This is a genomic window from Siculibacillus lacustris (genome assembly GCF_004328075.1).
Lineage (GTDB): Bacteria > Pseudomonadota > Alphaproteobacteria > Rhizobiales > Ancalomicrobiaceae > Siculibacillus > Siculibacillus lacustris.
In genome coordinates this window covers 1-113805 of the sequence record NZ_SJFN01000019.1, presented here as the reverse complement: position 1 = coordinate 113805, position 113805 = coordinate 1, and the positions used below count along the sequence as shown (strand labels likewise).

The 113805-nt window shown below is 68.8% G+C and carries 81 protein-coding genes and 2 pseudogenes; 49 read left to right on the top strand and 34 right to left on the bottom strand.

What is annotated here, in order from left to right:
- Positions 1-973 (top strand): annotated as a pseudogene (locus EYW49_RS13750) (hypothetical protein); the annotation flags it as partial.
- Positions 974-998: 25 nt separating this feature from the next.
- Complete coding sequence (locus EYW49_RS13745) at positions 999-2048, top strand: glycosyltransferase (protein WP_131310158.1); 1050 nt, start codon at positions 999-1001, stop codon at positions 2046-2048.
- Between the two features lie 13 nt (positions 2049-2061).
- Here EYW49_RS13745 and EYW49_RS13740 read toward each other — a convergent pair whose 3' ends face one another.
- Positions 2062-3531 carry an aldehyde dehydrogenase family protein gene (locus tag EYW49_RS13740; protein ID WP_131310157.1) on the bottom strand — a complete coding sequence of 490 codons (1470 nt, stop codon included), beginning with the start codon at positions 3529-3531 and terminating at the stop codon, positions 2062-2064.
- Between the two features lie 342 nt (positions 3532-3873).
- Between EYW49_RS13740 and EYW49_RS13735 the strand changes: the two genes are divergently transcribed.
- Positions 3874-4215: a nuclear transport factor 2 family protein gene (locus EYW49_RS13735; RefSeq protein WP_206365469.1), complete on the top strand. Its 342-nt coding sequence runs from the start codon at positions 3874-3876 to the stop codon at positions 4213-4215.
- Positions 4216-4283: 68 nt separating this feature from the next.
- On the opposite strand, the gene EYW49_RS13730 is transcribed toward EYW49_RS13735, so the two are convergent.
- The 9 genes from EYW49_RS13730 to EYW49_RS13690 form a co-directional block, all read right to left on the bottom strand.
- Positions 4284-5528 carry a M20 family metallo-hydrolase gene (locus tag EYW49_RS13730; RefSeq protein ID WP_131310156.1) on the bottom strand — a complete coding sequence of 415 codons (1245 nt, stop codon included), beginning with the start codon at positions 5526-5528 and terminating at the stop codon, positions 4284-4286.
- 64 nt (positions 5529-5592) lie between these two features.
- Complete coding sequence (gene hydA, locus EYW49_RS13725; protein ID WP_131310155.1) at positions 5593-7047, bottom strand: dihydropyrimidinase; 1455 nt, start codon at positions 7045-7047, stop codon at positions 5593-5595.
- 371 nt (positions 7048-7418) lie between these two features.
- Positions 7419-8414 carry an ABC transporter substrate-binding protein gene (locus tag EYW49_RS13720; protein ID WP_131310154.1) on the bottom strand — a complete coding sequence of 332 codons (996 nt, stop codon included), beginning with the start codon at positions 8412-8414 and terminating at the stop codon, positions 7419-7421.
- 34 nt (positions 8415-8448) lie between these two features.
- The gene (locus tag EYW49_RS13715) at positions 8449-9618 is read right to left on the bottom strand and encodes an ABC transporter permease (protein ID WP_165498252.1); all 1170 of its coding nucleotides are present in this window, start codon (positions 9616-9618) and stop codon (positions 8449-8451) included.
- A complete protein-coding gene (locus tag EYW49_RS13710; RefSeq protein ID WP_131310153.1) occupies positions 9615-10532 on the bottom strand; it encodes an ABC transporter permease in 918 nt (305 codons plus the stop codon). The genes EYW49_RS13715 and EYW49_RS13710 overlap by 4 nt, the downstream gene beginning before the upstream one ends.
- Positions 10522-11367, bottom strand: coding sequence for an ABC transporter ATP-binding protein (locus tag EYW49_RS13705; RefSeq protein WP_131310152.1), 846 nt, complete (start codon positions 11365-11367; stop codon positions 10522-10524). Before EYW49_RS13705 ends, EYW49_RS13710 begins: the two co-directional genes overlap by 11 nt.
- 414 nt (positions 11368-11781) lie before the next feature.
- Positions 11782-12249 (bottom strand): hypothetical protein, encoded by a 468-nt coding sequence (locus EYW49_RS13700; protein WP_131310151.1) that lies wholly within the window; start codon positions 12247-12249, stop codon positions 11782-11784.
- Between the two features lie 296 nt (positions 12250-12545).
- Entirely contained in the window at positions 12546-13250 is a 705-nt protein-coding gene (locus tag EYW49_RS13695) for an alpha/beta hydrolase (protein WP_131310150.1), read from the bottom strand.
- A 372-nt stretch (positions 13251-13622) separates the two neighbouring features.
- Complete coding sequence (locus EYW49_RS13690; protein ID WP_131310149.1) at positions 13623-15119, bottom strand: CoA-acylating methylmalonate-semialdehyde dehydrogenase; 1497 nt, start codon at positions 15117-15119, stop codon at positions 13623-13625.
- A 449-nt stretch (positions 15120-15568) separates the two neighbouring features.
- Here EYW49_RS13690 and EYW49_RS13685 point away from each other — a divergent pair, with 449 nt between their 5' ends.
- Together EYW49_RS13685 and preA are read left to right on the top strand one after the other, a co-directional pair.
- Positions 15569-16912 carry an NAD(P)-dependent oxidoreductase gene (locus EYW49_RS13685; protein ID WP_131310148.1) on the top strand — a complete coding sequence of 448 codons (1344 nt, stop codon included), beginning with the start codon at positions 15569-15571 and terminating at the stop codon, positions 16910-16912.
- 10 nt (positions 16913-16922) lie between these two features.
- Positions 16923-18260 (top strand): NAD-dependent dihydropyrimidine dehydrogenase subunit PreA, encoded by a 1338-nt coding sequence (preA, locus tag EYW49_RS13680; RefSeq protein WP_131310147.1) that lies wholly within the window; start codon positions 16923-16925, stop codon positions 18258-18260.
- Positions 18261-18803: 543 nt separating this feature from the next.
- Here the strand turns inward: preA and EYW49_RS13675 are convergent.
- The 6 genes and pseudogenes from EYW49_RS13675 to EYW49_RS13650 all read right to left on the bottom strand — a co-directional run bounded on the left by EYW49_RS13675 (position 18804) and on the right by EYW49_RS13650 (position 29436).
- Positions 18804-19541 (bottom strand): aspartate/glutamate racemase family protein, encoded by a 738-nt coding sequence (locus EYW49_RS13675; protein WP_131310146.1) that lies wholly within the window; start codon positions 19539-19541, stop codon positions 18804-18806.
- A gap of 8 nt (positions 19542-19549) precedes the next feature.
- The gene (locus EYW49_RS13670) at positions 19550-20452 is read right to left on the bottom strand and encodes an ABC transporter permease (RefSeq protein ID WP_131310145.1); all 903 of its coding nucleotides are present in this window, start codon (positions 20450-20452) and stop codon (positions 19550-19552) included.
- Position 20453: 1 nt separating this feature from the next.
- Positions 20454-21225, bottom strand: a pseudogene (locus EYW49_RS13665) (ABC transporter permease).
- Positions 21226-21977: 752 nt separating this feature from the next.
- Positions 21978-23270, bottom strand: coding sequence for an ABC transporter substrate-binding protein (locus tag EYW49_RS13660; RefSeq protein ID WP_131310144.1), 1293 nt, complete (start codon positions 23268-23270; stop codon positions 21978-21980).
- 55 nt (positions 23271-23325) lie between these two features.
- Positions 23326-24303: an ABC transporter ATP-binding protein gene (locus EYW49_RS13655; protein WP_131310143.1), complete on the bottom strand. Its 978-nt coding sequence runs from the start codon at positions 24301-24303 to the stop codon at positions 23326-23328.
- 468 nt (positions 24304-24771) lie between these two features.
- On the bottom strand, positions 24772-29436 hold the full coding sequence (locus tag EYW49_RS13650; protein WP_131310142.1) for a 2-oxoacid:acceptor oxidoreductase family protein: 4665 nt from the start codon (positions 29434-29436) through the stop codon (positions 24772-24774).
- Between the two features lie 668 nt (positions 29437-30104).
- Here EYW49_RS13650 and EYW49_RS13645 point away from each other — a divergent pair.
- Both EYW49_RS13645 and hypB read left to right on the top strand, forming a co-directional pair.
- Positions 30105-30767, top strand: coding sequence for a Crp/Fnr family transcriptional regulator (locus EYW49_RS13645; protein WP_165498251.1), 663 nt, complete (start codon positions 30105-30107; stop codon positions 30765-30767).
- Between the two features lie 46 nt (positions 30768-30813).
- A complete protein-coding gene (gene hypB / locus EYW49_RS13640) occupies positions 30814-31572 on the top strand; it encodes a hydrogenase nickel incorporation protein HypB (RefSeq protein ID WP_131310140.1) in 759 nt (252 codons plus the stop codon).
- 11 nt (positions 31573-31583) lie between these two features.
- Here hypB and hypA read toward each other — a convergent pair whose 3' ends face one another.
- A complete protein-coding gene (gene hypA / locus EYW49_RS13635) occupies positions 31584-31961 on the bottom strand; it encodes a hydrogenase maturation nickel metallochaperone HypA (protein WP_131310139.1) in 378 nt (125 codons plus the stop codon).
- A gap of 289 nt (positions 31962-32250) precedes the next feature.
- Between hypA and EYW49_RS13630 the strand changes: the two genes are divergently transcribed.
- The 8 genes from EYW49_RS13630 to EYW49_RS13595 all read left to right on the top strand — a co-directional run bounded on the left by EYW49_RS13630 (position 32251) and on the right by EYW49_RS13595 (position 40839).
- Complete coding sequence (locus tag EYW49_RS13630; protein WP_131310138.1) at positions 32251-36045, top strand: proton-conducting transporter transmembrane domain-containing protein; 3795 nt, start codon at positions 32251-32253, stop codon at positions 36043-36045.
- 16 nt (positions 36046-36061) lie between these two features.
- A complete protein-coding gene (locus tag EYW49_RS13625) occupies positions 36062-37021 on the top strand; it encodes a respiratory chain complex I subunit 1 family protein (RefSeq protein ID WP_131310137.1) in 960 nt (319 codons plus the stop codon).
- 10 nt (positions 37022-37031) lie between these two features.
- Complete coding sequence (locus EYW49_RS13620; RefSeq protein ID WP_131310136.1) at positions 37032-37469, top strand: NADH-quinone oxidoreductase subunit B family protein; 438 nt, start codon at positions 37032-37034, stop codon at positions 37467-37469.
- Positions 37470-37482: 13 nt separating this feature from the next.
- The gene (locus tag EYW49_RS13615) at positions 37483-37986 is read left to right on the top strand and encodes a 4Fe-4S binding protein (protein ID WP_131310135.1); all 504 of its coding nucleotides are present in this window, start codon (positions 37483-37485) and stop codon (positions 37984-37986) included.
- Entirely contained in the window at positions 37983-38594 is a 612-nt protein-coding gene (locus EYW49_RS13610; RefSeq protein WP_131310134.1) for an NADH-quinone oxidoreductase subunit C, read from the top strand. The genes EYW49_RS13615 and EYW49_RS13610 overlap by 4 nt, the downstream gene beginning before the upstream one ends.
- Positions 38591-39700 (top strand): hydrogenase large subunit, encoded by a 1110-nt coding sequence (locus tag EYW49_RS13605; RefSeq protein ID WP_131310133.1) that lies wholly within the window; start codon positions 38591-38593, stop codon positions 39698-39700. Before EYW49_RS13610 ends, EYW49_RS13605 begins: the two co-directional genes overlap by 4 nt.
- 67 nt (positions 39701-39767) lie before the next feature.
- On the top strand, positions 39768-39965 hold the full coding sequence (locus tag EYW49_RS13600) for a 4Fe-4S binding protein (RefSeq protein ID WP_131310132.1): 198 nt from the start codon (positions 39768-39770) through the stop codon (positions 39963-39965).
- A 259-nt stretch (positions 39966-40224) separates the two neighbouring features.
- Positions 40225-40839 (top strand): histidine phosphatase family protein, encoded by a 615-nt coding sequence (locus EYW49_RS13595; RefSeq protein WP_165498250.1) that lies wholly within the window; start codon positions 40225-40227, stop codon positions 40837-40839.
- On the opposite strand, the gene EYW49_RS13590 is transcribed toward EYW49_RS13595, so the two are convergent.
- The gene (locus tag EYW49_RS13590) at positions 40825-41811 is read right to left on the bottom strand and encodes an NAD(P)H-binding protein (RefSeq protein WP_131310130.1); all 987 of its coding nucleotides are present in this window, start codon (positions 41809-41811) and stop codon (positions 40825-40827) included. The two genes, EYW49_RS13595 and EYW49_RS13590, sit on opposite strands and share 15 nt — an antisense overlap.
- A 128-nt stretch (positions 41812-41939) precedes the next feature.
- Here EYW49_RS13590 and EYW49_RS13585 point away from each other — a divergent pair, with 128 nt between their 5' ends.
- The gene (locus tag EYW49_RS13585; protein ID WP_131310129.1) at positions 41940-42833 is read left to right on the top strand and encodes a LysR family transcriptional regulator; all 894 of its coding nucleotides are present in this window, start codon (positions 41940-41942) and stop codon (positions 42831-42833) included.
- A gap of 267 nt (positions 42834-43100) precedes the next feature.
- Here EYW49_RS13585 and EYW49_RS13580 read toward each other — a convergent pair whose 3' ends face one another.
- From EYW49_RS13580 to EYW49_RS13550, 7 genes are all read right to left on the bottom strand, one after another.
- Positions 43101-44570, bottom strand: a complete 1470-nt coding sequence (locus EYW49_RS13580) for a mannitol dehydrogenase family protein (protein ID WP_131310128.1) — start codon at positions 44568-44570, stop codon at positions 43101-43103.
- Positions 44571-44802: 232 nt separating this feature from the next.
- Positions 44803-45807, bottom strand: coding sequence for an ABC transporter ATP-binding protein (locus EYW49_RS13575; protein ID WP_131310127.1), 1005 nt, complete (start codon positions 45805-45807; stop codon positions 44803-44805).
- A 14-nt stretch (positions 45808-45821) separates the two neighbouring features.
- Positions 45822-46652: a carbohydrate ABC transporter permease gene (locus EYW49_RS13570; protein WP_131310126.1), complete on the bottom strand. Its 831-nt coding sequence runs from the start codon at positions 46650-46652 to the stop codon at positions 45822-45824.
- Between the two features lie 2 nt (positions 46653-46654).
- The gene (locus EYW49_RS13565; protein WP_131310125.1) at positions 46655-47527 is read right to left on the bottom strand and encodes a carbohydrate ABC transporter permease; all 873 of its coding nucleotides are present in this window, start codon (positions 47525-47527) and stop codon (positions 46655-46657) included.
- A gap of 206 nt (positions 47528-47733) precedes the next feature.
- Positions 47734-49047 carry an ABC transporter substrate-binding protein gene (locus EYW49_RS13560; protein ID WP_228259605.1) on the bottom strand — a complete coding sequence of 438 codons (1314 nt, stop codon included), beginning with the start codon at positions 49045-49047 and terminating at the stop codon, positions 47734-47736.
- A gap of 390 nt (positions 49048-49437) precedes the next feature.
- A complete protein-coding gene (locus tag EYW49_RS13555) occupies positions 49438-50394 on the bottom strand; it encodes a sugar-binding transcriptional regulator (protein ID WP_131310123.1) in 957 nt (318 codons plus the stop codon).
- A 12-nt stretch (positions 50395-50406) separates the two neighbouring features.
- Positions 50407-51042 (bottom strand): HAD-IA family hydrolase, encoded by a 636-nt coding sequence (locus tag EYW49_RS13550; RefSeq protein ID WP_265937399.1) that lies wholly within the window; start codon positions 51040-51042, stop codon positions 50407-50409.
- Between the two features lie 258 nt (positions 51043-51300).
- Here EYW49_RS13550 and EYW49_RS13545 point away from each other — a divergent pair, with 258 nt between their 5' ends.
- On the top strand, positions 51301-52335 hold the full coding sequence (locus tag EYW49_RS13545; RefSeq protein ID WP_131310121.1) for an adenosine deaminase: 1035 nt from the start codon (positions 51301-51303) through the stop codon (positions 52333-52335).
- A 25-nt stretch (positions 52336-52360) separates the two neighbouring features.
- On the opposite strand, the gene EYW49_RS13540 is transcribed toward EYW49_RS13545, so the two are convergent.
- The gene (locus EYW49_RS13540; protein ID WP_131310120.1) at positions 52361-53074 is read right to left on the bottom strand and encodes a FadR/GntR family transcriptional regulator; all 714 of its coding nucleotides are present in this window, start codon (positions 53072-53074) and stop codon (positions 52361-52363) included.
- A 253-nt stretch (positions 53075-53327) separates the two neighbouring features.
- On the opposite strand from EYW49_RS13540, the gene EYW49_RS13535 reads away from it, so the two are divergent.
- The 3 genes from EYW49_RS13535 to EYW49_RS13525 are packed head-to-tail and all read left to right on the top strand — an operon-like array spanning position 53328 to position 56066.
- The gene (locus EYW49_RS13535) at positions 53328-54242 is read left to right on the top strand and encodes a sugar kinase (protein ID WP_131310119.1); all 915 of its coding nucleotides are present in this window, start codon (positions 53328-53330) and stop codon (positions 54240-54242) included.
- A gap of 42 nt (positions 54243-54284) precedes the next feature.
- A complete protein-coding gene (locus tag EYW49_RS13530) occupies positions 54285-54956 on the top strand; it encodes a bifunctional 4-hydroxy-2-oxoglutarate aldolase/2-dehydro-3-deoxy-phosphogluconate aldolase (protein WP_131310118.1) in 672 nt (223 codons plus the stop codon).
- Between the two features lie 3 nt (positions 54957-54959).
- The gene (locus EYW49_RS13525) at positions 54960-56066 is read left to right on the top strand and encodes a sugar kinase (protein ID WP_131310117.1); all 1107 of its coding nucleotides are present in this window, start codon (positions 54960-54962) and stop codon (positions 56064-56066) included.
- Positions 56067-56148: 82 nt separating this feature from the next.
- On the opposite strand, the gene EYW49_RS13520 is transcribed toward EYW49_RS13525, so the two are convergent.
- Positions 56149-57015: a GNAT family N-acetyltransferase gene (locus EYW49_RS13520; RefSeq protein WP_131310116.1), complete on the bottom strand. Its 867-nt coding sequence runs from the start codon at positions 57013-57015 to the stop codon at positions 56149-56151.
- Between the two features lie 107 nt (positions 57016-57122).
- Entirely contained in the window at positions 57123-57794 is a 672-nt protein-coding gene (locus EYW49_RS13515; RefSeq protein WP_228259604.1) for a TetR/AcrR family transcriptional regulator, read from the bottom strand.
- Positions 57795-58477: 683 nt separating this feature from the next.
- On the opposite strand from EYW49_RS13515, the gene EYW49_RS13510 reads away from it, so the two are divergent.
- From EYW49_RS13510 to EYW49_RS13390, 25 genes are all read left to right on the top strand, one after another.
- A complete protein-coding gene (locus EYW49_RS13510; protein WP_165498249.1) occupies positions 58478-59653 on the top strand; it encodes an HlyD family secretion protein in 1176 nt (391 codons plus the stop codon).
- Positions 59654-59670: 17 nt separating this feature from the next.
- Positions 59671-61245: a DHA2 family efflux MFS transporter permease subunit gene (locus tag EYW49_RS13505; RefSeq protein ID WP_228259603.1), complete on the top strand. Its 1575-nt coding sequence runs from the start codon at positions 59671-59673 to the stop codon at positions 61243-61245.
- Between the two features lie 221 nt (positions 61246-61466).
- Positions 61467-62834, top strand: a complete 1368-nt coding sequence (locus tag EYW49_RS13500) for a type VI secretion system protein TssA (RefSeq protein ID WP_165498248.1) — start codon at positions 61467-61469, stop codon at positions 62832-62834.
- Between the two features lie 167 nt (positions 62835-63001).
- On the top strand, positions 63002-63541 hold the full coding sequence (tssB, locus tag EYW49_RS13495; protein ID WP_131310113.1) for a type VI secretion system contractile sheath small subunit: 540 nt from the start codon (positions 63002-63004) through the stop codon (positions 63539-63541).
- Positions 63538-65031, top strand: coding sequence for a type VI secretion system contractile sheath large subunit (gene tssC, locus EYW49_RS13490; protein ID WP_131310112.1), 1494 nt, complete (start codon positions 63538-63540; stop codon positions 65029-65031). Before tssB ends, tssC begins: the two co-directional genes overlap by 4 nt.
- A 143-nt stretch (positions 65032-65174) precedes the next feature.
- Positions 65175-65663, top strand: a complete 489-nt coding sequence (locus tag EYW49_RS13485) for an Hcp family type VI secretion system effector (protein WP_131310111.1) — start codon at positions 65175-65177, stop codon at positions 65661-65663.
- A 540-nt stretch (positions 65664-66203) separates the two neighbouring features.
- A complete protein-coding gene (gene tssE, locus EYW49_RS13480; protein ID WP_228259602.1) occupies positions 66204-66749 on the top strand; it encodes a type VI secretion system baseplate subunit TssE in 546 nt (181 codons plus the stop codon).
- Between the two features lie 7 nt (positions 66750-66756).
- Positions 66757-68724: a type VI secretion system baseplate subunit TssF gene (gene tssF / locus EYW49_RS13475; protein ID WP_131310110.1), complete on the top strand. Its 1968-nt coding sequence runs from the start codon at positions 66757-66759 to the stop codon at positions 68722-68724.
- The gene (tssG, locus tag EYW49_RS13470; protein ID WP_131310109.1) at positions 68721-69734 is read left to right on the top strand and encodes a type VI secretion system baseplate subunit TssG; all 1014 of its coding nucleotides are present in this window, start codon (positions 68721-68723) and stop codon (positions 69732-69734) included. The genes tssF and tssG overlap by 4 nt, the downstream gene beginning before the upstream one ends.
- A gap of 43 nt (positions 69735-69777) precedes the next feature.
- A complete protein-coding gene (gene tssH / locus EYW49_RS13465) occupies positions 69778-72414 on the top strand; it encodes a type VI secretion system ATPase TssH (RefSeq protein WP_131310108.1) in 2637 nt (878 codons plus the stop codon).
- A 93-nt stretch (positions 72415-72507) separates the two neighbouring features.
- Positions 72508-73074: a C40 family peptidase gene (locus tag EYW49_RS13460; protein WP_131310107.1), complete on the top strand. Its 567-nt coding sequence runs from the start codon at positions 72508-72510 to the stop codon at positions 73072-73074.
- A gap of 81 nt (positions 73075-73155) precedes the next feature.
- Positions 73156-74595, top strand: coding sequence for a tetratricopeptide repeat protein (locus EYW49_RS13455; protein ID WP_131310106.1), 1440 nt, complete (start codon positions 73156-73158; stop codon positions 74593-74595).
- Positions 74596-74747: 152 nt separating this feature from the next.
- Positions 74748-75746: a DUF4424 family protein gene (locus tag EYW49_RS13450; RefSeq protein WP_165498247.1), complete on the top strand. Its 999-nt coding sequence runs from the start codon at positions 74748-74750 to the stop codon at positions 75744-75746.
- Positions 75747-75764: 18 nt separating this feature from the next.
- Positions 75765-77459 carry a hypothetical protein gene (locus EYW49_RS13445; protein WP_131310104.1) on the top strand — a complete coding sequence of 565 codons (1695 nt, stop codon included), beginning with the start codon at positions 75765-75767 and terminating at the stop codon, positions 77457-77459.
- A gap of 153 nt (positions 77460-77612) precedes the next feature.
- On the top strand, positions 77613-79058 hold the full coding sequence (tagH, locus tag EYW49_RS13440) for a type VI secretion system-associated FHA domain protein TagH (RefSeq protein ID WP_165498246.1): 1446 nt from the start codon (positions 77613-77615) through the stop codon (positions 79056-79058).
- Between the two features lie 73 nt (positions 79059-79131).
- The gene (tssK, locus tag EYW49_RS13435; RefSeq protein WP_131310102.1) at positions 79132-80466 is read left to right on the top strand and encodes a type VI secretion system baseplate subunit TssK; all 1335 of its coding nucleotides are present in this window, start codon (positions 79132-79134) and stop codon (positions 80464-80466) included.
- Positions 80466-81908, top strand: coding sequence for a type IVB secretion system protein IcmH/DotU (gene icmH / locus EYW49_RS13430; RefSeq protein WP_131310101.1), 1443 nt, complete (start codon positions 80466-80468; stop codon positions 81906-81908). Before tssK ends, icmH begins: the two co-directional genes overlap by 1 nt.
- A gap of 98 nt (positions 81909-82006) precedes the next feature.
- A complete protein-coding gene (tssM, locus tag EYW49_RS13425; RefSeq protein ID WP_131310100.1) occupies positions 82007-85585 on the top strand; it encodes a type VI secretion system membrane subunit TssM in 3579 nt (1192 codons plus the stop codon).
- 6 nt (positions 85586-85591) lie between these two features.
- Positions 85592-86278, top strand: coding sequence for a type VI secretion system-associated protein TagF (gene tagF / locus EYW49_RS13420; protein ID WP_131310099.1), 687 nt, complete (start codon positions 85592-85594; stop codon positions 86276-86278).
- A 219-nt stretch (positions 86279-86497) separates the two neighbouring features.
- Positions 86498-87286 carry a PP2C family protein-serine/threonine phosphatase gene (locus EYW49_RS13415; protein ID WP_131310098.1) on the top strand — a complete coding sequence of 263 codons (789 nt, stop codon included), beginning with the start codon at positions 86498-86500 and terminating at the stop codon, positions 87284-87286.
- Positions 87283-89586, top strand: a complete 2304-nt coding sequence (locus tag EYW49_RS23260) for a serine/threonine-protein kinase (RefSeq protein WP_206365467.1) — start codon at positions 87283-87285, stop codon at positions 89584-89586. Before EYW49_RS13415 ends, EYW49_RS23260 begins: the two co-directional genes overlap by 4 nt.
- 53 nt (positions 89587-89639) lie before the next feature.
- Positions 89640-89972, top strand: coding sequence for a hypothetical protein (locus EYW49_RS13405; RefSeq protein WP_131310097.1), 333 nt, complete (start codon positions 89640-89642; stop codon positions 89970-89972).
- 285 nt (positions 89973-90257) lie between these two features.
- Positions 90258-91070, top strand: a complete 813-nt coding sequence (locus tag EYW49_RS13400; protein WP_131310096.1) for a hypothetical protein — start codon at positions 90258-90260, stop codon at positions 91068-91070.
- Positions 91071-91086: 16 nt separating this feature from the next.
- The gene (locus EYW49_RS13395; RefSeq protein ID WP_131310095.1) at positions 91087-93642 is read left to right on the top strand and encodes a trypsin-like serine protease; all 2556 of its coding nucleotides are present in this window, start codon (positions 91087-91089) and stop codon (positions 93640-93642) included.
- A gap of 138 nt (positions 93643-93780) precedes the next feature.
- Complete coding sequence (locus EYW49_RS13390; RefSeq protein WP_131310094.1) at positions 93781-96669, top strand: caspase family protein; 2889 nt, start codon at positions 93781-93783, stop codon at positions 96667-96669.
- Between the two features lie 596 nt (positions 96670-97265).
- Here EYW49_RS13390 and EYW49_RS13385 read toward each other — a convergent pair.
- The 3 genes from EYW49_RS13385 to EYW49_RS13375 all read right to left on the bottom strand — a co-directional run bounded on the left by EYW49_RS13385 (position 97266) and on the right by EYW49_RS13375 (position 104941).
- Positions 97266-97535, bottom strand: a complete 270-nt coding sequence (locus EYW49_RS13385) for a hypothetical protein (protein WP_131310093.1) — start codon at positions 97533-97535, stop codon at positions 97266-97268.
- A gap of 235 nt (positions 97536-97770) precedes the next feature.
- Positions 97771-98337: an invasion associated locus B family protein gene (locus EYW49_RS13380; RefSeq protein ID WP_131310092.1), complete on the bottom strand. Its 567-nt coding sequence runs from the start codon at positions 98335-98337 to the stop codon at positions 97771-97773.
- A gap of 160 nt (positions 98338-98497) precedes the next feature.
- Complete coding sequence (locus tag EYW49_RS13375; RefSeq protein WP_165498245.1) at positions 98498-104941, bottom strand: hypothetical protein; 6444 nt, start codon at positions 104939-104941, stop codon at positions 98498-98500.
- 670 nt (positions 104942-105611) lie between these two features.
- Here EYW49_RS13375 and EYW49_RS13370 point away from each other — a divergent pair.
- The 3 genes from EYW49_RS13370 (at position 105612) to EYW49_RS13360 (ending at position 110031) form a co-directional block, all read left to right on the top strand.
- Entirely contained in the window at positions 105612-107141 is a 1530-nt protein-coding gene (locus tag EYW49_RS13370; protein ID WP_131310090.1) for a class I SAM-dependent methyltransferase, read from the top strand.
- Between the two features lie 313 nt (positions 107142-107454).
- Positions 107455-109383: a type VI secretion system Vgr family protein gene (locus EYW49_RS13365; RefSeq protein WP_131310089.1), complete on the top strand. Its 1929-nt coding sequence runs from the start codon at positions 107455-107457 to the stop codon at positions 109381-109383.
- Between the two features lie 48 nt (positions 109384-109431).
- Positions 109432-110031, top strand: a complete 600-nt coding sequence (locus EYW49_RS13360; RefSeq protein WP_131310088.1) for a DUF6931 family protein — start codon at positions 109432-109434, stop codon at positions 110029-110031.
- A gap of 12 nt (positions 110032-110043) precedes the next feature.
- Here EYW49_RS13360 and EYW49_RS13355 read toward each other — a convergent pair whose 3' ends face one another.
- On the bottom strand, positions 110044-111396 hold the full coding sequence (locus tag EYW49_RS13355; RefSeq protein WP_131310087.1) for an ATP-binding protein: 1353 nt from the start codon (positions 111394-111396) through the stop codon (positions 110044-110046).
- Complete coding sequence (locus EYW49_RS13350) at positions 111393-112112, bottom strand: response regulator (RefSeq protein WP_131310086.1); 720 nt, start codon at positions 112110-112112, stop codon at positions 111393-111395. The genes EYW49_RS13355 and EYW49_RS13350 overlap by 4 nt, the downstream gene beginning before the upstream one ends.
- 187 nt (positions 112113-112299) lie before the next feature.
- Here EYW49_RS13350 and EYW49_RS13345 point away from each other — a divergent pair, with 187 nt between their 5' ends.
- Positions 112300-112863: a hypothetical protein gene (locus tag EYW49_RS13345; RefSeq protein WP_131310085.1), complete on the top strand. Its 564-nt coding sequence runs from the start codon at positions 112300-112302 to the stop codon at positions 112861-112863.
- A 120-nt stretch (positions 112864-112983) separates the two neighbouring features.
- On the opposite strand, the gene EYW49_RS13340 is transcribed toward EYW49_RS13345, so the two are convergent.
- Positions 112984-113805: acetyl-CoA C-acyltransferase (locus EYW49_RS13340; protein ID WP_131310084.1), on the bottom strand; the 822-nt coding region annotated here is incomplete at its 5' end.

Sequence of the window (113805 nt, the reverse complement as noted above, 5' to 3'; positions counted from 1 at the left end):
CGCTGCCGCCGAAGCGGTGGCGCCGGCTCCCGTCCCCGCGGCCGCCCCGTCGGGAATCGCCGCGATCGAGTCGCCGCCCGGTTCCCCGCCCTCGGCACCCTCCGCAGCCGAGCCGCCCCGCCCCGCCATCGCCGCCGCGCCGCGCGCCCCGGTGGACCGGGCTGCCGCGGCCGCCGTCGCCTCCGTCCCGCGGCTCCGCCGGCCGATCCCGCGCCGCCGTGATGCGCCGCCGCAGCGGGTCGATCTGGTGTTGCTGCCCGAACGCCTCGCCCGTCTCGGCCGCTCGTCGGGACCCGGCACCGGCGCCGACGCCGCCCTGGTCGAGACCGCCGACGGCGCCGCCGATCCGGCCGGCCTCGCCATCCTGCAGCGCCTCGACGCGGCGCTGGGCGGCGCCGAAGGGCCGGCCGCGCGCCTCCTCTATGCCGACACCGTACCGACCGCGGTCGCCGCCGCTCTGGTCTTCGGCCTCGCCCGCGCCGTCGCCGAGGCCGGTCGCCGGGTCGTGCTGTTCGATCTCGCCGAGGACGCCGGCCCGCTCGCCGCCGCCTTCGATCGCGCCCCGCGCCTCGCCGCGCCGCACCCCCTGCGCGAACTCGCCGACTTCGACGTCCACGCCGAAGCCCACGGCGTGGTGTTGGTGCGGCCGACCGCGGCGGCGCTCGACCGGCCGCTCGGCCACCTCGCCGCAGCGGTCGCTTCGGCGATCGACATCGCCCTGGTCGATCACGACCTCGCCCTGGTCCATGTCGGCACCGCGCCGGCCGCCGCGCTGCTGTTCGACGTCGCCGAAGCGGTCGACCGGGTGGTCCTGATCGCCGAAGCCGGCGATCTCACAGGTACTCGTCTCGCCGGCGAGATCGAAGTGATGAGCGGCCTCCTGCCGCAGTTCGACCGCATCCTGGCGCTGGCCCTGTCGGGGTCGGAACCGGCCGCCCCGCGGGGCGACCGCCGCCGCATCCGCCGCTCGTGAGCGCCCGCCGAGGAGGTCCCCCCGCATGATCCTGGTCGACCAGACCCATCTCGGACGCACCATGACCGGCCTCGAGCGGATCACCCTCGAGCTCTTCAGCGCCGAGGCTCTGTCGCCCCTGAAGGTCCGGCCGATCACCGCCAGCGGCACCCTCGACCTGATCCTCACCCAGCAGATCGGCATTCCCCTGCGTCTGGCGACCTCGCCGGGTGCGATCCTGCTCGCTTCGGGCTTCCCGCCGTCGATCCCCGCCTCGTGGTTCGGCCGCCGGGTGGTGCCCTACGTCCACGACTGTTTCCTGCTGACCCGCCCCCAGGACCTCAACCGCCGCGCCGCGCTCTACATGGTGCCGGCCTTCCGCCGGGCGGTGACCACGCTGCCGTGGTTCCTGGTCAATTCGCAGACTACCGCCGGCGAGTTGCGCGCCTTCGCCCGCCCCGATGCCGAGATCACCCTCTACCGCCCGACCGTGCGCGACGTCTTCGCGATCGGCGCCGAGGCCTCGGCCCGCGCCGCCACCCAGCGCAAGGTCGAGCGCGGCGGCAAACTCGATCTGATCGCGCTGGGCACCGTCGAACCGCGCAAGAACCTCGCTGCCGCCGCCGACATCGTCGGGGTGCTGCGCGACGCCTACGGCTGGGATGCCCGGCTGCACGTGGTCGGCCGCTTCGGCTGGGGCGGCGAGGCCGATCGCCTGCGCGAACGCCCGGGCGTCGTGCTGCACGGCTACCAGGAGGCCGAAGCGGTCCGCGCCCTGCTGGCGAGTGCGCACGTCTTCCTGTCGACCTCCCACGACGAAGGCCTCGGATTGCCGCTGCTCGAGGCGCAATACGCCGGCCTGCCGATCGTCGCGCCGGACAAGCCGGTGTTCCGCGAGGTCCTCGCCGGCTCCGGCCGTTTCGTCGACGCCCATGATCCCGGCGCCGCCGCCGGCCTGATCACCCAGCTGGTGTCGCGCCCCGACGCCTTCGTCTCGGCCGCCGCCGACGCCATGGGCAACATCGCCCGCTGGAACCGCGCCGCCGAAGGCGATCACGCCGCCCTGATCGAGCGCCTCGCGCCCTGGTCGGAGTGAAGCCGGCCGGCGGTCACAGATACCAGGGCTGACGCCGGCCGCCGACGAAGCGGGTGGTCTGCTTGACTTCGAGGAAGGCGTCGAGACCCCAGCGGCCGAGCTCGCGGCCGATGCCGGATTGCTTCATGCCGCCCCACGGCGCCTCGAGGAAGGCCGGCTGCGAACAGTCGACCCACACGATCCCGGCCCTGAGGCGTGCGGCGACCCGGTCGCCGCGCTCGCGGTCGGCCGACATCACCGCCGCGCCGAGCCCGTAGCGGCTGTCGTTGGCGATGCCGATCGCCTCTTCTTCGCTGTCGAAGGGCCGCACACACACCACCGGCCCGAAGATCTCCTCGCGCCACGCGTCGGCATCGAGCGGCACGTCGGTGAGGATCGTCGGTTCCAGGAACCAGCCGACGTCGCGCCCCGCCGGGCGTCCACCGCCGCCGGCGATGCGGCCGCCGTCGGCGACCGCCCGGGCGATCGCCGCGCGGACCTTGTCGTATTGCGCCCGCGACACCAGCGGCCCGAGCTTGACCCCCGGCTCCAGCCCCGGTCCGATCGGGATCGTCGCCGCCACCTCGACGAGGCGGGCGAGCAGGCGGTCGTAGAGCGGCCGCTCGACCAGCACCCGCGAGGTCGCGGCGCAGACCTGACCCTGATTCCAGAAGATGCCGATCATCACCCAGTCGACCGCGGTCTCGAGATCGGCATCGGCGAAGATCAGGAACGGCGACTTGCCGCCGAGCTCCAGCGTCACCGTCTTGATGCTGCGCGCCGCCGCGGTCATCACCCGCGCGCCGGTCGCCACCGACCCGGTGAAGGCCAGCTTGTCGACATCCGGGTGGTCGGCGAGCGGCGCCCCGACCTCGGGCCCGAACCCGGTCAGAACGTTGAAGACGCCCGCCGGCACGCCCGCCGTATCGACGATCGCCGCCAGTTCCAGGGCGGTCAGCGGCGTCAGCTCCGAAGGTTTGAGGATCAGCGTGCAACCGGCGGCGAGCGCCGGCGCGACCTTCCAGCAGGCCATCGGCAGCGGGAAGTTCCACGGCACGATCGCCCCGACCACGCCGATCGGCTCGCGCGTCACCGTGCAGGTGAAGCGCGGATCGGCGAGCGGCACGATCTCCCGCGCCCCGTCGAGGGCCTCGGCATGGGTGGCGTAGAGATCGAAACAGCCGGCCGCGTCGTCGATGTCGAGCCGCGCCTCGGCGAGCGGCTTGCCGACGTCGAGGACCTCGAGGCGGGCGAGCTCTTCCGATCGCGCCCGGATGCCGGCGGCGATCGCCCTGAGCATCACCGCCCGTTCGGCGCCGGTGGTCTGCCGCCACGGGCCCTGGTCGAAGGCCCGGCGGGCGGCGGCGACCGCCCGATCGACGTCGACCGACGAGGCGGCCGGGGCGTGGTGGATCACCGCTTCGGTCGCCGGATCGATCACCTCGAACGTCCCGCCGAGCGCCGGCGCCACGAAGGCACCGTCGATGTAGAGCCGATCGCGCATGGCAGTCTCCCGTCGGTCGGTCGCGGTTGGTGGTCGCCCCAGTCTAGAGCATGTGGCGGGCGGCGCGAACCCGCCCGCGCGAATTCGCGGTCCGACCGATCCCGGCGGACCCGGCGCGGGGTGCCATGGGCCGCGCACCCGTGCCAACATGGGGCCCAGATCGGGCGGCTCCGGCCGCCCCTCCGCGTGAACCGGATCCGAGGACGAGCGATGAACGAGACGTCAGCCCCCACACCCCCGACCGCCGCGCCCCCGCCGGCGCCGATCGTCACCGGCCGCGGGCCGGCGGACGAGGACGCGGGCGCGCTGGTCGAACGCATCCGCACCGTCATCCTGCAGGCGATGGCCGGCGACGCGGCGGCGGTCGCCGCGCATTTCGCCCCCGACGCCGAACTGGTGTTCGTCGGCCGGCGGTTGGCCGCGGCTTCCGAGATCGGCGCCTTCAACGCCACTCGCTACCGCTGGGTGAAGAAGGCGATCGACCAGTGGGACGTCGCCTTCGGGGACGATCGCACGGTGGTCACCAGCGTCGGCACGCTCTACGGCGAATGGCTCGACGGCACGCCCTTCGAAGGCAATCGCTACATCGACCGCTTCGTGCTGATCGGCGACAAGATCACCCGCATGGACGTGTGGAACGACAGCGCCGAACGCCTGCTGACCCGCGTCGCCGCAGACCGCTGACCGCAAAACGCCGCCGCCCGGATCGCGGACGACCCGGGCGGCAGGGCAGGGGAGGCGCGAGCGAGTGATCAGGCGCCGAGCGAGGCGTCGAACTCCAGCACCGCGTCGAGCAGCACCTGGGCGCCGGCGGCGCATTCGGCTTGGCTGGTCGATTCGGCCTCGTTGTGGCTGAGGCCGCCGGCGCAGGGCACGAAGATCATCGTGGTCGGCGTGACGCGGGCGAGATAGACCGCGTCGTGGCCGGCGCCCGAGACCATCCGGCGCTTGGAATAGCCGTTCTTGTCGGTGGCATGGTCGACGCAGTCGATCAGATGCGGCGCGAATTTCACCGCCGGCGAATTCCAGATCATCTTCTCTTCCCAGTCGAGCTTCAGCGGCGGCAGGATCTCGGCCAGCGCCGCGCGATAGTCGGCCTCCATCGCCTCGAGCACACTCTCTTCCGGATGGCGGAAGTCGACGGTGAAGAACACTTCGCCGGGCACGACGTTGCGCGAGTTCGGCTTGACCTCGACCAGACCGACGGTGCCGACCGCATCCGGCCCGTGCGCGAGCGCGATTCCATCGATCGCCTCGATCATCCGCGCAGTGCCGACCAGGGCGTTCTTCCTGAGCCGCATCGGCGTCGCGCCGGTGTGGGCGTCCTGACCGGTCACCGTGACCTCGTACCAACGCATGCCCTGCACGCCGGTCAGCACGCCGATGGTCAGCCCCTCGTCCTCGAGGATCGGGCCCTGTTCGATGTGCAGTTCGAAATAGGCGCTGAGCGGATGATCGCCGGCGATCTGTTCGCCGCGATAGCCGATCCGCTCGAGCTCGGCGCCGAAGGTGAGCCCGGCCCGGTCGACCCGCTCGTCGGCATAGGCGCGGGTGAACACCCCGGCGAACACGCCGGAGGCCAGCATCGCCGGGGCGAAGCGCGAGCCCTCCTCGTTGGTCCAACTGACCACTTCGATCGGCGCATTGGTCTCGTAGCCCGAGGCGTGGAGCGTCTTCAGCGCCTCGAGCGCGCCGAGCACCCCGAGGATGCCGTCGAACTTGCCGCCGGTCGGCTGGGTGTCGAGATGCGAGCCCAGCGCGATCGGCGGCAGGGCCGGGTTCTTGCCCGGACGGCGGGCGAACAGATTGCCGACCTCGTCGACGGTGACGGTGCAGCCCAACGCCTGCGTCTCGGCGACGAACCAGTCGCGGACCTGCTTGTCCTCGTCGGTCAGGGTCAGCCGGCGCACGCCGCCCTTGGCCGTCCCGCCGAACTTGGCGGTGGACATCAGCATGTCCCACAGCCGCTCGGAATCGATCTTCAGATTGGGAATCATCGCGCAGTCACTCCATCCGGCAGCTCGCGGCGACGCATCACCGCTCACCACCGATCGCGGGAACTCAGGGGGTCACTTCGATGCGGCCGACCGGGCGCGGCCGGCTCGCTTCCTTCCAGGTGATCGAGGCGACGTGGGCGGCCGGGAAGGGATCGCGCGGCACATAGGTGCCGTCGCCCGGCTCCAGCCGGATCTCCTTGTCCTTCCAGGCGATGCGCCCGCGTGACACCGTGACCACCGGCAGGCCGGTGACGGCGATCCCCTCGAAGACGTTGTAGTCGATCGCCGAGAACTGCTTGGCCGCGGTGATGGTCTTGGTCGCCTCCGGATCCCAGACGATCAGATCGGCGTCCGAGCCGACCGCGACGCGGCCCTTCTTCGGATACATGTTGAGAATGCGGGCGATGTTGGCCGAGGTCACCGCCACGAACTCCTCCTTGGTCAGCCGCCCGGTGGCGACGCCGTGGGTCCACAGCACCGGCAGGCGATCCTCGAGGCCGGCGGTGCCGTTGGGGATCTTGCGGAAGTCGCCGAGCCCCATCCGCTTCTGCTGGGTGGTGAAGGAACAGTGGTCGGTCGCCACCACCTGCAGGGTGCCGTTGGCCAGCCCCGCCCACAGCGCATCCTGATGCTTCTTGTCGCGGAACGGCGGCGACATCACCCGGCGCGCCGCATGATCCCAGTCGGTCGAGCGATATTCGCTCTCGTCGAGCACCAGATACTGGACCAGCGGTTCGCCGTAGACCCGCTTGCCCGCGGCGCGTGCCCGGGCGATCGCCTCGAGCGACTGCGTGCAGGAGGTATGGACGACGTAGAGCGGCACGCCGATCATGTCGGCGATGACGATGGCGCGGTTGGTCGCCTCGCCCTCGACTTCCGGCGGCCGCGAATAGGGATGGCCCTCGGGGCCGGTGTAGCCGCGCTCGAAATAGAGCTTCTGCAACTGCCACACCAGATCGCCGTTCTCGGCATGGACCATCGGCAGCGCGCCGAGCCCGGCGCAGCGCGAGAAGGCCTGGAACAGCTCGTCGTCGTTGACCATCAACGAGCCCTTGTAGGCCATGAAGTGCTTGTAGCTGTTGATGCCGTAGGTCTTGACGCAGGTCTCCATCTCGTCGTGGACCTGTTTGTCCCACCAGGTGATGGCCATGTGCAGACCGTAGTCCGACAGCGCCTTCTCGCCCTTGTGGCGCCATTCCTGGTAGGCCGCGAGCAGCGACTGACCGGGTGCCGGCAGGCAGAAGTCGACCACCATGGTGGTGCCGCCGGACAGCGCCGCGCGGGTGCCGGTCTCGAAGTCGTCGGCCGACGAGGTGCCCATGAACGGCATGTCGAGATGGGTGTGCGGATCGATGCCGCCGGGCATGACGTAACAGCCGCCGGCGTCGATCACCTCGGTACCGGCCGGCACGGTCAGTCCGGTGCCGATGGCGACGATGGTCTCGCCGTCGACGAGCACGTCGGCGCGGACCGAATGATCGGCATTCACCACGGTTCCACCACGGATGAGGATCGGCATTGGGCTCTCCTGAACGGCCTGGGCGAGGATGGATCGAACCGCCCGGCGGGGCGGGGCAGGGCATTCGCATAGGGACCGACCCGACCCTCCGATGTCGTCCCCGGCCGGAGCCGGCGCAAGCCGGCGGAGGGGAAGGGGATCCGGGGGCAGGTGGGTAGGCTCTCGGCGTTTCCCGAGCGGCCTCTGGTCCCCTTCCCTCGCCCTTCGGGCTCGCCGGGGACGACGGCAGGGGCAGGATCCGACCGATCGGGACGATGGGGGTTGCGACGAAATCCAATTGCGATCGCCCGGCGGGGCGGGGGGCCGACGCCGGAGCCTCCGGCGTCGGCAGATCGGGGTCGGCGCCTGCGATCAGGCGCCGGCGGCGGGCCTCACTTCAGGCCGGCGGCGTCGGTGACCGCATGGGTCCAGGCGCCCTTGGGCTCCTTGGTGATGACCGGCGCTTCGCCACCGGCGGAGAGCAGCGTCTTCACCGTCAGATCGTAGTCGGCGACGACCAGCGCGCCGGTCGAACCTTCGGTCAGCTTGTTGATCTCGCCGACCATGCGGATCTGATGCTTCTCGGTCTGGGCGCCGGTCGCGTCGTTGTCGAGGACGATCTTGGCGGCGGCCTCGGGGTTGGCCCGCGCCCAGTCCCAGCCCTTCATCGACGCCTTGACGAACTTCGCCGCCTTCTCGACGAACTTCGGATCGGCGAGCTTGGCTTCGGTGGTGTAGAGCCCGTCTTCCAGCGTCGCCACGCCCTGATCGGCATATTTGAAGGTGACGAGATCGGCGGCCTTGATGCCGGCGTCGATCACCTGCCAATATTCGTTGTAGGTCATGGTCGAGATGCAGGCGGCCTGCTTCTGGATCAGCGGGTCGACGTTGAAGCCCTGCTTGATCACCTTGACGCCGTGTTCCGAACCGTCGGTCTTGAGGCCGAGCTTGGCCATCCAGGCCATGAACGGATACTCGTTGCCGTAGAACCACACGCCCAGCGTCTTGCCCATCAGGTCGGCCGGCTTGGTGATGCCGGTCTCCTTGCGGCAGGTCAGCATCATGCCCGAGCGCTTGAACGGCTGGGCGATGTTGACCAGCGGCACGCCCTTCTCGCGCGCCGCCAGCGCCGCCGGCATCCATTCGATGATCACGTCGGCGCCGCCGCCGGCGATGATCTGCGGCGGGGCGATGTCCGGTCCGCCCGGCTTGATCGTCACGTCGAGGCCGGCTTCCTTGTAGAAGCCCTTGTCCTTGGCGACGTAGTAGCCGGCGAACTGGCCCTGGGTCACCCACTTCAGCTGCAGCGTCAGTTTGTCTTCGGCCGAGGCCGAGGTGGCACCCAGTCCGACCGCCAGGGCGGCGACGGCGAGAAACGTCCGAGTCATTCGACAGTCTCCTCTCGAGTCATGCGGCCGGGCGTCACCGTCCCCGGTTCGACGGATGCCAGAAGGTCACGCGGCGTTCGATCGACGCCAGGACCGAATAGAGGGTCGAGCCGGTGATCGCCGCCATGGCGATCTCCGCCCACACCATGTCGAGGCCCATGCGGCCGACCTCGGTGGAGATGCGGAAGCCCATGCCGACGATCGGCGTGCCGAAGAACTCGGCGACCAGGGCGCCGATCAGCGCGAAGGTCGAGTTGAGCTTCAAGGCCGCGAAGATGTGCGGCCCGGCGGCCGGCAGCCGCAGTTTGACCAGCGTCTGACCCCACGAGGCGCCGTAGGAATGCATCAGGTCGCGCTCCAGCCGCCCGGCAGCGGCGAGCCCGGCGACGGTGTTGACCAGCGCCGGGAAGAAGGTCATCAGCACCACCACCGCTGCCTTCGACTGCCAGTCGAAGCCGAACCACATCACCATGATCGGCGCGATGCCGACCAGCGGCAGGGCCGAGACGAAGTCGCCGAGCGGGATCAGGCCGCGCCCCAGGAACGGCACCCGATCGGCCAAGAGCGCCACCAGGATGCCGGCCGCCGAGCCGATCGCCCAACCGGGGATCGCCGCCCGCACCACCGTCTGGAAGAAGTCGGCGCCGAGGATCGGCAGCGAGGTCGCAAAGCGCACGGCGATCTGCGACGGCGGCGGCAACAGCACCGCCGGCACCCCGAATCCGACGGTGATCACCTCCCAGAACAGGAACAGGAAGGCGCCGAAGACGATCGGCACCGCCGCGTCGGCGAGGCGGGCGAGCGCCGGCGACGTCGGCCGCCACACCGTCAGCCGCTCGATCAGCGCCCACGAGCCGAGCCACAGGGCGATCAGGGTGATCACGAAACCGACCCCGACCTCGCCCGCCACCGACGGCGCGTGCGCGGCGATCAGCAGCGCCACCGCTGTCGCCGCCGTCACCAACGTCGCCACCGCCACCGCGAAGCCGTCGACGAGCCGCGGCAGGACGCCGGCGCCGAGGACCACGGCGATCGCCAGCAGCAGGGCCGGCAGCGGCAGAGCGCTCCAGGTAACCTTCGGGGTCAGCGGCGCGAGACCGCCGAGCAAGGTCAGCGCGCCGGTGGCGATCGCCGCCAGCCGCGTCGTCGACATCGGCGTGACCGGCGCGTCGTCGCGGTCGGGGGGCAGCGCGGTGTCGCTCATCGGCGCGTCCCCATCTGCCTGAGCACGAAACCCTCGAGCGCCCCGACCAGACCGACCATGGTCGCGGCGAGCGCCGCTGCGGCGAACAGTGCCGCCCAGATCTGGATGGTCTGGCCGTAGTAGGAGCCGGCGAGCAACCGCGCCCCGAGCCCGGCCTGGGCCCCGGTCGGCAGTTCGCCGACGATCGCCCCGACGAGGCTCGCGGCGATCGCCACCTTGAGCGAGGTGAACAGGAACGGCACCGAGGCCGGCACCCGGAGCTTCCAGAAGGTCGCCGAGGGGCTGGCGTCATAGGTGCGCATCAGGTCGACGTGCAGCCGGTCGGGCGAGGTCAGGCCCTTGACCATGCCGGCGGTGACCGGGAAGAAGCACAGATAGGCCGAGATGATCGCCTTGGGCACCAGGCCGGTGACCCCGATCGCCCCGAGCACCACGATGATGATCGGCGCCACGGCGAGGATCGGGATGGTCTGCGACGAGACGATCCAGAACATCAGGCTCTTCTCGAGGCTGCGCACATGGACGATCGCCACCGCCAGCAGGAGCCCGAGCAGGGCACCGAAGGCGAAGCCGGTCAGCGTCGACGACAGCGTCACCCAGGCGTGCTGGACCAGACTGCGCTTCGAGGTCACGGGCGTGTCGAGCACCGTCTTCTTCAGTTCGATCAGGATCTGATGCGGCGCCGGCAGGAGCGGCCGCTCGAGAGCCAGCGTCGCGTCGACCAGCTCGGCGGTCGAGAGCGGCGTCTCGCTCTGCACCAGCGGTGCGTTGAGCCACACCGCCGCCGCGTACCACACCACCATCAAGACCGCGACGATCGTCACCACCGGTCCGGTCGTGCCGGCGAAGGCCCGGGCGAGGAGCCCGGGGCCGCGCGGCCGGGAGGCAGGGGCAATCGCCGCGTCAATCGTCATAGGAATGCCCCGCGCGCAGCCCTTCGCGGACGCGATGGGCGATGGCCAGGAACTGCGCCGTCTCGCGGATCTCCAGCGTGCGGTCGGCCGGCAGGTCGCAGTCGATGACGTCGATGATCCGCCCGGGCCGCGGGCTCATCACCACGATCTTGGTCGACAGGAACACCGCTTCCGGAATCGAATGGGTGACGAACACCACCGTCTTGGCGGTCTCGGCCCACAGCTTCAGGAGCTGTTCGTTGAGCTTGTCGCGGACGATCTCGTCGAGCGCCCCGAACGGCTCGTCCATCAGCAGGAGCTTGGGATCGAACGACAGGGCGCGGGCGATCGACGCACGCTGTTGCATGCCGCCGGACAACTGCCACGGAAATTTCTTCTCGAAGCCGGCGAGATTGACCAGATCGAGGTTGCGGCGGGCGTGCTCGAGCCGGCTCGCCTTGTCCATCCCGAAGATCTCGAGCGGCAGCGTCACGTTGGCCAGCACGTTGCGCCACGGCAAGAGCGCCGGCGCCTGGAACACATAGCCGTAGAGCCGCTGGGTGCGGGCTTCCGCCGGGGCCACGCCGTCGACGGTGATCGAGCCGCCGGTCGCCCGTTCGAGATCGGCGATGACCCGCAGCAGCGTGGTCTTGCCGCAGCCCGACGGGCCGATGAACGACACGAACTCGCCTTCGCGCACCGTCAGATCGACGTCGGACAGCGCATGGACGACGCCGTCGGCGGTGTCGAAGGTCAGCGACAGGGCCCGCGCGTCGATCACCACGCGACCCGGCGCCGGCCCGCCCGCAGCGGCTCCGGTCCCGATCGTCGGGTCTCGCAGGGGACTCGCGTCCATTCCGGTGCCTCCCGTTCCCGCGGGCTCTGGTCCCGTCTCTGAACGCGTCGATTTGATCAAACGGACAAATTTTGAGCAAGAGCAAAGATTGAGGATTTGTTGTGCAATGCGTGGGTGGTTTTTTCGCAGCTGCCGCATCGCCGGCAAATCATATCGATTGAAGCGCCGGCGCGGCAAGATCCGTTCACGCCGACCCCGACCAAGGCCGTAGATCGGCGGGGCTCCGGCGCCGGCGCGCGAGGCCGACTCGGACAGTTCTGCGATGGAAAAGGGGCGCCTTCACCGGCCGACGGAACCGAGGCCGGCGATCGTCGCGGATCGCTCGGTCTCGGCCGCTACGACGCTCACGCGGTCACGCGCCGACGGCGCCGGACGGCTGCGCCGGGTGCGGCATGACGGCGCGGGGCCGCTCGGTCAACGGACCACGGCGTGGTCGTAGATCCGCTTCACCTCGTGTTCGAGACCCTTCTTGATCGCGAACTGCACCACGATCTGGCTGGTCAGGCGCCCCGCCAGCGCGCCGGTCAGGGTGCTCACCGAATTGCTGAAATAGACCGCGTAGGCGGCGTCCTTGACCAATCCCACCGCGAAATCGAGGAACAGGTCGGCGGCCATGGTGACGATCCGCGTGTCGCGGGTGGCGATGTCGGTCTGGTAGCGCGCCGCCATCGCCACTTCGACCACCGCCGCGCCGTTCAGGCTGACCGGCGAAATGTGGCCGGCGATCCATTCCGACCAGTCGACGGTGCCGCTCTTGTCGGCATCGAGATCGGCATAGAAGGCGACGATCACCGCCGCCGTGTCGTCGAGGAAACCGACCGCGCCGATCGGCTTGCGCGCCGCACCGCCGCGCACCAGGACCCAGTCGATACGATCTGCCATGTCGAGTCCTCCCGCTTCAGGGTCCAGATCTCCGACGGATCGGCGAAGTGGATCGCCGGACTCGGTGGTCCGGTGGCGTCGAGTTTCGACGCTTTCGCGGGCGGGAGCTTGGCGAAGAGTTGACATTCGACCGGGGAACGCGAGGGAAGGCCGTGTCACGCTGACGCAGGAGCAGTCATCGCGACGGCGGTGCCGTCGCAGGACCATCGCAGGTGGCGGGGTGACGTTTCACGAGGGTTTCGTCGCGGTCGCAGGTCTTCGGCGAGCGCCGGCCCACGGCCGCGTCCGGCCGCGCCTCACTTCGCCGCGAAGCCCGCGACCGCCGCCACCACCTCGCCGTCGAGCCCGGCGAAACCGTGGTGGGCGCGCACTTGGCAGGCGTCGCCGTCGTCGCTGCCGCCGTCGAGCCAGGTGACCCGCGCCCGCCCCGCCGCCCAGGCGAGGAACGGCGCGACGCCCTCGGGCGAGGTCTTGCGGCAGCCGTCGTGGCGGTGGTGGACGATCAGCGTCGGCGGCAGCGTGGCCGGCGAGCCGAGGATACGCATCGCATTGTCGCCGTCGCCCGAGGCGTCCGACAGGAAGCCGGAGGTCAGCACCAACCGCGCCGGACGCGCCCCGGCGGCGATGCCGCGCGCCGCCCGCTGGGTGCCGCGGCTGGTCGCCACCACCGTCACCTTGCCGAAGCGGCTCATCGCCGCCACCGCGGCGCCGACGTCGACGTCGCCCTCGGGTACCAGGACCGCGAAGCCGCGCGCCGCATAGGCCTCGCGGGTCCGGACCAGCTGGTTGCCGCCGCGCGCGATGCTGCCGTCGGCGCCGACCCCGAGCTGCCCGTCGCCGCCGGTCATCAGCACGAGCGCGGCCTTCGGATGCGGCGGCACCAGCAGCGCGGCGCCGACCCCGCCGACCGTGGTACCCGAGACGGCGACCCCGGCGGCCGGGGCGGGCGTGGCGAGGAGCGGAAGGAGAAGGAGGGCGAAGCAGACGGCGGCGCGACGCATCGGCGGAACTCCCGAATCACGGGGCCCGCGCGATCGGGCCCGATCGCCGCAGCCTGCCCGATTCGGGGTGCCGCGGCGAGACCGGAGGCCGGTGCGGTGCTGTCGGCATCCCAGTCGATACGAGTTCCGCAACGTAAATAAGTATGAAAGCCAGCGTAAAATCACAGTCTGACAAGGAAACGATTGAAAATCATGCGCCGAACTGCGAGAAGAGATTCGCGGTTAACCGAATCTTCACGAGTTTGGCGCAGCATCGTCTGGTGATCCGCTGTACGTTTCCTCCCAAGACTGAGGCCGCTGCCCTCCCGGACAGCGGCCCTTTTTTTGGTCTCCGAAGGGCGGGAGCGGCGCCGGGATCGCCGGCGCGGGCCCTCACTTCAGGCTGGGGAAGTTGAACTCGGCGCCCGAGCGAATGCCGGTCGGCCAGCGCGCGGTGATGGTCTTCAGGCGGGTGTAGAAGCGCACGCCCTCCGGTCCATAGATCGAGTGATCGCCGAACAGCGAGCGCTTCCAGCCTCCGAACGAGTGGAACGCCACCGGCACCGGCAGCGGCACGTTGATCCCGACCATGCCGATCTCGATGCGGTCGGCGAAGGCCCGCGCCGCGTCGCCGTCGCGGGTGAAGATCGCCGTGCCGTTGCCGAACTCGTGGTCGTTGATCAGGCCGATCGCCTCGTCGTAGCTATTGGCGCGCACCACCGACAGCACCGGCCCGAAGATCTCTTCTCGGTAGATCGACATGTTCGGGGTCACCCGGTCGAACAGCGTGCCGCCGACGAAATAGCCGTTCTCGTAACCCTGCAGGGTCAATCCGCGACCGTCGACCACCAGTTCGGCGCCTTCCTCGACGCCCCGGTCGATGTAACCGAGCACCTTCTCCTGATGCATCTTGGTCACCACCGGGCCCATCTCGGCGGCCGGATCGCCGGCCGGACCGACCTTGAGCGCGCGCACCCGCGGCGCCAGCGCCTCGATCAGCCGGTCGGCGGTGGTCTCGCCGATCGGCACCGCCACCGAGATCGCCATGCAGCGCTCGCCGGCCGAGCCATAGGCCGCGCCCATCAGCGCGTCGACCGCCTTGTCCATGTCGGCGTCGGGCATGATCACCGCGTGGTTCTTGGCGCCACCCAGCGCCTGGACGCGCTTGCCCTTGGCGGTGCCGCGCGCATAGACGTATTCGGCGATCGGGGTCGAGCCGACGAAGCTCACCGCCTTGATCTTGGGGTGATCGAGGATGGCGTCGACCGCCTCCTTGTCGCCGTGCACCACGTTGAGCACGCCGTCCGGGAAGCCCGCCTGACGGAACAATTCCCAGATCAGCATCACCGCCGACGGGTCGCGCTCCGACGGCTTCAGCACGAAGCAGTTGCCGGCGGCGATCGCCACCGGGTACATCCACAGCGGCACCATCGCCGGGAAGTTGAACGGGGTGATGCCGGCGACCACCCCGAGCGGTTGGCGATGGGACCAGGAATCGACGTCCGGGCCGACGTTGCGCGAGAACTCGCCCTTCAGGAGCTGCGGCATGCCGCAGGCGAAGTCGACCACCTCGATGCCGCGGGCGACTTCGCCGAGCGCATCCGCATGGGTCTTGCCGTGCTCGGCCGAGATCGCCGCGGCGATCGCGTCGACGTTGGCGTCGAGCAGCCGCTTGAACTCGAACATCGGCCGCACCCGCTTCAAGACCGGCGTGCGCCCCCATTCCTCGGCCGCGGCTGCGGCATTCTCGATCACCGCGGCGACTTCTGCGGCGGTCGACAGCGGCAGAATGCCGGTCTGGGTTCCGGTCGCCGGATCGAACACCGCGGCGACGCGGCTCGAGGAAGAGGCGACCAGCTTGCCGCCGACGGCGTTCGAGATGCGGTTCATCGAGTGTCTCCTGGGGTGATCCGGGCCGGGCTCGGACGGGTTCGGCCACGGGCAACGTCACTGTCCCGAGACCGCCGCCATCCGGCCGAAGCTCCGTGATGATCGGAAAACTGAACGTTAGGGGGCCTCCGCCCGCCCGGCAATCCCGGGCCGGCGTTCAGCCCGTTCCGAATGTCGAACGGATGAACAGGGATGTCCGCCGCGTCGCCGCGGCTCCCTCGGGCCGCCCGCCGATCGCCGCCGGCGACGATTGCCCCGCGGCCGCGGCGCGGTCGTGGCGGCTACCGCAGCGCAAAAATCTGCCATGCCCATTTTCCGGGCGCGACGACGATTGACAGAAAATCTGAAATTTGATCGGATGGTCAAAATCGCCCGGTGCGGTCCCTCGAGGGAGCGTGGAACCGGCCCGGGGCGAGGAACATCGGATCTTCGAGCGAGGAGGGAAGACGATGGTCGCCACCCCCGACATCAGCGCCGGACGCCTGCCGAAGGACGTCCTGGACGGCCGTTTCACCGACATCAAGCCGCATCTCGACCTGCACGAGGCCCGCATCGCCGCCGATCGCTGCCTGTTCTGCTGGGACGCGCCCTGCGTCAAGGCATGCCCGACCACCATCGACGTGCCGCTGTTCATCCGCCAGATCGCCACCGACAATCGGCTCGGTGCGGCCCGCACCATCCTGTCGTCGAACATCCTCGGCGGCACCTGCGCCCGCGTCTGTCCGACCGAGACGCTGTGCGAGGAGGCTTGTGTACGCAATGCCTCCGAGGCGCGCCCGGTCGAGATCGGCCGCCTCCAGCGCTTCGCGACCGAAGCCGTGGTCGAGGTCGGCCGCCAGATCTTCACCCGTGCGCCGGCGACCGGCCGCCACGTCGCGGTGGTCGGCGCCGGTCCGGCCGGGCTCAGTGCCGCCCATGAGCTCGCCCGCCGCGGCCACGACGTCACCATCTTCGAAGCCGCGGCGAAGCCCGGCGGCCTCTCCGAATACGGCCTCGCCGCTTACAAGGAGACCGACGACTTCGCCCGCACCGAGGTCGACTGGATCCTCGGCATCGGCGGCATCACCATCCAATACGGCGTGCGGATCGGCGTCGATCTCGCCTTCGCCGATCTCGGCCACCGCTATGACGCGATCTTCCTCGGCGTGGGGCTCGGCGACACCAACGGCCTCGGGCTCGGCGACGACCTCGCCGGCGTCGAGGATGCGGTCGCCTGGATCGCCGCCCTGCGTCAGGCCGAAGATCTGTCGGAGGTGCCGGTCGGCCGCCGGGTGGTGGTGATCGGCGGCGGCATGACCGCCATCGATGCCGCGAGCCAGGCCAAGCGCCTCGGCGCCGAAGAGGTGACCATCGCCTATCGCCGCGGCCTCGCCGAGATGGGCGCCAGCGACCACGAGAAGGACATCGCCCGCACCGACGGCGTCTCGATCCGCACCAACCTCAAGCCCACCCGCCTGATCGGCGAGGACGGCCGGGTGGTGGCGATCGAGCTCGAGCGCACCATCGTCGAATCCGGCCGCGTCGTCGGTACCGGCGAGACGATCACGCTGCCTTGCGATCAGGTGTTCCGGGCGATCGGCCAGACGCTGCGCAGCGGCGATCTCGGGGAAGGCCTCGCGCTCGCCGGCGGCCGCATCGTCGTCGACGCCGAGGGCCGCACCTCGCTGCCGCGGGTCTGGGCCGGCGGCGACTGCACCGGGTCGGGCGAAGACCTGACCGTCGAAGCCGTCGCGGCGGGCAAGACCGCCGCTCTGTCGATCGATCGCGCGCTCGCCGCCGCCGTTGCCGCCTGAGGAGGGACCCATGGCCGATCTGAGTGTCGATTTCGTGGGCATCAAGGCGCCCAACCCGTTCTGGCTGGCCTCCGCGCCGCCGACCGACAAGAAGATCAACGTCGAGCGCGCCTATCGCGCCGGCTGGGGCGGCGTCGTCTGGAAGACGCTGGGCGAGGCCGGCGCCCCGGTGGTCAACGTCTCGGGCCCCCGCTACGGCGTGCTGCTCGGCCCCGATCGCCGCATCATCGGGCTCAACAACATCGAATTGATCACCGATCGCCCGCTGGAGATCAATCTGCAGGAGATCAAGGAGGTCAAGCGCGCCTGGCGCGACCGCGCCCTGGTCGTCTCGCTGATGGTGCCGTGCGAGGAAGAGGCCTGGAAGTCGATCCTCAAACAGGTCGAGGACACCGAAGCCGACGGCGTCGAGCTGAATTTCGGCTGTCCCCACGGCATGTCCGAGCGCGGCATGGGCGCCGCCGTCGGTCAGGTGCCGGAATATGTCGAGATGGTCACCCGCTGGTGCAAACAGCATTCGCGCATGCCGGTGATCGTCAAGCTGACCCCCAACATCTCCGACATCCGCAAGCCGGCCGAGGCCGCCAAGCGCGGCGGCGCCGACGCCGTGTCGCTGATCAACACCATCAATTCGGTGATCGGCGTCGATCTCGACAGCATGATCGCGGTGCCAAACACCGACGGCTTCGCCACCCACGGCGGCTATTGCGGCCCCGCGGTCAAGCCGATCGCCCTGTCGATGGTCAGCGAGATCGCCCGCGCCGCCGAGACCCGCGGCTTGCCGATCTCCGGCATCGGCGGCATCGAGACCTGGAAGGACGCCGCCGAATATCTGGCGCTCGGCGCCTCGACCGTCCAGGTCTGCACCGCGGCGATGGTCTACGGTTTCAAGATCGTCGAGGACATGATCACCGGTCTCTCCGACTGGATGGACGCCAAGGGTTACACCTCGGTCGATCAGGTGGTCGGCGCCGCCATCCCGCGCATGACCGACTGGCAGCACCTCAACCTCGACTACATCGTCAAGGCCAAGATCGACGAAGACACTTGCATCGAATGCGGCCGCTGCCACATCGCCTGCGAGGACACCTCGCATCAGTCGATCGTCGTCGAGGCCGAGGAGGGCGGCAAGCGCCGCTTCGTGGTCGACGAGGCCGAATGCGTCGGCTGCAACCTCTGCGCCTCGGTCTGCCCGGTGCCGAACTGCATCTCGATGGACCCGCTGCCGGCCGGCGCGATCGATCTGCGCACCGGATTGGTCGTCGGGGGAAAACGCACCTGGCTCGACCACCCCAACAACCCGATGGCGGTGCACCCGCGCCCCCACGCCAACGCGCCCGCGGAGTGATCGCCGCTATCGTCGGCTGCATCCGGACACCCACCCGTCATCCCCGGCCGGAGCGCCGCAGGCGTGGAGGGGAAGGGGATCCATGACTTTCGGCCCGTCCGCGGTCGCGGGGGCCGATGGGCTCCCTTCCCTCGCTGCGCTCGCCGGGAGCGACGGCGGTGGGAAACGGAAATGATGAAAGACCCGGAAGCGACCTTCGCTGGGGTCGTGCCTCACCCCGCCGGCACGAACCCCGCGAAGAGGCCGTCGTAGCGCTTCGGCAGCCGCCGTCCGGCGGCATCCCCGAACGCCCGCCCGTCATCCCCGGCCGGAGCGCCGCAGGCGCGCAGGGGAAGGGGATCCATGACTTTCGGCCCGTCCTCGGTCGCGGGGGCGATGGGCTCCCGTCCCTCGCTGCGCTCGCCGGGAGCGACGGCGGTCGGTGGGGGGCGGGAAAATTCGATGCGTTGAAGGACGCAGAGGGTCGCGGCCGGGGCTTCGCGGCCCCTGAGTCATAGGGACTCGGGGAAGGCTCCGCCGATTCGACCGCGCACCCCGCCGACCTCACGCCACCGGCGCGAAGCCCGCGAAGGCGCCGTCGTAGCGCTTCGGCAACGGCCGCGCCCAACCGCCGATCTTCGAGGTCGTCAGCCCGAGCCGCGCCAGACCCTCGATCAGCGTAACCGCCGCCCCGACCCCGTCGATCACCGGCAGGCCGTGCCGCGCCGAGAGCAGTGCCGCGAGATCGGTCATGCCGGCGCAGCCGAGCACGATCGCCTCCGGCCGGTCCTCGGCGAGTGCCCGGGCGATTTCCGCCGAGATCCGCTCGACCGCCGGCGAATGAGGGTCTTCGAGTTCCAACACCGCCACTTCCGAAGCCCGTACCCGCACGCAGCGCGCCGAGAGCCCGTAGCGGGCGAGATTGGCCGAGATCGTCGGGATCGAGCGCGACAGGGTGGTGACCACCGTGAAGGTCTCGGCGATCAGGCTCGCCATGTGGAAGGCCGCTTCGCCGATGCCGATCACCGGCCGGTCGGCCAGAGCGCGGGCCGCGTCGAGCCCGGTGTCGTCGAAACAGGCGACCACGTGCCCCGCGGCGCCGGCGGCGGCCGCCGCGCGGATCCGCTCGATCAGCCCCGGCACCGCGAAGGCGGCGTCGTAGGGCCCTTCGATCGACACCGGGCCGAAGGCCGATTCGTCGGCGAGGATGGTCGTGCCGGGGGCCGCCGCGCGCTCCGCGGCGACCCGGATCTTGGCGGTCATCGCCTGGGTGGTGTTGGGATTGCAGACATGGACGAGCATCGCGGGCCTCATACCAGTCCGGCGCCGGCATCGGAGCCGTGGCGGGTCCGGCGCGCCGAGATGGCGCGGATCGCCGACAGCGCCAGACCGATCACCAGGAACGAGACGACCGAGGTGACGGTGCCGAGCGCATAGATGTCGGGCGTGGTGACGGTGGTGGTGAGCCCCTGGAGATCGAGGGGCAGCGTGTTGACCGAGCCGATCGCCTGGCTCGAGCGGGCGATCTCGTCCCACGACAGGGTGAAGCCGAACAGCCCGATACCGACCACCGACGGCAGGATGATCGGCAGCACCACGAAGCGGAAGGCCTGCCACGGCGTCGCCCCGAGATCGCGCGCCGCCTCCTCGTAACGCGGGTCGAAGCGGTTGAACACCGCGAACATGATCAACAGGCCGAAGGGCAGGGTCCAGGTCAGATGTGCCCCGAGGCCGGAGGTGAACAGGCCCATCGCCGTGGTGTAGCGCCCGGCGAACTCGGTCCAGCCGTGGGCCGTGGCGAAGCTCTTGACGAAGTCGTCGATCAGCCGGAACTCGAGCCCGATCCCCAGCGAGGTGATGATCGACGGCACGATCAGGCTGGCGATCGCCACATAGAACAGCACCGCCGATCCGGGAAACCGCCGGCGGAAGGCGAGGCCGGCGGAGACCGAGATCGCCACGGTCAGCAGCATCACCACGAAACCGAGCCGCGCCGAGCGGAAGAACGCCGCGCCGATGTCGATGATGCCGCCGCCCGACCACAGTTTGGAAAACCAGTGGAGCGACACGCCGGTCATCGGGAAGGTCAGGCCGCCGTCCGGTCCCTGGAACGACAGGATGAAGATCGCGATCATCGGCCCGTAGAGGAACAGGACGTAAGCCGCGAAGACCGTGGCGAGCAGGTAATAGACGCGCGGGCGACCCTCGGACATCTCACAGCTCCTTGCGCACGTCGACGAGCTTGGACAGCGTCGCGATGATCATCAATGTGACGCCGAGCAGGATCACCGCATGGGCCGCGGCGACCGGGAACTGCAGAGCGTTGAGATGGGTCTCGATCACCTTGCCGGCCGAGGCGATCTGCTGGCCGCCCATCACGCCGATGGTGACGAAGTCGCCCATCACGATGGTCACCACGAAGATCGAGCCGATCACGATGCCCGGCTTCGACAAGGGCACGACGACGTTCCACAGCGTCTGCCAGCCGGTGGCGCCGGCGTCGTAGGCCGCTTCGATCAGCGACTTGTCGATGCGCACCATCGAATTGAAGATCGGGATGACCATGAAGAAGGTGAACAGGTGGACCAGCGCCAGGATCACCGAGAAATCGGAATAGAGCAGCCACTCGATCGGCTTGTCGACGACGCCGGCCCCGACCAGCCCCTTGTTGACCAGACCGTTGCGGCCGAGCAGCGGGATCCAGGCGATCATCCGGATGACGTTGGAGGTCCAGAACGGAATGGTGCAGACCAGCGACAGGACGATCTGCCAGGTCTTGGAGCGGACGTGGAAGGCCAGGAAATAGGCGATGGTGAAGCCGATGATCAGCGTCGCCGCCCACACGATGAAACAGAACGTTGTAGTCCCAGAACGAGACGATCACCACCAGCGCCAGCGGGATCAGGAAGAACGCCAGGAACACCAGCGCCAGCGGCGCCGCCTGCGCCCAGGCGACCATGTGTCGGGTGATCGTCGATGGGGTCATGGGCGGTCCTCGCTGTGGGGCGGCGGAGTTTCGGGTCGGCGAGTCTTCGGGCGTCATGGGCGATCGGTGTTCGAGAGGCGACGCGAACCGGTGGTTCGGCTTCGTGCGGGCGGAGAGGGCGTTACCCCTCTCCCTGTCCCTCCCCCACAAGGGGGGAGGGGACCCTGTGGCGATGACCTTCGCGCCACCACTGCAGTGCGCGCGGCACGGTCGTGGTGATGGCCGTCGCAACAGCACTGCACGCATCACGGTCGCGACGCAGACCGGCGGATCATCACCGTCCGGTCGTCGCCGCGCGGCGGTTCTTCGCGGTCCGACCACCCTCTCCCCATCGTCCCCTCCCCCCTTGTGGGGGAGGGACAGGGAGAGGGGTATGCGGCGTTTCCACCGGTCGTGCCCGAGAGGTGAGGCCCGGTCCGGCCCCCCCTCTCTGTCTCTCCCCCTCGAGGGGGGAGAGGACCCTGTGGTGATCGCCTTCGCAACTTTGCCGTACGGCGTGCCGAACGGTCGTGGCGACGGCCTTCCGATCTTCACCGCCCGGCCGTCGCCGCGCGGCGTCCCTCCGAGGTCCGATCACCCTCTCCCCATCGTCCCCTCCCCCCTGGAGGGGGAGGGACAGGGAGGGGGGGGGGGGCTCGGCGCCGCCATTGGTCAACGCCGCCACCGGTCGACACGGTGAGGTTCGCCGCATCGGCCCGGAAGGAGCCGTCGCCGCAGGCGAGACACCTGCGCCGACGCCCCCCTTCACCGCATCAGGACGCGATGAACTCGTTCCACTTGCGGACCATGTAGTCGTTCTCGTCCATCACCGCGTTCCAGCAGGCGACGTTGCCCATCCGGTCGTCGTAGGAGCCGCCGTCGCGCACCGCACCGGCCTTCTCGAGCAGCGTGCCGTCCGGACCCTTGATGTCCTTCTCGGCAGGCTTGCCTTCCATCCAGTAGGCCCACTCGTAGGCCTCCATCTGCGACTTGGCGGTCGACAGCACCGCCGAATAGTAGCCCTGGCGGTTGAGATAGGCGCCGGCCCAGCCCGACAGGAACCAGTTGACGAACTCGTAGGCCCAGTCGAGCTTGGCGCCGGACACGCCCTTCGACACGCAGAAGCCCGAAGCCCAGGAGCGATAGCCCTCCTTCAGCGGCTGGAACACGCAGGGAATGCCCATCGAGCGGACCTTGGTCACCGCCGGCGACCACATCGACTGGATCACCGTCTCGCCCGAGGCCATCAGGTTGACGCTCTCGTTGAAGTCCTTCCAGAAGGCGCGGAACTGGCCGGCCTTCTTGGCTTCGGTGAGGATCTTCATGGTCAGGTCGATCTCGGCGCGGGTCATGTTGCCCTTGTCGGGATACTTGTACTGACCGGTCGCCTCGACCACCATCGCCGCATCCATGATGCCGATCGACGGGATGTTGAGGATCGACGCCTTGCCCTTGAACTCCGGATTGAGCAGCTCGGCCCAGGAGCCGATCGGCCGCTTGATCAGGTCGGGGCGGATGCCGAGGGTGTCGGCGTTGTAGACGGTCGGGATCAGGGTGACGAATTCGGTGGGGGTCTTCGAGAAGACCTTGGAGTCCTTGCCCTCGAGATAGAGGACCTTCCACGGCGCGGTGCCCTGGTCGCCGATTTTCTTTCCGTTGGGCAGCTGGCCCTTTGTGAAGACGGGCGTGATGTTGTCGAATTCCTTGATCTTCTTGGCGTCGAGCGCCAGGATGTTGCCCGACGGCACCAACTTCTTCAGGCTGAAGTACTCGGTGTCGAGCACGTCGAAGGAGTTCGGCTGGGTGATGACGCGCTTGGTGACGTCGTCGGTGGTGGCGGTGATGTATTCGATCTTGATGCCGGTGTCGGCGAAGCAGCGCTTGGAGAGCTCGTCGCCCTCGTTCACCGCGGTGCCGAGATAACGCAGCACCTTCGGCTCGGCCGAGTGGACAGCCGGGAAGCCGGTGATGGCCCCGGCGCCGGAGGCGATGCCGGCGAGGCCGGCGGCCCCTTTGATCAACGAACGGCGGCTGAGACCCGTGGACTTGTCGGTCGCGTCGGACATGGCTTCCAGTCTCCTTGGGAAAAACCGCCCGCGACGCGGGACGGCCGGATGGGGATCAGATGAGGGGATGGGCGTCGGCCTCGGCCCAGGCCACCGACACCACGGCGCCCGGTTCGAGGGGATCGGCGTCGAAGCTGCGCTCCGGCACGAGGGCCAGCCACTCCACGCCGTCGGCGGTCTTCACCGTGACGTGGACATGGGCGCCCTGGTATTCGCAGGTGGTGACGAAGGCCGGCCGCGGACCGTCGCCGCGCGTGAGCCGGGTGTGGTCGGCGCGCACCGCGATCGGGCCGGTCGCGGTGGCGACGATGTTGTGGCCGCCCATGAAGCGGGCGACGAATTCGCTGGCCGGGGCGTTGAACACCGCGCGCGGGCTGCCCTGCTGCTCGATGCGGCCGCCGTTCATCACCACCACCAGATCGGCGAGCGCCATCGCTTCTTCCTGGCCGTGGGTGACGTGGATGAAGGTGATGCCGAGTTCGCGCTGCAGCCGCTTCAGCTCGGCCCGCATGCGCACCCGCAGGAACGGATCGAGCGCCGAGAGGGGCTCGTCGAGGAGCAGGATCTGCGGCTCGGTGATCAGCGCGCGGGCCAGCGCCACCCGCTGCTGCTGGCCGCCCGAGAGTTGCGCCGGCAGCCGCTCGGCGTAAGGGTCCATGTGCACGAGGCGCAGGAGCTCCGCCGCTCGGGCCCGCCGCACCGCCTTGTCGACGCCGCGCATGCGCAGCGCGAAGGCGACGTTGTCGATCACCGTCAGATGCGGGAACAGCGCATAGGACTGGAACATCATCGCGGTGCCGCGCCGTGCCGGCGGCAGGTCGGTGACGTTGGTCGGACCGAGCACGATGTCGCCGTCGGACACGCTCTCGTGCCCGGCGATCATCCGGAGCGTCGAGGTCTTGCCGCAGCCCGAGGGGCCGAGCAGGCAACAGTAGGTGCCGGCGGCGATCTTCAGATCGATGGCGTCGACCGCGGTGGTCGTGCCGTAACGCTTGGTGACGGCCACCAGTTCGAGGGCTGCGGGGTCGGCCATACGGTCTCCTGCCGTCGCGGTCTTCGGGCCCGATCCGCCGCGGGGCGAGGTAGGGAGGGCGATGCCGCCTGCCCCATCCGTCGATCAGGAACTCCACCTATTTCGCAAGGCGCGTGCCAAGCCGCGCGGCGGTCGGGCGGCGTCGCGGCGTGGCGGAATTCCGAGCCGGATCGAGGGCTGCCGTAATTCCAGGCAATCGCCGTCTGCGGCGTCTGCCCGGAAACCGAGCAGAAGTCGCGCAGCAATCGATCATTTCGTATACAATTTTTGGCGCCGCCCTGATCCGCCGCGGTCGCTCCAGGCGCCGTCGCGGCGGCGCAGGCCGTCGGCGTGGCGGGGGACGACCGCGGGCGAGACCCCCAGACGCGACGACGCCGCCCGTTGCCGGACGGCGTCGTGGAAGTCGGTGCGGTCGCGTCGATCGGCGAACCCGGCGCCGGATCCGAGGATCCGGCGAGGGGCGGTCGATCAGAGCGGCGCGGCGGTCGCCGCCGCGGGAATGCCGGCGGCCTGGCTGATGGTCGCGGCCATCGGCGCCGGGACGTTGCTCTCGAGCGCCTGCAGATAGCGGCTCTGCAGCGCCTCGAGCTCGATCCGGTGGGACTCGTCGATGCGCTCGACGTCGAAGCCGGCGAGCACCTGGAGGGTCCGCCAGGAGCGGCGACGCTCCTCGACGAGATGCACGATGGTCGGCGCCACGTCGTAGCGGACCAGCTTGCGGTTCTCGACCGCCCAGATGAATGGCGTCTTGCCGGCGCGATCGGCGAGCGGCAGGTCGATGTACTCGTGGACCGGCACCCCGACCACGTCCGCGGCGAGCGGCTTGTTGTGGAACTGCTTCTTGAAGCGACCCTCGTGGTGGGCGAAGTCGGCCGGGGTCACCGGCACGTCGAGGGTTTGTTCCACGCCGTCGTCGTCGACGTATTCCAGGGTGGTGGTGGTCCAGTCCTGGTCGACGTCGGGGTTGCCGTCGAGCGAGAACCACTCGTGCATGGTCGTGCCGCGATCGGGATCGTGGACGAACACCGGCGAGGTCCGGCTCTCCACCGCCAGCCGCGAATGCTCGCTGGAGACGGCGTCGCCGATCCCGTGCTCGCCCTGGCAGGGGGTGTAGATGTCGAGCACCGCCGGCGACGAATTGTGCGCCAGCACCGCCAGGACGTTCTTCAGGAAGTGGCCCTGCAGCGCCGTCGAGGTCTGCACGACCATCACCTTGGGATGGAACGCGGCGATCAATCCGAGTTCCTTGCGGTCGTCCTGCTTGCCGGCGTGCGCCGCACCGACCCGCGCCAGGTCTGAGTCCTGACCGGTGAGGCTCGACGTCGAGGCCTGACCGCCGGTGTTGGAATAGGCGCCGGTGTTGAGCACCACCACCTTGACCGGGGTATGGGTCGACAGCAGCCGCGACAGCGCGCCGAAGCCGATGTCGTAGGTGGCGCCGTCACCGCCCATGCTGATCACCGTCGGCAGCAGCGCCAGTTCCTGAGGGGTGAACTGGTCCCAGCCGAAGGTGCGGAAGAAGCGGTCGTGCACCTTGGGATCGTAGGCGTCCTCGAGCTCGAGGCGGGCGACCCGCAGCGCTCGGAAGTCTTCCGACGCGTTGGCGCTGAGCCCCTCGAAGATGCCCTTGGCCAAGGCCGGCGCATCCTGGAACAGGCTGTTGACCCACGGATCGACGTAGGGGTTGAAGGGGAAGGTCGAGGAATAGACGCTCGAGCAGCCGGTGGCGTTGGCGACCACCGTCGAGGCCGGGCCGTTGCCGGTCGGGCCGCTCTCCAGATGATAGAGGCGCTTCTCGAGCGTCTCGATCGTCGCCTCGATGCGTCCCGCCCGGACCTTGTCGTCGCCGACGGTCTCGAGCTTGGCGCCCAGCGCGTCGATCAGCCCGCCGATCTCGACGATCTGCTGCTTGCGCTGCTTGCCGTGGATCGAATGGCTGGCGGCGATCAGCAGGCGGATCGCGGTGACTTCGCCGCAGCCGCGGCAGGCGCCGTGGCCGCCGGTGGTGGCGTAGTAGTTGTCGCGGTCGAGGATCAACCGGCGGGCGTTGGCGCTCGTCAGGTTGTCGGTGAAGCGCGACGGGGTGTTGGCGGTCTGGCCGAGGAATTCGAAGCGCGCCTGCAGCTCGTCGAGCAGCGCCGCGTCCTGTTCCTGCTGCACGAGCGCGCCGGCGCCGCACACGGTGGTGCATTCCAGGCACCCCGAGCACTTCCACGGATCGACGCCGACCGAGTAGAGGCCGCCGGTGCCGGGCTTCTGCTTCTCCATCTGGTCGAAGTAGAGGCGGGTCTTGGACACCGGGAAGGCGGCGAGAGTCTCGGCCGCCTTGGCGAGGTCGAGGGCCAGCGCCGCGTCGTCACCGGCCTGTTCGGCCGCGACGGTCGCGAAGACTTCGTGGAAGCGCTTGGCCTTCGGGTTCTTGAGGGCGGCGCGGGTGGCGTCGGCCAGCGCCGGGACCCGGGCGCCGATCTCGGCGCGACGGGCTTCCGGCAGATCGATCTGGCGCAGCGCCGTGGCGATCAGGTCGTCGATGTCGTGGATCGTCGAGGGCAGGGCGGCGTCCGGGCACACCAGGGTGCATTCGAGACAGCCGGTGCACTTGTCGGCATCGAAGATCGGCACCTGACGACGGAACAGGCCCTTGTCCTTCATCGCGGCGCTGCCGGCCGGCATGAACAGACCGGTGCCCGGCAGGACCGGCGATTCGCCGATCGTGCCGTCCTTGAACGGACGCGCCACCATTTCTTCGTAGTATTCGCGATCGAACATGCCGCTCGGGTTGGCACTCGAGCCGACCTTGCACATCGCCGCCGAAATCGCCACGCCGCGCGCCGGCTTCGGCACCAGGTCGGTCTCGGCTTCGAGATAGTCCGGATCGTCGTAGGGGATCGCGACGGTCGCCTCGAGGCCTTCGCGGATCACCGCCATGTTGCCTTCGACGACGGCGTCGCCCTTGCCGCCGAACTTCTTGCCGATCTGCTGACGGACCTTGGTCAGGATCGTCGCCTCGTCGGCGCCCGACATGATGCGCTCGACGTTGCCGCACAGCGCGCCGATGAAGGCGATGCCCATCATCCGGGTCTGCAGTTCCGGGGTCGGGGCATGATGTTCGGCGACCTTGAAGGCGTCGATCACGTAGAAGCGGATCTTCTTGTCACGGATGGTCTTGCGGGCCTTGGCCGGCAGATCGAGCCACAGCTCGAGCGGCGACAGGTTCGACTGCATCATGAAGGTGCCGCCGGGGACCAGACCGCGCAGCGGATCGGTGTGGCTGAACACCTTGTGGTCCGGCGAGATCACGATCTCGACGTCCTCGATCTCGGCGTTGGTGAGCTTCACCGGTTCCGGGCTGAGGGTGATGTAGTAGTTGGTCGGCGCGCCGCTCTTCTCGGAGCCGTATTTCGGCGCCGACTTGGAATAGAGGCCGAGCACGCCGGCCAGAATGTCGGTGAGCAGCTTGCCCGTGGCGATGGTGCCGTAGCCGCCGACCGAATGGAAGCGGACGCGGAAGGCGTCCTTCGGCAGCAGCGCCGGGTTCTCGCCGGTCTCGAGCGCCATGAACTCGGTCTCGGGATAGGCGGCCTTCAGGCGGGCCTGCAACTCGGCCATCCGCGGGGTCGGGTTCTTGGAGAAGAACTGCGAGCCGAGATAGACGAAGGGCGCGTTCTTCTCCGCGTCCATGTTGTCGAAGGCGGCGACCAGATGGCGCGGCTGCAGATCGTGGGCGCCGAGGCCGAAGATCGCGGTGGTGATCTTGGGCAGCTTGGTGATCGCCGGGATGCCGGTGTGGCGATCGCCGTCGGCGTTCTCGAGGGCGCGGAACAGCGCCTGGGTGACGAGACCGGTCAGCGCCGTGACGTCGGAACGCTCGAGGATGGTCACCGCCCGCTTGCCGGCGAGCGCCGCGACCACCTGGGCCTCGGGGAAGGGCTGCAGCAGCTTGATCGCCACCACGCCGACCTTGCGGCCCTGGGCGCGCAGATGCGCGACCACCGCCTCGACGTCGTCGGTGACCGAGCCGAGCCCGACCATCACCGTTTCGGCGTCGTCGCAGTGGTAGGTCATCACCGGCGCATATTCACGGCCGGTCAGATCGGCATATTCGCGGAACGCCTCGTCGACGAAATGCGGGACGTCGGCGACGAAATGGGTGCGATGGTCGACCGCGCCGGCCTGGAAGTCGGGCTGGTTCTGGACGCCGCCGGTCAGACCGGGGTTGTGGACGTCGACCAGCGCCGGAACGCGCTGGCGGGTGCCCTTCTCGTGGGCGTTGAGCCACTGGCGGCGCCAGGGCGCGCGCTGCGCATCGGGGACCCGGTCGAGGGTCTCGGCGATCATCTCGCCGTCGTTGTCGGCTTCGACCGCCGCGGCGTTGGCGTCGAGATAGGCGTAGAGCGCGCCGAGATCGGCGGCGACGAAGTCGGCCTTGTTGCGGCCGAGCCAATGGCGCAGCTGGTGCACCCGGCCCTTGGCGCCGAACAGCAACTCCTGGGCGACGGTCGGCGCCGGCATGCGGCCCGACGGATCGCCGAGGAACTCGCGCAGCAGCTCCGGCTCGGGCATCAGCGCTTCGCTGAGCATGTGGCTGGTGGCGAAGCCGTCCATCGCGTTGGCGACCGGGATCAGCGAATTCGCCGAGACCTTGTAGGAGATCGCTGCGAAGTCGGCGGCTTCCTGCGGGTTGGCCCCGAACAGGATGGTGTAGCCCGACGACAGCAGCGCATAGACGTCGTCATGGCCGGCCATGACGTTCAGCGAATGCTTGGAGACGACGCGCGCCGCCACCTGCAGCACGAAACCGCCGACCTTCTTGCCGACGGTCACGTAGTGCGATTCGAGGCCGTAGAGGATGCCCTGGCTCGACGAAGCGTTGGAGACGTACTTGCCGCCGGTCAGCGCTGCCCCGAGGGCGCCCGACTGCGCGGAATGTTCGCCCTCCGGCTCGTAGAAGAAGGGGTGACGTCCCCACACGTTGCAACCGCCGCCGGCGCGGAATCCCTCGTAGATCTCGGAGATCTCCGTCGAAGGCGTGATCGGGTAACCGATGACACCGCCGCAGACATGGCCCATGACCTGCGCTACGGCGCCATTGCCATTGATTACGCTGGGAATTCCGGGAAATTTCGCGTTCATCTGCCGCACCTATGAGCCGTTCGCCAGTCAGTGCTCAGGAATTCATGCTGCACTGCAAGCGGTAACCGGGAAACCGATCGGTCGTCGTGTCCGTATAGATGAGGTCTCGCGCCCCTGAGATCCCAGTCTACTTGGCAAACCAATCTACCATCTCGACGGGTGATGCGGCAATGCGACAAGAATGCCAATAGGAAGGATACGTGTACTGACGGACGTTGCGTGCCAACACTGATGTGGTTATGGGAAGCTCGCACCGCGGAATGTCAGACTGCGCCGAGCTCGGTGCGCCGATCGGCCCGGACGGTCGGTGGGCACCGCGGCGGTTCGAGATCGCCGGTCGGCACCGATCGACGAGGCCGAGTGTCGGCGACGATGAGCGCGAGTGTTGCCGATGGCGGCCGTCTCGCGGCCAGCGTAGCGACCAGGGTCGAGACGCGAGAACACATGAGGAGCGAGCCTCTTGACGCCGATCTTCACGACCTCGTCTGGACTGTCGCAATTTGCATCGCCCATCGCTTCCAGCGTCATCATGTCCGCAAACCTGTCGCGCGGTTATTTATTGTTCCGCGACGGCGCCATCGCCCTATGATGGTTCCCGGAACGAACGGGATCGCGACCCCCGGCTCTCGCCGCGCGGTCCCCTCGAGGCAACGTCACCGAGGCAGATGATGAAGTCGGAACCCCATCTCGGCCAGATCGTCGACCGGCTCCTGAAGCAGGGCGCGACCCGTCACCTCACCACCCGCAGTCTGCCCGCGGGCCACCTGATCTACGGCTCCGACGAGGATCTCGACGGCGGTTCCGGCCTGTTGTTCGTGCGCAGCGGCCGGGTGCGCTGTTTCGTGTCCTTCGAGGGCAAGGAGATGACGCTGTTCATGCTGGAGGCCGGCGACGCCATCAGCCTGAACACCGGCTCGATGCTCGAGATCAAGAAGGACGCCGAGATCGTGCTCCTCGCCATGCCGGCCTTTCGGCAACTGGCCCTGCTCGACCCGGAACTGGCGCTGGCCGCCGTGCCGCTGCTCGACCGGGTGCTGCAGAAGTCGATCCGAATCATCGAGGACATGGCCTTCCACGGCGTCAAACATCGCCTGATCCGCGCGCTCTGCGACACCGCCGATCGCGACGGACGCCGCGGCGAACACGGCATCGTCATCGACACCATGCCCAACGCCGAAGATTTCGCGATGCAGATCGGCGCCACCCGCCAATCGGTGTCGACCATCTTGGCGGAACTCGTGCGATGCGGCATCGTTCACCGCTTCGGCGCCGGATCGATGGTGATCTCCGATCTCGGCCGGCTGAAACAGGAACTGGTGTCGGTCCGCTGACGCCACCGGGCGCCCGACGCCGCCAGATCACGAGGAGTTCCGTCCGATGTGCACGTCCTGCGGCTGCGGCACGCCGCGTTCCTCCGCCGCGGCCGAGGCCGCCGGCACGGTCGCCCTCTACGAGAACCTGCTCGGCGAGAACGATCGGCTGGCCGCCCATGTCCGCGCCCATCTCGACGAACACGGCGTCTTCGCCGTCAACCTGATGTCCTCGCCCGGCTCCGGCAAGACCAGCCTGCTCGAGGCGACCATCGAGGCGCTGCCGCCGGGCCTGCGGGTGGCGGTGATCGAGGGCGACCTCGAGACCGAGAACGACGCCGACCGCATCCGCCGCCACGGCGTCGCCGCGGTGCAGATCACCACCGGCGTCACCTGCCACCTCGACGCGACCATGGTCCACGACGCGCTGCACGGTCTGGCGCTCGACGAGATCGACATCCTGTTCGTCGAGAACGTCGGCAATCTCGTCTGTCCGGCCGATTTCGACGTCGGCCAGCACCGCGACGTGGTGTTGCTCTCGGTGACCGAGGGCGACGACAAGCCCGACAAATATCCGGTGATCTTCCGCGGCGCCGATCTGGTTCTGCTGACCAAGACCGACCTCCTGCCCCACATCGAGGAATTCGACGTCGGCCGCGCCCGCCGCTCGATCGCCCGCGTCCGCGGCTCCGGGCCGATCCTCGAGGTCTCGTCGAAGAAGGGCGTCGGGCTCGACGCCTGGATCGACTGGCTGGTCGGCGAGGCCCGTGCCCGCCGGGCGCTCGCCTCCGGCGCGCCGGCCCACGCGGATGCGCCCCACCCCTGAGGGGACGGGCCTCACCCCTCCGGCGATTCGTCCACGGCTGCGGCGCGGCGGGTGCCCTCGAAGCTCTCGACGTGCAACTCGCGGCCCGTGCGGGTGTCGGCGTCGTTGCCGCCGCAACTCGGGCACTCGAATCGCCAGCCCGGCACCGTGTAGACCGTCCCGCAGGTCAGACAGACCGCCTCGATCGCCACCTCGTCGATGTCGAGACGCGCGCCCTCCGCCGGCGTGCCTTCGGCGAAGAGCTCGAAGGCGCCGCGGATCTGGCGCGAATCGAGCCCGCGCAGGCGTCCGATCTTCAGCCGCACCGAGACGATCCGTTCGATCTCGGCCGCCGCCGCCCGCTCGGTCAGGATCCGCATCAGGCCGGCCACCACCGCGGTTTCGTGCATCCGTCTCGCTCCGTGCCCCGGACCCGCCCCGACGGACCGTCGGCGCATCGTTCGGGTGGCTGTTTTCATGCAATTGAATATCGATCGCAAGTCGATTCGTCGCGCTTGCTTCGTCGGATCCGGTGAATTCGCTACACGGGCCGCCGCGTCACCCCGGTAGACTACGCACCGTAGCCGAAAAGTGCACCGGTAGAATGCGTATCTGTCGGCTAGCCGACATCATCATCAACTTTCGTCGACTAGGTTCCGGCCCGAAATCGACGTGCGTGTCGGCTGAAGGACCCCCTCCATGCTTTCGATCGCGACGACCGAGCCCATGGCGCTCGCCTGGACCGGAGCCATCTTCCTGTTGTTCGGCGAAATCGCCGCCCTCCTGTGCCTGCCGCGTCTGCCGCGGGTGATCGTCGCCTCGACGATCGCCGAGCTCGGCTACGTGCTCATGGGCTTCGGCCTCGGTGGCGCGGCCGGTGACACCGGCGCCGTCATGCACCTGATCTATCAGGGCGTGATGCGCGGTCTGGTGATCGCCGCCGGCTGGTGGCTGATCCGCCGGACCGGGTCGTCCAATCTCGCCGATCTCGCCGGCTCCGGCCGGCGCATGCCGATCGCCGCGACGCTGTTCGGCTTCGGCATGTTCTCGGTGATGGGCCTGTCGCCGTTCAAGGGCTCCTTCTCGAAGTTCCTGATCCTCTATGCCGCGATCGAGCAGGGCCATTGGGCCATGGCGGTGGTCGGCACGATCGCAACCATCGTCGCCGCGGTCTACTACATCCTGGTCATCCAGCGCGTCTGCCTGGAGCACCCGACCCGCCGCATCGAACTGGCGCCGGGCCCGAAGTTCGCCATGCCGATCGCCGGCGGGCTCGCGGCGATCACCGTGCTGATCAGCATCTGGCCGCTGCCGATCCAACATCTCGCCGAACATCTGGTCGGCGTCCTCGATCCCGCCCGCGTTCCCGAGTTCGAGAGCCCGTGGTCGGCGCTGGTCCTGGTGCCCTATGTCGGCGGCTTCGTCGTGTGGGGCGTCGGGCTCCTGTCGATCAAGGCCCGCGACGCGGTGGCGGTGCTGCTGGCGGTGGTCACCGTCGCGATGGTGGTGTTCGATCCCTCGCTCGATCCGACCACCCGCCTGTTCGCGCTGCTGTTCGCCGCCATCTCCTGCGTCATGATCGTCTATTCGATCGACTACATGGCGCGGACCGAGTGGTCGAACCGCTACTATTTCTTCGCCTTCCTGATGACCGGCTCGCTGATCGGCGTGGTCACCACCCACGAGTTCGGCAATTTCTACGTCTTCTGGGAACTGATGACCTGGACGTCCTACTTCCTGATCGTCCATGAACAGACCCCCAAGGCGCTGCGTGCCGGCCTGATCTACTTCCTGATGTGCGCCGGCGGCGCCTATGTCATGCACCTCGGCATCCTGCTGGTGCATGCCCAGATCGGCTCGTTCGAATTCTCGGCACTCGCCGCCCAAGTCGACACCATCCCGCCGCTGGTCGGCCTCGCCATCGCCGGCTGCTTCTTCGTCGGCTTCGCGGTCAAGACCGGTCTGGTGCCGGGCCACGCCTGGCTGCCGATCGCCCATCCGGTGGCGCCGTCGTCGATCTCCGGCCCGCTCTCGGGTCTGCTGACCAAGGCCGGCATCTTCGGCATGGTCAAGGTGCTCTATCTGGTGATCGGCGTCGGGGCGCTCGCCCGCTTCTCCGCCCTCGGCATCGGTCTCGACACCGTGCTGGTGGTGCTCGGCTGCGTGACCCTGCTCTACGGCGAGATCCGCGCCCTGTTCGAAGGCGAACTGAAGCGCATGCTCGCCTATTCGACCCTCGCCCAGGTCGGCGAGATCGCCGCCATCCTCGGCATCGGCACGGCGCTCGCCACCGATGCGGCGCTGCTCCACACCACCAACCATGCGGTGATGAAGACCCTGCTCTTCTATGCCGCGGGTGCCTTCATCCTGCGCTCCGGCCACAAGAAGATCGCCGATCTCGCCGGTCTCGGCCGGGTCATGCCCTTCACCGCCGGCTGCTACGCGCTCGCCAGCGTGGCGATCATGGGCCTGCCGCCGTTCTCCGGCTTCGTCTCGAAGTTCCTGATGATCTATGCCGCCGCGGCGGCCGGTCGCTGGGAGATCGCCGCGGTCCTGCTGATCGGCGGCGTCATCGGCGTCGTCTACTACATGCGCGTCGTCGGCACGCTGTTCTTCAAGCCCTACGAGGGCGAACTCGACGTCCACGAGGCGCCCGCCTCGATGCTCGCCGCAATCGGCATTCTCGCCGCGGCGATCGTCTTCGGCGGCCTCGTGCCGAGCTTCCAGCTCGACCTGGTGGCCCGCGTCGGCGATCTCGTCTCGGCCCGCGCCGGTCTCGCGCCGGTGGTGCTGCCGAGCCTCGTCGTCACCTGGCCGCTCGGCGCGACCGTCGCCATGGTCGGCGCGATCGCGGTGTGGCTGGTCGGCCGCTCCTCGGTGGTGTGGGCCGGACGTCTGGCGGTCGCGGTGCTGGCCGTCGCCTTCGCGGCGATCGTCCTCGAATGGGGTCGCTTCGACCTGCTGTCGGGGTGCTTCGCCCTGTTGATCGCCGGCGTCGGCGTCCTCAATATGACGCACGCCACCGCCTATCTCGCCCATTCCCACGCCCAGGGCCGCTTCTACGCCGCCTTCGGCATCATGATCGCCGGTCTGATCGGCATGACCGCGGCGAAGGACGTGTTCTCCTTCTTCGCCTTCTGGGAACTGATGTCGAGCTGGGCGCTGTGGGCGGCGATCGTCCACGAAGAGACCGACGACGCGCGGCGGGAAGGCTTCAAGTACTTCCTGTTCAACACCGTCGGCGCCTCCTTCATGTTCCTCGGCCTCGCCATGGTGGTGGCCGCGGCCGGCACCTTCGACCTCGCCGGCATCGGACATGCCCTGACCACCTTGCCGACCCTGGCCTTCGCCCCGGCGATCGTCCTGGTGTTCCTCGGTCTCGTCATGAAGGCGGCGATGTTGCCCGTCCGCATCGACTGGCAGATGCACCCGGCGCTGGCCCCGACCCCGGTCTCCGGCTACATCTCCGCCGTGCTCCTGAAGAGCGGCCCGTGGGGGGTGCTCAAGCTCTTCACCCTGTTCGGTGGGGCGGCGCTCATCTCGCGGATCGGCGGCACGATCGGCGGCCAGCCGCTGCTGATGGACGTGATCGCGGCGATCGCCGGCGTCACCATCCTCTACGCCGGCGCGATGGCGGTGGTGCAGAACGGCATCAAGCTGCTCTTGATCTATTCCACCGTCTGCCAGCTCGGCTACGTGCTGATGGCGGTGTCGCTCGGCACCCCACTCGGCGTCGCCGGCGGCCTGATGCACTTCGTCAATCACATGCTGCTCAAGGACACCCTGTTCCTCTGCGCCGGTGCGGTGATGGTCGCCAGCCACGCCCACATGCTCGACGAACTCGGCGGCCTCGGCCGGCGCATGCCCTGGACCTTCGGCATGTTCCTGCTCGCCGGCCTGTCGCTCGCCGGTGTCCCGCCGCTGGCCGGATTCTCCTCGAAGTGGATGATCTTCGAGGCGGCCTTCCAGTCCGGTCACTGGGCGCTCGGCGCCGCGGCGATGATCTCCAGCCTGTTCACCCTCGCCGCGGTCTTGAAGTTCGCCCATGCCGCCTTCATGGGCACCCCCACCGCCAAGGCGCTGGCCGCCCACGAAGCCCCGCTCGCCATGTTGATCCCGATGGGCATCCTCACGGTGGCGAGCGTGGTGATCGGCGTGGTCCCGGGCCTGCTCCTGGTGCCGATTGCCGCGATCGAAGCGGAACTCGGTCTGGTGCCGATCGCCGCGACCCTGACCGGGCCGTTGCCGGGCCTCGACGGCTGGCATCCCGGCCTGCTGTCGGTGCTGGTGATCCTGGTCGGTGCGGCGGTGCTGCCCTACCTGCGCCTCGGCCGTCGCGCCGGCATCGTCCACACCGCGGTCCATCAGTGCGGCGTCGGCGACCTCCTGCCGGAGGCGAGCCGGGTCGGTGCGGTCAATCTGTTCGAATCGCCGAATGCCGCGATCCGCGGCCTGCTGACGCGCAAGCCGGCCGGCGACGGCAAGACCGCCTGAGGGAGAGGAAACGATCATGTCGAATCAAGTGACTCTCCTGTCGGCCGTGCTGCTGTTCCCCGGCGGTCTCTTCGCCCTGCTGTTCGGTCTGGCGCTGAAGGGTGCCGACCGTCGCGTCGCCGCCCGTCTCCAGGGCCGCGTCGGCCCGCCCCTGATGCAGCCGCTGTTCGATCTGGTGAAGCTCGGCTTCAAGCGCACCATGGTGCCGAGCACCACGGCGAGCGAAACGGTGTTCCTCGGGGCGCCGCTGGTCGGCGTGGTGTCGATGCTGATCGCCGCCGCCCTGGTGCCGATCTCCGGGGTCTATTCGCCGGATCCGATGCTCGGCAATCTCCTGGTCCTGCTCTATCTGCTGATGGTTCCCGGCATCGTCCTGATGGTCGCCGGCTCCGCCTCCGGCTCGCCCTATGGTGCCATCGGCTTCTCCCGCGAGATGGCCCTGATGCTCGCCTACGAAGGCCCGCTGGTGCTGGTCGTCGCGGCGGTGGCTCTGCGCACCGGCTGGAGCGAAGGCCACGTCATCTCCTTCTCGCTCACCGAGATCGTCCGTCATCAGCAGGTCCACGGCGCCTTCCTGTTCGACCCGGTGATGTGGCCGGCGGTCGCCGCCTTCGTGTTCTTCTATCCGGCCAACCTCGGCATCGTGCCCTTCGACATCCCGGAGGCCGAGACCGAGGTCCTGGAAGGCCCGCTGCTCGAATACTCCGGTCCTGCCCTCGGCCTATTCAAGATCATGTCGGCGCTCAAGGCGGTGGTGGTGCTCGGCCTCGGCATCGCCCTGTTCATGCCGCTCGCCCCGAGCGGGGTGCTCGGTCTGGCGGTGTGGCTGGTCGAAATGCTGGTGCTGATGCTGGTCGGCGTCACCGTGGTCCGCGTCTCGGTCGGCCGCATGCGCATCGATCAGGCCTTCGCCTTCTTCCTGAAGTGGCCGTTGCTGTTCGCCGCGGCGAGCCTCGCCGTCGTCGTCGTGGTCTGAGGGGACACTCATGAACATCATCTCCGACCTCAAGAAGGTCGCGACGAAGTCGCCCTGGCTCTACCGGATCAACGGTGGATCCTGCAACGGCTGCGACGTCGAACTGGCCACCACCGCCTGTATCCCGCGCTACGACGTCGAGCGTCTCGGCTGCCAATACTGCGGCAGCCCGCGCCACGCCGACATCGTGCTGATCACCGGCCCGCTCACCGCCCACGTCAAGGACGCGGTGCTGCGCCTGTGGGAAGAGATCCCGGAACCCAAGGTCACCGTCGCGGTCGGCGTCTGCCCGATCTCCGGCGGCATCTTCCGCGAGAGCTATGCGGTCTGCGCGCCGATCGACCAGTACCTGCCGGTCGACGTCAACATTCCGGGCTGTCCGCCGCGTCCCCAGGCGATCATCGAAGGCATCGCCAAGGCCATCGAGATCTGGCGCGAGAAGCTGTGAGGAGACGGATCCGATGAATTTCCTGACGCTGCTCGCCCGCAATCTCTGGAACGGTCCCTCGACCGAGGCCTTCCCCTTCGGCCCGGCCGTGACGCCCAAGCGCTTCCGCGGCAAGATCGCCTTCGACGCGCCGTCCTGCGAGGGCTGCAAGATCTGTGAACGCGTCTGCCCGGCCGGCGCGATCCGCTTCACCAAGACCGCCGACGGTCTCGGCTTCTCGTGCTGGCACGACACCTGCGTGTTCTGCGGCAACTGCGAGTTCTACTGCCCGACCAAGTCGGTCCATCAGACCACCGATTGGCACCTCTCGCACACCCAGGCCGAGAAATATTCGATGGTCGAGAGCGGCCTGATTCCCAATCAGGTCTGCGTCGAATGCGGCGCCACCGCCCTCGACACCGCGCCGTCGGTCGCCGCCGTCAAGCCGCCGATGAGCGCCGAAGAAGTCGCCGATCTGCGCGGGCGCTGCCCGAAGTGCCGCGCCAAGTTCCTCAAAGCCCGGAGAGCCAAGTCGTGACCAGAGTTCCCGAGGATCTCGAGAGCCGTCTCGCCGCCGTGGCGCCCGGTGGCATCGACTATTCCGAAGCCGCCGACGTCCATGGCACCAAGGTCGTCTGGGTGGCGCTCGCCGACAAGGACGCGCTGCTGCCGGTGGCCACCGTCCTGCACGAGCTCGGCGCCCGCCTGTCGATGACCTGCGCCTCGCAGCCGCCGGCGCCGGAAGAGGAAGAGGCCGAAGAACCCGCCGAGGGCGAAGAGGCCAAGGCCGACGAGGGGCCGCGCGCCAGCTTCGGCGGCACCGTCCTCGACGGAACCTCGTATGAACTCGCATACCATTTCGACCTCGATGGTGACACGGTGACGGTGATCGCCCACGTGTCGCAAGGGGGCGAGATCGACAGCCTGACGCCCTTGTTCCGCACCGCGGACTGGAGCGAACGGGAGATGATGGAGCTCTACGCGTTGACGGTGCGCAGTCATCCCGATCCCCGCCGCCTGTTCATCGATCCGACCATCGACGCCGCGGTGTTCGAACGCCTCATTCCCTTCTCGACGCTGGTCAACGCCGCCTCGACCAAGGGCCTGTGGGAGAAGATCCTGAACAAGAAGGGCGGTGCCGCATGACCGACGTGACCCACACCACCACCGCCGAGACCTACACCATCCCCGTCGGGCCGCTGCACGTCGCGCTCGAGGAGCCGATGTACTTCAAGATCGACGTCCGCGGCGAAACCATCGCCAACGTCGACATCAATGCCGGCCACGTCCATCGCGGCATCGAATATCTGACCACCAAGCGCACCATCTACCAGAACGTGATCCTCACCGAGCGGATCTGCTCGCTGTGCTCCAACAGCCATCCCGAGACCTTCGCGATGGCCGCCGAGCAGATCGCCGGACTGGAGGTGCCCGAGCGCGCCCTCTACCTCCGGGTGATCGCCGGCGAGATCAAGCGCATCGCCTCGAACCTGTTCAACATCGCCATCCTCGCCCATCTGGTCGGCTACGAGACCCTGTTCATGCACGTCATGGAGGTCCGCGAGGTCGCCCAGGACATCAAGGAATCGGTGTTCGGCAACCGCATGGACCTCGGCGCGGTGTGCATCGGCGGCGTCCGCTACGATCTCGACGACGAGACCACCGCCTATCTCTCCGGCGCCCTCGACAAGCTGGTGCCGGAGATCGACGAGATCATCGCGACCTACCGCACCAACGGCTCGATCCTCGGCCGCACCCGCGGGATCGGCATCCTCAAACGCGAAGACGCGCTGGCCTGCGGCGTGGTCGGCCCGGTGGCCCGCGCCTCCGGCATCGACTACGACGTGCGCATGGTCGCGCCCTACGCCGCCTACGACCGTCTGCCGATGGTCGTCCATACGCTGACCGACGGCGACGTCTGGTCGCGCGCCATGATCCGCCTGGCCGAAGCCCGCACCGCGATCGAACTGATCCGCGCCTGCCTGCGCGATCTGCCCGGCGGTCCGACCCATCTCCACGATCGGCCGGACATTCCCCGCGGTCAGGCGGTGGCCAAGTGCGAGGCCCCGCGCGGCGAACTGATCTACTACCTGAAGACCAACGACAACCCGGAGCCGGAACGGGTCAAGTGGCGGGTGCCGACCTTCATGAACTGGGACGCGCTGCGCTACATGCTCGCCGACCAGAAGATCGCCGACATCGCCATCATCGTGAACAGCATCGATCCTTGCGTCTCCTGCACGGAGCGCTGACACCCCGATCGGCCGCGGATCCGCCCCGGCGCTCCGCATCCGGTCGACAATCCCAGGGAGAAGAAGAATGGCCTACAAGATCGACACCGAGACCTGCACCGCCTGCGGCTCCTGTGAGAGCGAATGCCCCAACAAGGCGATCACTCACAAGGGCAAGATCTACACGATCAACGCCGCCAAGTGCAAAGAGTGCGAAGGCGACTTCGATGCGCCGCAGTGCGCCGAAGTCTGCCCGTCGGGCTCGTGCGTTCCGCTCGCCGCCTGATCGGACGCGCCGGGCGGCGATCCCGCCCGGCCGTCGGATTGCTTCCGTTCGTCCTCGCGCCCGTCGGTGGGGTTTCGCCGGCGGTCGTGGGGCGTTCGGCGTCGGTGCGAGGCTCGCGCACGTCTGCGTCCCGTCGCCGCGGTCGCGTGACGGTGGCGTCCGGCGGCCCTGCGTGCGACGATCACGACGGGATTCGGTCGACGTGTCCCGGACAGCGCCGGGACCGGGTGGCCCGACGTCGATTGGACAGGGGAAATCGATGTCCCGCTCCGTACTCTTGATCCGTCACGGCCTCATCGTCGAGGATGGCGCGCCTCAGTTCCTCGGCCGGACCGACCTGCCGATGACCGAGGAGGGCGAGGCGCAGGTCCGCGAGATCGCCACGGTTCTCGCCGACTATCCGCCGCTCGACGCGATCTTCTGCTCCGATCTGCGCCGCTCCAAGCGCACCGCGGAACTGCTGACCACCGGCCGCCGCACCCCGATCTTCGTCTCCCAACGCCTGCGCGAGATCGACATGGGCGAGTGGGAAGGCCTGCCGCGCCGCGACGTCGAAGTCTTCCGGCCCGACGAATATGCCGCCCGCGGCCGTGACCTCGCCCATTACCGGGTGCCGGGGGGCGAGAGCTTCTCCGATCTCGCCGCCCGCGTCCTGCCGCTGTGGCAGACCATCGTCTCCGGCGCCGACACCCGTGTCGCCATCGCCGGCCACGCCGGGGTCAACCGGGTGATCCTCGCCCATGTCCTCGGCATGCCGCTCGAGAACATCTTCCGCATCGCCCAGCGCCCCGGCTGCGTCAGCCTGGTCGAATGGACCCGCGACGGACCGTCCGTGCGCTTCCTCGATCTGCCGCCCGGCTCACGCGGCTTCTGACCGCGCCGCCGGCGTGAGACAGCCGAGCCCGGCGAGCGTCGCCGCGACCGCCGTGTCGAGCGGCGTGCGCGGCTCGGCCCCGAGTGCCGCCACCAGCGCGGCATTGTCGAGCCGGACGGGCGTTTTCCAGAGATAATGCATCTCGTGCAACTCGCGGAAGATCGCCACCGCCGGCCGCGCCAGTCCGACCAGCCACCACGGGAAGGCCGAGATCTTCGGCTTCGCCGGCGCCACCGCGCGGGCGATCGCCGCGATCATCGCCTCGCCGTCGGCGTCCCAATGGCCCTCCATGTGGAACCGCGCGAAAGGCGCGAGGCCTTGCGGCCGCTCGACCAGCCGCACCATGGTCTCGGCGACGTCGGGCAGATAGGCCCACTGATGGCCGATCCCCGGCGCGCCGGGCCGCGTGATCGTCGTGACCGGCCGACCCGGCTTGACCAGCCCTTGCGAGAACCAGTTGTTGGCGGCCTGCGGTCCGAAGAAGTCGCCGGCCCGCACGATCAGCACCGGCGTACCGGCCTCGACCGCGCGTTCCAGGCGGCGCTCCATCTCGACCCGGATCGCCCCCTTGCGGGTGGTCGGGGTCTGAGGCGCGTCCTCGCCGATCGGCGCGCCGAACACGTCGGGGCCGTAGTTGTAGACCGTGCCGGGCAGCAGGATGCGCGCGCCGGCGGCCTTCGCCGCGGCGATCGTCGCGTCGACCATCGGCACCACCAGCCGCTCCCAGTCGCGATAGCCCGGCGGGTTGACCGCATGGACGATCAACGACGTCCCCGCCGCCGCGCCGATCACGTCGGCCGGGTTGGTGGCGTCGCCCTGCACCCAGTCGAAGCCGTCGCCGGCCCGCGCTGCCCGGGCGGGTTCGCGATGGAGCGCCTTGACCGCCCACCCGCGCGCCGCCAACCGCCGCGCCACTTCGCCGCCGATTCCGCCCGTCGCTCCGAGCACCAATGCCTGCCGTGTGTCCGTCATCTCTGCCTCCTTATCGAAGCGGGTCCCGGCCCTTCGGCTCGGTCGCGCCGCGTCTGTGGAGACCATCCTCGCGCCGATCGCAGTTCGACGGAATTGCATGAATGTGTGGATCGGTTATACGGAAATCCATGAACCGCACCGGCCCCGACTGGAACCTCTACCGCACCTTCCTGGCGCTCCTCGACGAGGGTTCGCTGTCGGGCGCCGCCCGCGCCCTCGGCCTGACCCAACCGACGGTCGGGCGTCATCTCGATGCCCTCGAGGCGGCGATCGGCCGCCGCCTGTTCCTGCGCTCGCCCCATGGACTGGTGCCGACCGAGACCGCCGCGGCGATCCGTGCCGAGGCCGAAGGCCTAGCGGCGAGCGCCGCGGCGCTGTGGCGCTCGGCTTCCGCCGAGGCCGGGGCGATCGCCGGTCGGGTGCGCATCGCCACATCCGAGGTGATGGCGGTCGAGGTGCTGCCGCCGATCCTGGCGGCGATCCGCCGGCGCCATCCCGGGCTCGATCTCGAAATCGTGGCGTCGAGCCGCGTCGAAGATCTGTTGCGCCGCGAGGCCGACGTCGCCGTCCGCATGGTGGCGCCGCGCCAGGAGGGGCTGGTCGCCCGCCGGTTGGGGCAGGTCGGGCTCGGCCTCTTCGCCCATCGCGACCACCTCGCCCGCGAAGGCACGCCGACCAGTTACGCCGAGCTCGCGGCCGCCACGGTGATCGGCTTCGACCGCCAGACCGCGGTGATCCGCGCCTTGGCGGTGCGCATGCCCGAGCTCACCCGGATCGACTTCGCGCTGAGGAGCGATTCCGATCTGGTGCAGCTCGCCGCGATCCGCGCCGGCTACGGCATCGGCGCCTGTCAGGTGGCGATCGCCGCGCGCGATCCCGCGCTGGTCCGGGTCCTGCCGGACCTGTTCGCCCCGAGCCTCGACTGTTGGCTGGTGATCCACGAGAACCTGCGCGGAACGCCCCGGGTGCGGGCGGTGTTCGACGGATTGGCCGAGGGGTTGGCGGGGCACGTCGATCGGTGAGGGGAGGGGCGGGGTGGTTCGCGCGAGCGTCCCGGCGACGCCGAGCCCCCTCTCCCTGTCCCTCCCCCTCCTGGGGGGAGGGGACCCTGGGGCGAGGGTCCTCGCGAGGCATCGACGGCCGCGACCGCTCTTCGGCCGCTGCCGAGACCACGATCCTTCCGGTTCGATCGCACGTGCCACTTCGTCCCCTCCCCCCTCGAGGGGGAGGGACAGGGAGGGGGGGCTGGGCGCGACATCGACCCGATCAGGCGACGCCGCCCCATCCCCTCACACGTAGCTCCGCACCGTCTCCAGCGCGCCGATGGTGTGCAGCCGGCCGAGCGCCTCGACATAGGCCGCGACGAAGCGGGGATCGTCGACGAGATCGCCGAACAGTGGGCGGTTCTCGATGAACGCCGTCGGGTTGTCGTGGTTGTGGGCGGCGATCGCCATCAGCGAATCCTTCAGCCGGTCGACCACCTCGATCGGCGCGCCCTGCTCGTCGACGCCCTCGGCATAGCGTGCCCAACTCGCCACCACCGCAGCCGAGCGGTGGAATGCGCCGCCCGACGCGAGCTGCGAGCGGATCACCGGGCACAGCCACTTCGGGATGCGGTCGGAACTCTCGGCACAGAGGCGCGCGAGCGTGTCGCGCACCTCCGGATTGGCGAAGCGCTCGATCAGGGTGCGGCGATAGCGGTCGAGATCGACGCCGGGTACCGGCGACAGCGTCGGGGTCGCCTCGAATTCCATGTAGTCGAGCAGAAACTTGGCGAACAGCGGATCGCTCGCCACCTCGTGGGCGTAACGGCGGCCGGCGAGAAAGCCGAAATAGGCCAGCGCCTGATGGCTGGCGTTGAGCAGCCGCAACTTCATCAGCTCGTAGGGCACCACGTCGGCGACCAGTTGTGCGCCGACCGTCTCGAAGGCCGGGCGCCCCTGCGGGAAGTGGTCCTCGATCACCCATTGGGTGAAGGGCTCGCACACCACCGGCCAGGCGTCGTCGATGCCGAAGCGCGCCGCCACCTGGGCGATGTCCTCGGCGGTGGTCACCGGCGTGATGCGGTCGACCATGGCATTGGGGAAGGCGACGTTGGCGGCGATCCAGGCGCCGAGCTTGCGGTTGCGCGCGCCGGCGAAGGCGGTGAACATCTTGGCGGCGACGTCGCCGTTGCCCTGGATGTTGTCGCAGGACATCACCGTGAACGGCGGCAAATGCCGCCGGCGGCGTCGGTCGAGGGCTTCGACGATCAGGCCGAAGGCGGTCTTCGGCACGGCGTTGGCCACCAGATCGTGGGCGATCGACGGCTCGTCGAGTTGGAAATCGCCGGTGACGTGATGGAAGTTGTAGCCGCCCTCGGTGATGGTCAGCGACACGATCCGCGTCGACGGCGCCGCCATCAGTTCGATCACCAATTCCGGATCGTCGGGGGCGTAGTGGTAGTCGACGATCGAGCCGATCACCCGCGCGTCGTAACGCCCGTCGGGGTGCTTGACCACCATCGTGTAGAGCCCGTCCTGGCTCTTCAGCGCGTCGCGCATCCGCACGTCGGCGGGCATGATGCCCACCCCGCAGATGCCCCAATCGAGCGCCGCGCCGCGGTTCATCAGATCGTCGAGATACATCGCCTGATGGGCGCGGTGGAACCCGCCGACCCCGAAATGGACGATGCCGACGGTGACGGCGGCGCGGTCGAAGGTCGGACGGGCGACGCCGGCCGGCAGGTCCGCGAGAGTGCTGTTGCCGAGTTTGATCATGACGTTCGGTTCCGTGCGTAGACCGCGCCGCCCGCGGCTCCGTCACGGGGTCGCGTCTTCGCGGAAAGGGAGGTCCGCACCGCCGGCGCCGGAGACCCGGCGGCAGCGTCCGGGAAGGCTCAGCTCATCCAGTTGCCGCCGTCGACGTTCAGGGTCTGAGCGACGACGTAGTCGGCGTCGGCAGCCCGACGCCGCCGGCCGCCGGTGACCAACGCGACCTTGGTGTCGAGTTTCATTTCGCCACCGCCTTTCCATCCGCATCGAAGCGGTAGATCCGGGCCGGATCGGGCGACAGCACCACCGCATCGCCGGCGCTGAGGCCGAGTTCGCCGATCACCCGCGCCGTGACGATGCCGCCCTCGGCGAGATCGACGTGAAGGAAGGTGTCGGAGCCGAGATGTTCGGCGACCGCCACCACGCCCTTCCAGCCTTCGCCGCCGCGTGCCGCCCGCATGTGCTCGGGGCGCACCCCGATGGTCGGCGCGCCGTGGGCGGCGGCGTAGGCCCCTTTGAGGAAGTTCATCTGCGGGCTGCCGATGAAGCCGGCGACGAACAGGCTGTTGGGCCGCTCGTAGAGCTCGATCGGGCTGCCGACCTGTTCGACGTTGCCCTGATTGAGCACCACGATGCGGTCGGCCATGGTCATCGCCTCGACCTGATCGTGGGTGACGTAGATCGCCGTGGTGCCGAGGTCCTTCTGCAGCCGCGAGATCTCCAGGCGCATCTGCACCCGGAGCGCCGCGTCGAGGTTGGACAGCGGCTCGTCGAACAGGAAGGCCTTGGGTTCGCGCACGATCGCCCGGCCGATCGCCACCCGCTGGCGCTGACCGCCGGAGAGCTGCCCCGGCTTGCGCTCGAGATAGGGGGTGAGATTCAGCGTCGCCGCCGCGGCCTCGACCTTGCGGGCGATCTCCGCCTTGGGCGTTCCGGCCATCTTCAGGCCGAAGCCGATGTTGCCGCGCACCGTCATGTGCGGATAGAGCGCGTAGGACTGGAACACCATCGACAGGCCGCGCTGGGCCGCCGGCAGGCCGGCGACGTCGCGACCGTCGATGAAGATATGGCCGCCGCTGACGTCCTCGAGCCCGGCGATCAGCCGCAGCAGCGTGGACTTGCCGCAGCCCGAGGGCCCGACGAACACCACGAAGGAGCCGTCGTCCACGGTCAGGTCGACGCCCGGGATCACGGTCACCTGACCGAAGACCTTGCGGACGCCCTGGAGTTGGATCTTGCCCATGGGTCAGTCTCCGTTCACTTGACGGCGCCGAAGGTCAGGCCGCGCACGAGTTGCCGCTGGCTCAACCAACCGATCACCAGGATGGGGGCGATGGCGAGCGTCGACGCCGCCGAGAGCTTGGCCCAGAACAGTCCTTCCGGGCTCGAATAGGCGGCGATGAACACCGTCAACGGCGCCGCCTTGGAGGTCGTCAGGTTGAGCGTCCAGAACGCCTCGTTCCACGCCAGGATGACGTTGAGCAGCAGCGTCGAGGCGATGCCCGGCAGCGCCATCGGCGCCAGCACGTAGACGATCTCCTTGAGCGTGGTGGCGCCGTCCATCCGCGCCGCTTCGAGGATGTCCTTGGGGATCTCCTTGAAGTAGGTGAACAGCATCCAGATCACGATCGGCAGATTGCCGAGGCACAGCAGGGCGACCAGACCCATCCGCGAGTCGAGCAGGCCGGTGTCGCGATAGAGCAGGTAGATCGGCACCAGCACGCCGACCGGCGGCATCATCTTGGTCGACAGCATCCACAGCAGCGTGTCCTTGGTGCGCTTGGACGGCGCGAAGGCCATCGCCCAGGCCGCCGGAATGGCGATCAGCAGCGCCAGCAGCGTCGAGCCGCAGGACAGGATCACCGAGTTCGAGGCATGCCGGAAGTAGTCGCTGCGGGTCTGGACGATGTGATAGTTCTCGAGCGTCCAGTCGAAGAACAGGAACACCGGCGGCGAAGCGAAGGCGTCGAGTTCGGACTTGAACGACGTCACCACCATCCACAGGATCGGGAAGAACAGGGTCAGCGAGGCCGCCCAGGCGATGACGGAGATTCCCGCCCGATAGGTCTTGGTGTGCTCGCGCGCCATTGTCAGGCCTCCAGATTCTTGCCGATCAGGCGGACCAGGAAGAAGGCGACGATGTTGGCCAACACCACTGCGACGATGCCGCCCGCCGAAGCGCCGCCGACGTCGTACTGGAGCAGCGCCTGGGCATAGACCAGGAAGGCGATGTTGGTGGTCTGGAGCCCGGGGCCGCCGCCGGTGGTCACCAGGATCTCGGCGAAGACGGTCAGGAGGAAGATCGTCTCGATCAGGATCACCACGGTGATCGGTCGGGCGAGATGGGGCAGCACGATCCAGATGAAGGTCGACACCGGCCCGGCCCCGTCCATCTCCGCCGCCTCCTTCTGCTCGCCGTCGAGCGACTGCAGGGCGGTGAGCAGGATCAGGGTGGCGAAGGGCAGCCACTGCCAGGCGACGATGACGATGATCGCGAACAGCGGCATCTCGGCGAACCAGTCGACCGGCGTGAAGCCGAACGACCGGGCGATCCAGGCGAACAGGCCCGACACCGGATGCATGAACAGGTTCTTCCAGATCAGCGCCGACACCGTCGGCATCACGAAGAACGGCGCGATCACCATCAGGCGGATGATCGGCAGGCCCCACACCGGCTGGTCGAGCAGCAGCGCGAAGAAGATGCCGCCGACGATGCTGATCGCCAGCACCGAACCGACCAGGACCAGGGTGTTGACGAGCGAGGCGAAGAACGCCGGGTCGGTCAGGAAGTAGCGGTAGTTCTCGAGCCCGACGTAGACCTCCGATCCCGGATCCAACAGGCTGTACCTGAGGGTCGAGAAATAGAGGGTCATGACCAGCGGCACGATCATCCAGACGAACAGCAGGACGACCGAAGGCGCGACCAGCAGGCGTCCGGCGGTCCGGGTTTGGCGCGTCGACATGGGGACCCTCCACTCGAGTGGCGTCGCGGTGAAAAAGGCCGCCCGGGGGGGGGCAGGTGCGATCCCCCGGGAGGCGGAGGTGGGCCGGCGTGGAGGACGTCGGGAGACGGCGCGAGGGCGCAGATCGTCGGGCTGCGGCGACGGCGGGGTGACCCGCCGGGGCCGTCGGTGACCGCCGAACGCCGGCGGTCACCCCGCGGCAGGGCTCACTTGATGTAGCCGGCCCGGGTCATTTCGCGCACCGCGGTGGCCTGCGCCGAGGCCAGCGCCGCGTCGACCGAGGTCGAGCCCGACAGGGCCGCCGAGAACTGCTGACCGACGGTGGTCGCGAGCCCCTGGAACTCGGGGATGGCGACGAACTGCACGCCGACATAGGGCACCGGCTTGACGGTCGGCTTCTTCGGGTCGGCGCTGTTGATCGAGTCGAGCGTCATCTTGGCGAAGGGCGCGGCCTTCTGGTACTCGGGGTTGGTGTAGAGCGAGGTGCGGGTGCCCGGAGGCACGTTGGCCCAGCCCTCCTTGGACGCGACGAGCGCGAGATAGCTCTTGCTGGTCGCCCAGGAGATGAACTTGGTCGCCGCATCGACCTTCTGCGAGCCCGCGGGAATCGCCAGGTTCCACGCCCACAGCCAGTTGCCGCGCTTGCCGAGGCCGTTGTCGGGGGCGAGCGCGAAGCCGACCTTGTCGGCGACCTTCGATTCCTTGGGGTTGGTCACGAAGGACGCGGCGACGGTGGCGTCGATCCACATGCCGCACTTGCCGGAGTTGAACAGCGCCAAATTCTCGTTGAAGCCGTTCGACGAGGCGCCCGGAGGTCCGGCGTCCTTCATCAGGTTGACGTAGAACTCCAGGGTCTTCTTCCACTCGGGCTGATCGAACTGCGGCGCCCACTTCTCGTCGAACCAGCGCGCGCCGAAGGAATTGGCGGTGGCGGTCAGGAACGCCATGTTCTCGCCCCAGCCGGCCTTGCCGCGCAGGCAGATGCCGTAGATTTCCTTGGACTTGTCGGTCAGCTTGCGCGCCGCGTCGGCGACGAAGGTCCAGGTCGGGGCGTCGGGCATCTTGATCCCGGCCTTGTCGAACAGGTCGGTGCGATACATCACCATCGAGCTCTCGCCGTAGAACGGCGCGGCGAACAACTTGCCGTCGGTGGTTAGGCCCGAGCGGATCGCCGGCAGCAGGTCGTCGACGTCATAGTCGGCGCCGAGCTTGTCGAGCGCCACCAGCCAGCCCTTCTTGGCCCAGATCGGCACTTCGTAGGTGCCGATGGTCAGCACGTCGAACTGGCCGCCCTTGGTGGCGATGTCGGTGGTCACCTTCTGACGCAGGGCGTTCTCCTCGAGGGTCACCCACTCGAGCTTGATGTCGGGATTCTTGGCGGTGAAGTCGGCGGTGAGACCCTGCATGCGGATCATGTCGCCGTTGTTGACGGTGGCGATCGTCAGCTTGGTCTCGGCCAGTGCCGGACCGACCACCAACATCGACGCCGCTCCGAGAAGCACACCTAAGAGAGCCTTCATGACCGTTGTCTCCCACATTTTTTGACTTGGCGCGAGCATTTGCTCTGTCGCTGATGGAATGCTCAATCCGGAGAGGCTAAGTGTCAATGCGGATTCGTTCTTGCAGCGCAATAAATCGGTGATCTCAGACGAAGGCCCGGAGTATCTTCCGCTGCATGGAAGGGCCGTTGCTCGGGTCTGCAGAGGGCCTTGAAGTGTTCCTGCGGCGACCTCGCGGCATCGGGAATACCCCTGATTGGGCCGAGGCTTGCGGGCGTTCGTTCGGGGTCGGGGCGGGTGTTCGCATTTTCGCGGGGCATGCCGCCGAGTGGCCTTGCGTCGGCGCGTCCGAGGCCGCGTCCTCGCATGTCGGCCCGACGGCGGCAGCGCGATGAAATCGCCGCCGTCGCCTCAGATCGGATCGGCGAGCAGCGCCCGCGCGGTCTCTTCGTCGGTGATCAGGCCGTTGACCAGACCGCCGATCAGCGCCGCACGGATCGCCGCGACCTTGATCGCCCCGCGCGCCACCCCGACCACCAGGGCGTCGGGCCGCGGCGCCGGCAGCACGCTGGTCACCCGGGCATTGACGTCGCTCTCGAGGATCCGCCCGCGGGCGTCGAACGACCAGCCGACGATTTCGCCGACCGCGCCTTGGCGCATCAGGGCGATCAGCTCGTCGTGGGAGACGAAGCCGTCCTGGTGGATCTGCGCCGTCATGTCGATCTGGCCGATGCCCACCAGCGCCAGATCGGCCTTGGCGGCGAGCGCCCGGATCCGCCGCACCGAGGTCAGATCGATCAGCAGGGCGTGCTCCTCGACCGACGATGAGAACACCGGCAAGGGCATCGGATAGTGCCGCGCCCGGGTCAGATCGGCGATCCGCGCCAGCACGTCGAAGAAGCTCGCCGCGCCTTCCGGCGAGATGTTGCCGACCAGCGATACCAGTCGGTGATGCGGGCAGTTCATCCGCGCCACCTGATCGACCGCGGCGCGCAGCGTCCGTCCGGTGCCGAAGGCGATCAGCACCGGCGTCTCGGAACGCAGATAGCCCTCGAGGAAACTCGCCGCGACCTCGCCGACCCCCAGCCCGATGTCGGTCGAGATCGGATCGGTCGGGGCGACGTCGCAATACTGCAGCCCGAAGGTCGCGGCGATGCGCTGCGCCAGTTCCATGCAGGCGGCGATCGGGTGGTCGAGCCGGAAGGTGATCAGCCGCTCGCTGCGCGCCAGCGACACCAGCCGCTGCGCCGTCTGGCGCGACACCTTGAGGCGCCGGGCGATTTCCTCCTGGGTGTTGCCGGCGACGAAATAGAGCCAGCCGGCGCGGGCGGCATCGTCGAGGCGGGTACTGTCGGAATCGGAGGCCATGGTCGGGTCGGCTCACAAGGGCGGGAAGTCGATCATACGGTGGAGGATGTGGTCGGCGCCGGCGCCCTCGAGGCTGGCCGCGCCGTCGAAACGGGCGTGATGGCTGCCGCCGACGAAGCCCCAGGCGGTCATGCCGGCGGCCTTGGCGGCGGCGATGCCGCTCGGACTGTCCTCGATCACCAGGCAGCGCGCCGGCGGCGTCGCCATCGCCTTGGCGGCATGGAGGAAGAGGTCGGGAAAGGGCTTGCCCCGCCGCACCATCGAGGCGTCGAAGATCCGCCCTTCGAAGCGCCGGTCGAGGCCGGTCAGGCGCAGCGACAGGCGGATCCGCTCGGGCGCGCTCGACGAGGCGAGGCAGAAAGGGACCGCGAGGCCCGCGAGCACCGCGTCGATGTCGGCGATCGGCAGCAGCGCCGCCTCGAAACGCTCGCGCAGAGCGGCGTGGAAGGTCGCCGCGAAATCGTCGGGCAGCGCTCGCCCGGTCGCGTCGCGATAGTCCTCGGCGACCGTCGCGAAGCTGCGCCCGAGGAACCGCTCGGCGATCTCGGCGGCGTCGATGGTCCAGCCGATCCGCGCCAGATGCGCGCCGAGACAGTCGAGGCTCAAGACTTCGCTGTCGACGAGGACGCCGTCGCAGTCGAAGATCACCAGATCCCATCTTCGCGGGCCGGCCGCCGGGGGCGTCCGAAGGGGTGAGGGCTGGTCCACCGATCGCTTCCGATGTCTGGCGCGCCCGTGGCGCCCGCCCAAGAGATGCGCATTTGCTCGAGGCGGTCAAGGGCGCCCTGCAGGCGGCCCGCCTCCGGCGCGCCGAGCGCGTGAGCGAAGACCGGCATTCGGCCTCGCCGCGGCGGCCGCGACCGCCTATCTTGTCGGCTCGTCGACCCCTCACGTCGTGGAGCCGTCATGCCGACCCTGTCGCCCTCGCTCGCCGCCTTCCTCGCCGAAATGCCCAAGATCGAACTGCATGTCCACGTCGAGGGGACGCTGGAGCCGGAGACCATCTTTGCGCTCGCCAAGCGCAACGGCGTCGCCTTGCCCTACGCCGACGTCGAGGCGCTGCGGGCGGCCTATGCCTTCACCGATCTCCAGTCCTTCCTCGACGTCTATTACGCCGGGGCCGGGGTGCTGCTGACCGCCGACGACTTCCACGACATGGTCTTCGCCTATCTCGAGCGCGCCCATGCCGATCGGGTGGTGCGCGCCGAGATCTTCTTCGATCCCCAGACCCACACCGCCCGTGGCGTCGCCATGGCCACGGTGATCGGCGGGCTCACCGCCGGCTGCGCCGCGGCCCGCGCCGCCCTCGGCATCGAGTCGGTGCTGATCCTGTGTTTCCTGCGCCATCTCGACGAGGACGACGCGCTGGCCACCCTCGAGGCGGCGCTGCCCCATCGCGAGAAGTTCGTCGGCGTCGGCCTCGATTCCAGCGAGGTCGGCCATCCGCCGGAGAAGTTCGCCCGGGTCTTCGCCCGCGCCCAGGCGCTCGGCCTGCGCCTCGTCGCCCATGCCGGCGAGGAAGGGCCGCCGGCCTACGTGACCTCGGCCCTCGACGTGCTCGGTGCCGAACGCATCGACCACGGGGTGCGCAGCCTCGAGGATCCGGTGCTGACCGCCCGCCTCGCCGCCGGCCGGGTGGCGCTGACCGTCTGCCCGCTGTCGAACCTCAAGCTGCGCGTCGTCGACACTCTCGCCGATCATCCGCTCGGCCGGATGCTCGACGCCGGCCTCGCCGCGACGATCAATTCCGACGATCCGGCCTATTTCGGCGGTTACGTCGGGCAGAACTGGCTGGAGACCTTCGAGGCCCTCGGCCTCGATCGCGACGCGGCGATCCGCCTGTCGAAGAACGCCATCGACGCCGCCTTCGTCGACGCCGCCGGCCGCGCCGCGCTGCACGCCCAGTACGACGCCTTCGTGGCGGGCTTCGATCCGGTCTGAACGGGCAGGGGAGGGCGCGGGGCCCTCACGCCATGCGTTCGGCCATCCGCTTCATCGCCGCGGCGAGGTGGTCGCGCATCAGGGCGGCGGCCTCCTCTTCGTCGCCGCGGACGATCGCCGCGACCAGACGGGCGTGTTCGGCGACGATGCCGTCGAGGGTCTCGCGATCGCCGAGCGCCAACACGCCGTGGTAGGAGGCGTTGCGCAGCGCCGACTGCAGCGACTCGACGATGTGGAAGATCAGCCGGTTGCCGCTCGCTTCCGAAATCGCCAGATGCAGGGCGGTGTCGTGCAGGCTGAACTCGGCCGCACCGCCGTGACCTTCGCGCATCTGCGCCATTATGTCGCCGAGGCGCGCGATGTCTTCGTCGCTGCGATGGCGCGCGGCGAGCGCCGCGGAGCGGATTTCGATGCCGACCCGCACGTCCATGACGTCGCGCATCGAGTCGTCGACGATCTGCATCGCCCGGCTGAAATAGACCCGGAGCACCCCGGAATCGAGATCGCGGATCGTCGCCTTCTTGCCGTTGGCGATCTCGATGATCCCCAGCGCCCGCAGCGCATTGAGCGATTCGCGCACCACCGGACGGCTCACACCCAGGCTTTCCGCCAATGTCGCCACCGCCGGCAGCGACGCGCCGGGCCTCAGATCATTGGTCAGGATGTAGTTGAGCAACGCCTCCGCCGCCCGCTGCGACAGCGATCCATGCTCCAGGCGCTTGAGGTCCAGGTTGGTCATGACGCCAGTGTGGCAGGAAGCGCGCGACCCCACAACCTATCTGTTAGGTTGACAGGTACGGGGCGCCGTGACACTGTCCGGCCGTCGTCCCCGACCGAGAGGTGCGCGGCGTCGCGGCGCTTACGCCCGCTGCGCGGGCACTGCCGCCCTCCCGGCCCTCGCGGTCGTCGACACCGCGTTCGGCGGCCATCGGCCGTCGGGCACCGACGCGAACGAACGGGATCCGCCGGGATCCGTCGACGGGGAGAAGACGATGCGCGTGGCCGTTCTCGGTGAATGTATGGTCGAGATCCGGCACGTCGATGCCGACAACGCCCGTTTCTCCTTCGGCGGCGATGTTCTCAACACCGCGATCTATCTGACCCGCCTCGGCCTCCCGACCCGCTTCGTGACAGCGCTCGGCGACGACCGCTATTCCGATCGGATGATCGAGCGCTGGACCGCCGAGGGCGTCCTGACCGACGCCGTGCGGATCATGCCGCGCCGCCTGCCCGGCATGTACGTGATCGAGACCTCGCCCAACGGCGAGCGCCGCTTCCTCTACTGGCGCACCGATTCACCGGCCCGCGACATCTTCACCGCCGCCCAGGCCGAAGAGACCACGCGCTGGCTGCTCGACACCGACGTGCTGTTCCTGTCGGGCATCACCCTGTCGCTCTATGGCGAGGCTGGGCTGTGGCGCCTGTTCGCGGCGCTCAAACAGGCCCGCCGCATCGGCGTACGGATCGTGCTCGACACCAATTTCCGCCCCCGCAATTGGCCCGATCTGTCGATCGCCCGGGCCGCCTTCTCCGAACTCGCCGACGTCGTCGACATCGTGCTGGCCGGTGACGAGGACCTCGGGCTGCTGTTCGGAACCGCCGATGCGGAAGCCACCCTGCGCGACTGGCTCGACTTCGACCGCACCGAAGTGGTGTTGAAGTGCGGCAAGGGCGATTGCCGGATCTGGGCCCAGGGCGCTCAGTACCGCGTCGCCGCCGAACGGGTCGACGACGTCGTCGACACCACCGCCGCCGGCGACAGTTTCGCCGCCGCCTATCTGGCCTCCCGCCTGCGCGGCGGCGCGCCCGACGCCGCCGCCCGCGACGGCCACCGCCTCGCCGCCACGGTGATCCGTCACCCCGGCGCCATCATCCCGCGGTCCGCCATGCCGGATTTCGCGGTCTAGCCCTCGCCCGAGAACGAGAAGAAACGAGAACGGAGAAACCAGATGAAGCACGATCGAATGGAGGTCCTCACCGCGATGATGGACCAGGGGATCATCCCGGTCTTCTATCATCCCGATGTCGAGATCTGTAAGAACGTGATCCAGGCCTGCGCCGACGGCGGGGCCAAGTGCATCGAGTTCACCAACCGCGGTGACTTCGCTTCGCACGTCTTCCTCGACGTCGCCCGCCATTTCGCCAAGGCCGATCCGTCGGTGATCATGGGCGTCGGCTCGATCGTCGATGCCCCGACCGCCGGTCTGTTCATCGCCAACGGCGCCAAGTTCGTCGTCGGACCGCTGCTCAACCCCGACGTCGCCAAGGTCTGCAATCGCCGCAAGATCCCCTACAGCCCCGGCTGTGGCTCGGCCTCGGAAATCGGTCAGGCCGAAGAGCTCGGCTGCGAGATCGTCAAGGTGTTCCCCGGCTCCTCGGTCGGCGGCCCCGAGTTCGTCAAGGCGATGCTCGGCCCGTGCCCCTGGACCAAGATCATGCCGACGGGCGGCGTCGAGCCGACTGAAGAATCGCTGAAGAAGTGGTTCGGAGCGGGCATCGTCTGCGCCGGCGTCGGGTCCAACCTGATCACCAAGGAACTGCTCGCCGCCAAGGACTACAAGGGCATCGAGACCAAGGTGCGCGAGACGATCGCCCTCGTCCGCTCGATCCGGGGGAAGTGAACCATGGCCGACAACATTCTGAACATCCGTAAGGCCGAAGACGTCAAGTGGGACTGCGTCTCGCTCGGCGAAGTGATGCTGCGCCTCGATCCCGGCTTCGGCCGGGTGCGCACCACCCGCACCTTCCAGGTGTCGGAAGGCGGCGGCGAGTACAACGTCGCCCGCGCCATGCGCAAGTGCTGGGGCAAGCGCGCCTCGGTGGTCACCGCTCTGCCGATCAACGACGTGGGTTGGCTCGCCGAAGACCTGATCATGCAGGGCGGCGTCGACACCTCGCACATCATCTGGCGCGAGTTCGACGGCATCGGCCGCAACACCCGCGTCGGCCTGAACTTCACCGAGAAGGGCTATGGGCCCCGCGCCGCGCTCGGTTGCAACGACCGCGGCTACTCCGCGGCCTCGCAGATCAAGCCCGGCGAAGTGAACTGGGAGAAGCTGTTCGGTGAAGAGGGCGTGCGGTGGTTCCACACCGGCGGCATCTTCGCGGCGCTCGCCCCCAACACCTCGGAAGTGGTGATCGAGGCGGTCGAGATCGCCAAGAAGTACGGCACGATCGTCTCCTACGACCTCAACTACCGCGGCCAGCTGTGGAAGAGCCAGGGCGGCAAGGAAGGCGCGCAGAAGATCAACCGGACGATCGCTCACCACGTCGACGTGATGATCGGCAACGAGGAAGACTTCACCGCCTGCCTCGGCTTCGAAGTCGAAGGCCTCGACGAGCACATCTCGAAGATCGACCCGGCCAACTTCAAGAAGATGATCGAGACGGCCGTGAAGGCCTATCCGAACTTCAAGGTGGCGGCCACCACGCTGCGCAACGCCAAGACCGCTTCGGTCAACGACTGGGGCGCGGTGATCTATGCCGGCGGCGCGTTCTACGAGGCGCCGATGCGCGAGAACCTCGAGATCTACGACCGCGTCGGCGGTGGTGACGGTTTCGCCTCGGGTCTCGCCTACGGCTTCATGGAAGGCAAGGGTCCGCAGGCGGCGGTCGAATACGGCGCGGCCCACGGCGCGCTGGCCATGACCACCCCCGGCGACACCTCGATGGTCAACGTCAAGGAAGTCGAAGCGATCATGAAGGGCAAGGGCGCCCGCGTCATTCGCTGACACGCACGTACACCCTTCGATCGGACCGGCCGCGGAACTGCCCTTCCGCGGCCGGTTTCGTATTGGGGGGGCGCCGGGCGCCTCAGATCCGCATCGCCGACAGCATGAACGGCCGGCCCTCGGGCGGGAAGGCCCCGCGCACCATCAATCCGGCGTCCTCGGCGACGATCTCCGCCGGCTCCCAGCCGAGCCGGTCCGGCGTCACCAGCACCCGCGCCCGGTTCGCCCGGCCGCCCAGCGCCGCGGCGATCGCCGTGAGCCTCGGGATGGTCGGCGCGACCACGTCCCACAGCGTCAGCACGTCGGGCTCGCGATCCTCGACCGCCACCACCGCGTCGAGCTCGGCGAGATGGACCAGCGCGATCTCCGGGCTCTCCAGCGCCTTGAGGAAGAACAGCGCCGGATGATCGGTGACCGCCGCGACCCGCGACACCGGGGTCCGGCGCGCGAACATCGCGCGGATCAGCGCGACGTCGGCGGTGTCTTCGAGCGACAGCCGCCGATGGTGCGGCCGCGCGCCCCCCGGCACCAGGGGGCCGCCGAACCACGATTCGACGATTTCCCGGAACCCGAAGGGCGTGTAGAGCGCCGGTGTCTCGGTGGTCAGCGTCACCACGGCAACCCGCGCGGCGGCGTGGGCGAGCGCCCGGTCCATCAGGTCGCGGAACAGGCCGCGCCCGCGCCAGGCCGGCCGCACCGCCACCGACTGCACGCCGAGGGCTTCGACCCGGTCGCCGTCGAGCCACAGCGTCTGCTGCACCAGATCGACGTTGGCGACCAGATCGGGCCCGCGCCACCAGCCGAACGAGACGAGGCTCGGATCGTGGCCGAACCGGTCGAGTGGCGTGACGTCGAGATCGAACACGTCGCGAATCAGGCGCGCCAACTCGGCCCGGCCCTCCGGCGCGGCGGCGGTGTCGAAGCGGTAGTCGAGTTCGCCGGGCGACATCGACGGTCTCGATCGGTCTCTGAGGTTCCGCGTCACACCGACTCCCGCCGTCGCGCGGCCCGACGGATCTTCACGACGGGCGATGCCGCGGCGCCCGGGCTCGCCGCTCACGGCTTGCCGTAGACCTTCAGGAAGATGTCGACCGCATCGGCCACCGCCTCGTCGATCTCGGCCGGATCGGCCGCCTCCTCGACGCAGAACATCAGGCGCTTGTGGATGTCGGACTGACAGATCTGGATGAACACCAGCGCCGCCTTGCGGCTGTCGGCGATCTCCAGGCGCCCTTCGGCGACCTGCCGGTCGAGATAAGCCGACAACCGCCGCAGACCGAACACCGGTCCGGCCTCGTAGAAGGCGCGGCCGATCTGCGGGAACTTCGGCGCCACCGCCATCACCGTACGCACCTGGGCGATGTGGTCGGGCTGGGCCATCATGGTCAGCAGCGATCGCCCGACCCGGGTCAGGACGGTGCGAATGTCGCCGCCCTCGCTCTGCCAGCGGCACATCTGCTCGGCCTGTTGGCGCTTGTCGTGACGGACCAAGGCTTCGAACAGCGCGTCCTTCGACTGGAAATAGACGTAGAGCGTGCCCTTGGAGACCCCGGCGACCTTGGCGATGTCGTTCATCGAGGCGCCGTCGAAACCGTCGCGCAGGAACACCGCCCGCGCCCCGTCGAGGATCTGGCGCGCCTTCTCGTCGTTGTGGCCGGGCATCGGCACCGGGGCCGCCTCGGGATCGGCCGTCTGCAGGCGCAAATCGCTGTCGTGAATGTCGGACATCGCCGTTCTCGTCTCTCTTCGCCGGCCGCCGCATCGTTCCCGATCGGGGTCTGCGTTTCACCGTGACCTTCGTGCGCCGACCGTCACCGGTCGCCCCACGGGTTTCGAACCGACTGTGCGCCCACGGGCGACTCCGGTCCAGATCGGAAGTGGCGGCAGATCCCGCCGACGTCTTCCCCGTCCTGCCGCCGTCCGTGCGGGGACCGCAGAGCCCGGACCCCCGTCCGTCGCCTGGCGGATTCCGACCTCCCGCATCGCTTGGGTTGCCGGCCGCCGCGCGAACCGCCGCCGACCGTGCCCGATCCTCGGGTCCGCCGCCGATCCCCCGTCGCCGGTGGATCGTCCGTCGCAACCGATCCGGGCCCGGCGAGCGATCCCCCGCCGCCGGACGAACCGCCGTCGCTCGACCTTCGCAAGTCGGCCGGCCGCCGATCGCCCGCAACCCTTCACTCCGCCGTCGTACCGCAACTCCGACGTCCTACCGCACCCATTCGGTAACCATTCCCACCCCACGGGATGAGAAAATGACCGAACGGTTCGGTTCGGTCTTGATCTAGGCGCTCGGTTGATCTATGTCAATCTCAAATGACCGAACGGTTCGGTCGATGGCCTTTCCCGCAGGTTCGACCCGGTTTCGCCCGGATCACCCCGCGACCGGTCCCGAGATTTCGGAAGGAACCACCATGACCCGCGGCGACACCACCACCGCTCACAGCGAAGCCGCTTCCCCCCGCGGCGTCGGCACCCCGTCGCCGCAGGCCCGCGGCGCCACCGTCACCGAACTGCCCCATGCCGAAGCGGCCCGCAGCGCCCCCGCGGCGCCGGCCAAGAAGCGCTCCAACCGTCCCCTGGTGCTCGCACTGGTCGGCGTCGTCGCGCTCGGGCTGGCCGGCTGGAAGGGCTGGTCCTACGCCACCGTCGGACGCTTCCTGGTCTCCACCGACGATGCTTTCGTGCGCGCCGACGTCTCGACCATCGCCGCCAAGGCCACCGGTCACGTCACCCGCGTGCTGGTCGAGGACAATGCCCGCGTCGCCGCCGGCGACGTCCTCGCCGAGATCGACGACGGCGACTACCGCCTGGCGATCGCCGCGGCGAGCGACCGCATCGCCACCCAGGACGCCACCATCGCCCGCATCGCCGCCCAGTCCGAGGCTCAGCAGGCCACGATCGCCCAGGCCGAGGCCCAGCTCGCCTCGGTGCGCTCCGACGTCGAACGCACCGAGAGCGACTTCGAACGGGCCGGCGCCCTGGTCAAGTCCAATGCCGGCACCCAGCAGCGCCTCGATCAGGCCAAGGCCGACCGCGACCGCACTCGCGCCGCCGTCGCCGTCGCCGAAGCCGGCGTCGCCGCCGCCAAGGGCGCCCTGGCGGTGTTCCAGGCCCAGATCGTCGAAGCTTCGCGGGTCCGCGCCGAACTGTCGACCGCCCTCGACAAGGCCCACCGCGACCTCGAGTTCACACAGGTCCGCGCCCCCGTCGACGGCGTCGTCGGCAACCGCGCCGTCCAGGTCGGCCAATATGTCCAGCCCGGAACCCGGCTGCTCGCCCTGGTGCCGCTCGACAAGGTCTACATCGAAGCGAACTTCAAGGAGACCCAGCTCGCCCGCCTGAAGCCCGGCCAGCCGGTGGAGTTCACCGTCGATGCGCTGGGCTCGCGGGTCATCGAGGGCCGCCTCGTCAGCGTCGCCCCCGGCTCCGGTGCCCAGTTCTCGCTGCTGCCGCCGGAGAACGCCACCGGCAACTTCACCAAGATCGTCCAGCGCGTGCCGGTCAAGATCGCCGTCGCGCCGGAGGTCGCCCGCGAGGGCGTGCTGCGGCCCGGCCTGTCGGTCGCCGTCGACGTCGTCACCCGCTGAGCGGAGAGGAGTTCGCCGTGACCGACGCCACTCTGCCGCCGCGCGCCGCCGCCGCGCCTTCGTTCGATCGGCGTCGGTTGTTCGCCTTCATGAGCATGGTCTTCGGCATGTTCATGGCGATCCTCGACATCCAGATCGTCTCCGCCTCGCTGTCGGAGATCCAGGCCGGCCTGTCGGCCTCAGCCGACGAAGTCGCCTGGGTCCAGACCAGCTACCTCATCGCCGAAGTGGTGATGATCCCGCTGTCCGGCTTCCTGTCGCGCCTCCTGTCGACGCGCTGGCTGTTCGCGGCCTCCGCCGCCGGCTTCACCCTGATGAGCCTGATGTGCGCCACCTCGACGACCATCGAGGAGATGATTCTGTGGCGGGCGCTCCAGGGCTTCATCGGCGGCGCGATGATCCCGACCGTCTTCGCGTCGGCCTTCACCATCTTCCCGCGCGAGAAGCAGCCGCTGGTCGCCCCGATCATCGGCCTCGTCGCCACCCTGGCCCCGACCATCGGCCCGACCGTCGGCGGCTATCTCACCGACCTGTTCTCCTGGCACTGGCTGTTCCTGGTCAACATCGTGCCCGGCATCCTGGTGACCATCGCCACCTGGACGCTGGTCGACTTCGACGAACCCGATCTCAGCCTCTACGACAACTTCGACTGGGCCGGTCTCGCCGGCATGGCGGCCTTCCTCGGCGCGCTCGAATACGTCCTGGAGGAGGGCCCGGCCAAGGGCTGGTTCGACAGCGACCTGATCACCATGACCGCCGCCGTCTCGGCCGCCGGCGGGCTCTTGTTCTTCTGGCGCGCCTTCACCGCCCGCCAACCGATCGTCGATCTCGGTGCCTTCCGCGACCGCAACTTCTGGACCGGCAGCCTGTTCTCCTTCGTGATGGGCATCGGCCTCTATGGGCTGACCTATCTCTATCCGGTCTATCTCGCCCGGGTGCGCGGCTATTCCGCCCTGATGATCGGCGAGACCATGTTCGTCACCGGCATCTGCATGTTCGTCGCCGCGCCGATCGTCGGCCGCCTGATGACCAAGGTCGATCCCCGCCTGATGATCGGCCTCGGCTTCCTCGGCTTTGCACTGGGCACCTTCCAGGCCTCCTATGTCACCAAGGACTGGGACTTCTGGGAACTGCTGGTGCCGCAGATGCTGCGCGGCTTCTCGCTGATGACCTGCATGGTGCCGATCAACAATCTGGCCCTCGGCACCTTGCCGCCGGCGCGGATCAAGAACGCCTCCGGCCTGTTCAATCTCACCCGCAACCTCGGCGGCGCCGTCGGCCTGGCGCTGATCAATTCGCTGATGAACGACCGCATCGACCTCCACCTCACCCGCCTGCACGACTCCGTCGCCTGGGGCCACACCAAGGCCGAGGAGATGCTGGCCAGCCTGACCCTGGCGATGGCCGATCGCGGCTCCGACGCAGGCCTGGCGGCGGTCTCCAAGCTCGCCGGCATCGTCCGCCGTGAGGCGATCGTCTGGGCGATCGGCGACGTCTTCTTCGTCCTCACCCTGCTGTTCGTGGCCCTCGTCTTCCTCGCCGGCCTGATGCGTCGCCCCCGCGGCGCCGGCTCCGCCGGCGGCGGTCACTGAGCCGACGGATCGCGCGGCCCCCCACCCGCGCGCCGTCCTGGCCCCGCGGGCGCGCCCGACCCGGCGCGCCCGCACCGGCTTTGTCGCGCGCCGCCACACCCCCGGCGCGAAGCGTGAATCCGTGCCATTGGAGGGGCTTGCAACCCATTCGAAAATGGGACGATATGGAGTCGTCCGTTTGGGATGTGTCCTTATTGTTTCCGGTGGCGGGGAATTGCCGCATGGCGAAGGTCGACGTCGCGAGCTTTCTCGAACCCGTTTCCGACGACGAACCTTGCGGGCCCGATCTCGATCTGGCCGGCGATCCCGAGTTCATGAACTACACCGCCCGCGCCGAGGGCCTGCTGCCGCAGTCGTTCTTCGCCTTCGATCGCGCCTCGATCGACTACAAGAGCGAATTCGCCACCATCGAAGGCCTGCTCGACCGCACCCGCGATCTCCGCCTGCTGGTGCTCTATGCCAAATTGGCGATCCTCGGCCGCGACCTCGATCGCTTCTGCGACGCCCTCGAGGTCATCGTCGCCGCCCTCGACGGCCGCTGGGCCGAGGTCCATCCCCAGGGCGAGGGCTCCGACTACCTCTATCGCGTCGCGACCCTCACCGCCCTCGACGACGGCCCCCACACCATCCTGCCGCTGCAATATGCGCCGATCGTCAACAGCCGCCGCACCGGCCCGCTCGGCTGGCGCGCCTGTCAGGTCGCCGCCGGCAAGATCCCGGCCCGCGAAGGCGAACCGGCGGTGGAACAGGGCGCGATCGAACGCGCCTTCCTCGAGGCCGAGCTGCCGGCGCTGATCGACCGGCGTGATCGCTATGCCCGGATCGTCGCCGCCGCCGACGCCATCGATGCCCTGACCATCGAGAAGGGCGACTACGACAACCGCGTCCACCTCGAGAAGATGCGGGCCCAGGCCCAGGAGATCACCGAGTTCCTCGACGGCTACGTCGCCCGACGCGATCCCTCCGCCGCGCTTTCGCCCGCCGAGGGCACCCCCGACACCGGCGACGACTCCGACGACCCGTCGGCGAGCGGCGCCCCGGCGTCCTTCGGCGGCGTCGCCGTCGCCGGTGGACCCTCGCCGGGGGCCGTCGCAACCGTCGTCGACCGTCGCAGTGCCCTGCGCGCGCTCGCCGCCGCCGCCGACTATTTCCAGCGCCACGAGCCGTCGAGCCCGGCGCTGCTGCTGCTGCGCTACGCCCAGAAGGTGTCGAACCAGCCCTTCGCCGAGGTGGTGCGCACTCTGCTGCCCGACTATGCCGCCAAGGCCTATCTCAAGGTCGGCCAGTCTTCGCTCGCCATCATGCTCGACAAGCTCTCCGAGGCCACCGCCGAGGGCTGGGAGGCCGAGCCGGAACCCGAACCCGAAGAGGGCGCCGAGGAGGGGCCGGACTTCACCGTCGGCAATCGACGCGACGCGCTGCGCTTGCTGGATCTCGTCCAGATGTTCTTCCGCACCGCCGAGCCCGGAAGTGCCGTTCCGGTCCTGATCGCCCGCGCACGTGAATTGGCGGAGCGTGATTTCGTTTCGCTGATGAAGGACTTCTTCTCCGACGCGATGCTCCAGTCGATGAAGGGAGACGATTGGTAGCCCGCGTCGCGCCGTCTCTTCGTCGACGAAGGGACCAGCAGGGGAGGTGACTCGGAAAAACTTGGAAATGCGTACGAATCGAGCTTGAAACAATTCACCGATGGCCCGACAATCCGGAAAGTTCCGGATGTTCTGTCTGGTTGTTTGGAGAGCAGGGAGATCCGTTCATGGCCACCAGTAGCGGTCAAGCGTTCATCAGACGTAATCGCCCGCCCCGCGTGCACATCACCTACGAAGATCCTTATGATGCGGAGAAGCAGGTCGAAATCCCGTTCGTGATGGGCGTGCTCTCCGATCTTTCGGGCAACGCTTCCGACGTGGCGAAGCCCGACTTCGCGGATCGGACGTTCCTCGATTTCGACATGGACAACTTCGAGAACCGCATGGCGGCGATCAAGCCGGCGGTGTCCTTCCGTGTCGAGAACCGCCTGTCGGAGACGGCGGGCGAACAGATGCCGGTCAAGCTGACGTTCCAGAAGATGGACGATTTCAGCCCGGCCGCCGTCGCCTCGCAGGTGCCGGCCCTCAAGACCCTGCTCGAAGCCCGCACGCAGCTCGCCAACCTGCTGCGCTACATGGACGGCAAGGTCTCCGCCGAAGACGCGCTGAAGAAGCTCCTGTCCGACCCGCAGTTGATGGCGCTCCTCAAGGAACGCGCCGTCGCCGCTCCGGCGTCCGAATCCCAAGACGGTGAGGTGAAGGAATGAGTACCGACGCGCTTCGCGACTCCCAGGGCGCCGCCGGCGTCGAGCAGACCGCCGACGAGTTCGCCGAGTTCCTCAAGCAGAGCTTCAAGCCGCGGACCGAGCGGGCCGCGACCGAAGTGGAGAGCGCCGTCTCGACCCTGGTCAAGGAAGCGCTCGCCGACACCAGCGTCATCAAGGACGATGTCCTCGACACCATCGAGGAGATCATCGCGCGCATCGACCAGAAGCTCACCGCCCAGGTCAATGCGATCATCCACGCGCCGGAGTTCCAGCAGATCGAGAGCGCCTGGCGTGGTCTCCAGTATCTGATCAACAACTCCGAGACCGACGCGAACCTCAAGATCCGCGTCCTCAACACGTCCAAGACCGAGCTCTACCGCAACTTGCGCCTCTATCCGGGCGCCAAGTGGGACCAGAGCCCGCTCTTCAAGAAGATCTACGAGCAGGAGTTCGGTCAGCTCGGCGGCGAGCCCTACGGCGCGCTGGTCGGCGACTACTACTTCAGCCATCTGCCGGCCGACGTGCAGTTGATGCGCGACCTCAGCCGCATCTCCTCCGCCGCCCATGCCCCGCTGTTCGCCGCCGCCGAGCCGACGCTCCTCGGCATGGACAGCTGGACCGAGCTGATGAACCCGCGCGATCTGTCGAAGGTGTTCGACACGCCGGAATACGCCGCCTGGAAGAGCCTGCGCGACAGCGAGGATTCGCGCTATCTCGGCCTGTGCCTGCCGCGCGTCCTGTCGCGCGTGCCCTATGGCGCCAAGACCGAGCCGGTCGAGGCCTTCGCCTTCGAAGAAGAGACCGACGGTCACAAGGGCGCCAGCTACGCCTGGATGAACGCCGCCTACACCATGGCGGTCAACGTCAATCGGGCCTTCAAGGAATACGGCTGGTGCACCCGTATCCGCGGTGTCGAGTCCGGCGGCGAGGTCGTCAACCTGCCGACCCACACCTTCCCGACCGACGACGGCGGCGTCGATCTGAAGTGTCCGACGGAAATCGCCATCACCGATCGTCGTGAGGCGGAGTTGGCCAAATCCGGCCTTATTCCGCTGATACATCGCAAGAACACCGACAAGGCAGCGTTCATCGGGGCCCAGTCGGTGTATCGGCCGAAGAAATACGACAAGCCCGAGGCGACGGCTTCGGACAACCTGTCGTCCCGACTGCCGTACATGTTCGCCGTGTCGCGCTTCGCGCATTATTTGAAGTGCATGGTTCGCGACAAGGTCGGGTCGATGAAGGAGACCGCGGAACTGCAGCGTTGGCTGCAGGAGTGGATCACTCAGTACGTCGACCCCAATCCGGCCGTCTCGTCGGAGATCCAGAAGGCCCGCAAGCCGCTGGCCGCCGCCGAAGTGAAGGTCGAGGCCAACGAGGAGAATCCCGGCTATTACAACGCGCGTTTCTATCTGCGTCCGCACTTCCAGTTGGAAGGCATGGATGTCGGCATGAGTCTCGTGTCGCGGTTGCCGGGTGGGCAGAAGTGACCAGTGCGGTTCGTTCGACGAACGGCTGGGGACGTCTTTGAATTCCGGCGGCGGTGCGGCTTCGCCCGCACCCCGTCTCATACACCCGTCGGGCGGACGGGCCGTTCGGCTCTTCCCTCCGCAATTGTTCAGGAGGAAATAAAATGGCTGCGAATTTTGCATTCATCAAGATCGGTGAACTGAAGGGCGAATCTCAGGATTCGAAGCATCAGGGCTGGATCGACGTGCTCAATTGGTCTTGGGGCGCGTCCAACCACGGCAGCGGTCAGATCGGCTCGGGCTCCGGCACCGGCAAGGGCGTCGTACAGGACTTCCATTTCCAGAAGACCGTCGACGGAACCTCGACCTACATCGCTCAGAACCTGCTGCAGGGCGAGCACTTCCCCAAGGCGACCTTCGAATTGCTGAAGGTCGGCGGCAAGACCCCGGTGACCTACTACAAGGTCGAGTTCGAGCAGGTCTTCATCTCGAGCCTGGCCTTCGGCGGCGGCGGCGAGGGCGGTGCCTTCACCGAGAGCATCACCTTCAACTTCCGCAAGTTCAAGGCCACCTACACCGCCCAGACCGCGACCGGCAGCGCCGGCGAGTCGTCGTCCCTCGGCTGGGACACCGGCGCGCACATCGAGGTCTGATCGTACGCCTTCCGCCGACCCGGTCTTCGCCTTCGGGCGGGCCGCCGGGTCGGCGCTTCGCTTCCGTCGGCCGTCGGTCGTTCGGCGTGGTGCTCCGGGATTGCGGGACGCGCGCGGGAGGGTGACGGCGGGTCGCGGATCGTCCGGGCTTGATGCGCCGGACCGATCCGCGAAGTCGATCGCGGTTCCGCGGTGCTCGGGTTGTCCGAGTCGCGGATCGAGGTGACGACGACGGTCTGCGACGACGTCGGACGGGACCGTTCGGGTGCCGCATCGGCGGGGTTCGGATGAGGTCGGCGGGCGCCGGGGTCGGTCGGTTTTCGGCCGAAGTCGGCGCCCGTGACCGCGATTCCCCGGCTGCGACTTCGGCGTCGCGGCGGATGATCGCCCGCCGCGGAGGTCCCACGCAGCGAGATCGCGACGTCGCCGCGCGACGTAAGACTTTCGGCCGAGCGCTCCTCGGCCGCGCCTGCCGCCGGATGCCTCCGGTCCCGCCCGCGATCCGTTCGGATCGGTTCCTGTTCGGAGGATGTCGACGCGATGGCGACGCAGAGCAGACAGGTCCGGGTCGGGGCGCCGTTGATGTATGCGTTCCGCGCCGCCCATGCCGCCAAGGACGCCACCAAGAAGCTCGACCTGCGCGACCGTGGCGAGCGGGTGATCGCCGGTCGCCGTGCCTCCGCCGGGTCGCTGGTGACCGAGGCGGTGTTGCGTCGCGAGGTCGCCCGCGATCTCGAAGCGCTGCTCAACACCATCAATCTCAATTCGACCCAGCGCCTCGACGACGTCCCCCACGTCGCCGATTCGATCCTCAATTTCGGCATCCCCGACATCGTCCACCGGTCGATCGACGAGAAGGGCGTCGATGACATCGTCGCCGAGTTGGAGGCGGCCTTCCGCCGATTCGAGCCGCGCCTCGCCGGCCACACCGTCAAGGTGCGCCGCGACCGCACCGTCGGCATCGACGAACTCAAGGTGCGCTTCTACGTCGCCGCCGAGATCACCATGTCGCCCGAGAACGTACCCGTCGAATTCGTCGCCGACGTCGAAGTCGACAGCGGCAAGATCGTGTTGAGCAGGGTATAGGCGTTCCATGGATCGCGAGTTTCTCGAGCTCTACAATCAGGAACTGCGCCTCCTCCGGGAGCATGCGAAGGAATTCGCGGACGAGTATCCGGGCATCGCCGACCGCCTCGGCGGTCTCGTCGACGATCGCATGGACCCGATGATCAGCGGCCTGCTGGAGGGCTCGGCCTTCCTCGCCGCCCGCGTCCAGCTGAAGCTGCGCCACGAGTTCCCCGAATTCACCTCGAACCTGCTCGAACAGCTGATTCCCGACTTTCTCGCCCCGACCCCGTCGGCGGCGATCGTCCAGGCCCGCCCGCCCTTCGGCGATCCGGTCCTGCTCGAGGGCAAACGGGCCAAGGCCGGCGCCTATATCGACGCGACCTATCTCGAGCGCGACCGCCGCATCGCCTGCCGCTACCGGCTGACCTCCGACATCTGGCTGTGGCCGTTCGAACTCGTCGCCGCCGACTACGTCACGGCGAATGCCGCGCTCCAGGCCGCCGGCCTGCCGGTCGGCGCCAATGCCCGCGCCGCGCTGCGCCTGTCCTTCACCACCCGCATGGCCGATCGCCCCGACGCCGAGACCGCCGATGCCGATGCGAGCGGCAAGCCCGAGCTCCACGCCGCGCGCGTCCGCATCAAGGAACTGCCGATCTATCTGCGCGGCCAGGAATCCGACGCGGTCGGCCTCTACGAGCAGATCTTCGCCCATCGCGTCGGCATCTGGGTGCGCCACTTCGACGCCTTCGGCGATCCCGTGGCGATTCCCGTCGAGGACGGGTCGCTGCTGCAACTGGGCTTCGCGCCCGAGGAATCGCTGTTCCCGCGCGATACCCGGATCTTCCACGGCTTCGCCCTGCTGCGCGACTATTTCGTCTTCGCGCGCAAGTACCTAGGGTTCCGTCTGATCGACCTCGACCGGGTCGTGCGGCGCATCGCCGCCAAGTCCTTCGACCTCTACGTGGTCTTCGACGAGGTCCAGCCGCGGCTCGCCTCGGCGATCGGCAAGGACTTCTTCGCGCTCTATGCGTCGCCGGCGATCAATCTGTTCGAGAAGACCACCGACCGCATTCCGGTCAAGTCCGCTCAGCACGAGTATCACGTCGTCCCCGACCGCTCGCGGCCGATCGATTTCGAGCCCCACCGGGTCCTCGAGGTATTCGCCCATTATCCCGGCACCGCCGAAAAGGTGCCGGTGCTGCCGCTCTATTCGGCGCCGCGCGATCCCCATCAGGCCCCGAGCAAGCTCTATTATACCATCCGTCGCATGCCCCGGCGGCGCTCCGCCCAGGAACGCCGCTTCGGCGGCGCCTCGGACTACACCGGCACCGAAATGTATCTATCGCTGATCGAGCCGGCGACTTTCGACGACGATCATCCCGGGGTCAGCGAGCTCAGTCTGCGGGCGCTGTGCTCCAACCGCCACCTCACCGAGGCCCTGCCGGTCGGGGAGGGCGGTGCCGACTTCCGCCTGCTCGACGATACCGACCTCGAATTCCAATGCGTCGCCGGACCGACCATCCCGCGCGAGCCGGTGGTCAGTCACCTGCGCTCGCGGCTCGAGACCGCCTCCACCGGCTCGGTGACCTGGCGGCTGGTCAACATGCTCGCCCACAACCACCTCGGCCTGATCTCGCGCGCCGCCGGCCGCAACGGCCAGTCGCTGCGCGAGATGCTGGCGCTGTTCGCCGATCAGCGCGACGCCGCGGTGGAGCGCCGCATCGACGGCATCCGCTCGCTCGATTCGCGCCCCATCGTGCGGCGTGTCCGCCGCGAGACCGGGGTCGGCGCCGCCCGCGGCCTCGAGATCACCGTGACCATCGACGAGAAGAGCTTCGAGGGCAGCGGCGCCTATCTGTTGGGGGCGGTGCTCGATCGCTTCTTCGCCGATTACGTCGGCATCAACAACTTCACCCAGACGGTGGTGCGCTCGGTCGAGCGCGGCGTGATCATGCGCTGGCCGGTGCGGCTCGGCTCGCGGAGGCCGTTGTGACCTGGCTGGAGGGGCTTCGCGCCGAACCCTGGCGCCACGACTTCTTCACCACCCTGCGTCGGCTGGAGCGCAGCCGCCCCGAGCAACCGCGCATCGGCCACGCCGCGACGCGGCGCGAGGACTACGCCAAGCTCGGCCAGAACCCGTTCTTCGAGTTTCCCGCCTCCAACCTCGAACAGGCGACCGACCTCGGCGACGGCCGCTGGCGGATCCTGGTCAAGTTCCTCGGGCTCCTCGGGCCGCAGGGCGCGCTGCCGCTGACCACCAACGAAGAGGCCAAGGTCTGGCTCGACGCCCGCGACGATTCCTTCGTCCGCTTCCTCGACCTGTTCAACCATCGCCCGCTGCAGCTGTTCTATCGCGCCTGGGCCGACTCGCGCCCGATCGCCCAACACGAGCGCCCGGCCGAGGATCGCTTCGCCGCCTACATCGGTTCGACCATCGGCCTCGGCACGGCGATCTATCGCGACCTCGACACCGTCCCCGACGCCCAGAAGCTCGCCCACGCCGGCCTCGCCGGCCCGGCCGCCAAGTCGGCGGTGCGGCTCGAGCAGCTGTTCCTCGGGGTGCTCGGGCTCAGGGCCGAGGTCGAAGAGTTCGTCGGTTCGCGCCTGCCGGTCGAGCCGGAGGACCGCACCCGGATCGGCGGCGCCAATGCCGGGCTCGGCTCCGACGTGATGCTCGGGGCGACGTTCTTCAGCGTCTCCGACAAGATTCGGATCCGTCTGCACGTCGCCGACCTCGCCGAATACGAGAAGGTGCTGCCGGTCGGCGCGCTCGCCGAGCCGATCGCCGACCTCGTCTATTTCTATCTCGGCGATCTGCTGGAATGGGAGGTCGAACCGGCCCTTCCGGCGCGCGAGATCCGACCCATGCGGCTGGGGAGAGCCGGACGGATCGGCTGGACGTCATGGCTCGCACCGAAGGTCTCGCCGGACGACACCAGCGAGCGCATCGATGCGCGTTTCGATCTCGCCGAGCGCCTGCGCGCGCGGCGGGCCAAGGGGTAGGGGAAGCGTCAACCGGAAGCTCCGGATGCGATAGGGGGAAGGCATGTCCGATATCAGTCTCGAGGCGGTCACCGGCAAATTGAACCGTGTCGGCTACGAAGCCTTCTTCAAGGCGATGCGCCACGCCAAAGGGTCGGGCAACCGGCACGTCGAACTGGCGCACTGGATTCTCCACGTGCTGCCCGAGGAACGGACCGACATCGGCCTGACCCTCGACCATTTCAAGATCGACCGGGCCAAGATCCTGACCGACGTCGGCCGCGTCGTCGAAGGCTTCCGCCGCAACGAGACGGAGATGCCGGGGGTCTCCAACACCATCATCGATCTGCTCGACCGCGCCTGGCACTATGCCACGCTGTTCTTCGGCGAGACCCAGATCCGCACCGGCCATCTCCTGCTCGCCGGCCTCAAGTCGAACGAGTTGCGCCGCGCCTTCGCCGCGCTGTCGAGCGAGTTCGGCAAGATCAATCCGGATGTGCTGTCCAACGAACACGCCAAGATCTGGATGATCTCGCAGGAGGACACCCTGCGGCCGATGGACGGCTCGGGCCTGCGCGCCGCCGGCACCGCCGGGGCCGACGCGGCCTCCGGCTCCAAGAGCCAGACCGCCCTCGACCGCTATTCCCAGGATCTCACCGCCAAGGCCAAGGCCGGCGGCATGGACCCGGTGCTCGGGCGCGACGACGAGATCCGCCAGTGCATCGACGTGCTGCTGCGTCGGCGCCAGAACAACCCGATCCTCACCGGCGAGGCCGGCGTCGGCAAGACCGCGATCGTCGAGGGCCTCGCCCAACGCATCGCCAGCGGCGACGTGCCGCCGCCCTTGAAGGGGGTCAAGCTGCTCGCCCTCGACATCGGCCTGATGCAGGCCGGCGCCTCGATGAAGGGCGAATTCGAACAGCGCCTGCGCTCGGTGATCGACGAGGTCCAGTCCTCGCCGACCCCGATCGTGCTGTTCATCGACGAGGCTCATACGCTGATCGGCGCCGGCGGCCAGGCCGGCACCGGCGACGCCGCCAATCTGCTCAAGCCGGCGCTCGCCCGCGGCACGCTGCGCACCGTCGCCGCCACCACCTGGTCGGAATATCGCCAGTACATCGAGAAGGACCCGGCGCTGACCCGCCGCTTCCAGCCGGTGATGGTCGACGAACCCAACGTCAAGACCGGCATCATCATGCTGCGCGGCATCGCCGGGCCGATGGAGAAGCACCACAAGGTCAAGATCTCCGACGCGGCGGTGGTCTCGGCGGTCGAACTGTCCCACCGCTACATCCCGGCGCGCCAGTTGCCCGACAAGGCGATCAGCCTGCTCGATACGGCCTGCGCCCGCGTCGCGGTGTCCCAGTCCTCGACGCCGGCCAGCGTCGCCGACACCCGCGTCGACATCGAGACGCTCGAGAAGGAGAAGGCGGCGCTCACCGCCGATCGCGACCTCGGTGTCGACGACAGCGAACGCCTCGCCGAGATCGAGGTCGAACTCGCCGCCGCCGCCGAGAAACTCGCGGGCCTCGAAGCCGAATGGGCGGGAGAGCAGACGCTGGTCGAGGAGATCGGCGCGCTGCGCACCCGTCTCGCCGAGCCCGAGGCCGACGTCGAGGCGATCCGCACCGAGCTCAAGACCAAATTCGACGCCCTCGATGCGATCGACGCCGAACACCGCAAGATCTACGCCCACGTCGACGATCAGGCGATCGCCGCGGTGGTCTCCGACTGGACCGGCATCCCCGTCGGCCGGATGGTCAAGGACGAGATCGAGAACGTCCTGCGCCTGCCGGAGATCCTCAACAAGCGGGTGATCGGCCAGAGCCACGGCCTCGCGGTCATCGCCAAGCGCATCGAGACCAACCGCGCCAAGCTCGACAACCCGAACAAGCCGATCGGCGTGTTCATGTTGTGCGGCCCCTCCGGCGTCGGCAAGACCGAGACGGCGCTGGCGCTGGCCGAAGCCCTGTACGGCGGTCAGGACAACATCATCACCATCAACATGTCGGAGTTCCAGGAGGCCCACACCGTCTCGTCGCTGAAGGGTGCCCCTCCCGGCTACGTCGGCTACGGCGAGGGCGGCCGCCTGACCGAGGCGGTGCGGCGCAAGCCCTATTCGGTGGTGCTGCTCGACGAGGTCGAGAAGGCCCATCCGGACGTCCACGAGCTGTTCTTCCAGGTCTTCGACAAGGGCATCATGGAGGACGGCAACGGCCGCAAGATCGATTTCAAGAACACCCTGATCATCCTGACCTCCAACGTCGGCACCGACATGATCATGGAGAGCTCCCGCGATCCGGCCACCGCGCCGGACGCCGAGGCCCTCGCCGTGGCCCTGCGCCCCGATCTGCTCAAGGTGTTCCCGCCGGCGCTGATCGGCCGCCTGGTGGTGATCCCCTATTACCCGCTCGCCGCCGACGTGCTCGGGGGCATCGTCCGCCTCCAGCTCGACCGGATCGGCAAGCGGGTGCGCGAGAACCATTCGGCCGCCTTCGTCTACGGCCAGGAGGTGATCGACTACATCGTGTCCAAGTGCAACGACCCGGATTCGGGTGGGCGCATGATCGACAACATCATCACCAACACCATCCTGCCGGCGCTCTCCCGCGAGTTCCTGAAGCGCAGCCTCGACAAGCAGGAGATCACTCGGGCCACCGTCGGCGTCGCCGACGGCGCCTTCACCTACGCCTGGGAGTGATCGCCGCGACCGCCGCCGTCGGATCGCTCGATCCGGCGCGCGGCGGCGGGCTCGGCCGCGCCGAACCTTCGGCCGGATCGGGGAGGAACCAGCATGACGATAGCCTACGATCCGGAGGCCGGCGGCCGTCTGATCACCACCGCCGATCTGGAGATCGCCGATCTCCTGGTGTCGACCGCCACCGTCGCGGTGTCGCGCACCCTCTATGCCGTGACCTGGCCGCAGATCAGCCGGGTGCGCCTGTGGCTCGGCGGCGGCCAGGTGGTCGATTCCGCCGGCTGGGGGGTGCGGGCGCGGCCCCTCTCCGGGGCGATGCGCGAGGACGGCGACACTCAGGTCGTGGTCTATCGTCGGCCGGGTCTGAGCACCACCGCCGCCTTCAAGGTCCGCGATCACGTGCTCTCCGGGCTCGGCCGCAGCTTCGACAAGCCCGACGTCGTCGCCCATGCCCCGGGCGGCGGCGGTCAACTGGTCGGGCTCGTCGCCCGGATCGCCGAGATGGGCGAAGACCGTCTGTTCTGCCCCGAACTGGTGTGGTCGGCCTTCGAGCGGGCCGGCGCCTCCCTCGACGAGGCCCAGCCCTTCGCGCCGACCACCGTCGCGGTGCCGCAGCTCTGGTACCAGGGCACGCTGCTCTACGTCGGCCATCTCTTCGTCTGACCCTCCGTCCGCCCGTCGCCCGCCCGGGCGACGGCTTCCCGAAGCCCGGGCGTCGCGCTCGAACGAGGTCCAACAGCCGCCATGGTCGAACCCCAACCCAAGACCCCGCTCATCGAACGCGAGGGCACGCCGGACGAGGCCGTCCAATGGTCGCTCGGCGCGATGCGGATGCGTCGGTTCGACGATGCCGCGCGGGTGCTGAAGGCGGTGCTGGCCGAGTTCCCCGACCATCCCGACGCGCTGCACTATTACGGCCTGCTGCGCCACCAACTCGGCGAGACGCCGGAAGCGATCGAGCTCGTCCGCCGCGCCGTGGCGGTCGCGCCCGACAACGTCCACGCCTGGAACAATCTCGGCAATCTCCTCCTGTGCGTCGAAGATTCCGACGGCGCCCAGGCCGCCTATTTCAAGTGCCTGGAGCTGGTGCCCGACTTCCTGTCGGCGCTGTCCAACATCGCGCTGCTGCTGCGCCACGCCGGCCACATCGACGAAGCCGAGCGGATCTATCGTCAGGCGCTCGAGGCCAACCCCGAGTCCGCCGAAGTGCTCAACAATCTCGGCACCATCGAGATGAGCCGCTCCAACTACGCCGCGGCGTCCGACCTGTTCGGCCGCGCCATCGCGCTCGAAGCGGGCTTCGGTCAGGCCTACCGCAACATGGGCGAAGCGCTGCATCGCCAGGGCAACGATGCCGAAGCGACCTCCTATTTCTGGAAGTCGATCGCCGTCAATCAGGGCGAGCGCACTGCGCGCAAGCTGCTGGTCTATGCGCTGACCACCATGGGCGAGCACGAGCAGGCCAAGACCGTGGCGCGCGACTGGCTGGCCCTCGACCCCGACGATCCCGACGCCCAGCACCACTTTGCCGCGGTGACCGGCGAGAACGTCCCCGAGCGCGCCGCCGACGCCTATGTCGAACGGATCTTCGACAGCTACGCCTCGAGCTTCGATTCCTCCCTCGGCAGCCTCGGCTATCAGGCCCCCGAAGCGATCGCCGAACTGCTCGGCCGGGTCGCCCCGGATCTCGCCGGCGCGGCGATCCTCGACGCCGGCTGCGGCACCGGCCTGGTCGGGCCCCTCGTGCGGGAGCGCGCCGCTCGCCTCGACGGGCTCGACCTGTCCGGCGGCATGCTGGCCAAGGCCAAGCTGCGCGGCATCTACGATCGCCTCGACAAGGCCGAGATCACCGCCGCCATGGCCGAGCGTCCGGTAGCTTACGACGTGGTGCTGTCGGCCGACACGCTGTGCTACTTCGGCGCCCTCGCCGACGTCCTGGCCGCCGCCGCCACGGCGCTGAAACCCGGCGGTCTGGTGCTGTTCACGGTCGAGAGCCTCCCACCCGAGGACGGCCGTCCCTATCGCCTCCACGAAGGCCACGGCCGCTACGCCCATACCGCCGCCTATCTCGACGCGGTCGCCGCCGGCGCCGGATTCGCGGTTCTGGCGCGCGAAGACGTGGCCTTGCGAACCGAAGGCGGCCGGCCCGTCCAGGGCTACGTCGTCGCCTTGAGGAAGCCATGAAATCTGGTTACGAATTCAGTCCGTTGCCGGGCGCGGCGCGGGGCTCGCGGATTGACCGCCGGGCCAGGCCGCAGACCGGAGCGAGCGGTCGCGACCGCGCAGGTCTCGAGGTGGGTGGACGACGACGATCGGCTGGGGCCGGGAGGTGGATCGTGACGGCGGCACGGGTGCGGGCGGTGGTTCTGGCGGCGGTCGTGGCGACGGCCTGGGCATCCGGTCCGGCGGCGGCCGACGGGTCGACCCCCGAACTGGTCGCCGGCGGTCTGGTCCTGCCCGCCAATGCCGGCGTGGCCGTCAAGTCCGAGGATCTGCACATCTCGGAGAAGGCGATCGACATCGCCTATGAGTTCCTCAACGCCGGCGACAAGGACGTCACCACCCTGGTGGCCTTCCCGCTGCCGGTGCTGTCACCGGCCGACTCCGAGATCTTCGAGGCCCGCGACGGCGGCGATCCGGTCGATTTCCTCGGCTTCACCGTCGACGTCGACGGCCGCCGGATCAAGCCGCAGGCCGAACAGCGCGCCTCGGTGCTCGGCCTCGACGTCACCGATCGTCTGGTCGCCGACGGCGTCGCGCTCAATCCTTACGTCGGCGCCCGCGCCCGCGAGGCCCTGGCCAAGCTGCCGGCGGCCAAGCAGGGCTTCTATGCCGAGCGCGGCTTGGCGGTGTGGCTCGAAGGCGCCCCGACCGGCCTCGCCTGGACCGTCTCGACCACCTTCCACTGGATGCAGACCTTCCCGGCCGGCAAGGCGGTGCGGATCGTCCATCACTATCGCCCGATCGTCGGCCGCGACCTCCTCACCGAGGCGACCCTCGATCGCCTCGCCGGAGGGCGCGCCGGCGTCTGCCTCGACAAGACCGGCGAGGCGGCGCTGCGCAAGGCGCTGGTCGCCGGACGCAAGGCCGGCGGCGGCTCGACCGCGCTGATGCAGCGCCGCGTCGGCTTCGCGCTCGGCGCCGGGGCCGGCTGGGGCGGGCCGATCGGTAATTTCCGCCTGACCATCGACAAGCCGCGCGCCGACACGCTGGTCGCCACCTGTTTTGCCGGGGCGCCCCCGAAGATCGGCCCGACCAGCCTCGTCTGGGAAGCCAAGGACTTCACGCCCAAGGACGATCTGTCCATCCTCTTCGTCGATCTCGGCGAGAAGTGAGCCTGCTGTGAGGATGCGATGAACGCGAGTGACGGGACTCTTCGGAATTCCTCCTCCCTTGCGCGGGCCGGCCTCGCGCGGGCGGGCCGGGTGGTCGCGGCCGCGCTGCTCGTCTCCGGCCTGTTCGCCATGGCTGCCGAGGCGCAGCAGCCCAAGGTGCTGCGCCAGTTCGGACTGGGCTCGGACAAGAACTCGATCGGCGTCACTCCCGGCAACGGCGACGTCGAGCCGACCGGCCCCTCGGCGATCTACGCCGGCCGCGACGGCCGCATCTATCTGCTCGATCAGGTCAACGGCCGCATCCTGTCGATGGACGGCGGCAAACCGGTCGACGCGCCCGACGCGCTGCAACTGCCCGAGGACCTGATTCCCCAGGATCTGGTGGCGATCAAGGATCGGCTCTACGTCTGGGACGGTCAGGTCCACGCCCTCGACACCAAGGAGTCGGGCGAAGGCCCGGTGGCGGCCCGTGCCGTCTCGGCGGTCGACGACGTCACCCGCTCGGCCTTCGCCCAGATGGGCTCCCAGGCCCCGTCGAGCGAGGCCGAGGTGGTCAGCGCCGCCGGCCGCGCGGCGTCCGCCGACGCCTTCGACACGCCGATCAAGCAATTCGCCAATTCCCACGGCCTCGGCCCGGTCGACATCGAGATTCTGCCCAAGAAGGACGGCAAGAGCGCGGTGGTCGAGGTGCGGGCGCAGAACGATCCGCTCAACCTCCATCGCTTCGAGGTCAAGGTGAAGCACCGCCTGGGCGCCGTCGAGATCCTCGACGTCAGTGCCAAGGGCGGGGTCTACGTCTTCACCGAGAACATCCCGCCGACCAAGGACGGCGCCTCGGTCGCCTATGTCGCGCGTTACGACGGCCGCGGCCGCCTCGATGCGATCTACGACCTGCCGATCGGCCCCGACCAGTTCCCGTCGCGCCGCTTCGTGACCATCGCCGAGAACGGCGACGTGCTCTATCTCAAGTCCGATTCGACCGGCGTCGGCATCCTCGACCTCGCCCGGCGCACCCCCAAGGGCGGCATCGTCGATTCGCCGCCGGTCGCCAAGGGCGCCGCGCCGGTCCTCGCCGGCCCCGGCGACGCCGCCGCCGAACAGGCGGTGATCACCGCGGTGCGCCCCGGCACCCGCCTCGGGGCGATCCAGATCGGCCTCGCCTTCGAAGGTCTGAAGTGGACGGTGACGCCGCAGAACTACGGCCCCAACCCCGACACCCAATGCACCGGCTTCGGTGACCGCACCCGCCGCCCCGGCTATCTCGAGGGCAAGGTCGGCCAGGAAGTCCGCGGCGTCCCCTATTGCTGGGGCTGTTTCGGCAGTTTCGTGACCTTCAAGCGCCAGGTCGATCGCGGCGCGCTGGCCGGCAACTGGTGCACTAAGGACAATCCGCGCCGCGACGTGGTCGGCGTGGACTGTTCGGCCTTCGTGTCGCAGTGCTGGGGTCTGCAGCGCCAGTACACCACCGCCGACATCCCCTCGATCACCGAAGTCCTGGCCGACCCGTGGTCGCTGAAGCCCGGCGACGCGCTGAACAAGCCCGGCTCGCACGTCATGCTGTTCGTCAAATTCACCCCCGACCGCAAGGCCGAAGTGCTCGAAGCCTCGACCGGCGGCTGCAACGGCCGGGTCTGCCGCAACGTCTACCCTCTGTCGGTGCTGCTCGCCCGCGGCTACCAGCCGGTGCGTTACAAGGCTCTCAAAGACCAGTGAGCGACGGGGAGTGAGCCGAGCGCCGCAGCGCCGCGGCGATCGCCGTTGCGTGCTTCTCGCATCGCCGTCGCGGAAAGGGGCTTGTCGCGATCCGCCTCTCGTAGCATGACTCTCCAAAGGGAGTTTCCGCTGCGTTTCGGGGATGTTGGACGGATGGCGCTGACTCTGAGGATCGAGAACGAGACCAGCCTTCCCGACGGCGGGCCGCTGAGCATCCGCCTCACCGGGCGGCGCGGCATCGACATCGGCCGCGATCCCTATCTCGACTGGACCTTGCCCGACACCACCCGTTTCATCTCCGGCAAGCACTGCGAGGTGCGCTGGGTCGACGGTAGCTACATGCTCACCGACGTCTCGACCAACGGCACCTTCGTCAACGGCAGCGATCGGCGGATGCAGGGTCCCCATCGCCTCGCCAACGGTGACCGGCTGCTGATCGGCAACTACATCGTGGTCGCCGAGATCGACGATCCCGGCGGTCAGGTCGCGCCGACGCCGCAGCTCCGCAACGCCGCCAGCGGCGACTTCTGGGACGCCGAGGGCGCCGCGCCTCCCGGCAAACGCTCCGATCTGATCCACCGCAACGAACGCCCGGTCCAGGCCGACTTCCTCGACTGGGCCGCCGATCTGCCCTCGGTCAATGCCGCGCCGATCCCGGCGCCGCGCGGACCCTCGCCCTTCGACGCGCCCGGCCGGGGCGGCGCCGACGACGCCTGGAGCGGTCCCGCCGCCGCGCCGCCGCCGATGGCCGTGCCGGTGCCCGCGCCGGCCCGACCGTCGGTCCCCGCCGGCGTCTTCGACGAAGCGCCGCCGCCCGCCGCCCGCCCGATCTGGGCCGATTCGGCCCCGACCGGCGAATGGGCCGCCGCCCCGCCGCCGGCGCCCGCTTCGGCGCCCGAATTCGCCCCTCCACCGGCCCCGGCCCCGACGCCCGAATTCGCGCCACCGCCGCCGCCACCACCCGCACCGCCCGTCGCCGCGCCGGCGCCGCGCGGTGCCGCGCCCGCCTCGACCGACGCCCTCGCCGCGCTGGCCGAAGGCGCGGGGGTGTCGCCCGACGTCTTCCTGCGCCGCGATCCCGACGAGGTGCTGCGCGACGTCGGGGCGATGACGCGCATCGTCGTGGAACAGATGATGGCGCTGCTCGCCGCGCGCTCGGAGACCAAGCGCGCCTTCCGCTCCGGCGAGCACACCATGATCGGCGCCACCCACAACAACCCGTTGAAATTCTCGCCGACCGTCGACGACGCCCTGCGCCTGATCTTCGGACCGCGCCTGCGCAGCTACATGGACGGCAAGGAGGCGCTCGAAGAGAGCTTCCAGGATCTCTCCAATCATCAACTGCGCACCTTCGCGGCGATGCAGCAGTCGCTCAAGATGCTGATGGAAGACCTCGACCCGGCGGCCATCGAGCACGCCACCGAGGGCGACCGCGGCGTCGCGTCACTGATCGGCTCGCGCAAGAGTCGACTTTGGGATCAGTTCGTCGCACGTTGGCAGGCGAAGACGCTTCGCAACGAAGATGGTATGGTCGGGCTGTTCATGCGGTATTTTTCCGATTGCTATGATCGCCTCGGAGCGTCGATGAAGAAGAAGTGACATTGCGGAGAGTGCGTCGCCCCGTTGCGGGCGGGGCGGGGGAGAGGCCTTCGAGCACCAAACGGGCGGGCGCATGTCTTGGTACAGCAAGGTTCTGTGGTCCGAGGGGCTGTTTCTGAAGCCCCAGCATCTCCAGCAGAGCGAGCGCTATCACGAGCGGCTGGTGGAGGCCCGGGTCGGCCGCATCACGCCCTACCCCTGGGGTTTCGCGGCGCTCGAGGTCGATCGTGACCTCGCCCAGCAGTCGCGTTTCGGTCTGCGTCGCGCCGCCGGTGTGATGCCCGACGGCGTGCCCTTCGACCTGCCCGCCGACGCGCCGCTGCCCGAACCGGTCGACGTGCCCGAAGCCGCCGCCAAACAGATCGTCTGGCTGACTCTGCCGCTCGCCGCGGTCAACACCCGCGAGGTCGCCTACCGCGACGTCGAGGGCGGCTCGCGCTGGTTCGTCGGCTCCGAAGTGTTCATCGATTCCTCCGCCGACCTGCGGCTCGAGGAGGAGATCGACATCGCCCATCCGCGCTTCGCCCTGGAAGTGCGCAAGACGCCCAAGCCCGGCTTCGTCAATCTCGGCATCGCCCGCATCCTCGAGGTGCGCGACCGCACCGTGGTGCTCGACGACAAGTTCGTGCCGCCGCTGCTGGTCTGCGCCGCCCATCCGACCGTCGACGGCTGGATCGACCGGGTGATCGGCTGGGTCGACACCAAGCTCGAGGAACTCGCCCGCTATGCCGCCGATCCCACCGCCGGCGGCGGGCTGCAGAGCATCGACTACCTGATGCTGCAGCTCCTCAACCGCTCGATCCCGGTGCTCAAGCACATGCGCGGCTCGGGCTACGTCCATCCGGAGCGGCTCTACGAGGAGCTGCTGCGCCTGTCGGGGGAACTGGCGACCTTCGCCTCGCGCGAACGCCGGGTGCGCGACTACGCACCTTACGACCACGACGACCTGGAGAACGTCTTCGCGCCGCTCCTGCGCGACATCCAGGACTATCTCTCCGCCCGCCTCGGCCGCCGCGCCATCCGGCTGGAGATCGTCGAGCGCGCCGCCAATGCCTTCATCTCGGTCATCCGCGACCGGTCGTTGTTCCGCAACGCGACCTTCGTGCTCGAGGTGTCGGCCGCCCGTCCGCTCGGGGACATCCAGCAGCAGTTCCCGCAGCTGTTCAAGATCGGCCCGAACACCAAGATGAACGAGATCGTTCATACCCATCTTCCGGGTGTTCCGCTGGTACATCTGCCGACCCCGCCGTCGCAGATCCGGGCCATCACCGACCATGTGTACTTCTACATGGACAAGACGTCGCCGTTGTGGCCCGAATTCTCCACGGCGACGTCGATCGGCATGCACTTTTCGGGTGATTGGCCCGGATTGGGTCTCGAACTCTGGGCGATATTGGAAGACCGCTGATGGCCGACGATCCGTTCGACACCTCCGATCGCGGCGACCGCACCGTTTTCCGGCCCAACCCGGGCGGACGACGGCCGGCGGCGCCGGCTGCCCCCCCGCCCGGCGCCGCCCCCGCGGCGCCGCAGGCTCCGACCCCGCGCGACGACTGGGGCCTGGTCCAGCGCCAGACCCCGGAAGGCCCGGCGGTGGTCACCCGGCCGATGATGCTGAAGCGCGATCAGATGATCGTGCCGCATCAGAACCCGATCATGCGCGCCGCCGGCCCGATGCTGGTGCTGCTCGGCCGCCTGCGCATCGCTCTGATGCGCGCCTCCTTCGCCGAACTGATGGAACACGTCGCCGAGAGCCTCAAGGCGTTCGAACTGGACGTGCGGGCCGCCGGCATCGACGACGCCCAGACCAACGCCGCCAAATACGTGCTGTGCGCCACCGCCGACGACATCGTCCAGAACATCCCGTCGGAAGATCGCCACGTCTGGGCGCAATATTCGATGCTCAGCCGCTTCTTCGGCGAGCGCATCGGCGGCGTCCGCTTCTTCCAGGAGGTCGACAAGTCGATCGCCGATCCGCTCCACAACGTGGAACTGCTGGAGCTCGAACACGCCTGTCTGGCGCTCGGCTTCCAGGGCAAGTACCGCACCATGGAGAACGGCGCCGCGCAACTGCACGACATCCAGAAGCGCGTCTATGAAGTGCTGAAGTCGGTGCGCCGCGCGCCGCCCGAGGACCTGTCGCCGCGCTGGCGCGGCCTCGCCCTGCGCTCCCAGGCCGGGCGTCTGCGGGTGCCGGTGTGGGTGGTCGCGGCGGTGCTGCTGGCCGGCCTGTCGGCGCTCTACATCACCTATCTGACCTTGCTCGGCGGTGGCGCCGAAGTCGCCGCGGCCGAGGTCGTCGGTCTCCATCCGCCGACCCAGATGGCGCTGCTGCGCAAGGCGCCGGTGCCGCCCCCGCCGCCTCCGCCGCCGCCTCCGCCCGAGCCGGTGGTCACCACCGGGCCGCTCACCCAGATGCAGCGCATCCGATCGACGCTGGCCGCCGAGATCGCCTCCGGCGACATCTCGGCCGACGCGGTCGGCACCCATGTGATCATCCGGGTCGGCTCGAACTTCCTGTTCGAATCCGGCAAGGCCGACGTCAAGCCGGTGCTGCGTCCGCTCGCCAAGCGGATGGCCGAGATGCTCGAGAAGGAGGCCGGCCCGATCTTGGTGATCGGCCACACCGACAACGTCGCGGTCAATCCGGGCGGCCGCTTCAAGTCCAACTTCGAACTGTCGTTGGAACGCGCCAAGCAGGTCTCGCTGCTGCTCGGCGCCAACCTCTCGACGCCCGCCCGCCTCAAGCCGGAAGGCCGCGGCGAGCAGGAGCCGGTGGCCCCCAACGACACCGCCGACAACAAGGCGCGCAATCGTCGCGTCGAGATCTGGATCGATCGAGCCGACTGAACACGCCCGCCGCGCGTCCCTTCGGCCGCGCGGCGCCGACCACCCCGCCGCGGGCGGTCACCTCCCGACGGATGCCAAGCGCGGAACGGAACGAGACGATGGGTCGTTTGCTCACTTTGAACATGACGGCGATCCTCGGCGGCGTCATGGCCGTCGCGGCGGTCATCTGGTACGCCGGACCGCTGTTGGCGCTGGCCGGCTGGTACCCGTTCGAGAGCCCGATCGTCCGCGGCATCGGCGTTGCCTTCTGGGGGGCGATCGCACTCGGCTGGAGCATCTATTATCTGGTCGGCCGCCTGAAGCAGGTGCGCGCGCTGTCGAGCGGCATCACCGGTGGGTCCGGCGGCTCCGGCGCCACCGCCGCGGCCGACGATCCGGGCGACAAGGACGTCCTCGACGACCGCATGAAGGACGCGCTCGCCACGCTCAAGACCTCGTCGAGCGGCAAGGGCGACTATCTCTACGACCTCCCCTGGTACGTCATCATCGGCCCGCCGGGCTCCGGCAAGACCACCGCGCTGGTCAATTCCGGCCTCAACTTCCCACTCGCCCGTGGCCAGTCGCCGGCGGCGATCGCCGGCGTCGGCGGCACCCGCTATTGCGACTGGTGGTTCACCGAGGACGCGGTGCTGATCGACACCGCCGGCCGCTACACCACCCAGGATTCCAACGCCCAGGCCGATCACAAGAGCTGGTCGTCGTTCCTCGACCTCCTGAAGAAGAACCGCCCGCGTCAGCCGATCAACGGTGTCATCGTCGCCATCTCGATCCAGGACATCATCACGCTCGAACAGGCCGAGGTCGAAGCCCACGCCAATGCCGTGCGCGCGCGCCTCGCCGAGTTGCACGACCGCCTGAAGATCGACTTCCCGGTCTATGTGATCTTCACCAAGATGGATCTGGTCGCCGGCTTCATCGAATATTTCGGCCATTACGGCGAGTTCCAGCGCCGCTCGGTGTGGGGCTGCACCTTCGAGCCGGCCACCCGCAAGACCGAGAATCTGGTGGCCAAGGCCCCGGCCGAGATCGACGCGCTGGCCGAGCGCCTGACCGACCATCTGCCCGATCGCCTCCAGGAGGAGCCCTATCCGGCGGCGCGCCTGCGCTCCTTCGGCTTCCCCGCCCAGTTCGCCACCCTCAAGCAGCCGATCTACGACTTCCTGTCGCGGATCTTCGAGCCGACCCGCTACCAGTCGAACGCCACCCTGCGCGGCTTCTACTTCGCTTCCGGCACTCAGCAGGGCACGCCGATCGACCGGATCATCGGCACCCTGGCCAAGAGCTTCGGTGCCGAAAATCTCGGCGAAGGCCTGATGTCGGGGGCCGGCAAGAGCTACTTCCTGGCCGACCTGATCTCCAAGGTGATCATCGGCGAAGCCGCCTGGGTGACCACCGACCGCAAGGCGGTGCGCCGGCAGCTGTTCCTCAAGATCGCCGTCTATTCGCTGCTCGGCCTCGTATCGATCGCCTCCGTCGCCGCCTGGACCTGGAGCTACGGCCGCAACGATCGGCTGATCGCCGACACCCGCCACGTCGTCGCCGATTATCGCACCCAGGGCGGGCCGCTGCTCACCCAGGAAGTGATCGACGAACGCCGCTTCGAACGCGTGCTGCCCTTGCTCGAGCAGATCCGCCGCATGCCGGTCGGCTACGAGTTCCGCGACGCCGACACGCCGATCGGCGAGACCTTCGGTCTGGCGCAGCGGCCGCGGCTGACCGCCGCCGGCGTCACCTCCTACCGCGCCGCCCTCGAGCGCTTCCTGCGGCCGCGCCTGCTGTTCCGCCTGGAAGAGGTCATCGACAAGGCCCGTGCCGAGAGCGTGCGCTCCGACCGCAGCAACCTCTACGAGGCCTTCAAGGTCTATCTGATGCTCGGCCGCCAGGGCCCGATGGAAAAGGGCTTCGTGGTCGACTGGTTCCGTCAGGACTGGGCCCGCGATCTCTATCCCGGCCCCGAGAAGGACGGCATGCGCAAGGCGCTCGAAGAGCACCTGTCGTCGCTGCTCGACCTCGATTCCGGCACCGGCCTGATCGTGCCGCTCAACGGCCCGATGGTCGCCGACGTGCAGCAGATCCTGGTGCGGATGAACGTCGCCGAACGCGCCTATCAGATCCTGCGCACCAAGGCCCGCTCGGGCAAACTGCGCGACTGGCAGCTCGGCCGGGTCGGCACCGACATGGCCACGGTGTTCGACACCACCGACGGCAAGGGCGTCGACAGCGTGGTGATCCCGGCCTTCTACACCTACGAGGGCTTCTATCAGGGCCTGATCGACCGCCTGCCGTCGATCGCCGACCAGCTCGAGCGCGACCGTTGGGTGCTCGGCGAGGCCGGCAAGCAGAACGTCGTCGCCAACCAGTTCGACAGCCTCGCCGACGACATCCTGGCGATGTATTCCAAGGACTTCATCACCACCTGGGATCAGGCGCTGGCCCGGCTGAAGATCAAGCCCTTGACCACCGACCGGCCGCGTTTCCTGACGCTGGCGGCGATCTCGGCGGCGTCGTCGCCGCTGAAGCAGATCTTCGACGAGGTCAAGACCCAGACCCAGCTGTCGCGGGAGCGCAAGGCCCCCGAACAGAAGGACGCGGCCGGCAACCCGATCCCGGCCAAGCCGGCGGTGGTGTTCCAGGGCAGTGCCTCGGCCGGCAAGGCCATCGAGGATCACTTCAAGCCCTATTACCTGATGGTCGACGGCGCCCCCGGCAGCCGTCCGGTCGACCAACTGGTCGGCACCATGAACGACATCTACCAGGGTCTGGTCGGGGCGGCGACCGAGAGCGGCGCCTCCGGTCAGATCAGCGCGGCGACCCGCACCTCGATCGGCACCATGCGGGCCTCCGCCAACCGCTTCCCCGGCCCCTTCGACAAGCTGCTGCGCTCCTCCTCCGACGAGTTCGAGGGCAATGTCGCAACCTCGATCGTCTCGGACTTGCAGAAGGCCCTGGCCGAGAACGTCACCGGCGTCTGCCGTACGGCGATCACCGGCCGCTACCCCTTCGTCAAGGGCTCGGACAAGGAGGTGCCGCTCGCCGACTTCTCCAAGATCTTCGCGCCCGGCGGGGTGATGGACAAGTTCTTCACCCAGAATCTCGCCCCCTTCGTCGACACCTCCAAGCCCGATTGGGTCTGGCGGCGCGACAACAAGGTCGGCTCGATGCTGTCGCAGCCGACCTTGCGCGAATTCCAGCGCGCCCAGATGATCAAGGACGCCTTCTTCTCGGGCGGCGGCACCCAGGCCGGCTTCGCCGTCGCCGTCCAGCCCATGACCGTGACGCCGACCGGCACCACGGTGAAGCTCGACATCAACGGCACCCAGATCGCCTCGCCGCAGGTGCCGCCCGTGCCGGTGTTCGGCACCGCGCCGGTCGGCCCGCCGCCGGTGGTGCCGCCGACCCCGGTGCAGTGGCCCGGACCGATCGGCCTCGGCCGGGTCACCATGACCGCCATCTCCGATGGCACCGGGACCAGCTTCCCGCTGCTCGAGAAGGGCGGCTCCTGGGCCCTGTTCCGGGTGCTCGACGGCGCCCGCGTGTCGAAGAAGGGCGCCGGCGTCCAGGTCGGCATCTCCGCCAGCGGCCGCGAATTCGTCTACGACATGAACGTCAACTCGCTCGTCAACCCGCTCACCATGCCGGCTCTGCGGGAATTCAACTGCCCGGCCACCCTGCAGTGAGGCGTCATGCGTCCCGGACTCTACGGTAAGCTTCCCTGCAAGCGCGACTTCATCGCCGAAGCGGTGCCGCGGGGATTCCTGCCGCTGTGGGAGCCGTGGCTGCAGGGATCGGTGGCCGCCTCGCGGATGGCGCTCGGCCGCTCCTGGCAGGAGATCTATCTCTCGGCGCCGATCTGGCGGTTCTGGATCGGCGCCCGGCATTGCGGCCGCAACGTCCTCGGGGCGGTGATGCCGTCGGTCGACGGGGTCGGCCGCTATTTTCCGCTGACCCTGATGCTCGCCGCGGAGGAGGGCGAGATCGTCGCCCCGCCGTTCCGCGACCGTCACGAGGCCTTCTTCGCCGCCGCCGAAGATCTCCTGCTCGACGCGCTGGGCGAAGGCGTGGTGTTCGAGACGCTGACCGCGCGGCTCGCCGATCTGCCGCTGCCGGAGGCCGGCGCGACGCCGCCGTTGCCGGAAACCGCGCGGGTGCTCGGCGACGGATCGCTGGTGGCGAGCGGGGCCGGGGCGTCGATCGACGAGGTCTTCGGCGGCTGGAGCGCGACGCGCGAAACCGCCGGTCTTGCTACTGCCACGTTCTGGTGGACGATCGGGGGCGGCGGGATTCCGGCGATGGTCGTCAGCGGCGACCGGCTGCCGGAGCCGGCACATTTCGAAGGATTTCTGACCGGTCGTTTCGACCGGACCAGTTGAGGCCTGACGGCGCAGGGAGCCGCTCCGCCACGTGCGGCGGTCGCCGGGAATTGGAGACGGCCGCGCCGATCCGCACCCAGCGTGGGGCTGGGGGAGGAGCGAGGTCGGGGGGAAACGCCGGATCTTTTTCCGTGTTTCGGTCGCCGCGGGCTCGATCGTGTCTTGCCCGACGACCGCACCGCGCATCATGATCCGATCGACGGGAGGCGGAAGCGGGTGATGACCGACACGAGCCTGATCTTCGAGTCCGGTGCCGCCAGCGATGTCGGTAAGGTTCGCAAGGTGAACGAGGATTCGTTCCTGGTTCGCGCCGGGTCGGGCCTGTGGTGCGTCTCCGACGGCATGGGCGGGCACGAGGCGGGTCGTCTCGCCAGCACCATGATCGTCGAAGCGCTGAGCACCGTCGAGCCGCAGGAGGCCGCCGCCGGTCTCCTGTCGGAATGCGATCGCCGCCTGTCGGTGGTCAACCACCGCCTGCGCCGCATCGCCAGCGATCGCAACTACGAGGTGGTCGGCGCCACCGTCGTGGTGCTGCTGATCCACGGCCATTCCTATGCCTGCCTGTGGTCCGGCGACAGCCGCATCTACCGGGTCCGCGGCGGCGCGCTGACCCAGCTCACCCGCGACCATTCCGAAGCCGAGGAACTGGTCCAGCGCGGCATCATGACCCGCGAAGAGGTCAAGCACTGGCCGCGGCGCAACGTCATCACAAGGGCGATCGGCGTCGCTGATCTGCCCGAGGTCGAGATCGTCAACGGCTCGGTCGAGCCGGGCGATTCCTACGTGCTGTGCAGCGACGGCCTGACCAACCACGTCGCCGATCCCGAGATCGCGTCGATCGTCGCCGAGTTCGACGTCCAGACCGCCTGCGATCGTCTGGTCGCCCTGACCCTCGAGCGCGGCGCCAAGGACAACGTCACGGTGGTGGTCGCCCGCGCCCAGCGGCGTGAACCGACGTTGATCGATCCCGGCGGCGCGGCCAAGGCCAATTGGGACGTCGGCGCATGAGCAACGAACCGGGCACGGCGGGCGGTGGACGCGGCTGGCTCCCGGCGGGAACCCGCCTCAACGACATGTACGAGCTGCAGCAGGGCATCGCCGCCGGCGGCATGGGTGAGATCTACCGCGGCCACAACATCCAGACCGGCGACGAAGTCGCCATCAAGATGATCCGCTCGGACGTGACCGAGACGGAAACCGCGATGACGATGTTCCGCAAGGAAGCGTCCGCCCTGAACAAGCTCTACAACGAGGCGATCGTCCGCTATTACGGTTTTTCGGTCGATCCGACCCTGAAGCGGCCCTATATGGCGATGGAATTCGTCAGCGGCCGGTCGCTCTCCGACACCTTGAAGGAGCATCCGCTCTCCTTCGACGAGGTCCGCGTCCTCGGCGCCCGCGTCGCCGGCGGCCTCCAGGTCGCCCACGAGCGCGGCATCATCCATCGCGACATCTCGCCCGACAACATCATCATTCCCGAGGCCGACGTCGCCCAGGCCAAGATCATCGACTTCGGCATCGCCCGTCAGACCAAGAGCTCCGAAGGCACGATCATCGGCGACGGTTTCGCCGGCAAATACAACTACGTCTCGCCCGAGCAGCTCGGCCTGTGCGGCGGCGACGTCACCGGCGCCTCCGACATCTACAGCCTCGGTCTGGTGCTGGCCGAAGCGGTGACCGGCCGCGCCATCAACATGCGCGGCAATCCCGTCGAGGTGATCGAGAAGCGCCGCAAGGTGCCCGATCTGTCCCATGTCGACCCGCGGCTGCAGCCGCTGATCGCCTGGATGCTCGCCCCCGAACCGCAGGATCGCCCCGGCTCGATGGCCGAGGTCGCGGCCTGGCTGAAGCGTGCCGCGACCCATGCCCCACCGGGCTTCCAGGGCGGCGATTTGCCCGAGGGCACCGTCGCCGTGCCCGGCGCTCAGCGCTGGCAGACCGGCGGCCCCGGCGGCTCGGCGCGTCCGGGCTCGCAGCCGCCGTCGCAGCCGCCGCGCGAAGCCCCCTCCGGCTGGGGTGCCGAACCGAGCCGTCGCCCCTCGGCGCCGCCCGGTTGGGAACCGGCGCCGTCGAGCCGACCTTCCGCGCCGCCGGGCTGGGACGCCGCACCGGCGTCGAACCGCCCGACCGGACCGTCCGCCTGGGACGCCCAATCCGCCCGCTCGGCTGCACCGGGCCGCGAGCCGTCGCAACGCTCGGCCCCGCCGGGCTGGGAACCGCAGCGCTCGGCACCGCCGCCGGAAGCCGCGCCGTCGCGCTGGCCGAGCGCCCCGCCGGCCGATCACCGCTCGCGCGGGCCGATCGACGAAGATCCCGCCACCGTCGTCGCCCGTGCCGGCACCGGCGCGGCGCTGCGCTCCGTCCCGCCGGCCGCCGCGCCGGAACCGCGCGCCCCGTCGCGGGCGCCGACCCCGCCGGCCGCCCGTGACGAACCGCCCAAGCGCTCGGCCCTGCCGTTGGTCGCGGCGATCGTCGGCGTGGTGGCGCTGGCCGGTGGCGGCGGCGCCTTCTTCCTGATGTCGGGCTCCAAGACCGAGACGCCCACCGCCGTGGTGACGCCGGACAAGAAGCCGACCCAGCCGGTCGCCGAACAGAAGCCGGCCCAGCCGTCGACCCGCCCGACCACCACCGCCGCCACCACGCCCGACGCCGGCGACGAAGCCGCGGCCGCCCAGCGCCGCACCGTGCGCGCCGCCGATCTCGCGGCCTATCTCCAGTCCTACGCCGGGGGCGACTGTTTCTTCGTCGCGCCGGTGGCGGTCACCGAGGGCCGGGTGGTGACCGAGGGCTACGGCCGCTCGATCGCCCCCTTCGAGGCGCTTGACGACGACTTCCGCGCCAAGCACGGCTTCGAACCCGACATCCGCCTGCGTCAGGTCACCGAGGCCCAGTGCCCGGCCCTCGATCTGCTCGCCAAGGCCCGCGCCGACGCCGCGACCCGCCCGCGCATCGAAGTCGCCGCCGCCCGGGTCAAGGCCGGCGAGACCATGGCCGGTCAGGCCAGCGCACCTGCCGGCGATTACGTCTCGGTGGTGCTGGTGCGCGACGACGGCACCATCCGGCTGGTGACGCCGGCGACCCGCAGCGACAAGCCCTCGGTGTCCTTCACCTTGGCCGCCGAGCGTGGCGGGGAGGGCGGCGGCAAGCCGGGCCTGCTCGTCGCCATCTCGAGTTCCACCGCGCTCGCCAGCCTGTCGGTGTTGCCCACCGAGCCGGCCGCCGGCTTCGTCGATCGTCTGTCCAAGGATGCCGCCCGCACCGGGGCTCGCCTCGCCGCGGCCGCGCAATACGTCGTCGTCGAACGCTGACCGGGGGGGCCGGCGGCATCGATCCGAGAGCATTTCAGTCAGGGGAGCGTGTCATGTCGAAAACGGTATTGCCCAACGAGCAGTCGGCCATCGATCAGAAGATCATCGACGAAGTCTTCGCGATCATTCCCGAAGCCTGGCAGGGCTTCATCGTCTCGATCGAGCCGCGCACCGGGCTCGACGGCGGCGGTCAGACCATTGCCATCCTTCAGCCCGACCAGACCGCCGAGACGGTCGAACCGACCGACGAGTTGCGCGCCGCGGTCGCCGAACTCGCCGCCTGGTTCGACGGCATCGGCCGCAAGTGGGACCGGCTGGTCTATGCCGGCTACGTCGATCCGACCGGCGCCTGGCATCTCAAGATCACCGCGCCGCTGCCCGACTGAGGCGCCGGAGTGGCTTTCGACCTGATTGCATCAGGTCGAAAGCCACTCCCGATTTTCGGAGGAGCAAGTTCTGGTCGATCAGACTGGGTCAGTCTGATCGGAACATGCTCTAGGCGACCGCGGTCCCGATCCATCGGCGAGGCCGTGCCGCGTCTCCCGTCGGGCGAGACCGTCACGGCTCTCGCCCTCGTCGGCGCCATCGCGACGTCGCCACAAGGCGGATGTAAAATCCGCAGAATTCCGCCGCATCCACGGATGGAATTGAGGAATCGAGCGAAGATCGACATGACCGACCGGCGTTCCTGCCTTCGTTTCGCCCTGATCTGGACCCTCGCGGTGGCCGCGCCCGTCGCCGCCGCGCCGCTGGTCGTCGACGAAGGCGGCTCGCTGCTGCGCGGCATCGTCACCGATCAGAGCGTCGACCTGCCGCTCGATCCGTCGCGTGCCGATGCGCCGCGCCCGACCTCGGCGGTGGCGCCGGTCCGACTGGCGCCCAAGAAGGGGGAGCCGGCGGTGTTCGACGGGCTCACGGGGCGGTTGGCACCGCTGGAATTCGTCCGCGCCGACGTCCGCCCCGATCTCGTCTGGGATCCCGCCTCCGGCGAACTCTCCGAACGCGGCGACGTCGTCGCCCTCGCCGTCGATCGCGCCGATCTGCCGGGCGCCGCCGACCGGGTGGCGCTGATCCGCCGGGTGCGCGAACTCGTCCAGCGCGCCGGTCAGACGATGCGCCTGCAGCCCGACGACCGTGCCGCCCGCCTCGGCGCCCGAGTCGAATTGCAGATCTCCGACGTCGCCGGCCGCTCGGTGGCGGTCTTCTCCGTCGACGGAATCGGCCGCACCACTCTGCTCTATCCGACCAAGCTCGACCCGACGGTGATCGCCGCACCCGATCTGGCGGTACCGCTCGACGCCAGCGCACCGACCGGCACCGACAATCTGGTGGTCCTGTCGACCACCGGCGATCTCTCCGGCTTCGTCCGCTCGCTGCGCCGGCTCGACCGCCGTCGCGCCGCCGGCGAGGCCCTGGGCTTGCTCGATGCCGTCGATGGGGGCGATCTCCGCGTCGGGACGCGTGCCCTGATGGTGCAACCGTGATGAAAGGCCTCGACCGATGAGACCCGCCACGAGCCTTCCCTCCCGCCTTCTCGCCCGCGCCGGGGCCGGGCTCCTGGCGTTCGTTCTGGTCGCCGGCTCCGCCGAGGCCGCGGAGGCCGTCCGCAAGACGCCGGCCAAGCCCGCCGCGCCGACCGCCGCGGCGGTGATGCCGACGCCGCTCGCCGATGCCGATCCGGGGCTCACCCGCGTGGTCGGCGGGCGCAAGGCCGCCGACGGCGCCTGGCCGTCACAGGTCGAGATCTACGCTCCCGACCCGGCCGGCCGCGGCCGCTTCCGCACCCACTGCGGCGGTACGGTGATCGCGTCGACCTGGGTGTTGACCGCCGCCCATTGCTTCGTCGCCGGTGCCGGCCCCGGCGCGCGCCGCCAGTCGATCTTCGCGCGTGACATCCTGGTGGTCGCCGGCCGCTCCCACCTCGCCACCGTGATGTCCAAGGACGACGACCTCGCCCGCCGCGCGGTGCGGGCCAAGAACGTCATCTATCATCCCGACTTCCAGCCCGGCGACTTCGCCAACGACGTCGCCCTGGTCGAACTCGAACGCCCGGCCGGCGCACCGGCGATCGCCCTGCTCGGCGAGGCCGATCGCCAGAACGATCTTTCGGGGCTCGCCGCCACGGTGGTCGGTTGGGGTTTCGTCAAGGAGACCGCCAATTTCGATCTCGAACTGTTGCCTTCCGACCTCCAGGAGGTCGAACTGCCGGTGGTCGACGTCGACCGCTGCCGCGGCGCCTATGTCGACAGCCAGCTGAAGGGTAATTCGATCGACGAACGCAACATCTGCGCCGGCTTCGCCGCCGGCGGCCGCGACGCCTGCCGCGGCGATTCCGGCGGCCCCTTGATGGTGCGCGATCTCTCCGGCGCCTGGGCCCAGGCCGGCGTCGTCAGCTGGGGCGAAGGCTGCGGCCGCAAGAGCCGATTCGGCGTCTACACCCGCGTCGCCTATTTCGAGCCGTGGATCCGCATGATCACCGGCGACGCCATCGCCGCCGCCGCCCGGCCGTCGACCGAGCATCGGCTGTCCGCCGACACCGCGCCGGTCGCCGTCGCTTCGTTGCCCGACGCCGGCGTGGCCGGCGCGCCGTCCGCGCCCCTGTTCGAACTGGTCACGCCCTCGTCGGTCGCCCGCTCCGCCTCGCTCGTCGAACGCGGCGACCGCGCCCTGGTGATCGGCATCGACGGCTACATCGATCCCCTGAGCCTCACCGGCTCGGTCGCCGACGCCGAGGCGGTGTCGGCGATGCTGGTCGACACCCTCGGCTTCCGCCGCGATCAGATCATGACCCTGACCAACGAGAAGGCGACCCGCGCCAACATCCTGGCGGCGCTCGATGCCTGGATCGTCCAGGGCTCGACCCCCGGCGCCCGGGTGTTCCTCTATTACAGCGGCCAGGGCTTCCAGAGCCGGGTGTTTCCGTCGCTGCGCGACGGCCTTCCCGGTCCGGTGATCGTGCCGATCGACCTCGCGTTGCAACGCGACGACGAGGGCCGGGTCCGCGACGTCGGCGGCGCCATCACCACCGCCGATCTGCGCCGCGTGGTCGCCCGTCTCGCCGATCGCTCGGTGACCGCGGTGTTCGACGCCACGCCGGTATCGCGCCGCGAGTTCCAGCGGCCGACCCGCGCCAAGCCCGAAGACGTCGGCGGCGTGCGCGCCGTCGAGGCGGTGCTCGACCTGCCGCCCGATCTCGCCGAGATCCAGCTCTCCGAAGGTGCTGCCGGCGGCATCGACCCGTCCGGCCGGGCGGTGGTGTGGACCGGCTCGGGCTTCGATCAATGGGCGTTGGTCGATCGCACCGGTGCCGAACCGATGGGCGTGTTCACCCGCCTGTGGGTCGACGGTCTGCGCGCCGGCCGCCTCGTCGCCGGCCGCCAGGCCGAAGTGACGCTGTCGGAATTCGCCGCGACCATTCGGGCCGCCGCGCTCGCCCGCTGCGACGAATTGGGCGCCCTGTGCCGGCTCGGCCTGACGCCGCAACTGACCGCGTCGGAAGCCGCCCTCGGTGCCGCCGTCTCGGCCGCTCGCGCCCGCGGCGCCGAGGCCCGCGACGTGCCGAAGGCCGCCAACCCGGCCGAGGTCAAGCTCGAGGCCGACTTCGCCGCGCCGCGCGCCGCCGGCACCCGGCCGCCGATCCAGGTTTCGACCCGCAAGCCCGGCTGGCTGCTGCTGATCGAGATCGGCAAGGACGGCCAGATGCGCCAGATCTGGCCCGACGTCGACGCGCTGCGCCGCTCGACCAAGCCGGTGCGCGACGTCAACCTGATCCAGCCGGGTCGCACCGTGACCCTCACCGGCCTGCGCGAACCTTCGCCCGGGGCGGCCGCCGGCGGTGCGCTCGGGCTGGTCGCGCTGCTCTCCGACAAGCCGCTGCAGGCGATCGACCTGCCGGAACAGCCGGGCAATGCCGCCGATCTGGCCGGTGGCCTGCTGTTCCTCGATCGCCATGTCCGTGGTCTGCAGGCGCTCGATCCGGGCAGCGCCCAGCTCGCCGAGATCGGTTGGTCCTTCGATGCGGTGCTGCCGCGCAACGGGCAGGCGGCGGCGAAATGAACGAGCGGATCGGGGGCGCGCGACGTCGCGCCGCTCGGTCGCAGGGTTGAGATTGCTCGCCGATCGGGGGCGGGTTAGGCTTCGGACGGAGCCGGCTCGGGGGGGCGCCGCTGCGGCGGTCGGAAACGGGAACGACGCATGTCGAGGGCGGCGAGGGCAGGGCGAGGAGCATGGCGGTGCGTCGCACTGTCGGCGCTCGCGTTCCTGGCGCTGCTCGTCGCCTTCGCCGGTCCGGCCTTCGCCGAGCGCCGCGTCGCGCTGGTGATCGGCAATTCGACCTACAAGAACGTCGTCGCCCTGACCAATCCCAAGAACGACGCCGAGGACGTGGCCACCACGCTGCGCGATCTCGGCTTCGAGGTGATGATTCGCACCGACGTCGAGAAGAACGCCATCCGCCCGGTGCTCAAGGACTTTTCGCGGCTGGTCGCCGGCGCCGACACGGCGCTGGTCTATTACGCCGGCCACGCCCTGCAGTATCAGGGCCGCTTCTTCCTGATGCCGACCGACGCGGCGCTCGAGGACGAGGACGCACTGAAGTTCGACATGTTGCCCGCCGACGACATCCGCGAGGTCCTGAACAAGGTCGCCGGCATCCGCATCATGATCTTCGACGCCTGCCGCAACGATCCCTTCACCGAGCGTCCGGCGCTGCGCACCACCCCGACCGCCCCCCAGGGCCAAACCCGCGGCCTGACCCGGGTGATGCGGCCGCAGGGCTCGATCGTCGCCTTCGCCACCGCCCCCTTCGATGTCGCCGAGGACGGCAAGGCGCGCAACAGCCCCTTCACCCGGGCCTTCCTGAAGTGGTCGAAAGAGCCCGGGCTGGAAATCACCCAGATGTTCCGGCGCGTCACCAAGGACGTGTTCGACAGCACCGGCGGCCGTCAGGCGCCCGAGATCACCATCTCGCTGCTCGAGGAATATTACCTCAACCGCACCGAATCCGACCGGATGTTCTGGGCGCGAATCCGCTGGTCGAGCGACATCGGCGATTTCCGCGATTTCCTGTCGCGCTTCCCGGCCTCGGAATTCGCGCCCGACGCCCGCTTCCGCCTCCAGGTGCTCGACGAGGCCCGCAAGGTGCTGGAAGAAGCGCGGCGCAAGGAGGAGGCGGCCGCCGCCGCCGAACGCGAGCGCAAGGCGCGCGAACGCCAGGAACAGGCCTGCGCCGCGGAAGCCGCCCGGGTCGCCGAACTCGCCGGCGCCGGCGGCAAGGCCGATCTCACCGCGCTCAAGCAGCAGGCCGAATGCCCGGCGACGGCCGGCCGCGTCGATCAGGCGCTCGCGGCGCTCGCCACCCGTGAGGCCGCCGAGAAGGCCCGCGCCGAGGCGGAAGCGGCGCGGATCGCCCGCGAGGAGCTCTGCCGCAAGGAAGCCGCCCAAATCGACGCCGCTGCCGCGACCGGCAAGCGCCCCGATCTCCAGGCGCTGGTCGCCAAGGCGACCTGTCCCGAGTCCCGCGGCCGCATCGACACCGCGCTGGCCGAGATCGGCCGCCGCGAGGCCGCCGAGAAGCAGCGCCTCGAGGCAGAAGCCGCTCAGAAGGCCCGCGAGGCTCAGGAGAAGGCCGAAGCCGCCGCCAAGCTGGCGCGCGAGGAGGCCTGCCGCAAGGAAGAGACGCAGATCGATCAGCTCGCCACCGCCGGCCGTCGGCCCGACCTCCAGGCGATCGCCGCCAAGACCGCCTGCCCGGACGCGAAGGGCCGCATCGAGACCGCGCTCGCCGCCATCGCCGCCCGCGAGGTCGCCGACAAGCAACGCCTCGACGCGGAGGCCGCGCAGAAGGCCCGTGAGGCGCAGGAAAAGGCCGAGGCCGCCGCCAAGTTGGCGCGCGAGGAGGCCTGTCGCAAGGACGAGGCGCAGGTCACGAGCCTGACCGCCGCCGGCCGCGCCTCCGAGCTCCAGGCGCTGGCCGCCAAGTCGATCTGCCCGGATACCCGCGGCCGCGTCGATCTGGCGCTCGCCGAGATCGGCAAGCGCGAGCTCGCCGAGAAGCAGCGTCAGGAACTCGAGGCCGCCCAGAAGGCCCGCGAAGCCCAGGAGAAGGCCGAAGCCGCGGCGCGGGTCGCCAAAGAGGAGGCCTGTCGCAAGGAGGCGGGCCAGATCGACGGCTTCGCCGCCGCCGGTCGTCGCCCGGAGCTCCAAGCGCTCGTCGCCAAGACCACCTGCGCCGACAACCGTGGCCGCATCGACACGGCGCTCGCCGACCTCGCCCGTCGCGAGGAGGCCGCCGCCCGCGACAAGGCCGAAGCCGCCGCCAAACGCGACCGCGAGGCCGCCGAACGCCAATGCGAAACCGAACAGGCGGCCTTCGACAGGCTCGATCGCGGCCTCGAGGCCAAGCTGAGCGGTTTCGCAGCGGGTGCCAAATGCCCGCGCGTCCTCGAGGCGGTCAATGCCGAGATCGAACGGCTGCGCGGCGAGAAACAGGCGGCGGAAGAGGTCTGCGTCCGCGAGGCCGGCGAGGTCGAGCGGCTGCGCGGTCTCGGCGAAGCCGCGCGCGAGGAGCTCGGCCGCTTCGCCGCCGCTCTCACCTGCGCCCGCCTGAAGCCGGTGGTGCTCGCCTCGTTGGAGGTCAAGCCGCCGCAAGTGCCGGACGTGACGCCGCCGGTGACCATCGATCCGGCGACCCGCATCACCCGCGCCGAGACGGCGCTGAAGCGGCTCGGTTGCTACGACGGCGCCATCGATGCCCGCCGCGAGAGCCAGGCGCTCGACGCCGCGCGCACCTATCTGCGCCACCGGGGCCAGAGCGTCGACCGCAACAAGGTGGTGATCGACGAGACGCTGCTGGCGCGGCTTGAGGCCGAGCCGGAGGGGCGCGTCTGTCCGCTGGTCTGCGGCGACAACGAGGTGGTTCAGGACGGCCGCTGCGTCGAGAAGAAGGAACGGCCGAAGCCCAAGGTGGCCGAACCCAGGGAGCCCCGTCCGCCACGGGCCGAGCCCAAGGCCGAGCCCAAGGCGGAAGCGCGCCCCGAGCCGCCGAAGCCGCAGCAGAAGCTGCCGACCATGCTGGGCATCTGATCGCGGCGGGGCGCATCGACCCACGGCGCCCGCCGTAGTGGTGCGGAATCGAAGTCGGAGATGGATGGCAGCTCGAGCCGACTGCCCTGGCCCGGCGGACGTCGCGCCTCTGATCGGCGTGAATCCGCCCGATTGCCGAGATCGTTTCTCAGAGGGATCTGGGCGTCCCGACCGGGGCATTGCGCCATCCGAGGATCGCGGCGGGGCCGGCGAAGCATGTTCGACTGAGACCCGGACGGATCGCTCGCGGCGATCGAGAGCGAAGGCCCATCGGGCGAGCGTCACCACCGTCGCGTCGAGATCCGATCGCCGCCGCGTCGGTCGGCATCGCGCGACTGCCCATTCTGGGAACCCTCGGGCCAGGGATCGTTTGCGCAAGCGCGGCGCTATGCGGGACGCGAAGGCGCGGTCCGGCACGGCTCAGAGGGAAACGGGACGCCGAGCGATCGCGACGGTTCCGCAACGGCCTACGCCGAACACGTCGGCAACGCGTAGCGACGAGCGTCGACACGATCGAACGACCACCGTCCCTCGCCGAGGGGCGGCCTGGTCTGGCGCTCCAGCGCTCCGGCCGTCGGAGCCGACGTCCTGTGCCTTCAGATCCCGAGGATGATGTAACCGGGACAGGCGAGGCCGCGGCAGCGGGTCGGCCGCTGGTCGCCGCGCATCGCCGGCGCGAACGCCGGAGTGATCTGCGTCGGCGAGGGGACGACGACCGGCTCACCATAGACGCGGACCGCCGCGGGCGGGCGATGCTGCGGAATCGGGAACTGGGTGGGGTTCTGGGCGAAAGCCAGCGATCCCGAGGTCGAAACCCCGATCAGAGCCATCACCACCGCCGTACGGATCGGGTTGTTCTTGAACATGTTCGTCTTCCATTGCTGTATCGAACACGAAACACCCTGATCCAGGGCGGTTACGAAACTCTCTTCGACACACGCGATTCGAGTATTCGCAGCGGGATTCCATTCGCAACGTGAACGAAACGTAGCTCGCGACGATCGATTGCAAGACGGTGCTGCCAAAAGACGGCGAGGATGTGGCACGGGGCGTCCCATTTTCGGACGCCCCGTGCACACTGCGGTAATCCGCGCCGCGGATTCAGTTCTTGAGCGAGGCCAGCAGCTTTTCGATACCCTTGATCGGCACCGCCAGTTTCAGGTTGTTGCCGGTGGAGCCGTAGAGCACGACCTCGACCGCCTCCGCCGCGACGATCTCCTTGCGCAGCCCGGCGTCGATCGGCATCTGGGCGGTGCAGTAGGTCGGCTCACAGGTCGCATAGGACAGCTTGCGCACCGCCGCCTGACCGAACCGGAGATCCAGACCTTTGGGGATGGCGACGCCGGTCAAGGTGACGATGGCGCTTTCGAGGACGCCCTCGGCGTTGAAACCGATCGTCCAGCCGAACAGCAACTGTCCCGTCTCCGGCTTGGTCGCCTGCAGTTGCCCCACACAGGTCCGCTTCTTCGATTCGGCGAACTCATTGCAGGTCATCCGCCAGTTCTCGAACGTCACGATTTCGGTCCGGGTCGGCTGCGGCGGCTTTTCCGTGGCCGGCGCGGTGGCGGGAGCCGGGGTCGGAACGGCGGGCTTGGTCTGGGCCGAAGCCTGGGAGCCGAAGGCTCCGAGCAGCAGAGCGGCACTCAGCGAAACGATGACGGGGCGCATCGACGGATCCTTTTCGATTCCACTCTCGGTTCGGTCCCGGCCCGCGACGGTGGGTCTGGGGGGCTCGGGCGGAACTCCGGGAGGTACCCCCGGAGAGACGTCGCCTCCGAATCGGTGACGATTCGGAGGCGACGACGATGTTCGGACGTTTGCCCGCGGATCAGAACTGGTAGCGCAGGCCGGCGGTGATCGAGGCACCCTCGATCTTCGCGCCGTAGCGATAGTCGCCGCGGACGAAGCCGGTGAGACCGGTGGTGAGCGACTGCCCGGCCAGCGACAGGCCGATCTGGCCGAAGCCGCCGATCCGATCGGTGGTGATGGTCGGGTTGGCCGCCCCGGAACCCTGATCGAACAGAGCCGTCGCGTTGCCGCCGAATTCCTGCCAATAGCTGAGCTGGACCGACGGCCGCAGCACGAAGGTGTCGGTCATCGCCACAGCCGTCCCGACGCGCAGGCGAACCGAACCGATGATGCTCTGCAGATCGTCGACGCGGATCTTGCTGTTGGTCAGGGTCGGGATCGGAACGTCACTGACGTGCACGGACGCGTAGTTGAGGCCGGCCGAAGGTTCGATGAACCAGCTCTCACCGATCGGGATGACCTTGCCGGCGGTCAGGATGGCGCTGTAGCCCTGAGCCCCGACGGTCTCACCCAGCGGGATCGCGATGCTGTTGGTGATCTTGATCTTGTAGTAATTCCGCTGTGCCTGCAGGTCGGCGAAGTAGCCGTTGCCGGTGACCGCGCCATAGGCGCCGAAGAACGGCGCTTCGACGCTCGACTTCGAGATGCCGGCCGACAAGCGATCGGTGTTGTTCACAGTGACGTAGCCGGCGGTCAGACCGAAGTGGGCGTTGAACCCCGATCCCTTGATGTCCGAGATGCCGCCGTCGAACCCGGCCTGGACGCCCTCGAAGGTCGACCGGAACCGAGAGTCCGCGGCATTGCCGGTCACCGTCGTCCGCGAGTCGACCTGATACTGACCGGCCTTGGTCCGCACCCAGGTTCCGAAGGATAGTTGGTCCTGCTTCGGATCGATCGGTCCGGTGATGAAGGCACTGGTCGGCTCGGCGAAGCCGGTGGTGATCGAGGTCAGGGCCGCGGTCACCGCGGCCGCGCCGGCGCCGGCCGCCCCGGCGTTGAGGGACGAGACGGCGGTAATGGTGTTGCCGGTGTCCTGACGCGTCCAGATGACCAGCGAATTGGAGGTCAGCCCGGTCACGGTGACCTTGGAGGGATCGGTGACGGTGGCGAGCAGCACCGCGGTTCCTTGGAGGGCGACCCCGCCCACGTCGGCGACATGAATCACCGTCGTGCCGGCCGCGGCGCCGTTCACCGTCACGGTGTCGGCACGGACGCCCGATCCGCCCACCGACCGATCGATGTCGACGTTGATCGTCTGTCCGCCGCCGGAGAGCGAGCCGACGGTCAGGTTGGTGTAGGTCTTGGAGCCGTTGACCATGTTGACGGTACCGGACCCGCCGAGCGCGCCGGTGACCGTCATCGCCGCCGTATTGGCGTTGACCGTTCCGTTGTTGCTGAGCGTTCCGTCGACCGTCAATCCGCCGGTCGCGTTCAGCGTCCCGGTGTTGCCGAGGTTGCCGAGGATCGATCCGGAGGCGTTGATCGTGCCGGCATTGGTGGTGCCGGAGAAGGCCGAGAGAGTGCCGGCGCTGGTGATCGTCGAGCCGGCCGCGTTGGTGATCGTGTCGGCAGCGAGGGTCTTGCCGGCCGCCACGTTCACGCCGACCGCCGCGGTCGAGGTATTGGCGAGGGCGGTGATCTTGGTGAAGTCGTCGTTCACCAACAGAGTTGCGGTGCCGGTGTTGGTGAAGCTGTTGTCACCAATCAGCGCAGCCTTGACCGTGAAGGTGCCGGTGCCCTGGTTGACGACGGAGCCGAGGATCTTGCCGGCGGCGTTGATCGCACCGTCGTTGGTGGTTCCGCTGGTCGCCGACAGAGTTGCGGTGCCGTTGCTGGTGATCGTCGAGCCGACGGCGTTGGTGATCTTGTCGGCGCCGAGGGTCTTGCCGGTCGCGACGTTCACGCCGACCGCCGCGGTCGAGGAGTTGGCGAGGGTGGTCAGGCCGGTGTAGCTGCCGCCCGTCACCGCCAGCGTCGCGGTGCCGGTATTGGTGAAGGTGCTGTCGCCGGTGAGCGCACCGGTGACCGTGAAGGTCGCGGTGCCCTGGTTGGTGACGGCCCCGAGCACCGAGCCGGCGGCGTTGATGGTGCCGTCGTTGGTGGTGCCGCTGGTCGCCGACAGGGTGCCGGTGCTGGTGATCGTCGAGCCGACGGCGTTGGTGATCTTGTCGGTGCCGAGGGTCTTGCCGGTCGCGACGTTCACGCCGACTGCCGCGGTCGAGGTATTGGCGAGCGTCGTGATCCCGGTGAAGTTGCCGCCGGTCACGTCCAGCTTGGCGGTGCCGGCGTTGGTGAAGGTATTGTCACCGAGGAGCGCCGCCGTGACCGTGAAGGTCGCGGTGCCCTGGTTGGTGACCTTGCCGAGGATCTGGCCGGCCGCATTGATCGTACCGTCGTTGGTGGTGCCACTGGTCGCCGACAAGGTGCCGGTGCTGGTGATCGTCGAGCCGACGGCGTTGGTGATCTTGTCGGTGCCGAGGGTCTTGCCGGTCGCGACGTTCACGCCGACTGCCGCGGTCGAGGTATTGGCGAGCGTCGTGATCCCGGTGTAGTTGCCGCCGGTCACGTCCAGCTTGGCGGTGCCGGTGTTGGTGAAGGTATTGTCGCCGAGGAGCGCCGCCGTGACCGTGAAGGTCGCGGTGCCCTGGTTGGTGACCTTGCCGAGGATCTGGCCGGCCGCATTGATCGTACCGTCGTTGGTGGTGCCACTGGTCGCCGACAGGGTGCCGGTGCTGGTGATCGTCGAACCCACCGCGTTGGTGATCTTGTCGGCGCCGAGGGTCTTGCCGGTCGCCACGTTGATGCCGACCGCCGCGGTCGAGCTGTTGGCGACGGTGGTGAGGCCGGTGTAGTTGCCGCCGGTCACCGCCAGGGTCGCGGTGCCCTTGTTGGTGAAGCTGTTGTCGCCGAGGAGCGCCGCCGTGACCGTGAAGGTCGCGGTGCCCTGGTTGGTGACGGCGCCGAGCACCGAGCCGGCGGCGTTGATCGTGCCGTCGTTGGTGGTGCCACTGGTCGCCGACAGGGTGCCGGTGCTGGTGATCGTCGAACCCACCGCGTTGGTGATCTTGTCGGCGCCGAGGGTCTTTCCGGTCGCCACGTTGATGCCGACCGCCGCGGTCGAGCTGTTGGCGACGGTGGTGAGCCCCGTGTAGTTGCCACCGGTCACGTCCAGCTTGGCGGTGCCGGTGTTGGTGAAGGTATTGTCGCCGATCAGCGCGCCGGTGACCGTGAAGGTCGCGGTGCCCTGGTTGGTGACGGCGCCGAGCACCGAGCCGGCGGCGTTGATCGTGCCGTCGTTGGTAGTGCCGCTGGTCGCCGACAGGGTGCCGGCGCTGGTGATCGTCGAACCCACCGCGTTGGTGATCGTGGTCGCCGCCAACGAGGCTCCGAGGGCGACGTCGATGCCGACCGCGGCCGTGGACGCGTTGGCGAGGGTGCCGATCCCGGTCACCGCACCGGTCGTCACGACGATCGTCGCCGTGCCCTTGTTGGTGACGTCGCCGGTCACCGCGACATTGCCGCCGGCGAAGGAGATCTTACCGGCGTTCTGGTTGGTGACCGTGCCGTCGATCGTCAGGCCGCCGCTCTTCAGATTGATCGCGCCGTCGTTGACGATCGCCTTGTTGGTGGTGCTGGCGAGAGTCGCCGTGCCGCCCGGGCCGTTGAAGTTGATCACGCCGGTGGCGAGGTTGTTGACGTTGCCGGCATCGGTGACCGTGCCGTTGGTCGCGACGTTGATCGTCGCGGCATTGTTCAGCGTGTTGCCGGTGCCCTGCAGCGTGCTGCCGATACCGACGCCGATGGTCGCGCCGAGATTGTTGTTGATCGTCGCCGCCGACAGCTTCTTGCCGTCGGCGATGTTGATCGTGCCTTGGTTGGTGAGCACCGTGATGCCGGTGAAGTCGCCACCGTTGACCGACAGCGTGCTGCCGACGCCCTGGTTGGTGAAGGTGTTGTCGGTGGTCGTCGCGCCGCTGACCGTGAAGGCCGCCTTGTTGACGATCGCGCCCGACAGCGTGCCGCTCGACGTGGCCGTACCCGAGTTGTCGAGACCGCCGGTGAAGGTGCCGCCGTTGAGGCCGATCGTGCCGGTGGCGGTGACGGTGGTGAGGCCGGTCACAGTGGCGCCGGCGTCGTTGTTGAAGGTGCCGCCGGAGACCGTCACCGTGCTGCCGAAGGTGCCGCCCGACTTGTTGGTGACCGTGCCGCCGGAGATCGTCGAGGCCCCGTTGATCGTGCCCGAATTGTCGGTCGTTCCGCCGCTGCTGGTCAGGCCGCCGCTGATCAGGGCACTCGCCTGATTGGTCAGGGTGCCGCCGGAGATCGTGGCGCCGCCGGCGATCGTGCCCGAATTGGTGGTGGTGCCCGCGGTGTTGGTCAGGCCGCCGTTGATCGTGCCGGCGTTGCCGGTGCTGCCGGAGTTCGACACGCCGCCGTTGATCGTCGCCGTCGCCTGGTTGGTCAACGTGCCGGCGTTGGTGGTGCCGCCGGTGGTGGTCAGCGTGCCGGCATTGACGATCGTCGCGCCCGACTGGTTGTCGACCGAGGTCGCCGACAGGGTCTTGCCCGCCGAGATGCTGACGCCGGTCGCCGCCGTCGAGCTGTTGGTCAGCGTGGTGACGCCGGTCAGGTCGCCGCCCGACACCACGAGGGTCGCGGTGCCCTTGTTGGTGAAGCTGTTGTCGCCGGCCAGCGCGCCGGTGACCGTGAAGCTGCCCGAGCCCTGGTTGACGATGGCGCCGCCGACCGTGCCGGCGGCATTGACCGTCGCCGAGTTGGTGAGGCCGCCGGAGACCGTCCCGGTGGTGGTCAAGGTGCCGCCGGTGACCGTGGCGCCGCCGTTGATCTTGCCCGAATTGGTGGTGGTGCCCGCGGTGTTGGTCAGGCCGCCGTTGATCGTGCCGGCGTTGCCGGTGCTGCCGGAGTTCGACACGCCGCCGTTGATCGTCGCCTTCGACTGGTTGGTCAGCGTCCCGGCGTTGGTGGTACCGCCGGTGGTGGTCAGCGTGCCGGCATTGACGATCGTCGCGCCCGCCTTGTTGTCGACCGAGGTCGCCGACAGGGTGGTGGCGCCCGAGATGCTGACGCCGGTCGCCGCCGTCGAGCTGTTGGTCAGCGTGGTGATGCCGGTGAAGTCGCCGCCCGACACCACGAGGGTCGCGGTGCCCTTGTTGGTGAAGCTGTTGTCGCCGGCCAGCGCGCCGGTGACCGTGAAGGCCCCGGAGCCCTGGTTGACGATGGCGCCGCCGATCGTGCCGGAGGCATCGACCGCCGCCGAGTTGGTGAGGCCGCCGGTGACCGTCCCGGTGGTGGTCAGCTTGCCGCCGGTGACCGTGGCGCCGTTGCTGATCGTGCCCGAGTTGCCGAAGGTGCCGGCGGTGTTGGTGAGCGAGTCGACGGTCCCCGAGCTGGTGCTGGTGCCGGCGTTGCTCACCGCCCCGAGCTGACCCGCGTTGCTCAGCCCCCCCGCGGCATCGATCGTCGTGGTCCCGGACACCGAGCCGGCCGCCGTGACGGTGGTGGTGCCGCCGGTGACGTGCAGGGTCGAAGTACCGACCAGCGCTGCGGCGATGGTGCTCGCCCCGCTCGCCGAGACCGCCGAAGTCAGCTTGCCACCGGAACTCGCGATCGTCCCGCCGGTGAGCGTCACGGCGTTGATCGTCTGATCGAAGGTCGCGAGATCCAGAGTGCCGGAAACCGTGGTCGCGCTGGCGGCCGAGAACGTGCCGGCCGCGCCCGCCGCGAGCGTCGCGCCACCGTCGACGGTGGTCGCGCCGGTGTAGTCGTTGGCACCCGACAGGGTCGTGGTGCCGCCCGTGACGTGCAGCGTCGACGTGCCCGTCACCTGCGCGGCAATGGAGCTCGTCCCACTCGACGACACCGTCGACGTCAGCTTGCCGCCACCGACGACCTTGCCGTCGGCGAGGGTCACCGTGGCGATCGAAAGATCGTTGCCGGAGAGATCGAGCGTGCTGCCGGTGTTCACGGTCACGCCGCTCGACGATGCGATCGAATTCGTCACGCCATTGACCAGCGTCGATGCCCCGGTCACCAACGTCGCTCCGGTGTAGCCCTGCGCGACGCCGATCGTCAGCGAGCCGCCGCCTTCGACGGTGAGGCCGGTCACGCCGGAAATCACCTTCGCGAGAGTCGAGGAGTCGTTCTGATTGAAGGCGACCGTTCCACCGAAGGCGAGGTCGTTCGTCAGCGAACCGTGGGCACCACCGGTGCCGATCTGCAGTGTCCCACCCCCGGAGACCGTGCCACCGGTCTGGTCGAACACCGTCGTCACCGCCAGCGTGCCGCCGGCGAGGATCCCCAGATCGCCGCCGCTCAGGGCCAGCGAATTCACCGTGATGAAGTCGCCCCCGTAGACGGTCGGCGGCTGGCCATTGCTGTTGCCGGTGATCGTCGCATCGTTGCCTTGGGGGGTGCCATTGCTCCAGTTCGTGGCAGTGGCCATCGATGTGCCACCCGTGCCCAGCCAATTGGTCGTGACCGCGAGGGCGGAGCCCTCCGACACCAGGAAACAGGCCGAGGCGAGGAGCGCCACCTTGAGTGCCGTCCGAGGCGCGCCAGCAATCCGCGTCGCACCCTTCGAACCGTTCACGTTCGCGATCATCGAAAATCCCCACCCAAATGCGCAAAAAGCCACATGCGTCCGTTCCGACGATAATCACCCCCACGGCGAATCCGCAACAGCATCGAAGGGTCTAAAAAGTCACATGATGACCGATGAATTTTTCGTTCCACGCCCGACGAAGAAGTTCCCATCGATCTAACCACCTGGAATCACGGGGTGACGCGACGGATGCGTGATCTCGTCGCAGGGACTCGTTCGGGGCGGCGCGGGACGGCACGTCACCTTTCCGACGCGAGAAAGCCACCGTTGTTGCGGCCGGGCCACAGAGTCCTCGGCGGTTGTGGAGGCCCTTGTCGCGATTGACCCTAGGGCAGGGCGGCCCCGCCGGTCGGGAATCGTCGAGTCCCTGCCGTTTTGCGGCGGGCGCACGGTTCTCGGCCGAAGTGTCGGTCGGTTGCCGGGTTGTTTCCGTCCGCGGGTCGGGGCTAGGATCCCGGCGCAGGCGCGGGGCTCTCTCCCGACGCCGAAATCGGGACGGGGGCGGCCTCACATGACGCGGGCAGGATGGGGCGGTGGCTACACCGTCGACGTCGACTATCTTCAGGAATACTTCGCCGATTGGGTCCCCTTGCGAACCCGCTTCGCCCTGCTCGCCTCCGGCTGGGAAGCGCCGCCGCTGCGTTCCGCCTGCGAACTCGGATTCGGTCAGGGCATGACCATCGCCGTGGCCGCCGCCACCGGCGACGCCGAATGGGTCGGCACCGACTTCAACCCCTCCCAGGTCGCCAACGCCCGCGATCTCGCCGGCCCCACCTGCCGGCTGTTCGACGATTCCTTCGCCGAATTCGCCGCCCGCGACGACCTCCCGACCTTCGACTTCATCGTCCTGCACGGCATCTGGAGTTGGGTCTCGCCGGAGAATCGGGCGGTGCTGGTCGACTTCATCCGCCGCCGTCTGGCGGTCGGCGGCGTCCTCTACGTCAGCTACAATCTCGCCGCCGGTTGGGCTTCGATGGGCGCGGTGCGCCGCCTGATGAAGGACTTCTACGACAAGCGCGCCGACCGCTCCGCCGGCCCCGAGGTTCGCGTCCGCGCGACCTTGGCCTTCGCCGAAGGCCTGCTCGCCACCGGTTCGGCCCATCTCGGTTCGCAGCCGCTCGCCGCCGACCGCATCGCCAAGCTCAAGACCCACGACTGGCGCTACATTCTCCACGAATATCTCAATGACGACTGGCATCCGATGCACTTCGCCGAGGTCGCCGAGGAACTCGCCGGCGCCAAGCTCGGCTATGCCTGCTCCGCCGCCTTCTTCGACCACGTCGACGTCCTGACCCACGGCGAAGAGCAGATCCGCATCCTCGAATCGATCCGCGACGTCGCCGACCGCGAGACGATGCGCGACTTCTTCAGCAACCGGAACTTCCGCCGCGACCTCTGGGTGAAGGGCGCGATGCGGATCTCCTCCGATCGCCAGCGCCGCGAGATCGGCGCCTTCACGGTGACGCTCCTGACCCGCCGCGCCGACGTGACGCTGCAGATCGGGATGGGCGAGAACACCGCCACACTGCAGAAGGCGATCTACGAGCCGATTCTCGATCGCCTCGCCGACGGCCCCTGCACCATCGCCGACCTCCTCGCCGCGCTCGAGCCGCGCGGCATCGCCTTCGGTCAGATCGTCGAGGCGGTGCGGGTGCTGCTCGCCAAGTTCGACGTCGGCTTCGTCCAGGACGCCCCGGTGATCGAGGCCCGGCGCGCGTCGACCCGGGTGCTCAACCGTCGGCTGCTCGACCGCGTCCGCGACGGTGACGAGGTCAAGTTCCTGGCCAGCCCGGTGCTCGGCTGCGGCCTGCCGGTGGATCACGTCCACCTCCTCTTCATCCTCGCGCGCGAGGCCGGCCACGAGAGCGCCGACGCCATCGCCGCCCATGCCTGGGAGGCGCTGACCGCCCGCGGCCGCTCGCTGGTCGCCGACGGCCGCGCGATCACCGATCCCGACGCCGGCCGGGCGCGCATGAAGGTGCTGGTCGAGGGCTTCCTCGAGGCCCGCCTGCCGGTGCTGACGGCGCTCGAAGCGGTGTGACGACACCTCCCGCCGGCGGCCGCGACGCCGCCGGCGGGGCCTCGCGAGAAATTTTCGGGGCGGAGGCCGTCGTCTGGCTTTCGCCCCAAATCGATGACACTATCCCGGTCCGAGAGGTCGATGGGCGGTTGTCGCCGGTGACCTCGGGGGTTCGATTTCAGACGAACTCGAGCGGAGGCGGACGGGTCGGGGGGAGGTATTGGGCGCGATCGCCGCGCCCCTCCGGCCATGGTTCTCCGATCGCAGCGGCCGTCGTCCAGAGGGCGGCCCGGGTTCGAACGCTCCTTAGTGCTGTTTTCGGTCCGAGGGTTCCATGAACGATTATAAACAGAAGAACCGTATCGCCGTCCTGACGACCCCCCTCGGCCCGGACGTCGTGCTCTTCGACCAGATGACCGCCACCGAGGGTTTGAGCGAGTGTTTCAGCTTCGCGATCGATGCGGTCGCCGACAAGGATGTCATCGACTTCACGCCGGCTCTCGGAAAGAACTGCAACGTCGAAGTCAAGACATTCAATGACTTGAAACGTAATTTCAACGGTATTTTGGTCAACACGCAGTGGCATGGCGTCGGCGAGGGCATGTTCGTCTATCGGTTGGAGCTGAGGCCGTGGTTCTGGCTGCTGCAATTCACCACCGATATGCGGTTTTTCCAGAACAAATCCGTTCCAGACATCATCAAGGAAGTGTTTGATGGTCTCGGCTTCAGTGACTATGAGTTGAAGCTCAGCCAATCCTATGATCCACTTGAATATTGCGTGCAATTCAGAGAGACTCATTATAATTTCGTATCGCGCTTGATGGAAGAATACGGCATTTACTATTTCTTCAAGCACACGTCCAGCAAGCACATCATGGTGTTGGCGGATGCCCCGAGCGCTCACGAGCCGATCGAAAACGGCGGTGACATCCCCTATTATCCCCAGACCGGCAACTACGTCCGCACCAGCCAGCACCTGCACGAATGGTCGAGCGAACGCATGTTCCGCTCCGGCAAGGTGACGTTGAACGACTACGATTTCGAGAAGCCGCCCGCCGATCTCAAGACCAGCCGCGAAGGCAAGGAGAGCTATCAGCATTCCAAGCTGGAACTCTACGACTTCCCCGGCCGCTACACCGAACGCGGGCTCGGTGAGAGCTTGGCCAAGGTCCGCCTCGAAGCCGAACAGGCGATGGATCACCGCCGCGCGGGCCTCGGCGACGCCCCGAGCATTTATCCGGGCGGTAAGATCAATCTCAAGAATCACCCCTCGAAGAGCGAGAACGCCGAATACATGGCGGTCCACGCCAGCCATTCGGTCGTGAACTCCGCCTATCGCTCCAAATCCGGGGCGACCCAGGACAGCTATTCCGGCCAATATGTCTTCGTGCCGGCGGCGCAGGTGTTCCGCGCGCCGCAACACACCCGCAAACCGATCGTCCACGGCATCCAGACCGCCAAGGTGGTCGGTGAGGACGGCGAGGAGATCACCGTCGACAAGCACGGCCGGATCAAGGTGCAATTCCCCTGGGACCGCAACAAGAAGCAGTCCTGTTGGATCCGCGTCGGCCGCGTCTGGTCGGGCAAGCAGTGGGGCGACCTGTTCCATCCCCGCCACGGTCAGGAGGTGGTGATCGACTTCCTCGAAGGCGATCCGGATCGTCCGCTGGTGGTCGGCACCGTCTACAACGCCGACAACATGCCGCCCTATCCCTTGCCCTCCGAAAAAACCAAGGCCGGCTACAAGACCAATTCGACCAAGGGCGGCGGCGGCTTCAACGAGTTCCACTTCGAGGACAAGAAGGACGCCGAGAAGATCTTCATGCGGGCGCAGAAGGACTTGGACGTCCTGGTGCGCAATCAGGAGACCCGGACCATCGGTCCGGTCTTCCCGACCCCCCAGGGCGAGTCGTCGCGCGCCACGACCCTGAAGTTCGGTGACGAGGAGCTCAACGTCGAGACCGGCGACCGCAAGGTCAAGATCGGGCACGACGAGATCGTCGACATCAAGAACGATCAGAAGATCACCGTTCACAACACCATCGCCATCACCGCCACCAACAAGCTCACCCTGACCGTCGGTCAGAGTACGATCGTCATGGAGCCGACCAAGATTTCGATCTCGTCGACGATGATCGAAGTGACGTCGACGGCGAGCATGAAGCTCTCGTCGTTGACGCTCGATTCGAGCAGCTCCGCCACGACCACAATCGACGGCGGCGGCCTGTTGAACCTGTCGGCGGGCCTGGTGAAGATCAACTGACGACGACCGCGGCCAGCGGCCGTCCGGCGGAACGCGAGGGACGAGGTCATGCGACGCATCCGTTTCGGCACGGTGGCCGACGTCTACGAGGCCTTTCCCGCTCTGGCGAAGATCGTGCCGCCGAGCGACGGCGAGCGACCCCCGCTCGACTTCGTCGAGCGCCTGATCCGCGCCGACCGGCTCGACGATGCCCTCGCCTTCATGGCCTTCCTGCTGCCGCGGCGCGAAGTGGTGTGGTGGGGCTGCCGCTGCCTGATGGCCGCCGGCGACGTCGTCGAAGGCGCCGACAAGCGCAGTTGGGCGCTGGCCGCCAACTGGGCGCGCTCGCCCGACGAACAGCGCCGCATCGCCGCCCTCGACCACGGCGACACCGCCGACGATTCCCGCGCCGCCACCTGGCTGACACGCGCCGCCGCCTGGTCGGGCGGCACGATGGTCGTCAACGAGTATTCGGCGACCCTGCCGCCGCCCGATCTGACCGCCAAGTCGATCCGCGCCGCCCTGTCGATCTCGCTGGGCACCCATGGCGAGATCGCCGCGAAGCTGCGGCGCGACTTCCTGGCGATGGGCCTGGAGATCGCCCGCGCCGACAGCGACCTCGCCGACGACCTCGCCGCCTTCCAGAAGAAGATGGTCGCCGCCGGCTGAACCGCGTCGGGTTCAGGCGGCGCGCGCCGGATCGGGCAGGCCGGGCAGGTCGACCCGGGCCAGCGCCCCGTGCGGCACCGCCGCCAGCAGGGTCAGCGTGCCGCCGTGGGCTTCGACCGCGGCGCGGGCGATCGCCAGACCGAGCCCGAAGCCGTCGGTGTCGTCCATGTTGCGGGCGGCGTCGCCGCGCACGAAGGGGCGCAGCATCGCTTCGCGCTCGGCCTCGGGAATGCCCGGGCCGTCGTCCTCGACCTCGATCCGCACCGCGCCGTCGGGGCGCTCGATCAGCCGCAGATGAACCTCGGAGCCGTATTTGGCGGCGTTGTCGACGAGATTGGCGAGCGCTCGCGTCAGGGCGCGGCTGCGCACCCGCCGCTTCAGATGGTCGGGCCCGGTGAAGTCGATCGCATGGCCGAGATCGGCCCATTGATCGGCGAGGGTCTGGACCAGCGCCACCAGGTCGACCAGTTCCGGCGCCTCGTCGTGGCGGCCCTCGCGCAGATAGGTCAACGCCCCTTCGATCATCCCGGTCATCAGTTCGAGGTCGTGCAGCACCTCGCGGCGCAGGTCGTCGTTGGGGATGAACTCGCTGCGCAGACGCAACCGGGTGATCGGCGTGCGCAGATCGTGGCCCATCGCCGCCAGCATCCGGGTGCGCTCCTCGACCAGCACGCGAATGCGGCCGCGCATCGCGTCGAAGGCCCGGACCGCCACCCGGACCTCGTCGGGTCCCCGGTCGGGGAGCGGAAGCGGTTCGGCCTCGATGTCGAATTCACGGGCCGCCGTGGCCAGCGCCCGGAGCGGCCCGACCAGGGCGCGCATCGCCCACAGGCCGAGCAGCGACGAACAGATCACCGCGAACACGGTACTCGCCACCGCCGGCCCGATCAGCGGTTGCGGCGGCCGGGCGGCGGCCGTCAGGACCAGCCATTCGGTCGGCGACAGGCCGAGCGCCAGGATCTCCCCCCGCTCCACCGATTCGTCGTCGGTTCCGCTCTGAACGAGTCCGGCCGGCGCCAGGCTGCTCAGATCGTCGATCATCCGACCGCGACCGTGACCGGCGGGCGGCGGCGGCGCGTTCTTCACGGCGGTCGGCGGGTGATCGTCGAGGTGGATCTGCAGCGACGGGAAGGTCCGATCGATCTCGGCGACGAAACGTCCGCGATCCTCGCCCGCCGGTCGGGCGATCACCATCCGCACCAGCGTTCCGAGATGCGGATTGACCACCGGATCGTAGGTGGGCTCGCCCAGGAAATGGAACATCGCCGAGACGGCGACCTGGATGATCACCACCGAGACGACGACCACCACCGCCAACTGTGCGGTGATCTTCTGCGGCAGGAGCTTGGCGAGCCGCCGTCTCACGTGCTCTCGACCTCCGCCGCGAAGAGATAGCCACCCGAGCGCACCGTCCGGATGATCTCGGGATGATGTGGGTCGCCTTCGAGTTTGCGGCGGATGCGGCTGATCAGGATGTCGACCGAGCGCTCGTAGGGTCCGGGCGCTCGCCCCTGGGTGAGGTCGAGCAGGCTGTCGCGCGACAGCACCCGGCCGGGTCGCTCGACCAGCACCAGGAGCAGATCGAACTCTGCCGCGGTCAGGGTGACCAGGGCGCCGCCCGGATCGGTCAGCCGCCGCGCCGCGACGTCGAGGTGGAAACCGAGGAAGGCGTGGTTCTGGGCGCGCGCCGGCCCTTGCGGATCGGCATCGGCGCGGCAGCGGCGCAGCACCGCGCGGATCCGCGCCAGGAGCTCGCGCGGGCTGAACGGCTTGGTCAGGTAGTCGTCGGCGCCGGTCTCGAGCCCGACCACCCGGTCGAGTTCGTCGCTCTTGGCGGTCAGCATGACGATCGGCAGGCGGGTGTCGCGGCGCAGGCGGCGGCAGATCGCCAGACCGTCCTCGCCGGGCAGCATCAGATCGAGGATGACCAGGTCGTAGTGGCCGTCGGCGAGGCGTCGATTCATCTCGCGACCGTCGCCGGCGACCGACACGCGGAAGTCGTTGACCCTGAGATAGCGGGCGACCAGGGCGCTGATCTCCCGATCGTCTTCGACGACGAGGATGTGCGGGCTCGTGTTCATGGCCGTTTCTTGCCCAGATCGGAGGCGCCGTGAACCAGGAAATTTGTTTCCGTTCGTATCGCTCGGGCGCCGAGAAACACCCGTAAACCAAGCACTCGTTTTGTTAACGACTGGTCAACCGCGGCGGCGTGGTCTGGACCCCGTGATCCACTGCCGACGGTCGAGTCGGTCACGCAAGGGACAGCCCATGACCTCCATCTCCGCTCTGCCGTCCAACGCGACGCGCCAATCTCCCCTCGAACGCCTGAAGTCCCAACTCGCCGACGAGGTCTCGTCCGGTACGGTCGCCTCGTCCGACCAATCCGCGCTCTCCTCGGCGCTCGACACCATCGATTCGACGCTGAAGAGCGAGGCCTCGTCGTCTTCGTCTTCGTCGTCCTCGTCGTCGAAGACCGACATGAAGGCCAAGATCGAAGGCCTGATCGACGATCAGGTCAAGGCCGGCACGCTGACCGACACGCAGGCGACCGAACTGAAGAAGGTGTTCTCGAACGCCGCGCCGCAGAAGGGCGCCGGCGGTCCGCCGCCCCCGGGCGGCCCCGGTGGTCCCCCGCCCCAGGGTGGCGCCGACGATTCGTCGTCCTCGAGCGACGGCACGTCGTCGACGTCCTCGTCCTCCGGTTCCTCCTCGTCGAGCGTGCTCGAGGACTTCCTGGCGGCGCTCAAGGCGCAGAAGTCGTCGAGCACCTACGGCTCCGACGGCGGCGTCTCGTCGAGCACCTCATCGCTGGTCCTCGACACTCAGGCCTGAGTCTCGAGAGACCGGATCGCGCGCCGGTCCGAAACGTGAAGAGCCCGGGATCGGCGGTGCCGGTCCCGGGCTCTTTGTGTTCGCCCCGCCGGTCGCCCGGCGGGGTCGATGTGGTGTGTCTCAGCGTTCGACGGTGAGCGCGATGCCCATGCCGCCGCCGATGCACAGCGTCGCGAGGCCACGCTTGACGTCGCGCTTCTGCATCTCGTGCAGCAGCGTCACCAGAATCCGCGCGCCCGAAGCGCCGACCGGATGGCCGAGCGCGATCGCCCCGCCGTTGACGTTGAGCTTGGCCCGGTCGAACGCCAGATCCTTGCCCACCGCCAGCGCCTGCGCCGCGAAGGCCTCGTTGGCCTCGATCAGGTCGACGTCGTCGATCGTCCAGCCGGCCCGCGCCAGCGCCTTGCGCGACGCCGGGATCGGCCCGGTGCCCATGATCGCCGGATCGACGCCGGCGGTCGCCCAGGACACGATCCGCGCCAACGGCGCCACGCCCCGCGACGCCGCTTCGGTCTCGCTCATCAACACCACCGCCGCGGCGCCGTCGTTGATGCCGGAGGCGTTGCCGGCGGTCACCGTGCCGGCCTTGTCGAAGGCCGGACGCAGCTTGGCCATCGCCTCCAGCGTCGCGCCCATGCGGATGTACTCGTCCTGATCGACGATCCGGTCGCCCTTGCGGTCCTTGATCGTCACCGGCACGATCTCGTCGGCGAAGCGCCCGGACTTCTGGGCGGCTTCCGCCTTGTTCTGCGACCACACCGCGAAGGCGTCCTGCTCCTCGCGGGTCAGCTGCCACTGGCGCGCCACGTTCTCGGCGGTGACGCCCATGTGGTAGCCGTGGAAGGCGTCGGTCAGCGCGTCCTTGAGCATGGTGTCGGTGAGCTCGAGGCTGCCCATCTTGGTGCCGGTGCGCAGGTAGGCGGCGTGCTGGGCCTGGCTCAT

What these genes read in the sequence shown, in the direction of transcription:
- EYW49_RS13670 (WP_131310145.1), bottom strand. Translation starts at nt 20,452, where the DNA reads ATGTCCGAGGGTCGCCCGCGCGTCTATTACCTGCTCGCCACGGTCTTC.
- EYW49_RS13565 (WP_131310125.1), bottom strand. Translation starts at nt 47,527, where the DNA reads ATGTCGACGCGCCAAACCCGGACCGCCGGACGCCTGCTGGTCGCGCCT.
- EYW49_RS13400 (WP_131310096.1), top strand. Translation starts at nt 90,258, where the DNA reads ATGACCGACCGGCGTTCCTGCCTTCGTTTCGCCCTGATCTGGACCCTC.
- preA (WP_131310147.1), top strand. Translation starts at nt 16,923, where the DNA reads ATGGCCGATCTGAGTGTCGATTTCGTGGGCATCAAGGCGCCCAACCCG.
- tssE (WP_228259602.1), top strand. Translation starts at nt 66,204, where the DNA reads ATGGCGACGCAGAGCAGACAGGTCCGGGTCGGGGCGCCGTTGATGTAT.
- EYW49_RS13695 (WP_131310150.1), bottom strand. Translation starts at nt 13,250, where the DNA reads ATGCGTCGCGCCGCCGTCTGCTTCGCCCTCCTTCTCCTTCCGCTCCTC.
- EYW49_RS13385 (WP_131310093.1), bottom strand. Translation starts at nt 97,535, where the DNA reads ATGTTCAAGAACAACCCGATCCGTACGGCGGTGGTGATGGCTCTGATC.
- hydA (WP_131310155.1), bottom strand. Translation starts at nt 7,047, where the DNA reads ATGCCGATCCTCATCCGTGGTGGAACCGTGGTGAATGCCGATCATTCG.
- EYW49_RS13560 (WP_228259605.1), bottom strand. Translation starts at nt 49,047, where the DNA reads ATGAAGGCTCTCTTAGGTGTGCTTCTCGGAGCGGCGTCGATGTTGGTG.
- EYW49_RS13390 (WP_131310094.1), top strand. Translation starts at nt 93,781, where the DNA reads ATGTCGAGGGCGGCGAGGGCAGGGCGAGGAGCATGGCGGTGCGTCGCA.
- tssC (WP_131310112.1), top strand. Translation starts at nt 63,538, where the DNA reads ATGAGTACCGACGCGCTTCGCGACTCCCAGGGCGCCGCCGGCGTCGAG.
- EYW49_RS13555 (WP_131310123.1), bottom strand. Translation starts at nt 50,394, where the DNA reads ATGGCCTCCGATTCCGACAGTACCCGCCTCGACGATGCCGCCCGCGCC.
- EYW49_RS13620 (WP_131310136.1), top strand. Translation starts at nt 37,032, where the DNA reads ATGAACATCATCTCCGACCTCAAGAAGGTCGCGACGAAGTCGCCCTGG.
- EYW49_RS13370 (WP_131310090.1), top strand. Translation starts at nt 105,612, where the DNA reads ATGACGCGGGCAGGATGGGGCGGTGGCTACACCGTCGACGTCGACTAT.
- EYW49_RS13650 (WP_131310142.1), bottom strand. Translation starts at nt 29,436, where the DNA reads ATGAACGCGAAATTTCCCGGAATTCCCAGCGTAATCAATGGCAATGGC.
- EYW49_RS13660 (WP_131310144.1), bottom strand. Translation starts at nt 23,270, where the DNA reads ATGTCCGACGCGACCGACAAGTCCACGGGTCTCAGCCGCCGTTCGTTG.
- EYW49_RS13605 (WP_131310133.1), top strand. Translation starts at nt 38,591, where the DNA reads ATGACCGACGTGACCCACACCACCACCGCCGAGACCTACACCATCCCC.
- hypA (WP_131310139.1), bottom strand. Translation starts at nt 31,961, where the DNA reads ATGCACGAAACCGCGGTGGTGGCCGGCCTGATGCGGATCCTGACCGAG.
- EYW49_RS13395 (WP_131310095.1), top strand. Translation starts at nt 91,087, where the DNA reads ATGAGACCCGCCACGAGCCTTCCCTCCCGCCTTCTCGCCCGCGCCGGG.
- EYW49_RS13685 (WP_131310148.1), top strand. Translation starts at nt 15,569, where the DNA reads ATGGTCGCCACCCCCGACATCAGCGCCGGACGCCTGCCGAAGGACGTC.
- EYW49_RS13360 (WP_131310088.1), top strand. Translation starts at nt 109,432, where the DNA reads ATGCGACGCATCCGTTTCGGCACGGTGGCCGACGTCTACGAGGCCTTT.
- EYW49_RS13525 (WP_131310117.1), top strand. Translation starts at nt 54,960, where the DNA reads ATGGCCGACAACATTCTGAACATCCGTAAGGCCGAAGACGTCAAGTGG.
- EYW49_RS13580 (WP_131310128.1), bottom strand. Translation starts at nt 44,570, where the DNA reads ATGATCAAACTCGGCAACAGCACTCTCGCGGACCTGCCGGCCGGCGTC.
- EYW49_RS13690 (WP_131310149.1), bottom strand. Translation starts at nt 15,119, where the DNA reads ATGAACCGCATCTCGAACGCCGTCGGCGGCAAGCTGGTCGCCTCTTCC.
- EYW49_RS13735 (WP_206365469.1), top strand. Translation starts at nt 3,874, where the DNA reads ATGGCCGGCGACGCGGCGGCGGTCGCCGCGCATTTCGCCCCCGACGCC.
- EYW49_RS13510 (WP_165498249.1), top strand. Translation starts at nt 58,478, where the DNA reads ATGACCCGCGGCGACACCACCACCGCTCACAGCGAAGCCGCTTCCCCC.
- EYW49_RS13520 (WP_131310116.1), bottom strand. Translation starts at nt 57,015, where the DNA reads ATGTCGCCCGGCGAACTCGACTACCGCTTCGACACCGCCGCCGCGCCG.
- tagH (WP_165498246.1), top strand. Translation starts at nt 77,613, where the DNA reads ATGGCGCTGACTCTGAGGATCGAGAACGAGACCAGCCTTCCCGACGGC.
- EYW49_RS13540 (WP_131310120.1), bottom strand. Translation starts at nt 53,074, where the DNA reads ATGACCAACCTGGACCTCAAGCGCCTGGAGCATGGATCGCTGTCGCAG.
- EYW49_RS13485 (WP_131310111.1), top strand. Translation starts at nt 65,175, where the DNA reads ATGGCTGCGAATTTTGCATTCATCAAGATCGGTGAACTGAAGGGCGAA.
- EYW49_RS13625 (WP_131310137.1), top strand. Translation starts at nt 36,062, where the DNA reads ATGTCGAATCAAGTGACTCTCCTGTCGGCCGTGCTGCTGTTCCCCGGC.
- EYW49_RS13545 (WP_131310121.1), top strand. Translation starts at nt 51,301, where the DNA reads ATGCCGACCCTGTCGCCCTCGCTCGCCGCCTTCCTCGCCGAAATGCCC.
- EYW49_RS13675 (WP_131310146.1), bottom strand. Translation starts at nt 19,541, where the DNA reads ATGCTCGTCCATGTCTGCAATCCCAACACCACCCAGGCGATGACCGCC.
- EYW49_RS13460 (WP_131310107.1), top strand. Translation starts at nt 72,508, where the DNA reads ATGACGATAGCCTACGATCCGGAGGCCGGCGGCCGTCTGATCACCACC.
- EYW49_RS13455 (WP_131310106.1), top strand. Translation starts at nt 73,156, where the DNA reads ATGGTCGAACCCCAACCCAAGACCCCGCTCATCGAACGCGAGGGCACG.
- icmH (WP_131310101.1), top strand. Translation starts at nt 80,466, where the DNA reads ATGGCCGACGATCCGTTCGACACCTCCGATCGCGGCGACCGCACCGTT.
- EYW49_RS13570 (WP_131310126.1), bottom strand. Translation starts at nt 46,652, where the DNA reads ATGGCGCGCGAGCACACCAAGACCTATCGGGCGGGAATCTCCGTCATC.
- EYW49_RS13350 (WP_131310086.1), bottom strand. Translation starts at nt 112,112, where the DNA reads ATGAACACGAGCCCGCACATCCTCGTCGTCGAAGACGATCGGGAGATC.
- EYW49_RS13445 (WP_131310104.1), top strand. Translation starts at nt 75,765, where the DNA reads ATGAACGCGAGTGACGGGACTCTTCGGAATTCCTCCTCCCTTGCGCGG.
- EYW49_RS13590 (WP_131310130.1), bottom strand. Translation starts at nt 41,811, where the DNA reads ATGACGGACACACGGCAGGCATTGGTGCTCGGAGCGACGGGCGGAATC.
- EYW49_RS13745 (WP_131310158.1), top strand. Translation starts at nt 999, where the DNA reads ATGATCCTGGTCGACCAGACCCATCTCGGACGCACCATGACCGGCCTC.
- EYW49_RS13405 (WP_131310097.1), top strand. Translation starts at nt 89,640, where the DNA reads ATGTCGAAAACGGTATTGCCCAACGAGCAGTCGGCCATCGATCAGAAG.
- EYW49_RS13645 (WP_165498251.1), top strand. Translation starts at nt 30,105, where the DNA reads ATGAAGTCGGAACCCCATCTCGGCCAGATCGTCGACCGGCTCCTGAAG.
- EYW49_RS13375 (WP_165498245.1), bottom strand. Translation starts at nt 104,941, where the DNA reads ATGGCCACTGCCACGAACTGGAGCAATGGCACCCCCCAAGGCAACGAT.
- EYW49_RS13720 (WP_131310154.1), bottom strand. Translation starts at nt 8,414, where the DNA reads ATGACTCGGACGTTTCTCGCCGTCGCCGCCCTGGCGGTCGGACTGGGT.
- EYW49_RS13615 (WP_131310135.1), top strand. Translation starts at nt 37,483, where the DNA reads ATGAATTTCCTGACGCTGCTCGCCCGCAATCTCTGGAACGGTCCCTCG.
- hypB (WP_131310140.1), top strand. Translation starts at nt 30,814, where the DNA reads ATGTGCACGTCCTGCGGCTGCGGCACGCCGCGTTCCTCCGCCGCGGCC.
- EYW49_RS23260 (WP_206365467.1), top strand. Translation starts at nt 87,283, where the DNA reads ATGAGCAACGAACCGGGCACGGCGGGCGGTGGACGCGGCTGGCTCCCG.
- EYW49_RS13585 (WP_131310129.1), top strand. Translation starts at nt 41,940, where the DNA reads ATGAACCGCACCGGCCCCGACTGGAACCTCTACCGCACCTTCCTGGCG.
- EYW49_RS13365 (WP_131310089.1), top strand. Translation starts at nt 107,455, where the DNA reads ATGAACGATTATAAACAGAAGAACCGTATCGCCGTCCTGACGACCCCC.
- EYW49_RS13515 (WP_228259604.1), bottom strand. Translation starts at nt 57,794, where the DNA reads ATGTCCGACATTCACGACAGCGATTTGCGCCTGCAGACGGCCGATCCC.
- EYW49_RS13655 (WP_131310143.1), bottom strand. Translation starts at nt 24,303, where the DNA reads ATGGCCGACCCCGCAGCCCTCGAACTGGTGGCCGTCACCAAGCGTTAC.
- EYW49_RS13345 (WP_131310085.1), top strand. Translation starts at nt 112,300, where the DNA reads ATGACCTCCATCTCCGCTCTGCCGTCCAACGCGACGCGCCAATCTCCC.
- EYW49_RS13500 (WP_165498248.1), top strand. Translation starts at nt 61,467, where the DNA reads ATGGCGAAGGTCGACGTCGCGAGCTTTCTCGAACCCGTTTCCGACGAC.
- EYW49_RS13415 (WP_131310098.1), top strand. Translation starts at nt 86,498, where the DNA reads ATGACCGACACGAGCCTGATCTTCGAGTCCGGTGCCGCCAGCGATGTC.
- EYW49_RS13600 (WP_131310132.1), top strand. Translation starts at nt 39,768, where the DNA reads ATGGCCTACAAGATCGACACCGAGACCTGCACCGCCTGCGGCTCCTGT.
- EYW49_RS13700 (WP_131310151.1), bottom strand. Translation starts at nt 12,249, where the DNA reads ATGGCAGATCGTATCGACTGGGTCCTGGTGCGCGGCGGTGCGGCGCGC.
- EYW49_RS13595 (WP_165498250.1), top strand. Translation starts at nt 40,225, where the DNA reads ATGTCCCGCTCCGTACTCTTGATCCGTCACGGCCTCATCGTCGAGGAT.
- EYW49_RS13535 (WP_131310119.1), top strand. Translation starts at nt 53,328, where the DNA reads ATGCGCGTGGCCGTTCTCGGTGAATGTATGGTCGAGATCCGGCACGTC.
- EYW49_RS13380 (WP_131310092.1), bottom strand. Translation starts at nt 98,337, where the DNA reads ATGCGCCCCGTCATCGTTTCGCTGAGTGCCGCTCTGCTGCTCGGAGCC.
- tagF (WP_131310099.1), top strand. Translation starts at nt 85,592, where the DNA reads ATGCGTCCCGGACTCTACGGTAAGCTTCCCTGCAAGCGCGACTTCATC.
- EYW49_RS13710 (WP_131310153.1), bottom strand. Translation starts at nt 10,532, where the DNA reads ATGACGATTGACGCGGCGATTGCCCCTGCCTCCCGGCCGCGCGGCCCC.
- EYW49_RS13730 (WP_131310156.1), bottom strand. Translation starts at nt 5,528, where the DNA reads ATGATTCCCAATCTGAAGATCGATTCCGAGCGGCTGTGGGACATGCTG.
- tssB (WP_131310113.1), top strand. Translation starts at nt 63,002, where the DNA reads ATGGCCACCAGTAGCGGTCAAGCGTTCATCAGACGTAATCGCCCGCCC.
- EYW49_RS13715 (WP_165498252.1), bottom strand. Translation starts at nt 9,618, where the DNA reads ATGAGCGACACCGCGCTGCCCCCCGACCGCGACGACGCGCCGGTCACG.
- tssF (WP_131310110.1), top strand. Translation starts at nt 66,757, where the DNA reads ATGGATCGCGAGTTTCTCGAGCTCTACAATCAGGAACTGCGCCTCCTC.
- EYW49_RS13705 (WP_131310152.1), bottom strand. Translation starts at nt 11,367, where the DNA reads ATGGACGCGAGTCCCCTGCGAGACCCGACGATCGGGACCGGAGCCGCT.
- EYW49_RS13740 (WP_131310157.1), bottom strand. Translation starts at nt 3,531, where the DNA reads ATGCGCGATCGGCTCTACATCGACGGTGCCTTCGTGGCGCCGGCGCTC.
- tssK (WP_131310102.1), top strand. Translation starts at nt 79,132, where the DNA reads ATGTCTTGGTACAGCAAGGTTCTGTGGTCCGAGGGGCTGTTTCTGAAG.
- EYW49_RS13630 (WP_131310138.1), top strand. Translation starts at nt 32,251, where the DNA reads ATGCTTTCGATCGCGACGACCGAGCCCATGGCGCTCGCCTGGACCGGA.
- tssM (WP_131310100.1), top strand. Translation starts at nt 82,007, where the DNA reads ATGGGTCGTTTGCTCACTTTGAACATGACGGCGATCCTCGGCGGCGTC.
- tssH (WP_131310108.1), top strand. Translation starts at nt 69,778, where the DNA reads ATGTCCGATATCAGTCTCGAGGCGGTCACCGGCAAATTGAACCGTGTC.
- EYW49_RS13530 (WP_131310118.1), top strand. Translation starts at nt 54,285, where the DNA reads ATGAAGCACGATCGAATGGAGGTCCTCACCGCGATGATGGACCAGGGG.
- EYW49_RS13575 (WP_131310127.1), bottom strand. Translation starts at nt 45,807, where the DNA reads ATGGGCAAGATCCAACTCCAGGGCGTCCGCAAGGTCTTCGGTCAGGTG.